The organism is Dyella sp. OK584 (genome assembly GCF_057787755.1).
In genome coordinates this window covers 1,659,911-1,775,253 of record NZ_CM173542.1, presented here as the reverse complement: position 1 = coordinate 1,775,253, position 115,343 = coordinate 1,659,911, and the positions used below count along the sequence as shown (strand labels likewise).

The following is a 115,343-nucleotide window of genomic DNA, read 5'->3' as shown; positions in this document are numbered from 1 at the left end:
TGGCCTCGGCGCTCTCGTCATCTTCCAGGTAGCGATAAGTCTTGACCGTGCCCTGCAGGACCAGCACGCCACCGCCGGCTGCACCCGTACCGCCGGCCGCCCCCGCCTTTGCATCCTTGTTCTTCGGAGTCAGCGAGACGTCGTGCAAGGTCAGGATCACCACGCGCGGCAACGAAGCCACGCCGCTGATAAAGGTACCGAACTGGTGATAGGTACCCACCATGCGCAGCTGGATCGGCTTCTCCGCGTAGAAGTCCTTCGGCGACTCCGGACCCGGCTGGAACAACTCGGTTTCCAGGCCCGCCGACAACGCCGTCTGGGAGATATCGACCAACAATTCGGGCATCTCGGTCTTGCTCGGCAGCTGGCGCAGCAGTTGACGCAACATGTCCTGCATCTCGTCGAGCTGCTGCTGAAGGGCTTCGAGATTGACCGACTTGGCCTGCTTCTCGGAGAACTCCTTCTTTAGCTGTGCTTCCTTGCTGGCAGCCTGTTCCAGCGCTGCCTGTTGATCGCTGACGTAGAGATACCAGCCCAGGAAGACAATCAGGCCAAACACCAGCACGGTAAAGAAGACCTTGATCGACTTGGGCCAACCACCGATGTTGTTGCGGTCAAGGCTCTGCAGGTCAGAGAGGAACTTCATGGCTTGCCCCCCTCGTTACCTGTTGGACTGGCTGGCTTGGCATCCGAAGCCGCCGCAGGCTTTGCCGGTTGAGTCGCCGGTGCCGGTGCCGGGCGTGAAGCCGTCGAGCTGGCCGGCGCAGGTGTCGCCGCCGGAAGAATTGGCGTGTGCTCGTCATCCGAGCTTTCGCTGTTTTCTTCGGACTTCGGACGGCTCAGCGCCACATCCAGGCCGAACGCATAAGGCATGCGCGTATCGCCGTGAGTGTTCTCGGTCTTGCGCAGGTCGGCATGCCCCATCCAGGGCGAGGCCTCGATATTGCGCATGTACTCCGCCACGCTGGCGTTGGATTGCGCCGAGCCTTCCAGCGTCATCGAGTCACCCGTCTGCTTGAGACCACCCAGGCGAGCGCTGGCCGGAATGGTTTTCACCAGCTCGTCGAACAGGTGCACCATCTGAGAACGGTTGGCCTGCAGCTGCTCGATGATCTGCTTACGTGCCAGCAGACGCTCACGCACTTTTTCCAGATCCTTGATCTTGGCAATGCGCTCGTCGAGTTGCTTGATTTCGCCTTGCAGATAGGTGTTGCGCTGGCTCTGGCTGTCGATGCGCTGATCCATCCAGAGCACCCACAGCAACAGCACCAGCACCGCCGCCACAAAGGCCGCGCCAAGTTGCATGAAGAACTCGCGCTCGCGCTGCTTGCGGCGCTCGACGCGCCACGGAAGTAGGTTGATGTGTGCCATCAGTCGAAGCTCCTCAGCGCGAGGCCGACCGCAATCATCAGTGCGGGCGCGTCCTGAGCCAGCGACTGCGCTTGCACGCGCGGCGACAGCGACATGCGCGCCAGCGGGTTGGCCACTACGCACGGCACGCCCAGCTGCCCCTCAAGCATCGGACCGATGCCTTCAATGGAGGCGCATCCGCCGGCCAGCACGACCTGGTCCACCTTGCTGTACTCGCTACCTGCGAAGAAGAATTGCAGCAGGCGACTGATCTGCTGGATCAGCGATTCCTTGAATGGCTCCAGCGCCTCGCTCTCGTAGGAGTCCGGCAGGCCGCCCTTGCGCTTGGCGCGACCGGCTTCCTCATAGGAAAGCCCGTAGCGGCGCATGATTTCGTCAGTGAGCTGCTTGCCACCGAACACCTGTTCGCGCGAGTAGATAGTGCGCTGGTTGCGCAGCACCGACAGCGTGGTCATGGTGGCGCCGATGTCGACCACGGCAACCAGCGCATCACGACCGACGTTCAACTGGTCGGCCACCATCGCGAAGGCGTTCTCCATCGCGAAGGCTTCGACGTCGACCACCTTGGCGCTGAGGCCACCGAGGTCAAGCGCCGCTACGCGCATGTCGACGTTCTCGGTACGAGACGCGGCGAGCAGCACATTGTTCATTTCCGGGTTGTCGCGTACCGGACCCAGCACCTCGTAGTCGAGACTCACTTCCTCGATTGGGTACGGGATGTATTGGTTGGCCTCGACCTGGATCTGGCCTTCCAGGTCGTCGTCGGACAACTCACTGGGCATCGGAATGATGCGCGTGATCACGGCCGATCCGGCCACCGCCGCTGACGCGTGCTTGAGCTTGGATCCGGATCGCGCCAGCGCGCGTCGGATGGCCTCGCCCACCGCCTCGACTTCGACGATGTTCTTTTCGACCACCGCATTAGGGGGCAGTGGCTCCACCGCGTAATGTTCCACGCGATAGCGGCCACCGGCCTGGCTGAGCTGCAGCAGCTTGACGGCAGTCGAACTGATATCGACGCCAACAAGCGGCGGCTTCTTGGGTGTAAAAAGCCCCACGATTTTCCCCCTTACCCCTGGGCGCCCGCGCCTGTATCGGCGGGATGCGCAGCAGCATTAAAACCAAAAATTAATGTATTGGCAACGGCCTACGAGCTTTTTCTCGACACATTCGCGTGACGGCATCCACAGTTGGGCCAACACGTCGGATGGCCTGCTTCTTGCTGTGACGCGTTCGGTTCATGCCGGAGATACTGCTACATCTATACTCTGACTTGTTTTGACTTACGTCTCGCAAACACCTAAATCATGCAAATTCTTAAGCGGTTGCTGCGCTGGATCCTGGTCCTGGCTTTTACGGGTTTGCTGCTGGGCGTCGCGGCGATTGGCGTGGCGTATTGGCTGATTTCCCCCCGTCTTCCGTCGGTGGCCGTCCTGAAGGACTACCACATGCAGGTGCCGCTACGCGTGCTCTCTGCGGACGGCAAACTGATCGCGAGCTTCGGTGAGACGCGGCGCATCCCAATCGCCATTGGTGCGGTGCCCGAGCGTCTCAAGCACGCCGTGCTGGCCGCCGAGGACGCGAGCTTCTACCAGCATCCCGGGGTGGACTGGCACGGCATCGCCCGCGCCGGCTGGCATGTGATCACCTCAGGCGGCGACAAGGGCCCGGGTGGCTCCACCATCACCCAGCAGGTGGCCCGCAACTTCTTCCTGAGCCCGGAAAAGCTCTATTCGCGCAAGCTGACCGAGATCTTCATTGCCCTGCGCATGGAGAGCCAGCTGACCAAGGACCAGATCCTGGAGCTCTACCTCAACAAGATGTTCCTGGGCCATCGCTCCTATGGTGTGGCCGCGGCAGCCTCCTATTACTACGGCAAGACCCTGGACCAGCTCAGCGTGGCCGAATGCGCCACGTTGGCCTCCACCTTCCAGCTTCCCTCGGTGGTGAATCCGCTCAACAACCCCAAGCGCATGATCGCCCGCCGCAACTGGGTGCTGGGCCAGATGCTGGAGAACCGCTACATCAGCAAGGCCGAGTATGAACAGGCGGTTGCCGACGCCAACAACGCCTCGCCGCATGAGCCGCCGATCGAGGTGGATGCGCCCTACCTGGCGGAAATGGTGCGCCTGCAGGTGCTCGACCGCCTGGGCAATGACGCCCTCACCGAGGGCTATGTGGTCAAGACGACCATCCAGAGCAGTCGCCAGCAGGCCGCCGTGGACTCGGTACGGGCCGGCTTGGTCGAGTATGACCACCGCCATGGCTGGCGCGGCCCCGAGGCCCATCAGGAGCTAGCCGCCGACGCCAGCAACGAGGACCTCGACCGCACACTGGCCGGCTACACGGACATCTCGGGGATGCAACCAGGCGTCGTTACGGGCACTACGCCCAGCGAGGCCAGCATCTACCTGGCCAGCCGGGAACAGGTGAAGCTGGGCATGGATGTCATGGCTTGGGCACGCCCCAAGAGCGTCGGCGCCCTGCTCAAGCGCGGCGACATCGTACGTTTGTCACGCGACGAGAAAGGTGACTGGCAGCTGACCCAGATCCCGGCGGCCCAGGCCGCGCTGACCTCGATCAACCCGGAGGATGGCTCACTGCAAGCCCTTGTCGGCGGTTTCAACTTCCTGCGCAGCAAGTTCAACCGCGCGGTCATGGCGGCGCGCCAGCCGGGTTCGAGCTTCAAGCCTTTCATCTACTCGGCGGCGTTCGAGCGTGGCTTCACGCCGGCATCCATCATCAATGACGCGCCGCTCGCCCTGCCCGATCCGTCGCGTCCGGGCGGCCTGTGGACGCCGTCCAATGATGACGACAAGTTCGACGGCCCGATCCGTCTGCGCGAGGCATTGGTACAGTCCAAGAACCTGGTCTCGGTGCGTCTGCTTGATGCCATTGGCGTGCGCTATGCGCGCGACTACGCCACCCGCTTCGGCTTCAGCCTCGATTCGTTGCCCAGCAACCTGTCGATGGCGCTGGGCACGGCCTCGGTCTCGCCGATGAGCATGGCTCGCGGCTTTGCGGTGTTCGCCAACGGCGGCTATCTGGTCACGCCCTACTTCATCAGCGAGATCAACGATCGCGACGGCAAGCCGGTCTATCAGGCGAACCCGGCCCGTGCCTGCCGGACCTGCGCCGAGCGCCTGCTCGATACACGTCCGCCCGGCCCACCGCCGGCGGGTACCACGGCAGCGCCCGCCAATGCAGTCGCTGCCGCCGGCTCGGCCGGCGGGGCGCCTGCCGTTTCGGGCAGCGTTACCGGTGTGGGCGACGCTGTCCTGCCGGCCGACGCACACGGTGACGGCACTCACCCACCGGTACTGGCGCCGCAGGTCATCGACGTGCGTAACGACTATCTCATCACGTCCCTGATGCAGGACGTGGTCAAGCGCGGCACGGGCGCGGCCGCCATGGCGCTGGGTCGTGACGACCTGGCCGGCAAGACCGGCTCCACCAACGACCATCGCGACGCCTGGTTCTCCGGCTTCAATGGCAGCCTGGTCACGACCGTGTGGGTGGGCTTCGACGACTTCAGCCCGCTGGGCAAGGGCGAGTTTGGCGCCAAGGCGGCGCTGCCGATCTGGATGTCCTACATGGGCTCGGTGCTGAAGGACCAGCCATCCACGGTCTTGCCGATGCCGCCCGGCATCAGTACGGTGCAGATAGACCGCGCGAGCGGTCTGCCCGCCGGCACGGGCGATCCGAACAGCATGCCCGAGATCTTCAAGGTCGAGGATGTGGATCGCCTGCGCAACCAGGCCAACCAGCAGCAGGAGGAACAGGACCAGCAACACGCCTACGACATCTTCTGACAGCCGGGGCCCTACGGTCCCGTCGCCCGCGTTCGCTACGGCGAGCGCCTGCTTTCCGGAGGCATGAGGCATGGCACGAGGTGAACACCATCGCATCCACGCGCAGGACCGTCTTCAGCGCAATCGTCTGCGTGTCGCCCAGGAGGCGGCGCGATTGATGAGTGAACACGGCATCCGCGACTTTCACCACGCCAAAATCAAGGCCGCCGAGCGGCTTGGCATCTTTGAAGCACAAGCTCTACCGCGCAACAACGAGATCGAAGAAGCATTGCGCGAGCACCAGCGCATCTTCCACGCCGATACTCAACCGCAACTGCTGCAGGTACGCCGCGAAGCAGCGGCCGAGGCCATGCGTTTCCTGGAGCATTTCGAACCTCGCCTGGTAGGCGCCGTGCTCGACGGCACGGCGGATACTCACTCGGCCGTATGTCTGCACGTGTTCAGTGATACGCCCGAGGCGGTCGTGCTGTTCCTGGAGGAACGGGGCGTACCACTCACGCAACAAACGCGGCGGCTGCGCACAACACGCGACGAGCAGGACGAATATCCGGTGCTGCTGTTCGCCGCGGACGGCTTACCTTTCGACATCACCGTGCTGCCACGCGATGCGCTAAGGCAACCGCCACTGGACCGTATCGATGAAAAGCCCATGCGACGTGCGTCACTGAGTGCAGTGGAGGAGTTGCTGTCGGAAGCTGACAACGATGACGAGTTCGAGCGGATGCTGTCGTCAGCGCTTCGCTAAAGGCTGCCGGCCCGTTCCATCGACGAACGCGAAGAAACAAAAACGCCCCGCATTTGCGGGGCGTTTTTTTGGGCCGTCTTTCCGGCAACGCTCAATCGCCGCCGGGACGACCATCTGGGAGTGCCGCGGTTAGCGCTTGTCCACCGGCATATAGTTGCGCACGTCGGCACCGGTGTAGATCTGACGCGGACGACCGATACGCGCGCCAGGGGTTTCGTGCTGCTCGATCCAGTGGGCGATCCAGCCGGCGGTACGGGCGATGGCGAACATCACGGTGAACATTTCGGTCGGGATGTTCAGCGCCTTGTAGATGATGCCCGAGTAGAAGTCGACGTTCGGGTAGAGCTTGCGCTCGACGAAGTAGTCGTCCTTCAGCGCGGCTTCTTCCAGCTTCATTGCCACGTCGAGCAGCGGGTCGTTGACGCCCAGCTCGTTGAGCACCTTGTGGGTCATCTCGCGGATGATCTTGGCGCGCGGGTCGAAGTTCTTGTACACGCGATGGCCGAAGCCCATCAGGCGGAAGTTGTCGTTCTTGTCCTTCGCGCGCTTGACGGCCGTTTCCACCTTGTCCGCCGAACCGATCTCTTCGAGCATCTTCAGCACAGCTTCGTTGGCGCCGCCATGGGCCGGGCCCCACAGCGCAGTGATACCCGCAGCGATGGAAGCGTACGGGTTGGCACCGGTCGAACCGACCAGGCGCACCGTCGAGGTGGAAGCGTTCTGCTCGTGGTCGGCGTGCAGGATGAACAGAAGGTCCAGCGCCTTGGCGGCAACCGGGCTGAGCTCCAGCGGCTCGCTCGGCACTTCGAACATCATGTGCAGGAAACGGTCGACGTACTCGAGATTGTTGCGCGGATAGCGGAACGGCCAGCCGACGGAATAGCGGAAGCAGGCGGCAGCGATGGTCGGCATCTTGGCGATCAGGCGAATCGCGGCGAGCTTGCGGTCGTCGGCATTATCGACGTCGATGTCATCGTGGTAGAAGGCCGACAGCGAAGCCACCGAGGCAGCCAGCATGGCCATTGGGTGCGCGTCGTGGTGGAAGCCCTTGAAGAAGTCCTTCAGGGACTCGTGCATCATCGTGTGATGCGTGATCTCGTGCTCGAAGGCGGTGAACTGATCCTTGGTTGGCAGCTCGCCATTCAGCAGCAGGTACGAGGTCTCAAGGAAGCTGGACCTCTCGGCCAGCTGTTCGATCGGGTAACCGCGGTACAGCAGCACGCCCTCGTCGCCGTCGATGTAGGTGATGGCGCTCTTGGTGCTGGCAGTGCTGCCGTAGCCCGGATCGTAGGTGAAATGGCCCGTGTCCTTGTAAAGCGTTCCGATGTCGATGCATGCGGGACCAAGGGTGCCGCTGAGCAGGGGCAGTTCACTGCTGCGGTTGGTCGACTCATCCACCAACTTCACGATCTTGGAATCGGACACGGAAAACCTCCTTCACAAATGTCATCGCCACGTGTCGCTTCGAACGCAACGGCGGGCGAGCTAAGGGTTGATGCCGCCTTGGGGGGATGACTGCGACACCTCAATGCGCATTATCGCATACCGATTCACCAACATGCCCTAGCGGATGGTCGGATGGCAGACGCAAAAAAACACGGGGCGAGCCTATGCTCGCCCCGTGTGATGTGCATGCCAACGCCGCGTGGCCGCGGTGTTACGGCAGGCTTGCCCGCGCGATTACTTCTGCGCGTAGCGACGACGGAACTTGTCGACGCGGCCGCCGGTGTCCAGCGTCTTCTGCTTGCCGGTGTAGAACGGATGGGAATGGCTGGAGATATCCACCTTGATCAGCGGGTACTCGTTGCCGTCTTCCCACTTGACGGTTTCCTTGGTGGAGATCGTCGAACGCGTAAGGAACGCGAAGTCGGACGACAGGTCCTGGAACACCACCTGGCGATAATTCGGATGGGTATCGGGCTTCATGACTGGCTCAAAGCGGTGGGTGAAAAGAGCGGCATTTTAACTAGAGGCCGGGCCCATTGGCAAGTCGGTCAGTGACTTGGGCCATCCGATCCCTGAGAAAAGCCATTTTAAGCCCCCAGCGCGCGTCGCACCATGGCCCCGAAACGTGACTGATCCACCTCCATCACGACGCGGGCATTCGCCGGCTTGCCGAGCCGGCCGGCCCAATCGACCACAGTGGCACCGCGCGTCAGACGTCCGTCCAGCTCGACGGCCACGTGACGCTCCTCGATGCGCGTAACGATGGCCGGATCGATCGCCACCGCCATCGCCAACGCGTCGGCCGCGATCACGCCACGTCGGCCACGCTTGAAGTTGAACGCACGCGCGGTGCGAAACACCTGCTCGAAGAAGGTCGCGCGCTGATCCCCCGCGGCCAGCCAGCCGTTGAACTCGGCATCGTCAAAAGCATGACGCAACACTACTTCCCAATCGACCAGATCAAACATCGGAAACGCTTCGAACACCACATGCGCCGCTTCCGGATCAAAGCCGATATTGAACTCCGCAGGAATCTTGCCGGTGTTGCCCAGGCCGGTGACGGCGCCACCCATGATCACCAGTCGCTTCACGCGCTGCGGCAGGCTCGGATCGAGTCGCACAGCCAGCGCCAGATTGGTCAATGGACCCAGCGCCACAAGGGTCAGACCAGGCTGCTCGCGGGTGAGGCGAAGGATCGCCTGTACGGCGTGCTCATTCGCCGTGACGGCCTTGGGTTCTGCAAAGCCGACATCGCCAAGGCCATCGGCACCATGCACGTGCACGGCGTCCTCCTCGGGCATGCGCACCAATGGCGTGGGGCAACCAGCAAAAACCGGCGTAGGCACGCCCACGAGATCCACCAGGGTGCGCGCATTGCGCACCGTGTGCTGCAGACCCACGTTGCCGGCAGCAATGGTCAGACCATGGACATCGGCGTGCGCGTGGGCCATCAGGATGGCGAGCGCATCGTCCACGCCAGGGTCGGTATCGATCAACAGTTGCGGCTTGCTCATGATGCGTCGTCGTTGGGCTCGAATGGGCTAGCTTAGGCGCTCACGACGCGGAGGCAAACCCTGTCGGCCTCAAGCGTGCACATAGCGCGCCGCGCCGCCGATCCAGCGCACGATCAGTTGCTCGGCTTGCTGCGGATGGTGGGCCAACAGGTCAGCACCGACTTCATGCACTGCGGGCAGCAGGTGCGCATCACGCGACAAATCGGCGATGCGGAAGCTGAGCTGACCCGTCTGACGAGTGCCCAGCACTTCGCCGGGACCACGCAGCTCCAGATCCTTCTCGGCGATACGGAATCCATCGTTGGTTTCGCGCATCACCTGCAGACGTTCGCGTGCAAGCTGGCCTAGCGGCGGCTGGTACAGCAGCACGCAGTTGGATGCCACCGACCCGCGCCCCACACGACCGCGCAGCTGATGCAGCTGAGCAAGACCCAGCCGCTCGCTGTTCTCGATCACCATCAAGCTGGCATTGGGCACATCCACGCCCACTTCGATCACGGTGGTGGCGACCAGCACCGACAATTGGCCTGCCTTGAAGGCATCCATCACGGCCTGCTTTTCCTTCGGCTTCATGCGCCCATGGATCAGACCGATCCGGCAATCGGACAGCGCAGCGGACAATTCGGCGTGAGCCACTTCGGCAGCCTGCGCGCGCAGTTGTTCTGACTCTTCGATCAGCGTGCATACCCAATAAACCTGCCGCCCTTCCAGGCAGGCCGCATGGATGCGCTCGATCACCTCCACGCGGCGCGCATTGGAAATGGCGATGGTCTGCACCGGTGTGCGGCCGGGCGGCAGTTCGTCGATAGCGGATACATCGAGATCTGCATACGCGCTCATGGCCAGCGTTCTTGGTATCGGCGTCGCCGTGAGCACCAGCTGATGCGGCACCAGACCTGTGTCCTGATCCGCACCCTTGTCACGCAGCGCCAAACGCTGCTGCACGCCGAAGCGGTGTTGCTCATCGACGATGACCAGGCCGAGCTGCGCGAAGGCCACGCCCTCCTGCATCAGCGCATGAGTACCGATGACCACTTGCGCACCCGCCGCGACACGCTGCAGTGCCTGCTGCCGCGCCTTGCCTGTGAGCTTCCCCGCCAGCCACGCCACCTCGATGCCCATCGGGGTCAGCCAGTGGCGGAAGTGATGCAGGTGCTGCTCGGCCAGCAGCTCGGTGGGCGCCATCAGCGCGACCTGCTGTCCGGACTCCACCGCCGCCAGTGCAGACAACGCAGCCACAATGGTCTTGCCGCTGCCGACGTCGCCCTGCACCAGTCGCAACATCGGCCGCGGCTGAGCGATGTCATCAGCGATTTCACCAGTGACTCGCCGCTGTGCGCCGGTAAGACCGAATGGCAAGCTCTCCAGCAGCCGCGATCGCAGTTGCCCGGTGCCACGCAGACCGGGTGCATGGCGACGACGCACCGCCGCCCGCATCCGTTTGAGGCTCAAATGCTGGGTCAGCAGTTCCTCGAAGGCCAGCCGCTGCTGGGCCGGATGACGCCCTGTCATCAGCTGACCCAGGTGCGCATCCGGTGGCGGCCGATGCACGTAGAGCAGAGCCGCACGCAGCGAGGTAAGACCATGCACCTCGCATAGCGCGGGGGGAATCAGTTCCAGCTGGGTATCCGGCGGCAACAGCGCCAACCCTTTGGCAATCACGCCTGCCAGTCGCTTCTGCCCCAAACCTTCGGTAGTTGGATAGACCGGTGTAAGCAGCTCATCGACCGCGACAAGTTCATCTTCGCTGAGTCTCTGGTACTGCGGATGCACCATTTCCAGCCCCAGTGGCCCCTGGCGCACTTCGCCATAGCAAAGCAAGCGCGTGCCTGGCTGCAACTGGTCAGACTGGCTGCGACGGAAATGGAAAAAGCGCAGCACCAGGGTCTGGTGTGAGTCGTCACTGATCGCCACTTTCAGTTGAGGGCGATAGCGAAAGCCTCGTTCGACAGCCTCGATGACGCCTTCCACCTGCGCACGCTCACCTGGGCGCAAATCGGCGATGGCGGTGACGCGAGTTTTGTCCTCGTAGCGCAGCGGCAGGTGGAACCAAAGGTCTTGCACGCGCTCGAGGCCCAAACGCGCCAGTGCCTCCGCAAGCGTCGGGCCGATACCCGGCAGCGAGGACACCGGCGTGGCGCCGGGATCGGAAGTAGGCATGACTTTGGCGCGTACGCTGCGGGGCGGCATCGGCGAAGCCTAACTGAGCATGGCTCCAGCGCGCAGCCGGCGGCTACCCACCGACTGTCGGCGCAAGGAAGGCCTATGGATCAGTCGAGCACCATGATCGCGTCGACTTCCACATCTGCCACCTTGGGCAAAGCAGACACTTCGATGGTGGAGCGCGCGGGGTACGGCGCCTGGAAATATTCGGCCATCACTTCGTTGACGGTCGCGAAGTGGCCCAGGTTCGTAACGTAGATACCCACGCGCACGATCTTGTCGAGCGAACCGCCCGCAGCCTCGGCCACGGCCTTGAGGTTGTCGAACACGCGGCGGGTCTGTGCAGCGATGCTGCCTTCGATCATGTTGCCGGTGGCCGGATCGAGCGGAATCTGTCCGGAGAAGTACACGGTGTTGCCGGCGCGCACGGCCTGCGAGTACGGGCCGATGGCGGCCGGGGCCTGGTCAGTGGCGATGATCTGGCGGGACATGGGGTGGCCTCGTGGTGACGTGGCCCATCAGTCTAGAACGAGAAGTGCGGGAAGAGGAGTGAGCGGCGAGAGAGTGCCGTGGCCCCCACTCTTGCTTCAAAGCGGATAACGATAGGCGCCGCTTACCACACCGGTGCGTCGCACGCGGCGGATCACCTCTGCCAGGTGTTTGCGATTCTTCACTTCCAGCGCGAACAGCAGCGTGGCCGCGGCTGAGTCGCGCTCGACGTATTCAACGTTCTCGATGTTCGAATTGGCGGCGGCGATCGCCGCTGCCACCGTGGCGAGCACGCCCGGACGGTTGATGACTTCGATGCGCAGTTCGGCGCGATAGTCGCCCTGTACGTCGCGATCCCATTCGATCGCCACGCAGCGCTCCGGCGACTTGCGCAGCTCCACTACGTTGGGGCATTCCACGCGATGCACCACGATGCCCTTGCCCGACGAGAGGTAACCGATGATCTCGTCACCCGGCAACGGATGGCAGCAGTTGCCGAAGCTGAGCACGCCACGCTCGGCACCCGTGATGCGGATCTTCTCCGACGCATGCGGCGACGCATGCACGCCCGCGGTCTTCTTGCCACGTGCCGCCACCAGCTGACTGGCGACGAGATGCGGCATGCGGTTGCCGAGCGCGATATCGGAAAGCAATTCTTCCAGGCGCTTGAACTTGGAGGTTTCGAGAAAGCGGTCCAGCACCGCCGGCGGAACCGCATCGAGGCTGGTACCCAGCGCGTCGAGTGCGCGATCGAGCATGCGATGACCGAAATCCACCGCATCCTCGTGCTGCAGATGCTTCAGATACTGGCGGATCGCGGTGCGCGCCTTGCCGGTGACAACGGATTCCAGCCACGCCGGGTTCGGCACGGCCGACGGCGCGGTGATGATTTCCACCAGCTGACCCGATTCCAGGCGAGTGCGCAGCGGCAGCAGCTTTTTATCCACCCGCGCGGCCACGGCGTGATCGCCCACATCTGTGTGCACGGCATAGGCGAAGTCGAGCGCTGTGGCATTGCGCGGCAGGGAAAGAATGTCCCCTCGCGGCGTGAACAGGTACACCTCATCCGGGAACAAGTCGATCTTGACGTTCTCGATGAACTCCGACGAGGAGGCCGTGTTCGCCTGGCTATCGGCCAGCGAAGACAGCCATTCGCGAGCGCGGGCCTGCGCGCTGTTGGCAGGACCGGAGTCGGTCTTGTATGCCCAGTGCGCAGCCACGCCGCGCTCGGCTACCGAATCCATTTCCGCAGTGCGGACCTGCACTTCGATCGGCGCACCGAACGGCCCCAGCAGCACGGTGTGCAGCGACTGGTAACCATTGCCCTTGGGAATGGCGATGAAATCCTTGAAGCGGCGATCCACTGGCTTGTACAAGCCATGCACGGCGCCCAGCGCCATGTAGCAGCTCATCGCCGATTCGACCACGACGCGGAAGCCATACACGTCCATCAGCTGCGCGAAGCTCTTGTGCTCGCTGCGCATCTTCGAATAGATGCTCCACGGCGACTTGATGCGCCCGACGACGCGCGCCGTGAGATGCTCTGCGGTCAGGCGCGTGGACAACGCAGCCTCGATCTTGCCCATCGCCTCGCGGCGATTGCCCAGCGCGGCGCGGATGCGCTCGCTGATGACGCGGTAGCGGTCGGGATGAAGCGCGCGGAAGCCGAGATCCTGCAGCTCCGCCTTGAACTTGTTCATGCCCAGGCGCTGCGCGATGGGAGCGTAAATCTCCAGCGTTTCGCGCGCGATGCGCCGACGTGACGGCGCATCTTTCGCACCCAGCGTGCGCATGTTGTGCAGGCGATCGGCCAACTTGATCAGGATGACGCGCAGATCACGCGCCATAGCCAGCAGCATCTTGCGGAAGCTTTCGGCATCCGCCTCCTGGCGACTGCTGAAGCGCATCTTGTCCAGCTTGGTGACACCGTCGACCAGCTCGGCCACCGTTTCGCCGAACTCGCCGGAGAGCTCAGTGCGGCTGAGCTCGGTGTCTTCCAGGGTGTCGTGCAGGATCGCCGCGATGATGGTTTCGGCGTCCAGGCCCAGCTCGGCCAGGATGCCGGCCACGGCCACAGGATGGGTGATGTAGGGCTCGCCGCTTTTGCGAGCCTGGCCCTCGTGGGCCTGTGCGCCCACCTGGAAGGCGCGGATCACGCGCTCCACCTGCGGTGCGGGCAGATAGGCCACGCGCTCCTTCAGGGCCAACACGTACGGGGGCAGCGTCGACGAATCCGGGGGAGAGGAGTCCGTGACGGCTGGCATGGATGTTCGGTCCCCGCTCAGGCGACCGCCTCGCTTCGTTTAAAGTAAGCGAGGGAGGCGGCGTAGAGGTCACAGCGCAAAGTGCCGGACAAACCGGCGCTCAAGGTGCGCTGTCTACAGCCGCCGTCGTCCATCAGTCATCTCCGGCCTTCGAGAGGTCGTCGTCCACATCGGCAGCGGCCCATTCCAGCGCCTCGCGCTCGGCGCGCTCGCGCTCGGACTTGTCGATCTCGTCGATGGTGGCCTGGTCGATACGGCGGTCCGCGATCTCGCGCAGGGCGAGCACGGTCGGCTTGTCGTGACCGGGATTGACTGCCGGCTCGGCACCCTTGGAGAGCTGGCGGGCGCGCTTGGTCGCCATCAGCACCAGTTCGAAGCGGTTGTCGACTACCTGCAGGCAGTCCTCGACGGTAATGCGGGCCATCTGAAATCCTTAAAGAATAAAGCGACTTATCGCGTATGAGTGTAGCCAGAGGCTGCTTTGCTGGCAATGCAGCAAGACGTATGATGCGCAGTTCAGCCCACCTGCAGTCCCCTACCCGGAGACTTGCAGGGTCTATACACAATAAAAAACCACACAGTACAATATTGTACTCTCTCCCTCCCAGGACTGTTGCCGCCGATGCCGTCCGCCCTCCTCCCACTTTTCAAGCGCAGTCTGCCCCTGATTGCGATGACCCTGCTGGCGGGCTGCACGATCGCCAAGCCACGTACTGACGATCCCTACGAGAAGTTCAACCGCGACGTCTATGCCTTCAACGACTCCCTGGATAAGGCAGTTATCCGCCCGGTAGCGGTTGGCTATCGCAAGGTGACCAATCCGCCAGTGCGTCGCGCCGTCAGCGACTTCTTCACCAATATCCGCCTGCCAATCACGGTGGCCAACGACTTGCTGCAGGTACGACCCAAGCAGGCGGCGCAGAGCACCGGACGCTTCCTGGTCAACCTGACCCTGGGTATCGGCGGCTTCTTCGACCCTGCCAGCCAGTTGGGCATCCCGCTGGAAAACAACGATTTCGGCATCACTCTGGCGCGCTGGGGCGTGCCGGAAGGCAACTACCTGATGCTGCCGTTCATTGGCCCGACCACGGTGCGCGATGTCTGGCGCCTGCCGGTGGACAGCTACTTCTTCGATCCGCTGAGCTACTACTCGCGCAACCACGACTTCGAATACGGCCAGGAATACCTGCCGGAACTGTTCTACCTGGTGACGCTGCGCTCGCGCGGCATCGATGCGGAGAGCTTCCTGGAATCCGCCTACGATCCGTATGTATTCCTGCGTGATGCCTACCGGCAGCAGCGCCTGTACCAGTTGTACGACGGCAATCCGCCGGCTGACGTCATCGAGCAGATGCAGGGCCTGAAGGATAAGAACTTCGATCCCGACGAACTGCTGGAAGAACAGCACAAATGGGAAAACAAGCAGCCCGGGCAACCGGCGCAGGAACCTCAGCCGAGCAAGAACTGAGTTTCGGCGAACAGGGAAACGAAAAAGGGGCCGCAAGGCCCCTTTTTCATGACTTCGATAGCGGCCTGCCGACACTCAGGCCATCAGGCCTTCCACTTCGCAGACACTGGCCAGCAGGTGCATGCCCTCAGGCAGGTTGCGCACGGTCAGCTTGTTGCCCTGCTCCGCCGCCTTGGCCAGCACGGCCAGCACGCAGGCCAGGCCGGCGCTGTCGCTGCGCGTGATGCCCGCCAGGTCAAGGGTGTGGCGGCCACCACGTGCCACGGCGGCATCAATGGCGTTCAGCGCCGCTGCGGCATTGGCGAACGTCAGCGCGCCGGACACGCGTACCGCGTCTGGTGCGCTTTCGTCGATCTGCGGGGGAGCGACGACCGAGGTCATGACTTGGCGGAGCCCTTGGCTTCCTTCTCCATCGTCTCCAGCGCCTTTTCACCCTGGGTTTCCAGGTTGGTGGTGAGCTGGTCGATGCCGACCTTGCGGATCTCCGCGTCCACCTGGTTGCGGTAGTTGGTGACGTAGGAAATGCCTTCGATGATCACGTCATAGGCTTTCCAGCTGCCATCGCGCGCCTTGCGGAAGGCGTAGTCGACAGACACGGTCTTGCCGTCGTCCAGCACGACTTGCGTGCGCACGACGGTGCGCTTTTCGTTGAGGTCACCGGCGAACGGCAGCACCTTGACGCGGCCGCGGGTGTAGTTGAGCAGGCCTTCGGCATAACGATGGGTAATGGAGTTGTAGAACGCCTTGGCGAAGCGCGCGCGCTGCTCCGGCGTCGCTTCGCGGGCATGCTGGCCAAGCACCAGGATCGAGGCGTAATCGATATCGAAGTGCGGCAGGAATACGTCATCGATCACCGTGATCAGCTTTTCCTGATCGTTCTTCAGCTGCTTCTGATGACCTTCGATGGCGTTGCTGAGCTGATCAGCGATGACCTGCACCACCTGCGCCGGCGACTGCTGGGCGTCGGCAGCCGGCGCCGGAGTGTTCTGGGCAAGGGCCGGGGCGGCAATCACGCCGCCGAATGCAATGGCGGTGGCAAGGGCCAGACTACGCAACATGGGGAAACTCCTGATGATGATCCGTGGGGAATATCGGGACTCGACGCGGCGACTCAATGCTTGTCGCCGCTCGCCTTGCCGCTGTCGGCGTCCTTTTTGTCACTGGGCGAACCATTGACCAGGAACTTGCCGATAAGATCCTCGATCTGCAGCGCCGACTGAGTCAGCACCATCTCATCGCCGTTCTTCAGCATGTCGGGCGAGCCGCCGGGCTGGATGGCAACGTACTGGGTACCGATCAAACCACTGGTGAACACCGCGGCGGCCGAGTCATCCGGAATCTGGCTGTACTTCTTGTCGATCGCCAGGGTGACTTCCGCGTCCAGCTTGACCGGGTCGGCCCGCACCGACTGCACGCTGCCGATGGCCACGCCAGCCATCTTCACAGGGGCACCTACCGAAAGTGCGCCGATATTGGTGAAGCGCGCCTTGACCTGGTAGCTGCCGGACAGGTTGTCCGCCACGCCGCCGGCACCGAAGAACTTGCCGAGCATCTCCTCCAGCTGCTGCGCCGGGCGGGTCAACGCCAGCGTGCCACCTTCGGCGAGTGTCTTCTTGGAGCTGCCGTACTGGAGACCCACGTACTGATCACCCAGCAGGCCGCTGGTGAAGATCGTGGCGACCGAGTCATCGGGAATCTGGCTGTACCGCTGGTCAATGGCCAGCTTCACGTCAGCCGTCTCCTTGCCCGGGTCGAGCACGATCGACTGCACCTGGCCGATGCGCACGCCCGCCACCTTCACCGGCGCACGCTCCTTGAGCTGGCCGATGTTGGCGAAATGGGCCTCGACGGTGTAGCTCGGGCCACGGCTGGTGTTTGCCACCGAGGTGGTCTGGGTGGCGAGATAACCGAGCGCGGCAAAGCCGAGCACGATGAACAGGCCGGTGCCGACGGCATAGGACGGTCTCTGGCTCACGGCACGATCCTCAATGAATGATTGGTAGTTACGGTCATGTCGGCGCTCACATCAGGAAGGCGGTGAGCACGAAGTCGAGCGCCAGGATGGCGATGGACGAGGCGACCACGGTACGGGTGGTGGCGTAGGCGACGCCTTCGCTGGTAGGCGGCGTGGTGTAGCCCTGAAACACGGCGATGAGTGACACCACAATGCCGAACACCAGGCTCTTCCACAGCACGCCGTTGATCACGTCCTTGCCCACCTCGACGGTGGCGGTCATGTTCGACCAGAACGTGCCGTTGTCGATGCCAAGCCAGCTCACGCCGACCAGATGGCCACCGAAGATGCCCAGTGCGCAGAACACGCAGCACAGCAACGGCATGGCGACCACACCGGCGAGGAAGCGGGGAGCGACCACATAAGCGATCGGGTCCACCGCCATCATCTCCATGGCAGCGATCTGGTCGGTGGCGCGCATCAGGCCAATTTCGGCAGTCACCGAGGTGCCCGCGCGACCAGCGAACAGCAGCGCTGTCACCACCGGGCCCAGCTCGCGATAGATGGCAATGGCCACCACGGTACCGGTGGCCGAAGTGCCACCGAAAATCGACAGCACGTCATACAGCTGCAGGCCCAGCACCATGCCCACGAACAGGCCGCAGACCATGATGATGATCAGGCTCATCGCGCCGACAAACCACAGCTGTCGCACCGTTTCGCGAATGTGGCGCATGCTGCGCGGCACGGCGGCAAGGATGCGCAGCAGGAACAGGCCGCACTCGCCAATTTGCGACAACGAACGCAGCACGATGTTGTCGCGATTCATCGACAGGCTCATGCGCCCCTCCGTGGAAAGCCGAGCGCTGTTGCGTAATCGCCCGCCGGGTACTGGAACGGCACCGGACCGTCTGCCTCACCACCGAAGAACTGTCGCGTCCACGGTGAGCCGTCGTCGGCGATCGTTTTTGGGTCGCCCTGCGCCACGACCTTGCCGTTGGCGATGAGATAAATGTGGTCGGCCACCTGCTTGATCGCCTCCAGCTCGTGCGCCACCAGTACGCTCGTGATGCCCAGTGTCTGGTTGAGCGTGCGGATCAGCTTGAGCACCTGGTTGAGCGCAATGGGGTCGAGGCCGACGAACGGTTCGTCATACAAGATCAGCATCGGATCGAAAATGATGGCGCGCGCCAGCGCCACGCGACGCGCCATGCCACCGGAAAGCTCCGACGGCATCAGGCCAGCTGCGCCGCGCAGGCCCACGGCCTGCAGCTTGGTCAGCACGATGTTGCGGATCAGCACTTCCGGCAGCCGCGTGTGCTGGCGCAGCGGAAACGCCACGTTCTCGAACACGTCGAAGTCGGTGAGCAGCGCGGAGTTCTGAAACAGGTAACCGATGCGTTCGCGCAGTTCGAACAACTTATCGCGCGACAGCGCGGAAACCTTCTCGCCGTCCACGCTCACCTCGCCCGCATCGCCCCGCATTTGGCCGGTGATGTGCTTGAGCAAGGTGGTTTTGCCGGTACCGCTGGGTCCCATGATCGCGGTGATCTTGCCGCGCGGGATATCCATGTCCAGCGCGTCGAACACCTTCTTGCCATTGAGCACCGTGGTCAGGCCACGGACACGCACCAGAGTGCTGTCGTCGGGCTTGGCGCTAACGGAGTCGGTCATGGGCGAGGCTGCGCTTGGGAAAGCGGCCACGTTAGCTGAATACCGGTTTGAAGGCCATGCACCGGTCGTCGGGGTGCCCAGGAATGGCTAATGAAACAGTATCTTGCGGCCAGTCTCAGGCCAGCAATTCGGCGATCAGAGCCTCATGCCGCTGCCACTGCAGCAGGCTGCGCTGGCGCACCGCGCGCACGATGGACTGCAAGTCGCCCAAGGCAACATCGAAGTTGTCGTTGATGATGATGTAGTCGAATTCGTGGGCGTGCGCGATTTCCTCGCGCGAGTTGTGCAGGCGCCGCGCGATGACTTCGGCACTGTCCGAACCACGACCACGCAGGCGGCGTTCCAGCTCGGCGCGCGATGGCGGCAGGATGAACACGCTGACGCACTCGGGCTTGGTTTTGCGGATTTGCCGCGCGCCCTGCCAGTCGATTTCCAGCAGCACGTCGCGGCCCTGCTCAAGCAGTGTGCTCACCGTGGTGCGTGAGGTGCCGTAAAGGTTGCCGTGCACTTCAGCGTGCTCAAGGAAGATGCCCTCGGCGACCTCGCACTCAAACTCCTCGCGCTCTACGAAGTAATAGTGCCGGCCGTATTCCTCGCCCGGACGCGGCGGGCGCGTGGTGTGCGAAATCGACAACGAGATGGCCGGTTCGCGCTCCAGCAGCGCATTGACCAGCGTGGACTTGCCCGCGCCCGAGGGCGCAGCCACCACGAACAGGGTGCCTTCGACGCTCGCGGGCTGGGATGTGGCGGTATTCATTCGATGTTCTGTACCTGTTCGCGCATCTGCTCGATGAGCACCTTCAACTCCACCGCCGCATTGGTGCTGCGCGTATCGACCGATTTGGAGCCGAGCGTGTTGGCTTCGCGGTTGAATTCCTGCATCAGGAAGTCCAGGCGGCGGCCGACCGGCTCCTTGGTGCCGAGCACACGACGCGTTTCGGCGATATGCGCGGTGAGGCGATCCAGCTCTTCGTCTACGTCGATGCGGGTGATCTGCAGCACCAGCTCCTGCTCCAGGCGTCCCGGATCGGCCGGCTGCTTGATGTCAGCCAGGCGGGATTCCAGGCGTGCACGCAGGCCTTCGCGGATCTGCGGCATGAAGGTGCGCACGTCGGCGACGATGCGCTCGATGGCGTCCAGGCGTTCCTTCAGCAGCTCGGCCAGCTTGGCGCCTTCGCGCTCGCGGGTAGCCGTGAGGGCATCAAGTGCGCGGTCGAGCACGTCCAGCAGGGACGCCTGCAGCACCTCCGGGTCCACTTCCGACTGCTGCAACACGCCAGGGAAGCGCAGCAGCTCGGTGAACTCGATATTCATGCGCGGGAAGCGCGCTTCCAGATCCAGCGCCAGCTCGGACAGGCGTGCCAGGGTGCCGGCATTGACCTGCAGCGACTCGCCGCGCGACTCACCGCGCAAGCGGACAGTGATGTCCACCTTGCCGCGCGAAAGCTTCGCCGCAATGCGCTCACGCAGAGCTGACTCGAATACGCGCAAATCGTCCGGAAGACGCGGGCTCAACTCCAGATAGCGGTGATTCACCGTGCGCAGCTCGCAGCTGAGCGTGCCGGCGGGACCGATCGCCTCGGCGGAGGCATAAGCCGTCATGCTACGGATCATCGGGAACCTGCGGTGTCTGTAAAGGCGGCAATGGTAAACTCTCCCGCCCTGCCTTGCCCAATTGAGGGATGCTCTGATCCATTCAATGAGGGTGGCATGATGTCCAGAAAGCTCGCAGGGTGTGCGGCGTGGCGCCGCGCAGGCTGGCTGCCTGTGTAAGCCGCGCACCGCGACCTGCGAGCTTTCTGGACATCACCCGAAGGGCCGGTTCTGTCTGCCCACAGCTGCGTGTTGCGCCGTCTCGACAGGCAGCCAGCCCGCCTTCGCCGACGCAACACGCAGCTGCGGGCAGACAGAACCGGTGACACCCTCGTTGAATAAATCAAAGCATCCCTAAGGCCACGCATTCCATGAGCTCCTTCAGCCGCCCCAGTGGCCGCGCCAGCGACCAGCTGCGCACCGTCACCATCGAACGCCACTACACCCGCCACGCCGAAGGCTCGGTGCTGATCAGCTTTGGCGACACCCGCGTGCTTTGCACCGCCAGCATCGAGGACCGCGTGCCACCGTGGCTGCGCGGCAAGGGCGAGGGCTGGATCACCGCCGAATACGGCATGCTGCCGCGTGCCACCAACACCCGCATGCAGCGCGAAGCCGCGCGCGGCGGCCAAGGCGGCCGCACCATGGAGATCCAGCGCCTGATCGGCCGCAGCCTGCGCGCCTGCGTGGATCGCCAGGCCTTGGGCGAACGCGTTATCACGCTCGACTGCGACGTGATCCAGGCCGACGGCGGCACCCGCACCGCGGCGATCACCGGCGCCTATGTGGCGCTGGTGGACGCGGTCAACCTGCTGATGAAGCGTGAGAACCTGCGCCGCAACCCGGTGGTGGGCGCGGTCGCCGCCATTTCGGTGGGCATCTATCAGGGCGTGCCGGTGCTGGATCTCGATTACGCCGAGGATTCCAACTGCGATACCGACATGAACGTCGTCATGAACGACGGCGGCGGTTTCATCGAAGTGCAAGGCACGGCCGAGGGCCACGCCTTCCGCCGCGACGAGATGGATGCCCTGCTTGGCCTGGCGGAAAAGGGCATCGGCGAACTGGTGGCCGCGCAGCGCGCTGCGCTGGAACTGCCCTGACCATGTCGCACATCGTGCTGGCCAGCGGCAACCCCGGTAAATTGGCCGAATTCAACGACCTGCTCGCCGATAGCCAGCGCAGCTTCGTGGCCCAGTCGGCGTACGATGTCAGTGACGTCGAAGAAACCGGTCTCAGCTTCGTGGAGAACGCGCTGCTCAAGGCACGCCACGCGTCGCGCATCAGCGGCTTGCCCGCGCTGGCCGACGACTCGGGCCTGTGCGTCGACCACCTGCACGGCGCACCTGGCCTGTATTCGGCTCGCTACAGCGGACGTCATGGTGACAACGCGGCGAACAACGCCAGGCTGCTGCGAGAACTGGACGGTGTACCGACTGAACAGCGCGGCGCGTTCTTCATCTGTGTGCTGGTGCTGCTGCAGCACGCCGACGATCCCGCGCCACTGATCGCCGAAGGCCGCTGGTACGGCCACGTGCTCACCGAGCAACGTGGCACGCATGGCTTCGGTTACGACCCGCTGTTCCTGCCGGACGGCGAAACCGTAAGTGCCGCCGAATTACCGCCAGGCCTGAAGAACCGCATCAGCCATCGCGGCCGGGCACTGGCGCAGCTGCGCGAGCGTCTGGGCGCCCCTCACATCTAAGCCATGTCTCTGATCGCGCCACCGCTGTCGCTGTACGTCCACATGCCGTGGTGCGTGAAGAAGTGTCCCTACTGCGATTTCAATTCGCATGGGTTGAAAGGCGCGCCGCCGCCTTATGCCGACTACGTCGACGCACTGCTGGCCGATCTCGACGCCGACCTGCGTGACTTTGGTGCTGCCGTCAGCGGTCGCCCGGTGCACAGCATCTTCTTCGGTGGCGGTACGCCCAGCCTGTTCGCGCCCGAACTGATCGACCGCTTTCTCGATGGTGTGCGTTCGCGCCTGCCACTGGTGGAAGGTGCCGAGATCACGCTGGAAACCAATCCCGGCACGGTCGAGCATGGACGTTTCGACGGCTATCTGGCCGCGGGCGTGAACCGTCTTTCGTTCGGCATCCAGAGCTTCAACGACGACAAGCTGCGTCGACTCGGCCGCATCCATTCGGCAAGTGAAGCCGAGGCTGCGGTGAAGTCGGCGCAGGACGCCGGCTACGCCAACATCAACCTCGACCTGATGTATGCATTGCCAGAGCAGACGCTGGAAGGTGCTTTGGCCGACGTGGAGCGTGCTGTCGCACTGCAACCCACGCATGTCTCGCACTATCAGCTCACGCTGGAGCCGAATACCGCCTTTGCCGCCAACCCGCCCCCGCTGCCCGACGACGACCATGCCTGGGCCATGCAGGAGGCCTGCGAACAACAGCTGGCGGCGGCTGGCTATAGGCAATACGAGGTATCCGCCTATGCGCAGGCGGACCGGCGCTGCGCGCACAACCTCAACTACTGGCGCTTCGGCGACTACCTGGGCATCGGCGCCGGCGCGCACGGCAAGCTCACCGACACGGACGCCGGTCTGGTTCGCCGGCGCTGGAAGACGCGTCACCCCAAGGCCTATCTCGCTGACCCGGATGGCGCCAGCCGCATCGGTGGCGATGGCTCGGTGAGTACCGACGAGCTGCCGTTCGAGTACATGCTCAACGCCCTGCGCCTGATCGACGGGGTGCCGCTGGCCGACTTCGCCGAACGCACCGGCCTCGCCAACGAACGCATCGGCCCGGCCCTGGCCACCGCCCGCGAGCGCGGCTGGCTGGCCCATGACCCCTCGCTGCTCCACACCACCCCCCTGGGTCAACGCTTCCTCAATGACGTGATTTCTGCCTTTCTTGACTGAGTCCACCGTTCGGTCGATGGCGTAGCCGGCTGAGCCGACATACACTGCGGTCATTCCGGGGGGAAATCACAAGGTCTGTCATGGATGTCGAACAGCAGGGTCGACGTCAGTCGTTTGCATCTGATCGGGACATCCGCCCGGACAATGCTGGCTGGCCGCCGCGTGCGCGGCGGCTGATCGAAGAAACCCACGCACTCTGCACCAGCTGGCTGGAAGCGCCCGTGCGAGCGTGCCTGCTCGACATCGAGCAACGGCTGTATACGCAAGCCGAACGGTCGCGCAATCACCTCGAACAGCAGCAATGCCTGTTCAGCCGCCAACTGGTGCAGCACCAGCACGCGGCACTTGAACGGCGTTTCCTGGAAGGCGTGCGCCAGCATTTCAGCCGGCTTGGCTCGCCTGTCGTGCAGGCGGAGGAACACGAGCCGCTGCACCGTCCGCTGGAACTGCTCGACCAGACCGAACACGAACAAACCGTCGCACTGGAAAAGCTGGTGGCGCGCGGCGAAGCCCGCCACGGCACACCGCTGTTCGAGCTGGGCTACCGCTTTGCGGCACTGGTGCGCAAGCCCCCGCTCGAAGGTGAAGACCTGCCGCTGGGCCCGCAGGCGCTGGCGGTAGCCTTCCGCGATGCCAGCAATGGCCTTGAGCTTCCGGTCGAACATCGACTGTTGATGCTGCAGAGCTTCGACACCACCGTCGTGCTCACGCTCTCCTCGCTGTACGACACGGTCAACGAGCACCTGCGCGCGGATGGCATCCTGCCCCAGCTGCGCGCGTTTCCCACGCCTCCGCGCACGCAAGTGGAGCGCCAGTCTCGCGGCCCTGGCGCCGACAACGCGCCAGCCAGTTTCGCGCGCCAGGCCCCCGCGCCGACGGCGGCCTCGCCCGAAGCAACGGCCGGCCGCAGCGACAACATCGCAGTGCTCGACAACTTGCGCTCCATGCTCGCCCAGCATCGTGCCGGCCAGGGCGCACTCGACTACCAGGCCGGCGGACGCCCGGCCTCGCCCGAGGAGCTGCAGCTCGCCCTCGATACGCTGCAGTTGCATGTCAGCGACGTGACCGATCAGGCCAGCCGCGAACTGCGCAGCGCCCACGCATTGCGCGACGAACTGCTTACCCAGCTCAACGCGGGCAAGCCGGCAGGCGCTGGCCACACCCACCTGACTGACGAACAGGGCGACACGGTCGAGCTCGTCGCCATGCTGTTTGAACAACTCGGCGGTCAATTGCAGCGCCACGGCAACGCACATTCGCTGCTGGGCGAACTGCAGTTGCCGCTGTTGCGCATGGCGGTGGCCGACAAGGGTTTCTTCAACCAGCGCGAGCATCCAGCGCGCAAACTGCTGGGCATGGTCACCGAGGCGGCCAACGACTGGCTGGACGGCCCCGACACCGATGCCGACCGCTCACTCGGTGCCAAGCTCACCCAATTGGTTGACCGCGCCCGGCGCGAACCGCCGAGCACCGGCCTCTACACCAGCCTGCTGGCGGATATCGAGCATCACCTCGGCCTGTTGAATCGCAAGGCGCAGATTGCCGAGCGTCGCCAGGTGGAGGCCATGCAGGGTCGCGAGCGCCTGGAGCAGGCGCGCCATCGTGCCGCCGAGCTGATGGCCGACCGCTTTGAGCGCTGCAATCCACGCGGTCTGTTGCGCACCTTGCTGGAGCGCGCCTGGTCCGACGTACTGGCGCTGACCCTGCTTCGCCATGGCGAGGACAGTGAAGCGTTTGCACTTCGGCTGCGCATCACCGATCAGCTGCTCGGCCAGCTGCCCGTGGCCGACCGAAACCTGCTGCAGGCCGAGGTGGAATCGGGGCTGCAGCAGATCGGGATGCATGCGGAGGAATCGGTGCAGGTGGCACAGCGTCTACTGGGCATTCCCGCCAACACGCCTACCACCAATGACAACGCCACGACGACTGAGCTTGCACTCAAGCTCAAACAACACCAGCGACTGGGCGAGCATGTCGCGCCAGAAACACCCGTACCTGCTCCCGCCCCGGCGGCACCTCCGCAGCCACCGGAATCGCCGGAACGCCGCATCAACCAGCGCCTGCGGCAATTGCCGTTCGGCACCTGGTTCGAATTCATCGACCCGGCCAATGGACGCGTTACCCAGCGCAAACTGGCGTGGTATTCACCTGTCACCGGCAATGGTTTGTTCGTGACACGTCGCGGCCTGCGTGACGAGGAGATGACCCTCGACCACCTCGCCCACGAAATGGCCTGCGGCCGCGTGCGCGAAATGGCCCAAGTGCGTGACAACCTGCTCGACCGCGCGTGGCAGGCACTGACCAGCCATTTGCGACAGGTAACCAAGCCGCTCACGGCTGCGCCACGGAACGGAGCATGAGCGACGTGAGCGAGAACGTCTCTTCCATCGACCAGCGCCGCGCCCTGCGCAAACGCGCCAACTTCACGGCCGTCGTCACCGATGTCATTAGCGGTGAGTCGATCGGCCACCTTGGCAACCTCTCGGCCAACGGCATGCTGCTGATCAGCGCGCACCCGCCGTGCAGCGAAGCCATCTATCAGGTCAGCCTGTCCCTGCCGGGCCTTGGCAGTGCACCGCAGAGCATCGAAGTGGGCATCCAGGAGCAGTGGCACGAAGCCGCGGCCAGCCCGGGCCAAATATGGGCGGGCTATCGCATCGTCGCCATCGACGAGGCAGACATGGCGCTGCTGGATGCGTGGCTGGAGCAGCCAGGGCACGGCTGAGTCACTCTGCTTTACTCCCTCTCCCCAGAGGGGAGAGGGTTGGGGTGAGGGGTCAATCTTGCGAAAACTCCTTTTGAGCGACGCTCTTTTGCTGTCACGCCGCGAGCACCCACCCCTCACCCTGCCCTCTCCCCACAAGGGAGAGGGATAAAAGCGTGCGACTGGCGGTGGTTGCACCGGCGCGCCATCATGTAACTCTTCCCCCTCGTCTGCTGGTCGCCTGCGCCGCAGGCACCGCCTGGAGCCGCCATGCACGATCGTCTCGCCCCGCTTTATCCCCAGCACCTGGCTACGCTGCGCGCGCGTGCGGACAAGGCGCTCGCCCTGGGCGGGTTTGACCACCTGGTAATCGCCGCGAGCACGCCGCTGCGCAAGTTCCTCGACGACCAGGACTATCCGTTCATCGCCAACCCCCATTTTCGCCACTGGCTGCCGCTGGCCCACACGCCAGGTAGCTGGATCGTGTACACGCCGGGCCACAAGCCCCGGCTGATCTTCCTGCAGCCCAAGGATTACTGGCACGTCGTGCCGGATGCGCCCAGCGGTTACTGGGTGGAGCACTTCGACATCGAGATCGTGCGCAACGCGACCGATGCAGTGGCCAAGTTGCCAGGGGCACATACGCGCCGCGCCATCATCGGACCCGGATGCCCCAATGTGCCGGGCGCCGAAGCAAACAATCCGCAGGCCGTGCTCGACTATCTGCACTGGCATCGTTCGTACAAGACACCGTATGAGCTGGAACTGATGCGTGAAGCAAGCCGCATTGGCACACGCGCGCACCACGCTGCCGAGCAGGCGTTCCGCGCCGGTGAAAGCGAGTTCGGTATCCACATGGCGTATCTCGCTGCTGCACGCCAGATCGACGCCGAGCTGCCTTATGCCAGCATCGTGGGGCTCAACGAACACGGTGCGGTGTTGCACTACACCCACTTCGACCGCGTGGCGCCAGCACAGAGCCGCTCGTTTCTGATCGATGCGGGCGGCAGCGCCGCCGGTTACGCCAGTGACATCACACGCACTTATGCAGCCCATGGCCACGACGAATTTCAGGCGCTGATCGACAGTGTCGACGCCGCGCAGCAGGGCTTCGTTGCCAAGGTTCGCGCCGGCCAGAGTTATCCCGAGCTGCACATCCACGCACACCAGGTGCTCGCCAATGTGCTGCGCGAGCACGGCATCATCCGCATGAGCGCCGAAAGCGCGGTGGCTTCGGGCGTCACCTCGACGTTCTTCCCGCACGGCCTGGGTCACCCAATCGGCCTGCAGGTGCACGATGTGGCGGGATTCCAGGCGAGCGAGCGCGGCGGAGCCCTCGCACGCCCGGAAGGCCATCCGTACCTGCGCATGACTCGCGTACTCGAACCGGGCATGGTGGTGACCATCGAACCGGGCTTGTACTTCATCGACATGCTGCTGGACGAGCTGCGCAACAAGCCGGTTGCCAGCGACATCGACTGGTCGAAGGTAGACAGCTTCCGCCCCTACGGCGGCATCCGCATCGAGGACGATGTGGTGTGCACCGATGGCGCACCGGAGAACCTCACCCGCGATGCCTTTGCGCTGATCTGACTCGAACGGGGGTCGTTCCGGCCGCCCGTCGCGCGATATACCGCCCGCTACTGCCGGGCGGGTTGCTCAGGCAACCCCTACACGAACGCACGGCGCCTTCGCTAGGCGTTTTCAGCGTCTGCGTCTATCCACCGCTGCGTCAACCCTCCGCACGACAACTTCACATCCACTGCGTATGCTCGCCCCAGGTACAGCAAGGGGCTTGTCGCATGTCCATGCAGACCATCGCACCGGTTCCAACGAAAGCGGCATCTACCGACCTGCCACGACCACCGCTACGTCGCCTGGGTCGTGAATTGATCTTGCTGGTCATCGCCAAGATCGTGCTGCTCGCGCTGATCTGGTGGGTGGCCATGGCGCTGTATGTGCGCCCCGATACCCGCCCTGCCGCGATCGAGCACTTGCTCGCGCCGGCGCCCTCTTCTTCTACTACGCAAGCAGACAGCCCATGATCATCGACGCCGATGTCGTCACGCTCTCACGCCTGCAGTTCGCGCTGACTGCGCTCTACCACTTCCTGTTCGTACCACTCACGCTGGGTCTGGTGTGGATGCTCGCCATCATGGAGAGCGTCTACGTCATGACCGGGCGCGAAGTCTGGAAGCGCATGACGCAGTTCTGGGGCGTGCTGTTTGGCATCAACTTCGCCATGGGTGTCGCCACCGGCGTCACCATGGAATTCCAGTTCGGGATGAACTGGGCCTACTACGCGCACTACGTAGGCGACGTGTTCGGCACGCCGCTGGCCATCGAGGGCCTGATGGCGTTCTTCCTCGAAGGCACGCTGGTGGGTCTGTTCTTCATGGGTTGGCACCGCGTCTCGCGCGTCACGCACCTGCTGGTGACCTGGTTTCTCGCGCTGGCCACAAGTCTCTCCGCGCTATGGATCCTGATCGCCAACGCCTGGATGCAAAACCCGGTGGGCTCGGCCTTCAACCCCGAGACGATGCGCATGGAAGTCACCTCCTTCGCCGAGGTGTTCTTCAACCCGGTGGCTCAGGCGAAGTTCGTGCATACGGTGAGCGCGGGTTATGTGCTCGGCTCGATGTTCGTACTGTCGATCAGCGCCTGGTACCTGCTGCGCGGACGCAACGTGGATTTCGCCAAGCGCTCGATGACGGTGGCCGCCAGCTTCGGCCTGGCCGCGGCACTTTCCGTCGTGGTGCTCGGCGACGAATCGGGTTACGCCGTCTCGGAAAACCAGAAGATGAAGATGGCCGCCATCGAGGCCATGTGGGAAACCGAGCCGGCTCCGGCGTCGTTCACCATTTTCGGCATCCCTGATGTGGAGAACAAGACCACGCACTATGCAGTGCGCGTTCCCTGGGTGATGGGTTTGATCGGCACACGCTCCATCGACAAGCCGATTCCGGGCATCGCCAACCTGGTGGAAGACACCAAGGTCAAAATCGATAACGGCATCCGCGCCTATGACGCCATGCTGGTGCTGCGCGAGGACAGGAACAACGCGCAAGCGAAGGCGATTCTCGCGGCGCATGACAAGGATCTTGGCTACGCGCTGCTGCTCAAGCGCTTCATCGACGATCCACGACAGGCCACGCCAGCGGACATCCAGAAGGCCGCGGACAGCACGATTCCCAATGTGCCGGTGCTGTTCTGGGCGTTCCGCCTGATGGTGGCCTGCGGCTTCTACTTCATCGCGCTGTTTGCCTTCTCGTTCTGGAAGGCGAGCAAGCGCCAGCTCGACAAGCACCGCTGGTATCTCAAGCTCGCACTGTGGAGCCTGCCACTGCCATGGCTCGCCGCTGAGCTGGGCTGGATCGTGGCCGAGCACGGACGCCAGCCGTGGGCTATCGAAGGAGTGCTGCCGACGGCGCTGGGCGTGTCCAGCGTGACGGCCGGTCAGGTGTGGACTTCTCTGGGCGGCTTCGTGCTGTTCTACAGCGTGCTTGCGGTCATCGATGCGGTGCTGATGGTGAAGTACGCACGCAAGGGTCCCGATGGACTCGGCCTATGGCCACCCGCCGAACCAGCAGCCATCGCCACCACTGCCCCCGCCCAGGCCTGAGGAGAACACCATGTTCGACTATGAAACGCTGCGGGTGATCTGGTGGGCCTTGCTCGGCATCCTGCTGATCGGTTTCGCCGTGATGGACGGCTTCGACTTCGGCATCGCTGCGCTGTTGCGCGTGCTGGGGCGCACCGATGACGAACGGCTGGTGCTGCTGGAAACCATCGAACCCACGTGGGAAGGCAACCAGGTGTGGTTCATCCTTGGCGGTGGCGCTGCCTTCGCGGCGTGGCCGATGCTCTACGCGGTGTCGTTCTCCGGCATGTACCTGGCCATTTTCATCGTGCTGGTGGCTTTCATCGTGCGGCCGGTGGGCTTCAACTTCCGAGGCAAGGTCCACGATGCGCGCTGGCGCAATTTGTGGGACTGGGTGCTGACCGCATCGGGCGTCATCGTGATGCTGATTTCCGGTGTCGCGTTCGGCAACCTGTTTCTTGGCGTGCCATTCCAGTTCGACGGCAACCTGCGCATGACATGGCACGGCAGCTTCTTCGAACTGCTGCACCCGTTCGCACTGGTGGCTGGCCTGGTATCACTGACCATGCTGCTGAGCCATGGCGCCTGCTGGGCTGCCTACAAGGCCGACCATGTCATCGCCGACCGCGCGGCACGCCTGGCGCGCTGGACCACACTGGCCTACGTGGTGTTCTACGTACTCGCCGGCATCTGGCTGGCCTATGGCGTCGCCGGCTATGCGATCGTCGGGCCGGTGGTGACCGGCGGCGTGTCCAACCCGCTGTACAAAGAAGTGGCGCACGGCAGCAGCTGGTTTGCGAGCTACATGCAGTATCCGTGGTTCTGGCTGGCACCTGTGCTTGGCGTGTTGGGCGCCATCGGCGTGCAACTGAGCGTGGGCAAGAAGGGCCTGGGCTGCTTCATCTGGAGCAGCCTGATGGTGGTGGGCACCATTCTTTCCGCAGGCTTCGCGCTGTTCCCGTTCCTGCTGCCCTCCAGCCTCGACCCGCGCTCCAGCCTCACCGTGTGGGATGCGTCGTCCAGCAAGGGCACACTGGCGGTGATGCTGGGCGCCACGGCGGTCTTCATGCCCATCATCATCATCTACACCAGCTGGGTGTTCCGCGTGCTTCGCGGTCGCGTGACGCTGGAACATGTGCGCCAGTCCGGCCACGGCTACTGAGAGAGGAACGACGCCATGTGGTATTTCTCCTGGATTCTCGGCCTCGGCCTCGCCGCCGCGTTCGGCATCCTCAACGCGATGTGGTACGAGATGGATGCCACGGACGAAGCGCACCGGCGGAAGGAGCCGCGGCCGCCGACGGGTCATTGAGTTTCCCGGCAACGCCCTGCGCAACCTCAAAGCCTTCGGCACCGGCGGGTGTCGAAGGCTTTTCATTGCCAAGGGGCAGCGCCTCTTCGCAGTGCCTGCATGACGCAGTCGCAGCATGCAAAACCAGGTCCCGCAAGACCTGCGGCATCTACGTTCTCCCAGGCTTTTACGCCGCGTCGCAGCACCACGCCTGTCATCAATCGATACAAAAACTATCGATTGAACATGCCGCGTTCGCTCGATTCGCGCACCACTCGTCACGCACACTCGCCCGCACCAAGAACGTGGCAGCCGACGGACGACCCAATGCGCAGCAAGCTCTTTGTTCCCGGGGTTCGGCCGGAATTGTTCGCCAAGGCACTGGCCAGTCAGGCTGACGCGCTCTCGCTGGACCTGGAGGATTCCGTGCTTCCCGCGTTGAAGCAGGAAGCACGTGAACATGTGGGTGAATTCGTGGCGTCCACCACGGTCCGCGACGCGACGAAGGTGATCATCGTGCGCGTGAATGCTCCGGACACGGCGCATTTCGAAGCGGATATCCGAGCCGTTGCGCGCCACGGCACCACCTTGATCAATCTACCCAAGATCGAATCAGTTGCCGCGCTGCTCGATGCCATCGCCGTGCTTGAGCGCGCCGAAGCTGCCAACGGCCTCAGCGAACCGATTCGCCTGCTGGTGAACATCGAGACGCCGCGCTCACTCGCTTTCGCCACGGCCATAGCCGCTGCGCATCCACGCGTAGCGGGCCTTCAGCTGGGCCTGGCCGACCTGTTCGAACCGTACGGCATGGCGCGCCAGGACGTGGCGAACGTGCATGCGGCGATGTTTGCAATGAAGATGGCTGCGGCGCAGGCCGGGGTCTTCGCCATCGACGGCGCTTTCGCCGACCTGGAGAATCCCGATGGTTTCACTGCCGAAGCCAGGATGGCGCGCCGACTCGGTTTCGTTGGCAAGAGCTGCATCCATCCGCGTCAGGTGGCGCTGGCCAACGCCGCATTCGCGCCAACGGAAGCGGAACTCGATGCTGCGCGACGCATCGTCGCGGCCGCACGCCTCGCGGAGAACGCCGGACGCGGCGCCTTCGTGGTCGATGGCAAGATGATCGACCTGCCGTTTATCAAGCGCGCGCAGGCGATGCTGGCAACTTTGGAGCGATGATGGGGATACAGCGGCAAGCAAGGCGGGCTTCGGATGTACGCCTCAACGCAAGATTGATTCACCTGCTCATTGCATGCCTGATGTCGCTGATCGCCTGGCCCACCGCAGCCGACACACTCACGCCCATGCGCGCCAGCACATTGCCTGCCATCGAGGCAGGCTCGGTAAAGGCTTTGGTGGCGGTCGATGGCCACCCCGTCGCGCTCACCGATGACGGCCCACTCGCGCTCGACAACAACCGGTGGCGCGCGCTGCACTGGCAACCGGCTGATGCCGGCCAGGCGGTCGTGGCCGTATTCGGCAACGGTACGCAGGCCTACGCCTTGACCGGCGCCGCGGGTGCGGTCACAGGCGTGGCGCGTCTGGCGCTTCAAGACGACACGCTCTCATTTCAGCCGCTGCCCGCCCTGCCTTCGGCGCTCACGCACGCACAGGCAGCAGCCACCGATACGGCCGTCTATGTGGCCGGCCGTGCCGCCCATGGACAACATCACCTATTGCAACTCACGCTTGCCGGCGAGCGTCCGCAGTGGATCGATCGCGAAGGCTGGCCGGAGAACGCCGAGGCCACATCGCTGGCGGTGCAGACCGCGGGTGTGTTCGTCACCACACCGCGGCTGGATGGTCACGAGCGCCTGTGGCGCTGGTCGGCCGATGGCGGGTGGAAAGAACGTTCCACTGTGCCAGGCGTTGTGGTTCCTGCCTCGGCACGTGCCATTGGCCAGGCGCACATCATGTATCTGGTGCGTAGCACGGAGCAGGCGGAAGCGCGCCCAGCCACCTTCCAGACCATCACCGGCTCCTGGACCACACTGCCGGGCGCTTCGACCAAGGATCCGGTTGCCGCTGCCGCGTGGAAGGATGGCCTGCTATGGGCCATGCCCACGGCCGGTGGAAAGGACGCCCAGGTTGTCTCGGCCCAGGTGCAATCGGGCAAGCTGTTGTTGCGCTGGCTGGACTGGATCGTCATCGTGGCCTACCTCGCCGCCATGATCGGCATCGGCCTGTACTTCTATTTGCGCGAGAAGCGCAACTCCACGTCGAACTTCTTCGTGGGCGGGCGCAGTATTCCGTTCTGGGCTGCAGGCGTGAGCCTGTATGCGGCCAATACCAGTTCGATCAGCTTTATCGCCATCCCGGCCAAGGCGTTCGAGAGCAACTGGCAGTACCTCACCAACAACCTCATCGCGGTGTTCGGCCTGATGTTCGTGGCGGTGTGGATCGTGCCGCTGCTGCGCCGGCTGGACCTGATGTCGGTGTTCTCATATCTGGAAACGCGCTTCCACCCGGCCATCCGCATGCTGGCCAGCGCGCTGTGCATCCTCACCCAGATCGGCAGCCGCATGAGTGTGATCCTGTTCCTGCCCGCGCTCGCCATTGCCACAATCACCGGCATCAGCGTGACGTGGAGCGTGATCCTGATGGGCGGCTTCACCATCATCTACACCGCCATGGGTGGCATGAAGGCGGTGATCTGGACCGACTTCGTACAGGTCATCGTAAAGATGGGTGGCGCCATCTTCGCCATTGGCTTCATCGTCTGGGGCCTGCATGGCGGCGTCAGCGAGTTCATGCACGTGGCCACGGCCGAGAACAAGATGAAGCTGTTCGATTTCAGCTTCGATCTCTCCAAGGCCACGGTGTGGGGCTTCGTCTTCCTGGTGCTGTTCGACGTGGTGCTGACCTTTCCCAAGGACCAGGTGCTGATGCAACGCACGCTGTCCACCAAGTCGGACAAGGACGCGGGCCGTTCCATCTGGGCGTTCGCCGCCATCATGATTCCCGGCGGCTTCGTGTTCTACCTGATCGGCACGGCGCTGTTCGTGTTCTACAAGGCGCACCCGGAGCGGATGAATCCGCTGCTTCCGATCGACGCCACCTTCCCGCTGTTCATCGCCGCCGAGCTGCCGATGGGCGTGACAGGCCTGATCGTCGCCGGCATCTTCGCGGCAGCCATGGCGACGCTCTCGGGCATCATGAACAGCGTAGCCACGCTGATCTCGGTCGATTTCTACGACCGGTTGGCCGGCGAAAATTCCCAGAAGAAGAGCGTGTTCTTCGCCGAGATCATGACCGTGGTCGTGGGCCTGATCGGCATCGCCTCCGCGCTGCTACTCTCGCGCTTTGACGTGCACTCGCTGTTCGACGTGTCGATCGAGCTTGCCGGGTTGCTTGGCGGCGGTTTCGCCGGCGCGTACACACTGGGCATGTTCACGAAACGCGCAAACGCACCCGGTGTGGCGATCGGCATCGGTGCCAGCATTTTGCTTACGCTGATCGCCTGGTCGTTCAAGCTGGTGCATCCGTACTTCTATCTGGCCATCTCGATCTTGCTATGCATCGTGATCGGCTATCTGGCGAGCCTGTGTTTTCCGGCGCCCACACGCTCGCTGAAGGGATTGACGATCTACCGCGACACGGAATGACGCACGCGCCATGGGCCGAAAGTCCATGGCGACACCAGCCGGATGTCAGGTAGCCTGCGGCAAAGGCGAGGTGGACGTTTCGTGGAAACCCAGTTTTTGCATACCTTCATCATCACCGTCGACCAGGGCTCGATGGCTGCGGCCGCGCGTGTGCTCAACATCACGCCGGCGGCCGTGGCACAGCAGATCCGCACGCTGGAGCGTGAGATCGGCGCCACCTTGATCGCCCGCGTCGGGCGCACGGTGAGCGTGACCGAGGAAGGTTCGCGCATCCTGAAAAATTCGCGTGACCTGCTGCGGCAGGTGGCCAATCTGCGCAGCATCGCCAACGAAAGCGACGTCTCCGGCGAACTGCGGCTCGGCGCCTGCCAGACGGCGCTGGCAGGCATGCTGCCGGACATCCTCGCACGCATGGTTGAGGCTTTCCCGCAGATCAACGTATTCATCAAGCCGGGCTTCTCGGTGGACCTCTACCGCGCCGTGGAAGATGGCGACCTCGATGCTGCCGTAGTGCTGCAGGCACCCTTCCCGCTGCCCAAGACCTGCGAATGGCAACTGCTGCGTGAAGAGCCGCTGATCGTGCTGGCGCCGCGCAGCATGGCCGGACGCGACGCGCACGAGCTGCTCGCCAGCGAGCCGCTGATCCGCTACGACCGCAACCAATGGGGCGGACGCCAGGCTGATGACTACCTGCGCGCCAATGGCATCGTGCCGCGCGAGCGTTTCGAGCTGAACGCGCTGAACGCGATCGCGGTGATGGTCGATCGCGGACTGGGCGTGTCGCTGGTGCCCGACTGGGCGCAACCGTGGCCCGAAGGCCTGCAACTGGTGCGCATTCCGTTGCCGAATGCTGCAGTACCGCGACGCATCGGCATCGTGTGGTCGCGCTCGAGCGTGCGCGTGCGATTGGTATCCGTTTTGTTGCAGGAAGCGCGAAAAGCCACGCAAATCGCAGCGCGCACGGCATCGTAAACACGCGGGGATGCACTCATCCAGCGCGCGCGAAAACCACTTTGTTTGCTGCGTCGCGACACATTTTTGCTTGGTTCGTAAGCAACAAAAACTAGTCTCTGAACATAGTCCGCGCCGGTTATATGCGGACTGCGTCGCGATATAGGCTCGCCTCCAGTAACAGAGCGGGGCCGTCGGGACGTTGGGGAGAGAGCACGTCGCCGGCGAATCACCACAGCAAACGTTCCTGGCCATCGGTTGCGATGAGCCGGGTGTGCTTCTGCACACCCACGGACGACTGCATAACAACGAGACCCATCGATGATCAAGCCACTCACCGTAGCGATCAGCAGCCTCCTGTTGTTCTCCGTCATGGGCGCGCACGCCTATGCGCAGGACGCGCAGGGCGCGACGCCGGCGAACGACACCAGCGCGGACAAGAACAAGAAAGACACCGACGCGAAGAAGAAAGAAAAGGTTACCAATCTCGAACAGGTCATCGTGACCGGCGTGCGCACACCCAAGGCGGTGGACGAGATCCCCGGTGCCATCACCGTGGTGGGCAAGGCCGAGATCCAGCACACCTTGCTGGTCACCGAAGACGCCACCGCCGTGCTCGCACGCGCCGTGCCGGGCTATGCCGAATCTTCACAGGCCATGAGCAACACCGGTGAAACGCTGCGCGGCCGCATTCCGCTGCGCCTGTTTGACGGCGTGCCCCAGGGTTCGCCGCTGCGCGAAGGCACGCGCAACGGCACGTTCACCGACATGGGCATCGTGGGCCGCGTGGAAGTGATCAACGGTCCGGCCGCCTCCGAAGGCATCGGCGCGGCGGGCGGCATCATCAACTACATCTCGAAGGTGCCGACCAAGGAAGGCAACGAGACGGCGGTGACCATGCGCTATCAGACGCAGGGACCGCGTGACAGCGGCGGCTGGAAGACAGGGGTAACGTTCGCGCGCAAGCAGGACTCCTACGACGTGCTGCTGTCCGGTTCGCACATCGACCGCGGCGTTACCTACGACGGCGACGGTCGTCGCATCGGCCTCAACACCAGCGGCTCGCTGGCCGACTCGCTCTCGAACAACATTTTCCTGAAGGCCGGCTACAACTTCGGTGAGGGCAACGATCAGCGGGTCCAGGCGTCCTATAGCCACTTCAAAGTTGACGGCAAGGGTGATTACTACCAGGTGCTCGGCTGCCGCGGCCCGACCGACAGTCCGCCTTGCGACGTGCCGCGCACCAACACCTCGGAGAAAGGCCATGTCTTCGGCTCGAAGGATGCCTTCAACGACTTTGAGCAGTACGCGGTGGAGTACACGCACAACAAGTTCCTTGGCGGCGCGCTGGACATCAACGTGTACAAGGCCGACCAGGCCATGCGTTACCTGCCGGAACTCACCGACGACAAGCAAGACCCGTTGATCGCGCCCCTCGGAACGCTGTGGGACCAGTCGGAGATCCGCGCCAACAAGAAGGGCATCCGCACGTCGTGGACACGCCCGGATCTTTTCGTCACCGGTCTGGAACTGCACGTCGGTGTGGACTACGTGAAGGACCAGGCTGACCAGCGCCTTGCCCTCACCGATCGCCTGTGGGTGCCGCCGATGAAGTACGACAGCACGGCGCCGTACCTGCAGCTGTCCTACGACATCGGTCCGGTCACGCTTAGCGGCGGCATACGCCACGAAGATGACACGCTCAAGGTCGACAGCTACACCACCACCTACTACCGCAAACGCGTGTTCGTCCAGGGTGGCAGGCTGAGCTACAAGGAGAACCTGAAGAACATCGGCGGCATCTGGCGCATTACCGACGAATGGTCGGCGTTTGCGTCCTACAGCGAAGGTTTCACGCTGCCTAACATCGGCATCCCGCTGCGCAACATCAACGTGCCGGGTCAGTCGGTGGATCGCATTCGTGACCTGCAGCCGATCATCTTCAAGAACGACGAATTCGGCTTCAACTGGCGCGGCGATTTCGCCTCGTTTGGTGCCACGCACTACATCTCCAAGTCGCCGTTCGGCGCGTCGCTGGCGATCGATCCGCACACCAACGACTTCATCGTGTCACGTGCCCCCGTGCGTATCGAAGGTACGGAACTGACCGGCGACTGGCAGATCAGTCCGACCTGGAAAGTCACCGGCATTTACTCGCACATCAAGGGCGACACGTCGTTCTGGGCGGCCGATCCGGCCGGCCGCTACCAGGCGGGCGACCTGAAGAAGCCGATGGGCGTGCTGGACATCAACCCGGACAAATTGGCCGGTTCGGTCATTTGGAACTTCCTGGCCAACGCCGATGCCACGCTGGGCTTCACCTCGCTGTTCGGTCGCCATATCTCGGGCTCGGCTACCCGTCCGTACGACGGCGCCACCTTCAGCTACGAGGAGCAGACCCATGGCTACACCCTGTGGGACCTGGGCGTGAACTACGACATGGGCCGCAGCGGCAGGCTCTCGCTGGGCGTGGAGAACCTGTTCGACAGGCAGTACATCCTCACCTGGTCACAGCTGGCCGGTTACCAGAACTACTGGGCGGGCCGCGGCCGCGTCACGTCGGTCACCTATTCGATCACGTTCTGACGGCGGCGTGACGGACAAGGTTGGCACGGCGCCTGGCAAAACGCGGGGTGCCGTTGCCAGGGTAGGAGTGTCGATGAGCGAGTTTCGCAAGCATGCATGCCGATGGCTGGCCACGGCCACCATCGCGCTGTGCGCCACGGCGGCGGCGACGTTGCAGGCGCAGGAAGCATCGGCACCCGCCCATGATGAGCCCGCCGCACGCCTTGAACGCCTGCATGACTATCTTCGCCAGGCCACCGATGCACAGGGCTATCTGGGTGCTGTGTCGCTGGTGATGCGCGACGGCCGCATCGTCGATTGGCAGGCTTACGGCCATCGCGACCTCGCGCGCCGCCAGCCGATGCGCAAGGACGATATCTTCCGTATCTACTCCATGACCAAGACGGTGACGTCGGTCGCAGTGATGATGCTGGTGGAAGAAGGGCGCCTCTCGCTGGACGATCCGCTGTCGCGCTACCTGCCCGGTTTCGATGCGCCACAGGTGATGATCGGTGGCACTGCTGACGCACCCGCACTACGCCCCGCCAGCAGGCCCATTACCCTGCATGCCTTGCTCACCCATACGGCCGGATTCCCTGCAGGCCTCAAGAGCGATGGGGAAGCGACCAAACGCATGGAGCGTATCGATCCACACGGCAGCCGCGACCTTCGCGAGTTCGCCGAGCGCATGAGCCACGTATCGTTGGCGGCCGATCCGGACATCCGCTTTGGCTACGACGGCGCATCCATCGAACTGATGGCCCGCGTGGTCGAAGTCGTGTCGAATCAGCCGTTCGACCGATTCCTGCAGCAGCGAATCTTCGCGCCGCTGAAGATGCAAGACACGGGTTTTAGCGTGCCGCCTGCACAGCGTTCGCGCGTCGTCGACCTGACCACCATGGACGCGCACGGCACGCTGGTTGTGGCCGAAACGAACAGCGCGCGCCATCCCGGTGAAGCGCTCAATGCGTACGCCAGTGGTGCAGGCGGCCTGTATTCCACCGCGGGCGACTATGCGCGCTTCGCCCAGATGCTACTCAATGGCGGTGCGCTGGGTGGCGCCCGCCTGCTCAACCGCAAGTCGGTTGAGCTGATGATGCGCAACCATCTCACCATGCTCGATCCGCCCGTCACGCAGTTCAGCGACGCGGAGGGTTTCGGCATCGGTGGCTACGTGGTGATCGACGCGGCACGACGCGGGCAGCTCGGTTCGAACGGCCAGTTTGGCTGGTCCGGCGCCGCATCGACGTATTACACGATCGATCCGCAGGAGCGGCTCGTCGCCATCCTGCTGCTGCAGCACCTGCCACGCGATGGCGTGAAAGACCTGCCGCACATCAGCCGCCCGTTCTACAACCTCGTCTATCAGTCGCTGCCATGACCGCCATCTACCCGAGCACCGTGCTCGTCGCCGGTTCTGCCAATCTCGATTTCGTGGTGCGCGCCACGCATGTGCCGGCACCGGGCGAAACCGTACTGGGCCGCGAGTTCACCAGCTTCCCCGGTGGCAAGGGCGCCAACCAGGCCGTCGCCTGCGCGCGAGCCGGCGGTGCGCCCACGCGCATGCTGGTGGCGCTGGGCGACGATCCACACGCCGTTCCACTGGAAGCCTCGCTGTGCAACGCCGGCGTGGAACTGGTGGTGATGCGTGCGAAAGAGCCCACCGGCGTCGCCTTCGTCTGTCTCGCCGATACCGCCGAGAACGCCATCACGGTGGCGCCGGGCGCAAACCTTGCGCTGCAGCCCCATCACCTGCCTTCGTTGTCGGGCGTGAGTCATCTGCTGATGCAGCTTGAATCGCCGCTCGCGAGCGTGATCGCCTGGGCACGCGTGGCACGCGAAGCCGGCGTGGTCACCGTGCTCAATGCCGCGCCCGCGCAAGCGCTTCCGGCGGAACTCTTGAGCCTGGTGGATATCCTCATCGTCAACGAAACCGAACTGACACAGCTCACCGGCATGCACGACATGGATGCCGCTATCACCGCGCTGGACAACCCTTGCGTAGTGGTCACGCTGGGCGGGCGCGGCTGTGTGGCCCGCGTCAACCAAGAACGCATCGAGCAACCGGCCTTCACCATCGAGCCCGTCGACACCACCGGGGCGGGCGATACGTTCTGCGGCAGCCTGGTGGCCGCGCTCAATATCGGCCAACCCTTTGCCTGCGCACTGCAACGCGCTACCGCCGCTTCCGCACTGGCATGCACCCGTCTTGGCGCGCAAGCTGGCATACCGACCCGCGATGAGGTCGATGCGCTCCTCGCTTGCGCCGCCACCACGCCACTGCACGCTCACGACACCTCCCCACCTTCCCTCGCCTGATTCCGCATCCATGACGACTTCACCCGATCTCTCCACCGACGACGACGGCGACACCCTCCGTCCCCACGTGCGCACCGAGTACAAGTTTTCCCACGTCACTACCGGCCGTTACCTGCCCACGCCGGGCAAGGCACCCGGCTGGCCGTTCGCGGAGATCGGGCACTGGAAGATGGATGTCGACGGCACCGCCGACGACTGGATCGCGGAACTGATCGACTGGCGACGCGAACACCTCACGCGCATCGGTTTCGACGACGCCAACTATCGCCGTGCCGAGCTACAGTGGGCGCAGCGCAATTTCGTCCATGCGCAGATGATGGTCGAGGATCGTTACTTCTATGATCCGGTGGCGGGCTGCTACACGGTCGATCGCTACCTGGACGACCTGGAAGCGCGTTTCGGCGGCATCGACAGCGTGCTGATCTGGTTCGTCTATCCCAACATCGGCATCGATGATCGCAACAAGACCGATCTCGCCTTCGACCTGCCCGGCGGCATCGAAGGACTGCGTGGTGCCGTCGCAGACTTCCATCGCCGCGGCGTACGTGTCTTTTTGCCGACCATGCCCTGGGACAACGGCACGCGACCGGCCCGGGACAACGACTGGCAGGGCATGGCGAAGCTCGTCGCCGCGGTCAACGCCGATGGCGTGAACGGCGACACCTACAACGGCGTGCCGCGCACATTCTTCACCGCGTGCGATGAAGCCGGTCGGCCCGTGGTGCTGCAACCGGAGTCCACCATCAGCGCCGAAGAGCAGCTCAACTGGAACGTGCAGAGTTGGGGCAAGAAGGCACCGAACGACGTCATTCCGCCCGTGGCCAAGTTCAAGTGGCTCGAACCGCGCCACATGATCAACTATGAAAACCGCTGGGGCCGCGACCGCAATCACGACTTGCAGTACATCTTTTTCAACGGCATCGGCTACAACGCGTGGGAAAACGTCTGGGGTATCTGGAACCAGCTCACGCCACGCGATGCCGAATCGCTGCGGCGCATTGCCGCCATCGAGCGCCAGTTCGCGCCGGCCATGGTGAGCATGGACTGGCGACCCTACGAGCGCACGCTGCAGGCAGGCGTCTTCGCCAGTCGCTTTCCGCTTGCCGACTACGCGCTGTGGACGATGGTGAACCGCAACGAGTACGACGTCGATGGCGAGCAGCTCGGCATTCCGCACGTGGATGGCACACGCTACTTCGATATCTGGCACGGCACCGCGCTCGAGCCTCGGATCGCGGAAGAACAGGCAATTTTCTCATTCCCGATGGAAGGTCGCGGCTTCGGCGGCGTGCTTGCGCTGCGCAATGGCGCGCGCATCGATGGCCTCAATGAATTCCTTCAGCGCGCACGCCAGTGGTCGGCCACGCCACTGCGCTCACTGTCGAAGGAGTGGCAGTCGCTTCCACAGCACATCGTGCCCGTCGAGGCCACCGCGCGGGCCGCGAAGGCACCGGAAGGCATGATCGCCATTCCTGGCGGCGACTTCGATTTTGTCGTGGGTGGCGTGGAGATCGAGGGCCAGACGTGGGATGGCAACGACGTGCAGTATCCGTGGGAGAACAGCGCGCGGCGTCACCATCGCCATCGCATGCAACTACATGCGTTCCATATCGACCGCACGCCCGTCACCAACGCGCAGTTCCTCCGTTTCCTCAAGGACAGTGGTTGGCGCCCCGAAGACGATCATCACTTCCTCAGCCACTGGCGCGATGGCGCGCCGCTGCCGGGTTGGGAGAGCAAGCCGGTGACCTGGGTGTCGATCGAGGATGCACGCGCCTATGCAGCCTGGGCGGGCAAGCGCCTGCCGCGTGAATGGGAATGGCAGTACGCGGCACAAGGCACCGATGGACGCCTGTATCCGTGGGGCAACGAGTGGGATGAATCGCGCGTGCCGGCCGTTCACCGTGGCCGCATTCTCACGCCACCTGCTGACGTCGATGCCCATCCGCAGGGCGCCAGCCCCTTCGGCGTGCTGGACCTGGTCGGCAACGTGTGGCAGTGGACCGACGAATTCCACGACGAGCATACGCGCGCCGCGGTGCTGCGTGGTGGCAGCCATTACCAGCCGCAGACCTCGCACTGGTACTTTCCGCAAGCCTACCGTCTCGACCAGCACGGCAAGTACCTTCTGATGGCACCGTGCAAGGACCGCTCTGCCTGCGTGGGCTTCCGTTGCGTGGTGGATGCCGCCTGATGCCCGCACCGGTCACACGCCTCGACGGGCTGCTGGGCGACGCCCTGCGCACCAATCTTCAGGGCCGCCTCTCGCACTTCATCGTCGACGAACACAGCCCTGCCATCGCACTGTTTGCACCTGATAAGCGACAGGACAATCGCGCCGGCGACTGGTACGGCGAACACGCCGGCAAGTGGCTGTACGCCGCGGCCAAGGCTGCCGCGCGCAGCGGCGATGCCACGCTGCGCGCGCACGTGCATCGCGTGGCCGACTATCTCGTCTCCGTGCAGGACGCCGACGGTTATCTCGGCACCTACGCGATCGACCATCGCTTCATGGTGCAGCAGGCGCCCAAACCGGTGAGCTGGGATGGCGCACCCAGCGTGCGCACATGGGATATCTGGACACACGCCTACCTGGTGCTCGGCCTGCTTGAGGTACACAAGCACTTCCCGACTGCACGCTACCTTGACGCCGCCAGCCGCATCGGCGACCTGTGCCTGCACGCGCTGACTGACGGCGGCATCGACATCACCGAACTGGGCAATCACTTCGGACTGTCTGCCACCGTGCTGATGGACCCGGCAGTGGAGCTTTATCTGGTTACCGGCGAGACGCGCTATCTCGAGCTCTCCCGGCGCATCCTTGCGCAAGCGAACGGCCAGCGCGATCTCGCCCTGCTGACGCGCGCCCTGGCCGATACCGATGCCGCCTTCATCGCCACCGGCAAGGCCTATCAGCTGGCGTGGAACCTGGTGGGTCTCGCCAAGTTGCACCGCGCCACCGGCGACCACGACTACCGCGTGGCGGTGGACAACCTCTGGCGCAGCATCCGCGAGCGGCATCTCACGCTCGGCGGCGGCCCTTGGGGCGGCGTGGCGCATCGGTCGCGCGAGGTGTTCAACGCGCCGGGCGTGTTCAGTCCCTATGCGTACGTGGAAACGTGCTCCACGCTCGCGTGGATTCAGCTCAACCGCGAGCTGCTCATCATCACCGGCGAAGCCCGTTACGCCGAGGAGATTGAGCGCTCAGCCTATAACGACTTGCTCGCCGCACAGGCACCCAACGGTGAGGACTGGTGCTACTACGTCTTCCCCAATGGCAAGCGCGTACACACGACCTACTGGCGTTGTTGCAAGTCGAGTGGCGCGATGGCGCTGGAAGAATTGCCGGCGATTGCTTATGTGCGCGGTGATGACGGTTCGCTCAATGTGAACCTGTATGGCGCAAGCGAAACACGCTTCGATGTGAATGGTCAGATCGTTGTCGTCCAGCAAGAGACGCGCTATCCGTTCGACGGCAACATTGACCTGCGCGTGGGCACCGATCGACCGGCGCGATTCGCCCTTCGGCTACGCATTCCTTCGTGGGCCACCGAGGCACGAGTGCGCATCAACGGCGAGTCGCTCACCGTGGCGATGACACCGGGCGACTATGCAACGATCGAACGCGAATGGCGCGACGGCGATACGGTGACGCTGCAGCTTCCTATGCAACCAACGCTTCATCGCGCCATCAACCGCAACGTGCAGGAATCGAAAGCGCCCGATGGCAGCGACGTCAGGCAGGAAGTGCTGCATTTCGAGTATGTCGCCATCACCTGCGGTCCGTTGGTCTACGCCACCGGGCTCATCGACGGCTTCAAGGCCGAGGAAACCGTGCGCTTGCCGGAAGGTGACATCAGCGAGTGGCTGAACTTTCGCGCAACCTCGCCGAATGAGCCGCCGACTGTACGCCTTGAACTTGGCTATCGGCCGCCGCTGGAATTTGCGCCGTACTTCTGCGCCGGTGGACGCGTGGATGGCGCGTGGCGACTGACATGGTTACCACTGGCACCCAGTCGCCGTGATGCGATCACACAAGGATTTGTGCAGCGAGAAACTAGCTAACGCAGCTTCTTCTTTCACACCCTCTGTTGCAGAGTGAATCTCCGCACGGGGCACCTGAAAACGAGTGAACACGCAACGCATGGAAACCCTTTCGCCTGAGTCGAACGCAGCACCCCACGGGCAGGCCGGACCCCTCGCCGGTATCCGCGTGCTGGACCTGAGCGCATACATCGCCGGACCTTACGGATGCACGCTGCTGGCCGACCAGGGCGCGGACGTCATCAAGATCGAACCGCCCGGCGGCGACAACCTGCGCCAGTATCCTTCCACACTGGCGAGCGAGAGTCGCGCGTTCCTCGGAGTCAACCGCAGCAAACGCGGCATCGTGCTCGACCTCAAGCGCGCGGAAGATCACGCCGCGCTGCTCAAGCTGGTGCGTGACGCCGACGTTCTCGTGCACAACTTCCGTCCCGGTGTGGCGGAGCGTCTGGGCATCGACCACGATCGCCTCAATCTCATCAATCCGCGCCTGGTTTATTGCGCCATCACCGGCTACGGCGAAACCGGCCCCATGAAGGACAAGGCCGGCTACGACCAGGTGCTGCAGACCATGACCGGCATGTGCGCGCTGCAGGGCAAGCGCGGTGGGCCACCAGAGGTGATCTATGGCTCGGTGGTGGACTACTACGCCGCCGCCCTGCTTGCCGCTGGCGTGTCGTCGGCATTGTTCGAGCGCGAACGCAGCGGGCTAGGCCAGTTCGTGGGCGTATCGCTGTTGCGCAGTGCGTTGACCATGCAATCAGCACGCATGATCTGGGCCGAAGGCGAATCGCTCGACATCGGCCGCGATATGCGCTCGGGAGGCGTCACCGGCATCCATCCCACACGCGATGGCTACATCTACATCTCGGCCAACACGCCTCACTTCTGGCGCGCGCTGTGCGAGAAGACCGGACTGGAACGCCTGCGCGACGACCCGCGCTATGACACCGTGCGCAAGCGTGCCGAACACTACGCCGACATCGTGCCGCAATTGCACGAAGCACTGGCCACTCGCAGCGCACTGGAATGGGAAGCGCTGTTTGGCGACGAAGTGCCGAGCGCCGCCGCGCGCCGCATCGAGGACATGTTCGAGCACCCGCAGGTGCTGGCCGAGGGCATGATCGATACGTTCCGGCACCCCGCCGTGGGTCGCTACCGCGGCGTTGCGCATCCCATCAAGTTTGGCCGTACGCCGGGGCCTGCGGCATTCGCCGCGCCGGCACTGAACCAGGACGGCGCCGAGGTCCTCACGTCCATCGGTGCGTTCCTGCCCAGAAGTGATGACTGACGCGGCTCTCCCTTGGCCGCACCGCCTTCAGCGCGCGGCCAGCAGTGCCTCGATCTCGACCGCGTCCTTGGGCACGCCCGACGTCAGCACCTCGTTGCCATCTCGCGTGATGGCGACATCATCTTCGATGCGGATACCAATGCCGCGCCACCGCTCGGCGACACTGAGATCGCCCGGCGGCACGTAGATGCCCGGCTCCACCGTCACCACCATGCCGGGCTCAAGCAGCCGTGGCTCGCCGTCCACGCGGTAGTCCCCCACGTCATGCACGTCCAGGCCCAGCCAGTGGCCGGTCTTGGCGGGAAAGAAGCGTTTGTAGCTGCCTTCGGCGATTGCGTCGTCGGCGCTGCCCTTGAGCAAACCCAACGCGCACAGGCCTTCGGCAATCACACGCACGGCCACCTCATGCGCAGCGCTGAAGGCGCGCCCAGGCAACACTTCATCGATGGCCGCCAACTGCGCGGCATGCACCACTTCATACAGTGCGCGCTGCTCTTTGCTATACCGACCATTGATGGGGAACGTGCGAGTGATATCGGACGCATAGCAGTCCACTTCCGCGCCCGCGTCGACCAGCAGCAAATCGCCATCGCGCAGCAATGCGCGGTTGGCGGTGTAGTGCATCACGCAGGCATTGACGCCACTGGCGACGATTGGCGGGAACGCCGGAACGGCGCCGCGGCTGCGCAACACGCGAAGGATTTCCGCTTCCGCTTCGTACTCGTGGCGACCGGACACGGCCGCACCCATGGCTGCCACGTGTGCTTCGGCGGCAATCGCGGCGGAAGTGCGCATCAGCTTCAGTTCGCCCCGCGACTTGTACAGCCGCAGGTCGTGCAGCAGATGACCCAACGCCACAAACTCCTTGGGCACCACGCCGCCGCCGCGCAACTGGCGCAGACGACGCATCCAGCCGAGCAATCGCGCGTCGAACTCCGGCTCACGACCAAAGTGGCAATAGACGCGCGCACGACCCTCGATCATGCCAGGCAGGATGTCGTCGATGTCGTCGATGGGAAACGCATCGTCCATGGCGTGCTCGCTGACGGCGCGATCGGTGCCGATGGATTCGCCGTGCCAGCGCTCGTGTTCCTCATCGCGCTCACGGCAGAACAGCACGGCCTCGCCGTGCTTGCGTCCCGGCAACAACGCCAGCACGGCGTCGGGCTCGGGAAAGCCCGAGAGATAGTGCAGATCCGAATCCTGCCGATACGGCCAGTTGGCGTCGGCATTGCGCACACGTTCGGGCGCAGCGGCCACGAGCAGCACCGCTTCCTCGCCCGCCATACGCATCAGTTGGCGACGGCGGCGGGCGTATTCCTCAGCCGAGATATTCAATGCACGGTGTCATTACTGGACTGTGGCCGGCGGGCACATTCGGCGAACAGCAGCATGGCGCCCATGCGCACGAATTCGTGCACTTCGATAAGCGCGTCCTCATCCTCGCCTTCGTCGCCGAAATCGAACGAAGACGCCGCGACGGTGCCCAGGTCCCGCAATATCTCCTGCGCTTCGTCGGACAACTTGCCATGCGCCTCAGCGCCAGCCAGGCCGAAGCCGCCCAGGAAGCCACGGCACCAGTCGACCAGCGATTCGGCGCGCTCGGGCAGTGGCCGGTCATCGGCCGGCAGCAGCGGCTCGAAGCCCAGTTCAGGATCGGCCAGCTCGGCCTGGGTCTGTTTCACCAGGTTGTCGAACATGGACTGGTCGGCTGCGGATGGCGTAGCCACCTCGGCGTCCAGGTGCAGCGTCTCGATCAGCGATTGCTTGCCGACCTGGCCGCCACCGGCCAGGAAACCGCATAGCGAACCATGCAGGTCGCTGGGCTGGACGCCCAGCCGCAGACGGGCGACGGTATCGTCCAGTTCGTCGTAGCCGATCAGCTCGTTGGCGGCCATGGCGGTACTCCTTCTTAGGCAAGCTGGAAGTTTAATGCAGGGCTTCACGGAACGCCGCCCAGCCTGCTGTTTTCGGCAGGCCTCCTGTTATAGTTTCCGCCCATGAGCGCGCCTGAAACCGTCAAGCCAGACCCCGTCAAGCAAGAGCTTGCTGCCTTGGGCGAGCAGCTCGATCGGCTGCTGGACACCGTGCGCCGGCTGACCGAAGAGAACCGTAGCCTGCGGCATAGCCAGGAACAGTTGGCAAACGATCGCGCAGGTCTGATGGCGCGCAACGAGCAGGCGCGCAGCCGCGTCGAAGCAATGATCCAGCGACTAAAGGCGCTCGAGAACAATGGCTGAGAGCAGCGTGAGCACCCCCGCCAACGAACCGGTCGCACTGCGACTCGTCGACCGCGAGTTCTTGATTGCCTGCGCGCCGGAAGAGCGCGAAGGTCTACTGGAATCCGCAGCCTACCTCGACCGCAAGATGCGCGAGTTGCGTGCCAACGCCAAGGCGCCGGGCTTCGATCGCCTGGCGGTGTTGGCTGCCATCAGCGTCACGCACGAGTTCCTTGCCCTGCGCAAGACGCACACTGGCAGTGACCAGGGCGTGACCGAGGGAATCGCCGCATTGCGACGCAAGCTTGAAGCCGCACTCGACGCCCACATAAAATAGCCACGGCGTTATCTGCGGTGTGCGCCAGCACACTCTTACATTTGCCTTGTTCCTAAATACGGCCCCGGGTCGGCTTTTCATCGGTTGTTGTGCATGTCCGCCGCGTGCGGAAAGCCTCGAGACCATGTCGCCCTCCCACCTGATCCATCGTGGATCAAGGTCGTTCGGTGGGCAGCGGCATCGCGGTTAACGCCACCTCTTACCCTAACCGTACGGCGCCATCCGGCGCCGTACGGCTCAGGACCGCTCGCAGCACGTCCGCGGGCCCGCCTTGCAGGAGACGCGAACGTGGACGCCACCGCCCAGCGACGCGAACTACGCCGGCAATTGGCCGACCAGCGCCGCGCACTGACGCCCCCGCAGCGCATCGCGGGCGCCCAGGGTCTGCGACGCAGCCTTGAGCAACTGCCCGAATACCTCACCGACGCTCGTGTGGCCGGCTACTGGGCCTGCGGCGGCGAGCTGCCGCTGAACCTCGTCATCCCGCCATTGGCCACCCGCGGCCAGCAGTTCCTGCTCCCGGTGATAGGGCCCAACCATCGTCTGCGCTTCGCGCCATGGCAGGCTGGCGACGACGTTCAGCCCAACCGCCACGGCATTCCCGAGCCTGTGTCACCACATGAGCTGCTGGAACCGTTCCAGCTCGACCTTGTACTGGTGCCGCTGCTGGCCTTCGATCGCCAGGGCAACCGGCTGGGCACGGGTGGCGGCTATTACGATCGCGGTTTCGCCTTCCTGAAAGAACAGGTGCGTCCTACCGAGCCATTACTGGTGGGTATAGCCTATGCGTTCCAGGAGTTGCCGCAGATCGATGCCGAGGCCTGGGATGTGCCCCTGGACTACATCGCCACCGATCGTGAACTGATCGATTGTCACGCCACCGGCGAGGATGGAGAGGCCCGCGCATGACCAAGCAAGCTCAGTACTGGCTGATGAAATCCGAGCCGGATGCGTTCTCCATTGACGACTTGAAGCGCAAGGGCCAGGAAGCCTGGGACGGCGTACGTAACTACCAGGCGCGCAACTTCATGCGTGACGGCATGCGCGTGGGCGACAAGGTCTTTTTCTACCACTCCAATTGTGCAGAACCCGGCATCGTCGGTGTCGCCGAAGTGGCCACCGACGCCTATCCCGATCCCAGCCAGTTCGATCCCAAGAGCAAGTACTTCGACGCCGCCAGCTCGCGCGACAAGCCGCGCTGGGTGCTGGTGGACGTGAAGTTCGTGAAGAAGCTCAAGCGCACGCTTGCGCTCAAGGAACTGCAGGCCGATCCGGCGCTGGCCGAGATGGCGCTGGTACGCAAGGGCAACCGTCTCTCAGTGATGCCAGTGGGTGCCGCCGAATGGCGCCACATCCTGGCTATGGATTAACTCTTACTCCTTATCGGAACCATCCCATGAGCGCCAACGAAAAACGCCAGGCCGGCGAAGCCGCCATCCGTTACGTCGAGGACGGCGCGATCGTCGGTGTCGGTACTGGCTCCACCGTCGCCTATTTCATCGACGCACTGGCCGACCTGAAGGACCGCATCCAGGGTGCGGTGTCCAGCTCGGAGCAATCCACCGAGCATCTTAAGCGTCTGGGCATTCCGGTACTCGATCTCAACAGCACTGGTCCGCTCACGCTCTACGTGGACGGCGCCGACGAATGCGACACGCACAAGCGCCTGATCAAGGGTGGCGGTGCTGCGCTCACGCGCGAGAAGATCGTGGCCGAGGCCAGCGAAAAGTTCATCTGCATCATCGATTCGAGCAAGCTGGTGAACGTGCTGGGCAAGTTCCCGCTGCCGATCGAGGTGATTCCCATGGCGCGCAGCCTCATCGGCCGCGAGATCGCCAAGCGTGGCGGCAATCCGGTGTGGCGTGATGGCGTGGTGACCGACAACGGCAATTGGATCATCGACGTGCACGGCTGGCAGATCGTCGACCCCGTGGCGCTGGAGAACGATCTCAACCAGATTCCGGGCATCGTGAGCGTGGGGCTGTTCGCCCGCCGCGCGGCCAATGTAGTGCTGGTGGGTGACAAAGTGCTCTGATGCCGTAACTCCCTCTCCCCTCCGGGCGACCCAAAGGTAGTCTCCGTGGGAGAGAGGACTGGAGTGAGGATTCGATCTTGCCACGGCACTGGCTCGAAGCATGCTTCATCGAATGCTTCGGCCAGACCTTTGTTCGCGTTTAGCCGTCTTTACGGCGAACCACTTGTTTCGCCGCCGTAAATAGTGGATTGGTACGTCACACCCAGCGAGATCCGTGGCGGCTCGTCGCCCTCGTGCAACGCCCTCACCCGGTCGATCAACACGTCTTGTCGGCCAGCGTCATGCGATCGAGCATGCGCAGGTGCTGCAACCAGCTCTCGACCAGCAGCACCTCCCGCCAGATATCTTCGTTGCGGACTTCGCGGAACAACCCCCAATACCGACCGCCCTTGCGCAGCGGCAGATGACTCATTGAGTTGGCCATTTCCAGGAACCCGCTCGCTCGGTGGGAATGGCGTACTCGATAGACATCTCCGCATCGCCCTGCTCGCGATTGGGCTCCTTTTGCGGCGGAAAACGCGCCGTCTTTCCGCTCGTTGCCAGTCGCTTGCTGCCAGCATCCACCTGCGGAAACTGCGAGTGATAAAGCAGGAGGGTGATACGGCTATCACGCTCGACCGGCTTCCAGCCGGGCACGGGACATCCCCGCAGGCCTCTCCAAATCCTGGCACAGGCCAAAAACAAAAAGGCCCCGCTTTCGCGGAGCCTTGATGTGGCTGGGAGACTAGGATTCGAACCTAGATAAACGGAGTCAGAGTCCGTTGTCCTACCGTTAGACGATCTCCCAAAACCCTGCAGAGCGGTGCGCTCTGACTTGATGCACCGTACCGTCGAAGCAACTCTCCGAAGAGAATTAGCGCTTCGAGAACTGGGTTGCGCGGCGAGCCTTGTGCAGACCGACCTTCTTGCGCTCGACCTCGCGGGCGTCGCGGGTCACGAAGCCAGCCTTGCGGAGCTGGGACTTCAGGGTTTCGTCGTATTCGATCAGCGCACGAGCGATACCGAGACGGATAGCACCGGCCTGGCCAGTGATGCCGCCGCCGGCAACGGTGACGTTGACGTCGAACTTGTCGGTAGCCTGGATCAACTCAAGCGGCTGGCGCACGATCATGCGCGAGGTCTCACGACCGAAGAACTGGTCGAGAGTCTTGCCGTTGACAGTGATCTCGCCCTTGCCCTTACGCAGGAACACGCGAGCGGCGGAGGTCTTGCGGCGGCCGGTGCCGTAATTCTGCTGGATAGCCATGATGGTTCCTTAGATTTCCAGCGCCTGCGGCTGCTGTGCGGTATGCGGATGCTCGGCACCGCCGTACACCTTGAGCTTGCGATACATCGCGCGGCCGAGCGGATTCTTCGGCAGCATGCCCTTGACGGCGATTTCGATGACGCGCTCCGGATGAGAAGCCAGCAGATCCTTCAGACTCATGGTCTTCAGGTTGCCGACGTAGCCGGTGAAGCGGTGATACTTCTTGTCGTCCAGCTTGGCACCCGTGACGGCCACCTTCTCAGCGTTGACCACGACGATGTAATCGCCGGTGTCGACGTGCGGGGTGAATTCCGGCTTGTGCTTGCCACGCAGACGGTGGGCGATCTCGGTCGACAGACGACCGAGCGTCTTGTCCGTTGCATCAATCACGAACCAATCGCGCTTGACGCTTTCCGGCTTGGCGCTGAACGTTTTCATTTCAGAATACCTAGTCTGCCGCCTCAAGGGCGGTACACATAATCGGTGGAACAAAGGCGCGAGATGATAACGGAGTTTTCATCAATCGCGCAAGCCCACCGACCGGCGGGCTGCGAGCTGGCGATGATAGCATGATCGGCATGGCGCTTGAAAAGCCCCCCTACACTCGCGAACAGAAGATAGCCGCCCTCGCCGACCAGTGCGTGCAATGCGGACTGTGCCTGCCGACCTGCCCCACGTATGGCCTCGACGGCAACGAGGCGGAGTCTCCGCGTGGGCGTATCGCCATTGCGACCGCACTGGCGCGGGGCGATGCCGAGCCCACCGCCGCGCTGCGCATCCATCTCGATCACTGCCTGGGCTGTCTCAACTGCGAGCGCGTCTGCCCGGCCAACGTGAAATATGGCGAATTGTTGGTGGAAACGCGCGGCCTGATCGGCCCCATGCCGGCGCGACCACGCCAGTTGTTGGCAATGCTCAAGCAGCCAACCCTGCTTCGTCTGGCCGCTCGCGTGGCGGGCGCCACCGGCCTGGCGCGCTGGAAAACACGTCTTGCCCATCGCCTGCCCGCCGGCTCAGCCTGGCGCGCTGCGCTGGAAACATGGCCAAAGCTCGCCGATGGCCGCTTGCCGGCCGTACCTGACAACGCGCCATCGGCCCAGACCACGGTCGCACTGTTCCCCGGATGCGTGGCGAGCGTGGAAGACGCCGAGGCCGAAGACGCCGCCACCGCCCTGCTGCGCGCGGTTGGCTATCGCGTGATTCGCCTCCCCGCGTTCTGTTGCGGCGCCATTGATCTGCATGGCGGCGAGATGCATGCCGCGGAACAGCTCGCTCAGCGCGTACGCGAGGCATGGCAGGCGTCAGGCGCGGAACAGTTGCTAACGGTGACGCCGGGATGCCTCGGCACACTGCGACGCGCCTTACCGACAGTGACGGTAGTCGATCCATTCACCCTACTGGCCGCGCGATCGGATCAGCTGCAATTTCGCCCACTCACACGTCGCGTGGCGCTTCATCTGCCCTGTACGCAGGTCAACGTCGCACGTAACGAATCGGCGCTGCAGGCGCTGTTGCGCAAAGTACCCGAGCTGGATGTACAGACCGTGCCACGCGCGCCCTACTGCTGCGGTGCGGCGGGCTCGCATATGCTGGAATTTCCGGAGCGCGCCGCGCGTCTGCGCGAAAGCACGCTGGGGCAGATCGCCACGCTGGCACCGCAGCAACTGTTGTCGTCCAATATCGGCTGTCGCCTGCACCTGGCTGCGGGCATGGACGCCGACGGCCAACGCTGGCCGCACATGCACCCGCTGACGCTGTTGGCGCAGCAACTGGAGATATCGCCATGAACGCACGCACGCTTTCCCCGCTTGACCGCCTGCTGGCCGGCGTTGAGCGCGCACTGGAAACTGTGGCCGGCGCGCCCGAAGCGGCACGCTCGTCTCCCTCGGAGGCTTTCGACGAAGCGGATATGGATGATGCCGAGCGTCGTCATGCCGCGGGCCTGATGCGCATCAACCACACCGGCGAGGTTTGCGCGCAAGCGCTTTATGACGGCCAGGCCGCATTGGCCCGTAACGAAGCCAACCGCGAGCACCTGCTGCACGCTGCCGCCGAGGAAACCGATCACCTCGCCTGGTGCGCCGATCGCCTGAAAGAGTTGGACAGCCGGCCCAGCCTACTCAATCCGCTTTGGTACGCCGGCAGTTATGCCATCGGCGCCATCGCGGCCTTGGCAGGCGACCCGGTGAGCCTGGGTTTCGTGGTGGAGACGGAACGTCAGGTGGAGGCGCATCTTGAGGAACACCTGGACAAGCTGCCGCCGCAGGACGAACGTTCGCGCGCCGTGCTGGCGCAGATGCAGGCCGATGAGATTCGCCATGCGCATGATGCCCGTGAGCGCGGCGGCATAGACCTACCGTTTCCCATTCCTGGGCTGATGCATCTGAGTTCAATGGTGATGAAGGCGGTGGCATACCGGATATAAGGTGTCGCATCAGCGCGGCGTCTTCAGTAGTACCTCCGGTTTGTGAAAGATCTGCGGAACGGAGATGCCAAAGCTCGCTTTGCATCATCGCCTCCGCGAGCACCCGCCCCTCACCCCAACCCTCTCCCCGAAGGGGAGAGGGTGCAGAAGGCGGGCTTCGCTTTAAGTCCTCAATACATTGACGCGTTGCGGTGTAGCCGCTGTCCGTGAGGTAGCACGCACCTCATCAAACTGGCACCAGCCGTCAGACTTGTGTCCAACACATCGCTACCAGCCCTTCAGGCCGTTTTCTTTGGGTTACTTTTCTTTGACTCCGGGCATCCTGCCCTGCGCCCTTCGGGCCGGCTTCGCCGTTCGCACGCGCTCCTGCGCGTGCGAGGGCCAGCAAAAGAAAGGTGACTCGAGCGTCCCACGGGGACTGGCTCCGCGTCGCCGGCAGGCGATCGAAACGCCCGCCGCGTCCCACGGGGACTTCCTTCGGTCGTAGGCGGCACGCTGGCGAGAACGCCCCCGGCCAGCCCGCAACGCTCCAGTCGCGCGCAGGGTGCACGCCTATAGAAAAAAACAGACCACGAGATGCGCCGCGAACACTTTGGCGAACCTTGCCCTTCAGCCGAGCACCTCCCCGGCGAAGAGAGGGCCCAAAAGAAAAAACCCGCCTTTCGGCGGGTTTCTCTTGAATCACATCAGGTTGCGCCCATGGAACAGTTCTTCGATCTCGCGGCGCAGCAGCGACTCGATGCGCTGGCGCTCCTTGAACGAGAGATCATCGGCATGTGCCTCGAAGAGGTACGTATCAAGGTCGAAGTCCTTGATGTGCATCTTCGTGTGGAACATGTTCTCCTGATAGACGTTCACATCGAACATCTCGTACTTCTGGCGAATGTGCTTGGCCAGGTAGTCCTGCACGGAGTTGATCTTGTGGTCGATGAAGTGCTTCTTGCCCTTCACGTCGCGGGTGAAGCCGCGCACGCGGTAGTCGGCGATGACGATGTCCGACTCAAAGCTGTCGATCAGGTAATTCAGGGCCTTCAGCGGGGAGATCACGCCGCAGGTGGCCACGTCGATATCCGCGCGGAAAGTCGCAATGCCGTTGTGCGGATGCGTTTCCGGGTAGGTATGGACGGTGATGTGGCTCTTGTCCATGTGCGCCACCACGGCACCGGAGATGGTGTCGCGGCCCAGTTTCTCCACCACCGGCTCCTCGGAAATGAGGATGGTGACCGAGGCACCTTGCGGATCGTAATCCTGGCGTGCGATGTTGAGGATGTTGGCGCCGATGATTTCGGCGACATCCGTCAGTATCTGGGTGAGACGATCGGCGTCATACTGCTCATCGATGTACTCGATGTAGCGCTGGCGCTGTTCTTCGGACACTGCATAGCAGATGTCATAAATGTTGAAGCTCAGCGCCTTGGTCAGGTTGTTGAAGCCCTGCAGGCGCAGGCGGGGAAGCGGTTTTACCACAGCGACTCTCCATGGCCGGATGCACGGCCAGCAGTAGAGGCGGGTTAGCTACAAGGGTCCCCGCTGGATAATTCGACGCGAAAGCATGAAGCTTCCGCGACCCTTGTGACCGGAGCGCGACAAAGAGATCGCGTCGGAAAGACCGTGAAGTATGCGGCAAAAAAAGGGAAAACTGAACCTTCGGCAGGTGATGTTAGTTTGCCATAATGCCCGGAGGGGGGAAGGATTGGACCTGCGGGGGCCTTTTCGGGGACCCCCGGACTGAATCTACGGGACACATCGTGGCGCAACTCAAATATCAGCTACAGCAAGCTTTTGAACGTTCCCAGGCGCCGGCGAGCTTTGCTCCGGATCCGGCATCGATGGAGCGCTTTCTGGCGCTTTGCCACCGGCGCCGCTACCCGGGCAAGACGGCCATCATCCGGCCAGGCGACCCGGCCAACACGCTCTATTACATCGTGGACGGCTCGCTGGCCGTCTGCACGGAGGACGAGCAAGGTCGCGAACTGATCCTGGCCTACCTGAGCCGTGGCCAGTTCATCGGCGAGATGGGCCTGTTCGTGGAGCAGGCGCAGCGCGAGTCGATGGTGCGCACCCGTACCGCTTGCGAGATGGCCGAGATCAGCTACGAGCGCCTGTTCCAGCTGATGGAAGGCCCGTTGCGCGAGGAGTGTCCGAAGATCCTGTTCGCGATCGGCTCGCAGCTCACGCACCGCCTGCTGCGCACCTCGCGCCAGGTCAGCCGCATGGCGTTCATGGACGTGACCAACCGCATCTCCAAGACCCTGTTGGACCTGTGCCAGGAGCCGGATGCGATGACCCATCCGGACGGCACGCAGATCCGCATCTCGCGCCAGGAAGTGAGCCGCATCGTGGGTTGCTCGCGTGAGATGGTCGGCCGCGTGCTCAAGCAGTTGGAAGAGCAGCGGATGATCGACGTGGCCGGCAAGACCATCGTGGTGCGCGGCACTCGCTGATCGCAGGCGCCACTACGGCTGTCGCCCCCCGCAAGCAGGGACGACAGCCTTCAGCCTCGGTTTCCGGCAAGGCCGCCTTTGGCGGCCTTGCCTGTTTTGGGCGCGTAGATCATGTACACGTCGGCCCGCTCGTAATGCGAACCGGGCCGTATCGCAGGCTGCATCACGAAGCCCGCCTGCTCGTACATGCGCAATGCCGTCTTCAGGCGGCTGTTGGACTCAAGGAACAACTGCCTGCCCTCCCGCCGGTGGAATTCGTCGATGGCCGCAGTCAGCAGGCGACGACCCGCGCCCATGCCACGGAAGGTTTCGTCGACGCCCATCTTGGACAGTTCGTAGACGCCGGGTGATTCCTGCAGCAGCGCACAGGTGCCGATGACCTCGCCTGCCAGCCGCGCGAAAAGGATCGCGCCGCCTGGCGACAGCACGTAGCGCTCCGGGTCGCCCAGCATTTCGCGGTCGATGTCTTCCAGCCGGAAGTGACGTTCCAGCCATTGCGCATTGAGACGGAAGAAGTGCTCTTTCAGGGCCGGCTCGTACGGCACGATCTCCAGCTCGGCGGAGGTGAGCGCGGCGTGCTCGGCCAGCATCGCTTCGACCACCGGGCGTTTCTCCAGGGCCTTTTCGGTAGCCATGAGGGCCGTCAGCAGGTTGGCCAGGCCTTCCTCGCCCAGCGACGCCATGATGCCGCGCCGAATGGCGACCCAGATCGGCCCCAGTGCCGACAAGGCGGTATGCCCTTTTGCGGTCAGCACCAGCAGGCTGCGTCGGCCGTCCTGCGCATCCTTCTTGCGCCGTACCAAACCCGCGTCGACCAGCTTGTCGGCCAACTGGCTGACCGCCGAATGGGTCTGGCCAATGGCTTGGGCTACGTCGCTGACCGTGGTTTCCCCGTGCTCCCACAGGAAGCGCAGTACTGGAAACCAGCGCGATTCGACGCCAGCGCCGCACGAACGATAGACCTCGTCGACCGCCGCATAAAAATGATCGCTGAGCGACTTGAGGCGGCTACCGAGCGCCAATTGGGCGAGCGAAGGAAGGTACATGGATTGCCCCAGGACAATTATGTAAGTACTAACGTAATACCGCCAACGCCCCGAAAACAAGACCCTCTACCCGGATGCAGGAGCGCAGCCAACAGGCGACCTCGCAGGCGTTGCGTTACCGCCCTGCTGGGCTCCTTTGAAGAGTCAGCTTGTCCCGTAGTGGGCATGCCCCACCACGGGAAGGTCCCACTAGAACCAGTCGACGCGGGTAATCGTGCGACCCAGCGCCCTTTCCAGCTTCTTGCATAGCTTGGGCGTACCGTTGACCAGCACGACTTCAGCGGCTGGCTTGAGCATGGGGGCATCGATCAAGGAATCACTATAGGCCACATGCCACTCGCTAACACCGAGCGCGGCCAGTTGGGCGGGCTTGCGACGACCGATGTTATGCAGCTTCACGCGCATGCCCAGCAGGCCCGGACGCAGCTTCGAGGCCAGTACCTCGACATCGCCCAATCCAAGCTGATCAAGGATGCGGCTGACCAGTACGTGCTCACAACCGGTGACCACGATCACGCGATCGCCAACCGCCTGGTGACGGCGCAACGCATTGAGTCCATCTCGGCAGAACTGGCCCGGCCGACGCACCAAGCTAGCTGCGAACGCCTCGGCCGCCGCCTGATAACGGCGCTCGTTCAAGCCCAACAACCCTACATGCACCAATGAGCGCACCGCGAGATGGCGCGAGAACGGCACTACCAGCGCCATCCACGGCAAGGCCAGCACCGCTGCAAACTGGCGAAGCAGCGAGCGTTGGTAGCGCTCGCGCATGAACATGTCGAACGCGTCGCCGTGAATCAATACGCCGTCGAAATCGAACAGCACTGTGCGCGTGACGGGCACGATAACTTCCACCGTCTCCGGCATCGAACTGGTTTCCCCTGTAGACATAGGCTTACCTGGTCGCAAACAGACGCTGGAGTTCCGCACCTGGATCGTCGGCGCGCATGAACGCCTCACCGACCAGGAAGGCGTTGATGCCGGCGTCGCGCAGCATGGCCACGTCATCGACCGTGTGGATGCCCGACTCGCTGACCAGGATGCGGTCGTACTCCATCAACTGCTGCAATTCCAGCGAGGTTTCCAGCGAGGTGTGGAAAGTACGCAGGTTGCGGTTGTTCACGCCGATCAGCGGCACCGGCAACGCCAACGCGCGTTCCAGCTCCTCGGCATCGTGCACTTCGCACAACACGTCAAGGTCCAGGTCGGCGGCCAGCAGCGACAGTTCCAGCAGCGCCGCATCGCCCAGCGCGGCAACAATCAGCAGAATGCAGTCGGCGCCGATCACACGCGCCTCGTACACCTGATAAGGGTCGATCACGAAATCCTTGCGCAGCACCGGCAGCGAACACGCGGCACGCGCCTGCTTCAGGAAGTCTTCGCTGCCCTGGAAGAAGTCGCGATCGGTCAATACCGACAGGCAGGCGGCGCCGCCCTTCGCGTAACTGCAGGCGATGGCAGCCGGATCGAAATCGGGACGGATCAGACCCTTGCTCGGGCTTGCACGCTTCACTTCGGCGATCACCGCAGGCAGGCCGTCGTCGATCTTGGCCTCGATGGCCGCGGCGAAACCCCGGGTTTCCGGGAGATCCGCGACACGCGCGGACAATTCCACCAGCGGCAGCTTGGCGCTGCGCTCGGCGACTTCTTCGGTCTTGCGGGTGAGGATGCGTTGGAGAATATCGGTCATGACGAAAGCTTGCTGGTTCGGGCCATGAAGATGGCGTGAGCGTCAGGCCTTGGCTGCCAGACGCTGTGTTGTCGCCACGAAGGCGTCTATTTTCGCACGAGCGGCGCCGCTGGCGATGGTCGTGCGGGCCAATTCGATGCCGGCCGCAATGGAGTCCACCACATTGGCCGCATACAGCGCGGCTCCCGCGTTGAGACAAACGATATCGTGCGGCACGCCGCGGTGCCCCTCCAGCGCCTCCAGCAGCATGGTGCGCGATTCCTCGGCATTTTCCACGCGCAGGTTGCGGCTGGACGCCATGGCCAGGCCAAAATCCTCGGGCTCCACCTCGTACTCGCGCACCTCGCCGTCGCGCAATTCGCCCACCAGCGTCGCTGCGCCCAGCGAGATTTCGTCCATGCCGTCGCGACCCCACACCACCAGCGCATGCTTCGCACCGAGCGCCTGCAGCACGCGCACCTGGATGCCCACCAGATCCGGATGGAACACACCCATCAGTATGTTCGGCGCGCCGGCCGGATTGGTCAGCGGCCCGAGGATGTTGAACAGCGTGCGCACGCCCATTTCCTTGCGCACCGGCGCCACAACCTTCATCGCCGGATGATGGTTGGGCGCGAACATGAAACCGATGCCGCACTCCTGCATGCATTGCGCGACCTGCGCGGGCGGCAGGTCGATCACCGCACCCAGCGCCTCGAGCACATCTGCACTACCTGACTTGGACGACACGCTGCGTCCGCCATGCTTGGCGATGCGCGCGCCCGCCGCCGCCGCAACGAACATCGATGCGGTGGAAATATTGAAGCTCGACGCGCCATCGCCGCCGGTGCCCACGATGTCCACAAAATGCTCGTGTGGCGGCAGCTCCACCTTGGAGGACAGCTCGCGCATCACGCGGGCCGCGCCGGTGATCTCGCCCACGGTTTCCTTCTTTACGCGCAGGCCGGTGATGATGGCCGCCGTCATCAGCGGGCTCACCTCGCCGCGCATGATCTGCCGCATCAGCTCAATCATTTCGTCGTGAAAGATCTCGCGATGCTCGATCGTGCGCTGCAGTGCTTCTTGCGGCGTAATGGTGACGCGACGGCCCACCGGCTGGCTGGTCGACGCAGCGTTCATGCGGCGAGCTTCAGCGGCAAGCCGAGGAAGTTGCGCAGCAGGTCATGCCCATACTGGGTAAGGATCGATTCCGGATGGAACTGCACGCCTTCGACGTTCAGCGTCTTGTGGCGCAGGCCCATGATTTCGTCGATGGAGCCATCAGCGTTCTCCGTCCAGGCCGTCACTTCGAGGCAATCGGGCAACGACTCCTGCTCCACCACCAGCGAGTGATAGCGCGTGGCTTCGAAGGGATCGGGCAATCCCGCGAACACACCCTGGCCGCGATGCCGCACCGGCGACGTCTTGCCGTGCATGATCCGCTTGGCTCGAATCACCTTGCCGCCAAACACCTGACCGATGGCCTGATGGCCAAGACACACACCGAACACAGGGATCTCGCCCGCCAGCTCGCGCAGCACGTTCAGCGATATGCCTGAATCGTCTGGCGTGCCGGGGCCTGGCGAAATCATGATGTGCGTGGGCTTGAGCGCGCGGATAGCGGCCACGTCCAAGGCGTCGTTGCGCACCACCTTCACCGCCTGCCCCAACTCGCCCAGGTACTGCACGAGGTTGAAGGTGAAGCTGTCGTAGTTGTCGATCATCAGGAGCATGGGAATGCCAACTTGTTGATTGCAGGGCAAAAGGGTGACATCAGCGGCGCGCATCATCAACCACACCCGCGACCCTGACGGTCCGCGAAAAGCGATGCCAAGAGGTGCATTGTGCTGAAAGCCGCGCGGCGCTGCAGCAACCGATTTGCTTTCCTTGCCCCCATAGACCGCTGGCAACGTCGGCGCGTGCTATATCGGAACCGGCTTTTACCCGGGCCATGTTGCGGACGAGGTGCGTCGCATGAAGGTCGCCATTGGGTTCAAAGCGCATTCGGGCTGGGCTGCGATGGTCGCGCTCGGGCTACAAGACGAGCATCCACAATTAGTGGACCGACGCCGCCTGTCATTGGTGGATGCGCGCAGTGCGGCGTGGGCGAGGCAGCCTTATCACGCGGCCGAAGGCATGGTCCCCGAGCGGGCCAATGCCGTGGTCAGGCAAGGCATCGACGCCGCGCGCCAGGTGGCGGCGGAACGAGTCGCCGAGTTGCTGCATGAGTTGCAGGAGGCCGGACATGACATTGCCGGCGCCGCCGTGCTCACCGGCTCTCCCATGCCGGCCTGGACCACGGAGCAGATACTTGCGGTCCACATTCGCATGCATCAGGCCGAGGGGCTGCTGTTTCCTGATGCGCTGGCGGCGGCGATCTCAGGGTCAGGCCTGCCGCTGGGCCTGATCCCGGAGCGGGACCTGGATCAGCTTGCGCCATCGGCGTGCCCGTGGGCCTCGGAGATCGCGGCGCTCGGCAAGTGGGCCGGCCCGCCCTGGGGTGTCGATCAGAAGCATGCCGCAATGGCGGCGCTGGTGGTGTTTGGCTCGCGACTGCACTGAAATGGCGGGGCGCCCGGCGAGTTCACATACTGGCAATCCAGTGCAGGCAAAATGATTCGCCCGGACAGGGAGGACGCACCATGCACGTCATCGCCGAGCTGGAAAAGCGCTTGCGTGATTCGCGCAAGTTGCTGGCACTGGAAACGGAGCACCTGCGCCGCGTGCGCGAGGCCGGCCTGGACAGCGCCGATGCCGAATGGCTGCTGGAACTGCGCAAGCGCTACATCGAGCGGCTGGAAGCGCGTCACGACCACATGGTGGCCCGACGCTTAGCGGTGCACACGAATGCCAACGTCCCGATGTCGGCAATAGCTGCCGAAGAAGCGCCATCGCAGCAGGCTGCGCCCATGCTCCCTACCTGGTAGTCAATGGCGCCGGTTGCTCCGGCAACCGCTATTGCCACTGCCACCGCGGATCGAGCATGTCGGCGGTGATGCCGGCATCGTGCAGATGCGACGGCAACGAACGACTCAGTGAGAGCGGATCGACAAGGTTGTGACCTCTTCGATGCGATGAATGCACATCGCGATGCCGAGCACTTCCAGCTGCACCTGATTTCCCGCTCACTCCGTCAGCACGCCCGCATCGCGCAGGCGCTGACGCAGACGGTCGAGCTTGTCGCCATAACGTTCGCTGCGCGCGGTGTCGCGGCGCAAGGGTTGCCGCACTTGTGCGGCGCTGGGCGCACTCAACACGGCGCGCGAGGTTTTGTGGAATTCGAGGCATGCGGGATCGAACGGCAGGTCGCAGAAATCCAGCAGGCGGCGGATGACGGGCTCTGGCTCGGCGACCAATGATTCGTAAGGAAGATCGAGTACGCGATCGGGGTATCTGTCCAGCCAGAAGCGCGTCAGGCGCGAGAAGTCGATGCAGTAATCGGCCATCTCGTCGAGGTCGCAGGTGAAGCCGGTCTGCTCGGTGAAGCACTGGCGATAGCACGCCAGGCAGGTTTCCACCGGATCGCGGCGAACGATGACGACGCGCGCCGCGGGCAGCATCGCCAACGCGGCGCCCACGAGATACCAGGTCACCAGGCTCTTGTCAGTGAAGCGCGGTTTGGTCTTGCGCCAGTGAGCGGTGTGCGCGAGATATTCGTTGCCGAGACGCTGCCAGTCCTCGGCGGTGGCGTCCGACGCCCACAACGGAAAGGCCGAATGGCGGCGACGCGTTTCGGCGTCGATAACCTGCGACATGTCCTTGATCTCGTTGGCGCCCTCGACGTCCGGATGCGAAGCGAGGATCTGTTCGACCAGCGTTGAACCGGAGCGCGGGATGCTGACGATCAGGATGACTTCGCGGCCCAGTTCGGGATCCAGCGGCGGCGGCATCTCGTTCGCGAAGATGCGCAGGATCGCATCCACGCGTCGGCGCTCTCCCGCGGCGTCCCACTTCACCCGTTTGCGACGCGAGGCATTGGCCCAACCGAACGTGTCGAAGGCCTTGCCATAGTCGCCTTGATCCTCCTGCGCCTTGGCCAGGGTGAAGCCGAGCAGCTCCCGATGACGGGCCGGCAAACCCTCGCGCGCCAAGACACGCTGGAGGCATGCCGCATCCGCAGCGTCGAAACGGACGGTGTTGAGATTCGACAGGCCGAACCATCCTTCGGCATTGCCCGGATCGACGCGAACCACCTCCCTGAATCCCGCGACCGCGGCATCGATCTCTCCCAGGCTCGCTTGCGCCTTGGACAACGACAACCGAGCCGACATGTGTGCGGGATCGAGCTCGAGCGCCCGCTGCAGAGCGGCGACAGCCTCCCCGGTGTGCACTGCCCTCGCCAAAGCCTCACCGAGATTGAACCAGGCCGGGGCAGATCGCGGTTGCAGTTCGCACGCATGTCGCATATGCACCAGGGCCTGATCCACGTTGCCGCGTTCAAACAGCGCGATGCCGAGGCAGACATGCAGGTCGGAGTCGTCGGGCCATACCAAAAGCACGCGCTGGAAGCAGTCGATGGCCTGCCCGTGATTGCCGCGGCGCTGCGCCACCATACCCAGCATCCGGAGGGCGGTGGGCTCGTTGGGCGCCAGGGCTAGCACGCTGATCAAGGATCGTTCCGCAGCCTCGAAGGCATGGTGCGCGCATTCCTCGCGCGCTCTTGCCAGCATGCGTTCGGCCGTGTCTGAAAGCGGTTGCCGAGGCGTGCCCTGCGCTGGCCGAGGTTCTGTCATGTCGTCACCGGCGATGGTCGAGTCAGCAGACTATACAAGGCGTGCATGGGCTGCAAAAAAACGCCGGGCGAAGCCCGGCGTAAGGGAGGAATGTCTGCAAGCGATCAGAAATCGTAGGCCACGGAGAATCTGACGTAGCGCGGCGAGATCGTGTCCTGCACCCGACCAAAGTCGGGATTGGGACTGGAGGTGGTTCCGTAGAAGTCGTTGTAGAACACGGGCGTCTGCTGGTCGAGCAGATTGAAGACGGCCAGATTGAAGTCGAGCTTGTGGTCGGCCCAGCCCGGCTTGTAATCCACATTGAGGCCGATCTGGTGAGTCCACGGCAGGCGACCCAGCGAGCCCGGCGGAACGGGCTCGCCGCCGCACCAGTAGTAGGTGTGGGAGCCATGCAGCGCCAGCTGATCCGGTCCGTAGCCACCACGGCAGAGAACCGGCGTGCCGGATGCGATGTAAAGGTTGGCGCCCACCGTCCAGTCCGGAGCGACCTGATAGGCGCCGAAAAGCTTGATCTGGTGCCTGCGATCATTGGGCAGGACGCCGGAGGAATACTGCATGCGTTCCGGGAAGTCCCAGCCGGTGGTAAGTGATTCGTAGGAACCGCCCTGCTGGGAGTAAGTGCTTACCGGGCCTTCGTCATTGCCCCAGGTGCGGGAGAACACGTAATCGAGCTTGGCGAACCACTTGCCGTCCCATGCGTGCTCCAGCGACAGGTCCAGCGAGTAGTAGCGGCGCGTCGGTCCCTTCGGGAAACCCTGGTCCTTGGCCGACAGCGTCACGGGCACGAGGGCGCCACTGGGCGACTGCATCCACAGGTTGCTGGTTTCGCCCGGATTGATCAGCACCAGGCTCTGAGCCCACTGGCTGCAGGTGTCGGGCGTCATATAGGCATAGCCTTGCGCGCGCCCGGCCTGGCATTCGATCTGGATATCGTCGAAGTCGTCGATGATGCGATTCATGCGCTGATAGGTGCCGGTCGCGCCGAACACCCACTGCGTTCCCAGCATCTGGAACTGTTGCTGCATGCCCAGGACGTAGTTGTCCGAATACTCGGCCTTGATGTTCCGCGATGCAGAGACGCGCGGATCCTTCGCCTGGCCATACTCGCTGTCGATCGACACGCCCGTCGATGGATTCTGTGGCAGAGGCGTGAACCCGATCGGCGCGCCGGTGGTCGGATCGATGCCGGTGTAGGTGCCGTATATGCCGGCATTCGTCACCGGCGCGGCGATGGACAGCGCCACCTGTTCCGGCAGCGCCAGGTAGTAGCGGCCAGCATTGCCGAACACCTTCAGCGAGGAGTCGCCATGCACGTCCCAGCTGAAGCCCAGGCGCGGCGCCCATTGCGGCGTGGTCAGCCGGATATACGGCACGCCCGAGGCGTCGTAGTTCGTGAACTGGTCATTGCGCAAGCCCATGTTCAACAGCAGGTTCGGTGTCACCTGCCAGTTGTCCATGATGTATTGGGCGCGTTGCGCGACGCGCACGGAAGCCACGCTGATGTCGGTGTGCTGTTGCACGTAATAGCAGCGGGTAGTCCCCGACGAGTCGGGATGGCACTGGGTCGATGGCGCGACATAGGGCGGGACGTTGGGGTCCACCCCGAACACCGGCGAGCCGGGATCGCTCTGCCCATAAATCCACTGATATCCCGGACCCGGATTCACCGCGCCATCGTTCAAGTCCGTGGAGTTGATGTTGTCGATACCGACCTGGAAGTCGTGATCACCCAACTTGTAGTCCAGATTCAGGCGGTAGTTCGTCACCGATTCCTTGTGATTGGGGTCGGTGATCGACGAGTTGATCTGCGAGTTGGAAATGCCGCCGGGCGGCACGAACGCCGGATCCTGCACGGAGCTGCTGGCGATATGCGGCAGCAGGGGATCAAAGCCCTCGTATCCCGGCTGGGCTGTGTAGTACGAGCCATGCATCTTGCCGACCGTCGCATTCAGGGTCAGGCTGTCGGTGATGTAGGAGGTGTAATTGGCCACCCACACCTTGAAGGTGGTCCGGTTGATCTGGTCGAGACCGTTGAAGTCACCCGTCTTGAGGGTGTCGTAGTCAAAGTCGTAGATGGTGCCAGCTGTCTTGTGCGAGTTCTGCACGTAGCTCGCGCTCAGCACGTTGCTGTCGTTTATGTTCCAGTTGAACTTGGTATAGAACTTCGGATCGTGCACCTTGAATGTTTCGGTCGTGGCCGTGCTGCTGAACTCCGAAGTGCTTCTGTAATGGGAGTCGTCCTGCTCGAGGCCGATGTAGAAGAACAGCTTGTCCTTGATGAGCGGGCCGCTGATGTAGGCGTCGTAGATCGTTTCGCTGCTGCTGTTGTTCTTGCGATAGACGGCAAGGTCGCCCGGCCGGTTGCCTTGGCTGGTTACCAGTGGATTGGCGTAGTAGTAGTTGTCGGGATCGTTGCGCATGCTGCCCGGTTGCCACAGGGCGCGCGCGCCGAAGTGCCAGTCGTTGTCGCCACTCTTGCCGATCTGGTTGATCACGCCGCCGATGGAGCGGCCATACCGGGCGTCATAACCGCTGGTGAAGGTCTGCTGCTGTTCGATGGCGCCATAAGGCAGTGAGATGCCACCCTGGTTGTTGAGCAGCTCGGTGGTGTTCATGCCGTCGAGGTAGTACGCGTTCTCCGCCGTCGATGCGCCACCGAACACGAGGTTCGGCGTGCCCAGCGGACCGGTGCCTATCTCGGGGGAACCCAGGTTGACGCCTGGCGCCAGCAAGGCAATGTCCTCGGCGGTGCGCTGCAAGGGCAGTTGCTGCAATTGCTTGGCGGTGATCGTCGTCACCTGGTTGGTGGTGCTCACGTCGATGGGTGGCAATGAGTTGCCGGTGACATTGATCGTGCCAAGGGTCCTGGCTCCCGTGGCCCCCGCCGGAGCGGCGAAATCCACGGCCACGGCGCCTGCCGCCGCCGGACTCACCCCGCTGCGCGAATCGACGACCTCGCCATTCTGCAGCAGCGACACGGTGTAGGTACCCACCGGCAACGTCACCGAGTACTTGCCGGACGCCCCCACATCAATGGTGCGATTGAAGCCCGAGCCACCGGTGATCTGGACGGCTTCGCCTGGGGCCACGGGGGCGGTGCCATAGATGGTGCCGCTGGTCGCCTGAGACCACGCGGCGCCCGCAAAACCCATCGTGATGGAGCTGATAGCGACCGCCAGCGCTTTTCGCCGGAAGACATCGTTACGACGCAACGTGCGAGGAACCTTGCCCTTCATCGTCATGCACTCCCCATGGCCAATGGCCTTGTCAGTTGTTAGCGAACGAACTCCGTATCCGGTGATGAAGTCCGTTTCGGTTTTGAACGCTCAGACCGGCAGCCGACGTGGCTGCCTTGGACGACTGAAAAAAACACCCCAGTGCGATACCGGCATCAAGACGCAAGCGACATGGCCGACCGCACAGGTTCCGCGTGATCCTCCCCTTCACCGAAATGCCCGGACACGCGGAGCAAGCATTTCGGCAGATACACCAGCGTCGACCAGCGTCGCCGGCAACGTTCGTCCCAGCGCCAGGTGGGCGCACGCCTCGCCCATCGCAGCGCTGGTCTGGATGCCATAGCCGCCCTGCGCGGCGACCCAGAAAAAACCTTCCGCATCGGGCGCAAATCCGCCCACCAGATCGCCATCGGCCACGAACGAGCGCAGACCAGCCCACATGCGCGTGGGACGACGGATGGTCATGGTGGTCGCCTCCTCGATGCGGTGGATGCCTATGGCGATGTCGAGCTCTTCCGGCTGCACATCATGCGGAGAAACCGGGTCGGCATTTGCGGGGCAACCGAGCAACAGGCCGGCGTCAGGCTTGAAGTAGAAACTTTCCTCAATGTCGGTGACGAAGGGCCAATGCGTGGTATCGAATTGCGGCGGCGCTTCGAACAGGAACGCCGAGCGGCGCTTCGGCTGGATGCCGATGGGCGCCACGCCGGCGAGCGCAGCCACCTCGTCCACCCAGGCACCTGCAGCGTTGACCAACAGCGGCGCGCGAAACGATTCGCTCCCGGCATCGATGAACCAATGGCCCGGGCCGCGTTCGATCGAACGGATATCCACGTTCACGCGCAGCTTGCCGCCCTGCGCTCGCAATCCGCGCAGAAATCCCTGGTGCAATTCGTTGACGTCGATGTCCGACGAGCCCGGCTCATACAGCCCGATATGCGCGGCCTCGGGCTTCAGCACAGGAACGGTGTCGCGCAGCCACACGCCATCCACCACGCGCAGACCATGCGTGAGCGACGCCATGTTCTCGTACATCGCCTGCACGGCATCGACCTGCTCCTCGTTGCCGATGATGACGGTGCCGCGCCGCGCGAGAATGGGCTGCGTGGCAAACCCTGCGGGCGGCCGCTCGAAAAAAGGACGCGCCGCGCGCGTCAGCGTACGCACCTGCGCCGAACCGTAGGTTTCGGAAAACAATGCGGCGGAACGACCGGTGGAATGCATGCCGGCATGCTGCTCGCGTTCGATCACCACGACGCGCGCGTGCGGCGCCATGAAATAGGCGACCGAGGCACCGGCCATGCCAGCGCCAATGACAATGACATCGGCTTCCGTGATCGTGCTCATGCAGTATCCGCGGCGGATTGGCGAGCCACCACGCTGGTGGCGGTGAGGTCGGCGGTAACGTTGCCCAACGTGGCGAGCGCATCCGGCAAGGCATCAACGGCCAGCATCAGGCCCAGCGGCCCCACGGGCACGCCCATCGCCTGCGCAACCGGCAGGTTGGTCGCCATGAAGCTGACCGCACCCGGCAGGCCCACCGAGCCCAGGCTGATCACAACAGCGAGCAGCGCAGCGGCCCCCAACTGCGCGGCACCAACATCGATGCCGTAGGCCCACGCGATAAAGCACGCCGAGGTCACGTACTGCACCGGGCTCGTCAGCCGGAACAGGCTCACCGCCATCGGCAGCACCAGCGCGTTGACCTGGGATGGATAGCCGAGCCGACGTCCCGCGCTTTCCAGCATCGCGGGCAGTGACGCCAATGACGACTGGGTACTGGCCGCCACGATCTGCGCAGGCAACAGTGCCAGCACGAAACGACGCAATTTCTCCCCTCCCCACACCACGGCTATCGGCAGCATCAGCACTGTGACCGCCACGTACAGCAGGCACTCCACCAGCACATAGATGCCCAAGGCGCTCAACATGTGCAGGCCGGCGCGGGCGCATACGGCGAGAATCAGCGCGAACACGCCCAGTGGCGCCACCCACAGCACCCAACGCACGATCACGATCATGGTGTCGGCGATAGCCTGGAAGAAGGTGATGATCAGGCTGCGTCGTTCCACATCGATGCGCGTCAACGCAAAACCGAAGAACAGCGCGAACACCACCAGCGGCAACATCGCGCTCTGCGCTGCGGCCATGATCGCGTTGGACGGCACGATGCCGTTGAACCACTCAGCCCAACCGACGGCGGCAACCACGGGCGGCGCATGCGTCGCAACTGCACTCTCCAGCGCCGTGGTAAGCGCAGGGTCGGGGGTGAACAAGGCGAACAGGCGCGGCGCCACCGCCGCGGCAAACAGCGCACCACCAATCAGGATCACGATGAACGCCACGATGGCGCGACGCGCGATGCGCCCGGATGCTGCCGCATCGCTGGCGGTGTTCACGCCGACCACCACGAGCGCGAACACCAGTGGCACTACGGTCATCTGCAAGGCATTGAGCCACAGACGTCCAAACGGCTGCACCGCGTCGGCCACCTGCACCGCTGAACTCGGCGCCCAGGCCGCCAGCGAAAGGCCGCCAAGGGCACCCAGCGCAAGGCCTATCAATACCCGCGTCGTGGCGCTCAAGGCTGCTTGTCCAGCGCGGGCAGATACCACGACGACTGCAGGCGCACGTACTCGTCGCGCGGCAACAGCACGAATACGGGCAGGTCTTCCGGTTTCAGCCAGGCCAGAAGGTGGCGCATCGCTGGCTCGGGCATCGCCGTGCAACCGGCGGTGGCGTCGGTCGGCGACTTCCACAGGTGCGCGAAGATGCAACTGCCACTGCCCGCTTTGCCCTGTGCGTTTTGCTCGATCACGAATCCCACCTTGTAACGCTGGTCGCCGTCGAGGTGCAGATCGCGCCGCATCGGCTCGCTGGAGCCAGCCACCGCCTTCTCGCCCACCTTGTTCGCGTCGACGATGCGGTTGTAGTAAGGCGAGCCGTCCACGTCCACGCACCAGTCGCTCATTTGCAGGGCCTGGTATGGCATGCGCGTATCCGCCTTGGCCGCATAACCGAATACCTCGCCGATACGGAACACGCCTGCCGTCGCGCGGCCATCGCCTTCGCGCTTCTGCGGGCCGCCCGATTGCGCATCGTTGAGTCCCAGCCCCCAGGCGGAACCCGAGCGACCCACAGTGACATCTTGCGATTCACCCTCGGCCTTCCATGCGCCGTTGACACGTTCGTAGGCGCGCAATACGCCATGGTCGGCGTTCCAGTCGGGGGTCACGACCAGCACCATCTGTTTCGACTGATGCCAATGCGCATCGGCCTGCGCCGCAGTCGCCTGGCCCGCGATATACGCCGCGCAAGCGATGCCCATGACGAACAGGCCGTGAAGAAGGGAATGGCGATGCGCGGGTTTCATGCGGCTCCGTTTCGACTCATGGGAACTACGGCTCCAGCATTTGCTGGACGCGTTCGAGATTGGCAAGCAGTTGCAGGTGACGCTGCTCGTCGCCTTCGCACAGCTGCACGAACACGCGGTCGAGCAGGTGCTGCAGCGCCGATTGATACAGCACCGGCTGGATGTAAGGACGATCGTCGTGCGCCGATACCAGCAGCGCCATGTCGGCCAGCGCGCGCAACGGATTGGACGTATGGCGTGTCACGGTGATCAGCAGGCCGCGCCGCTCGCGGAAGAAGCGACCGATCTTGCACAGCGCCGGATGGTTGCCGTGCTCGGAGAACACCAACAACACGTCGCCCGCGCCCACGGCTGACACGCTCGCCGCCATGCGTGGCGCGTCGAAGTTGTGCACGCTGGGCACGCCAAGCAGCGACAGCCGCAGCGCAAAGCTGCGTGCATAGATGTCGTCGTCGCCCAGGCCGATCATGAAGACCTTGCCTTTCCGTCCCGCCACGGCGATGGCATCGGCCACCGCCTGCAGCGTCTCCGGCGAATTGATCAGGCGCGTTTCTTCCTCCGCGGCGGATTTGCACCGCCACAGCCCGGCGGCCCAGGCTTCGCTCTCGCCGCCATGCGCCTGTGTCGCCACCTCGGCGGTGTCGCCGCTGTCGGCGCGGGCGATCGCTTCGCCCACCGAGTACTTGAGGTCGGGATAACCCTTGAAACCCAGCTTCTGGGTGAACTTGACCACGCTGGACTGGCTGATGCCCAGTGCGTTCGCGAGCTGCTGCGAGGAGTAGTCGCGCAGCAGCTGTGCGTTCTCCAAAATGAAATCGGCGACGCGCCGCTCGACCGCCGACATCTGGTCGCGCTGGGAGCGAATTTTCACCAAAGGCGACATATTCGGGCGTCCCTAATAAATGCTTTCATCCCAGCGAAAGCTGGGATCCAGTGACTTCAGCGCCGACCACAACAAAAGCGCTGGATTCCTGCTTGCGCAGGAATGACGAGCTTGGGGATACGCTGCGGTGAACATCAGTCGGTCAACCTTTCCAGGCCACGGATTTCCCGGATTCCCAATCCGGGCGCATCGGTGACCGAGATCTCCGACTCGTTGAAGATCACGCCCCCGTCGGTTGGGTTGTACTGGCATAGCGAGGGGCCATCCAGATCCACCTTGGTGATCACTGCCGACTTGGCTACCGCCACATGTACGGCGGCCGCCACGCTGATGCTGGTTTCCAGCATGCAGCCGATCATGCACTCCACCCCATACATGCCGGCGATGTCGGCAATGCGGATGGCGTTGGAGATGCCGCCGGTCTTCATCAGCTTGATGTTGATGATGTCGGCCGCGCGCATCTGGATCAGGTCGATCACCTCCAGCGGACCAAACACGCTTTCATCGGCCATGATGGGCGTGTGCACGCGCTCGGTGACATAGCGCATGCCCTCAAGGTCGCGCGCTTTCACTGGCTGCTCGACCAGTTCCAGTCGCACGCCGGCGTCTTCCAGCGTTTGCAGCGCGTACACCGCTTGCTTGGCCGTCCAGCCCTGGTTGGCGTCCAGGCGCAGCAGCGCACGGTTTTCCACCGCCGCGTAGATCGCCTTGACGCGCTCGATGTCGACGCCGATGTCCTTGCCGACCTTGATCTTGAGCGATTCAAAGCCGCGTTCGACCGCGCTGATGGAATCGGCCACCATCTTGTCGATGTAGTCCACGCTGATGGTGATGTCGGTGGTGATCACCGGGTCGCCACCACCCAGCAGCTTGTACAGCGGCGCGTTGTAGAGCTGGCCCCACAGGTCGTAGATGGCAATCTCCACTGCCGCCTTGGCACTGGTGTTCTTCTCCATCGCACTCTGGATCAACTGGGTAACCCGGTTGAGGTCCGCGATGTCCTCGCCGACCAGCCGTGGCGCGATGTAGTGCCGGATCGCATCGACGATCGAACCGTGCGTGTCGCCGGTAATGACCGCAGTGGCCGGCGCTTCACCGTAACCAACGTGACCGGTATCGGTGTGCACCATCACCACGATGTCTTCGACCTGGTTGACGGTGCGCAATGCCGTCTTGAACGGCGTTTTCAGCGGCACCCGCAGCTTGCCGAACTTGATATCGGTGATCTTCATGAGGCTCGGAGGCTTCCTGTCTTCGAAAGGGAAACGATGACGTGGGCGACGGTCACGGGTGGGCGTGCACGATGCTGGTCATGCGGTCGACGTAGGTATGCTTGCTGTCCCACATCAACGGCATCAGCGGCGTTACCGACACCTCGTTGAGCTTGACGCGGCGCATCGCGCCCTGGCCGTCGAGATAGCTGGCGCCAGCGGTGTCATGGATGACGTACGGCTGGCCGTTGAGCTTGCCGATCACCATCATCACGTGACCTGGGATATAGACCAGGTCACCCACCTGCAGCGCCAGCGCAGCCTTCACGCGAGCATCGTGGTTGTCCTTTTCGGTGAACGCCTGATGCGTCAGTGCCGGACTGATCGCCTGCTTGCTGGTGTTGCGCGGCATCTGCACGCCCATGCTGCGATAGACGTCCGAGACGAAGCCGCTGCAGTCGCGGCCGTCATACGCGTGGCCCCATCCATAGCGTTCGCCGAGGAACTTGAAGCCTTGCCGAATGATGTTGGTTTCGGTCAGCGGCAGGTAGCTGTCGCTGGTGTCGGCAATGCGTTGCACCAATGCAGGTGAGAAAGCGAGCTTGCCATCCGCGCTCTGCATCGGCAATTGGATCACGTGCGAGGCATAGGGCGACTGGCCGTTCACCGGCTGGTCGGGCGGAAGATCAGTCAGCACGGGTACGGCCACGCCCATATCCAATTGCAACTGCGACACCGCAGGCTGCTCGGGCGTGAATACGGTGGTCACGCTGGCGTCCAGCACCACGCGCTGTGGCTGCTTGCCGGCGTAGCCGAACACCTCTGTCGACGAACCCTCCGCGACGTTTTCGCGACGCGTCCACGCGGCGTAGCGCGGGCTCACCACGAATAGCCACCGGCCATCGCGGCTTTCATGCGCGATCACGACGGGCGTACCAGGGAACTCCGCCGTCTCCTGGAAACGGTCGATGTCGTGGTCGTCCGTCGCGGTAAACACGCGCGTATCGGTCGGGAAGCTGCGCAATGCCGCACGCTGCACCACCAACCCATAGCGCGTGGCCTGCTGGGCGGGCACGCGGTCCAGCGCAAGCTGCTCGGCGAGGTCTTGCTTCAGGGTGGCGGCCACTGGCTTGCCGCCCACGTCGTACAGCGGCTTGGACGGGTACTGCGAGATGTCCTTGATCCATGCGTCCACCTGCTCGCGGGTGAGCGAAGCGGGCAACGACTTCAGGTCATGCATGGACGGGTCAGTGCGCAACAGCCGGGCGTTTTGCTCCGCAATCGTCGCCGGATCGAGCAGCACTCGATCGGGCTGCGCAAGCTGCTTGATCCAGAAATCGGGCGTGAGCATCGCGTTGTTGCTGATGCCGATGATGCCCGAGGGCGGCACCGGCACGGCATCCTGCCCCTTGTCGGCCAGCACGGGCGCCGCGGCGAGAGCGGTGGCTAGACAGAACGCAAGTCGCGATATGAGTTGCATAGTCAATTCCTACGCGATGGCCAGCGACGACATGATCGACGCCACCAGCAGACCGAAAGCGGTACCGAGGATGTAGCCCAGCAACGCCAGCAGGATGCCCACCGGCACCAGCGAACGCGAGTAGCTCGCAGCAAGTAGCGGCGTGGCGGCAACGCCGCCGATGCATGCCAGTGAGGAGATACCGCACAGATAAAGGTCGAAGTGGAACATGCGCGCCGCCAGCGCCAACAGCCCGGCATGAATGGCGATGATGCAGACACCGCACATGAGATACAGCGGCGCCGCGCCGATGCCGTCGAAATTGCTTTGCGAGGCGAGCACTGCCACCACGCTGATCAGCATGGCACTGGAAATGGTGTTGGCGCCGGCGAAACGCGCCAGTGGCGTATGCGCCGCCAGCAAGCCGAAGCCAGTGGCGAGCATGATGGTCCAGGTCGTGGGTGAGACCATGTCCGTCGTTGGCAGCCGTTGCGCAAGCCACGCCGAGCCGGCCCCGACCAGCAGCGCGATGCCCAGCCACAGCAGCACGTTCTCGGGCGTCGTCGGGCCATGGCTGCGGGTTTCCTCCACCACCATGTCGGCGCTCGATTGCGCACGCGCCCATCGATTGAAGGCCGGCGCCAACCGGCCCAGGCCGAACAGCACCACCACCCACATGGAATAGCACAGCGCGTCGGTGAGCAGCGACATGGCCAGCAATCGATCCGGCATGCCGATGGCCTGCTTCACAGCCACCATGTTGGCCGTTCCGCCGACCCAACTACCGGAGAGCGCCGCGAGCGGTTGCCAGGCATTGCCCGACAGCCAATAACGGAACATCAGGAAGGTCACCAGGAACGCGATGAACAGGCACACCATGGTGGAGAAAAACACGGCAAGGACACGCGGCCCCAACCGGAAGATCGCGCGAAGGTCGCAATTGATCATCAGCAGGAACAGCAGCGCCGGCACCATGTGCGCGATCAGCATGCCCTGAGTGGCCCGGATTTCTTCGTTGACCTGCCACAACCCCGTGACCGCCAGCGCAGTGACCAGCAAGTAGGTGAGCACGATCGGCGGCAGCACTTCGAAAAAACGCCATTTAAAGCGCCTTTCCAATGCGGGAAACAGGCCCGCTGCCAGCAACATGACAGCGAGATATGGCCAGGCCGTGTGGATCATGCGTCCCCTCAGGTTCCCCGGATCGCTCGGTCTTGGAATATCTAATTCAGACAGAGTTTGGCCGAAGCATAAATTATTGACCGCTGATTGCAAGCATGCTACACAGCCGTGTCGCCATTTCTTGCAAGGGGACGTGCAGGTGCAGATGGCCAGGCTTCCCAAGTCCTTGCGGGCACGTCGGGTTACGCCCCTTGTGCTGGCCCTCGCCTGCCTGTTCTGTGCCGGCAGCGCAGCCGCTGATTCCGCCCACTTCTCTACACCCGCCCCATCCGTGCAACAGGCCATCGCACTGATCGATGCGGGCCAATTCCAGTCGGCCGAAACTGATATCGCGAAGGCCTTGGCCCAGCCCGAAATGTCCGAGGACACGCGTAACGCGCTGCTGTTTCAGCGCGAGCGCATGCGCCGCATCCTGATTGATTTCACGTTGGATGCTGACGCGGCCAAGGCCCGCATCCGCAAGCAGGTGCCCGACCTCACCGATGCCGAGTTCGCCCGCTGGGACCAGCAAGGCCTGCTTGAGCACATGGTGATCGACGGGCACACGCTTTATTTCAAGCGTGCTCCCGGCAACCTCTTCCTGCTGAGCAAGGAAGCCGCGGCGCGACGCAGCAAGCCGTCGCCCTCCAGCGATGATCCGATGGAAACGCTCAACGAGCACCATCGTGCCGCACGCATAGAGGCACTTGCCACGCACCGCAGCAGCGTCACGCCCAACCACGTTCGCGTGACCGAGAAAGTCACCGTCGATGCGGACGCGGTCCCGGCCGGCGTGACGGTCCGCGCCTGGTTGCCGTTTCCGCGCGAACTGCCAGGTCAACAGGAACACGTGCAACTGGTGGACAGCCAGCCGTCCGGCGCGAAAGTCGCGCCAGCGGCCACACTGCAGCGCACGGCCTATCTGGAGAAGAAGGCCGAAGGCGGCAAGCCCACCACGTTCACAGTCACCTACGAGCTCACCATCTACGCGCAATACCACGACATCGACGCCAACAAGGTGGTGGCACCCAAGCTCACGCCCGAACTGAAGCCGTTCGTGGAGGAGCGCGCGCCGCACATCGTGTTCACCGACGACCTGCGCGCGTTTTCACACAAAGTGGTCGGCGAAGAGAAGAATCTTTATCGCATCGCGCAGAAGCTGTTTGCCGCGGTTGACCAGATTCCATGGGCCGGCGCACGCGAATATTCCACCATCAGCAATCTCAGCGACTACACGCTCCACGCCGGCCATGGCGATTGCGGCCAACAGACCATGTTGCTGATTACCCTGCTGCGCCTCAACGGCATTCCCGCGCGCTGGCAGTCGGGCTGGATTTTTTCGGACGGCAAATACAACAACATTCATGACTGGGGCCAGCTTTACCTCGCGCCCTATGGCTGGGTTCCGATGGACGTGACATTCGGCCAGTTGCATCCGGACAAGGGCGACGACCCGGCGCTGCAGTGGTTCTACCTGGGCGGGCTCGATGCGTATCGCATCGCCTTCAACAGCGACTTCAGCCAGCCCTTCACTCCACCCAAGCAGCACTTCCGCTCAGAGACCGTGGACTCGCAACGCGGCGAGATCGAATGGCGTGGCGGCAACGTGTACTTCAATCAGTGGGACTACGACTTCACTTGGCAGATTCTGCAGGCGCCTGAGCGCACCGGCGGATAAGCGACTCGCATCAACGACGGCGGAACCAGGAGAGACGGGGAAATGGTCAGTCGTAATTTTTTCAGGACCGTGCTGTGCATGACGCCTGGCCTGGGCATCGCTTCGATGGCCGTGCCTTCCACGCATGCGGGCAACAATGACAACACGGTGGTTGGCCATACCGATGCGGGCGCCGTCGTCACGATCAACCATGGACAGACGGGTTTCTCGCGCACCGTCACGCAGCAAACCATTGCGGTGAACCAGGATCTGCGGACCACCATTTCCGACAGCACGAGCACAACGTTCCAGCAGCCGCGCCTTGCACAGCTCACGGTGTCCATGGATTTCTAAGATGGCCTCCCCATCGGCAGCCCGCCTCGTGCGGGCTGCCGTCTTTTTTCCGCCGACCGGTACCATCACACCGTCATGAACGATCCCTCTCCCTCACCACACAAGGTTCACGCAACATCGCTGGACGGCGTCGACCTTGCGTCGCTCGCCATGCGCATCGCCACACCGTTCCATGCCTATTCCGCCAGCGCCATCCGTGAGCGAATTGCCTCGCTGCAGCGCGCACTGCATGGCCTGGATGCGCTGGTCTGCTTTGCGGTCAAGGCCAACTCCAGTCTCGCCATTCTCAGCCTGATGCACGAGCAGGGCGTGGGCGCCGACATCGTTTCTTCGGGCGAATTGTGGCGCGCACTGCGCGCCGGCATACCGCCTGAGCGCATCGTCTTCTCTGGTGTGGGCAAGACCGAACAGGAAATGGCCGAAGCGTTGGCCGCCGGCATCCTGCGCTTCAACGTGGAATCCCACGACGAGCTGCTGACATTGCAACGCGTTGCTGCCGCGATGGGCGTGACCGCCCGCGCCGCGGTGCGCATCAACCCCGACGTGGATGCGCAGACCCACGCCAAGATCTCCACCGGCAAGGCCGAAAACAAGTTCGGCGTCAGCATTGACGAGGCCCGTCGCTGGTTCGCGGAGAAGGCAACGCTGAGCCATGTGCAGCTGGATGGCCTGCATGTGCATATCGGTTCGCAGATCCTCAGCCTCGATCCGTTTCGCGAAGCGCTCAGGCGCGTGGCCGTGTTCTGGCGCGAGCTGGAAGCGGACGGCCATGCCATCGCCAGCATCGACGTCGGCGGCGGGCTGGGCGTGTGCTATCGCGAAGGCCACGACCATCCCGTGGACGCAGCGGCCTACATAGCCGTGGTTCGCACCGCGCTGGAAGGCTTCAAGGGCCGCCTGTTATTGGAGCCGGGCCGCTATCTGGTGGCCGAGGCCGGCGTACTGCTCACACGCGTCATTCGCGTCAAGCACGGTGAGCAGCGCAAGTTCCTTGTGCTCGATGCAGCGATGAACGACTTGCAGCGGCCGAGTCTGTACGATGCCTGGCATGACATCGTGCCCGTGCATGGGGAGACACGAGCGATGACCGAGTACGACATCGTAGGCCCCGTCTGCGAGACCGGCGATACCTTCGCCCGTTCGCGTGCGCTGCCCGAATGCGCGGCCGGCGATTTGCTGATGATTCGCACCACGGGCGCGTATGGCGCCTCCATGTCGTCCACCTATAACTCGCGACCGCTCGCCGCTGAAGTGCTGCTGGATCGCGGTCGCTACGCCGTGGTGCGGCAACGGCAGAGCTTCGAAGACATGATCGCCGGCGAACAGCCGGCCCGACACTGGGAGACAGCATGAAGGGCTTGAACATCCTCGGCAGCGCGATCGCTTTGACACTCGCACTGGGCGGTAACGCGACGGCGGCGCAGCAAGATCCGCCGATCACACTCGACACGCACGTGGATATTCCTCTCGCCTATATGCGTGAACCACGCTTCGACGTGGGCAAGCCAACGCAGCTGAAGGTGGATCTGGACAAGATGAAGCGCGGCGGTCTGGACTCCGCATTCTTCATTGTCTATGTGGAGCAGGGCCCGCTGACGCCCGAAGGCTATGCGCACGCGATGGCACAGGCCAAACAGAAGTACGACGACATCGACCTGATGGTGCACACCTACCCCGACCGCATCCGCCTTGCCACCTCGCCGGCGCAGGTGCGCGCCAACAAGGCGGCGGGCAGGTTGTCGGCAATGATCGGTGTCGAGAACGGCTACTCGCTGGGTCACGACATCAAGAACCTCGATGTCGCCTACCAGCGCGGCGCGCGCTACGTGGGCCTCGCGCACATGGGCAACAACGACCTTTGCACCAGTTCGACGCCGGAAGCGAGCCTCGGCGATACGCCGCTGCCCGAGTACAGCATCACCGATTTCGGGCGCAGCGTCGTCAAGCGCGCCAACCAGCTGGGCATCATGGTCGACGTCTCGCATTCATCCGACGCCTGCGTGCGCGAGGTGCTGGCCCTGTCCACCTCTCCCGTCATCGCTTCGCACTCTTCGGCGCGCGCGCTCGACAATCATCCGCGCAATCTTTCCGATGATCTGCTGCGCGCCATCGCCGCCAAGGGTGGCGTGATCCAGGTGGTCGCGGTGCAGGACTTCATCCGGCTCGATCCGGCCCGCGAGCTTGCGCAAAAGGCGCTGCAGGCCCAGGTAGCCAAGCAGGCTGGTGACAAGGAATTCGACAGCGAGAAGCACGAATACCTGCCTGCCTACATCGAGGGCATGAAGCGCATCGATGCGGCCTTGCCGCCGCCGACCGTGGATGACTACGTCGCGCACATCAAGCACATCGTCGAAGTCGCCGGCATCGATCACGTGGGCGTCGCCTCCGATTTCGACGGTGGTGGCGGTGTCGCTGGCTGGAACGACGCCACGCAGACACCCAATCTTACCGCTGCATTGCAGCGCGCCGGCTTCAGCGACCAGGATATCGCCAAGATCTGGGGCGGCAATCTGTTGCGCGTGTGGGGCGAGGTGGAACAGCGCGCCACGGCTGGCCATGCGAAGCATTGAGCCGACCGGCGCGCGGCGTCGATCTGCGTCAAGGATCGCCGCTGCGCTGCTGAGTCTCGCCATGGCCTCGTCCGCCATGGCGGCGACGCAGGACGCGAGCCTCGACGCCATCGTCGATGCGACGATGGCGCGCTATCACCCGGCCGGCCTCGCCGTGGGCGTGATCGATCACGGCAGGATCGTCTACACGCGGACGGTGGGCGAGCGCGTGGCCGGCTCGGGCGAGAAGGTCGACACCGACACGCTGTTCAAGATCGCCTCCAACAGCAAGGCGATGACCAGCGCCCTGCTCGCCCGTCTCGTGCAGGAGGGCAAACTGCACTGGGACGATCCGGTACGAAAGTACCTGCCCACGTTCCGCATGAGCGATCCCTGGGTCACCGAACACATGCAGGTGGGCGATCTGCTCACCCATCGCAGTGGCCTGCGCGAAGGCGCCGGCGACCTGATGCTGTGGCCGGAACCGAATGCGTTCACGCGCAAGGACATTCTCAACGGGTTGGCTTACCTCAAGCCCGCTTACAGCTTCCGCGCCGGTTACGCCTACGACAACCTGCTCTATGTAATAGCCGGCGAAGTCGCCGCTGCAGCGGGACACGACAGCTACGGCGCACTGCTGCGACGCGAAGTGTTCGAACCGCTCGGCCTCGCTCGCTGCCAGATCGGTCGCTGGAATCGCGACACCGTGGGCAACGTCGCGCAACCGCATGGGCGCGAAGGCGAGCACAACGTGGTCGTCAACGCCGACGATGCGATCGTGCCGGACATCACCTCCGCCGCCGCAGGTGGTGTGCGCTGCAGCCTCGATGACATGCTCACCTGGGCACGCAACTGGCTGGCACCCACACCTGCGCAGCTCGCCTGGCTAACCCCTGCGCAACGGCAGATCCTGTGGACGCCCTACACGCCCATGCCGATCTCTCCGCGTCGTCTCAGCTGGGACGGCACGCGCTTTTACGCGTATGGCTACGGCTGGCGCCTCGCCGATGCTGATGGCCAGTTCACCGTGTCGCACACGGGTACGTTGTCGGGCATGTACTCGGCAATGGTCTTGTTGCCGAACCGACAGTCCGGCTTCGTGGTGCTGATCAACAGCGAGGCCGAGGATGCGCGCACGGTGCTCATCGAAACGCTGACCAAGCATTTCACGGCACCCAACGATACGCACGACGTGAACTGGTATGCCGACCAGCTTGCCGCCTCGGCATCGGCACCCGAACACAAGGCACCCCAACCTGTGTCAGAGCCGGCCACGGCCAAGGACTTGGCCGCCCAACTGGGCCGGTGGCGCGACCCATGGTTCGGCGCCATCACGGTGTGCCCTCGCGATGGCGCGGTCCGTTTCACCGCCACCAAGTCTCCGCGCCTTGTGGGTACGGTGATGCGCGCAGGCGATCGCTACCTGGTGCACTGGGACAAGGGCGAGGTTGATGCATGGATGGACTTTCCCGCGCACCCCGGCGAGTCGATGCACATGAGCAAAGTCGATCCGGCCGCTGACTTCAGTAACGACTTCGAAGATCTCGCTTTCCGTCGGGAGCACGGCTGTGACTAGCGTCCTTCGTCCCGCATGTTTCCTTATCGTCCTTTTGTTGGGCACAAACGCCACGGCGGATAGCACGCCGACGCTGTCGCCCGCCAGGACCGCCGAACAAGCAGGGCTGGTGGATATCCGCCAGCTGGTGCCCGACATCACCGAAGACATCAAGTACGCCGGCAGCGACAACTTCGTCGGTACACCTGTGGATGGTTATCTCGCGCCGAAATGTTTCCTGCTCAGGCCGGCTGCCGAAGCTTTGGCACGTGTCGAACGCGATCTGCGCAAGCAGCATCGTCGACTGCAGCTGTTCGACTGCTATCGCCCTGCCCGTGCGGTGGCGCATTTCGTGCGCTGGGCTGGCGACCTGTCCGACCAGCGCACCAAGGCCGCGCACTATCCCGATCTGGACAAGCGTGCCCTGCTCGGCGACTACATCGCGCCGGTATCGGGCCATAGCCGCGGCGCCACGACAGACCTGACGCTGCTGCAATGCGATGCCCGCGATGCGCACTGCGCGCCGCTGGACATGGGCACCGATTTCGATGTCTTCAGCACGCGGGCCAACACCGAATCGCCACAAGCCACAGCTGCGCAGCATGCCAATCGCGCGCTGCTAAGTGCGGCCATGGAGCATGAGGGCTTTCGCAACTATCCGATGGAGTGGTGGCACTACACGCTGTCGCCCGAACCCACGCCCGGCACTATCTATGACGTACCGGTGCAGTGATCGCCCTTCACTTCTGACAAGGTCTGTCCCGATGCGCGTGCTTGCCTTGCTGCTCATCCTGCTTTGCACAGTCGACGTCCACGCCGCCGCACCCGCTGCCGCTGATATCGACGAGATGATGAAGCCTTACCAGGGCGATGCCCCTGGTGCATCGCTGCTGGTGATCAAGGACGGCAAGGCCGTGATGCGTCGCGGCTACGGCATGGCCAACCTGGAAACCCGCGAGAAGGCCACGCCGGCCACCAACTACCGCCTCGCCTCAATGAGCAAGCAATTCACCGCCGCGGCCATCCTGCTGCTGGCCGAACGCGGCAAGCTTGGCCTCGACGACCATGTCCGCCATTGGTTGCCGGAACTTCCCGCGGCGCATGAGCAGATCACCATTCGCCAACTTCTCAGCCACGGCGGCGGCCTGATCGACTACGAAGACCTCATGCCAGCGGACGCGACCGAACAGATCAGCGATGCGGACGTGCTGCACATGCTGGCCACCGAACCGCGCAGCTATTTCGCGCCGGGCACGTCGTATCGCTACAGCAACGGCGGGTATGTGCTGCTTGGCTTGATCGTGGAGCGTGCATCGGGCCAGACGCTACCTGACTTCCTCTCGAAGAACATCTTCCAGCCGCTGGGCATGGCCCACACCCTGCTGTATCAACGTGGCGGCCCTGAGGTATCGAATCGCGCCTACGGCTACAGCGAAGAGAACAGTCACTGGATTCGCACCGACCAGAGCCCCACCAGCGCCACGCGCGGCGACGGCGGCATCTATTCGTCCATCGACGATCTGGCGAAATGGGACGCGGCGCTGTACGACCGTCGCCTACTTTCCGATGCCTCGCGCAAACTCGCCTTCAGCCCACAGAACAAGGTGAGCGACGAAGCGGACGTGGACAGCTACGGCTCCGGCTGGCGTGTCCACGGCGATGTGCTGTGGCATTCGGGCGAAAGCATGGGCTTTCGCAACGTCATCATCCGCTGGCCGAAACAGCGCCTCACGGTGGTATTGCTCAGCAATCGCAACGACCCGGAGCCCTATCGCACGGCGCTGGCGATCGGGCAGAAGTATCTGGGGAATGGAACGTGAGTCTGTCGCGCACAGGGTGCGCTCCTACAGGAGTGCGCCAACGAAGTTTCTGCAGGAGCACACCCTGTGTGCGACCCGGTGTACCTCAACGCCCACCCAATGCAGGCTGGGGAAACGCCAATACATCTGCCGTGTAGCTCTCTACGACGAGGCTAAAGGGGCGGTTGTCCTGATCGAACAACACCGCGCGATGCTGCAGCACGTGGTGCGGAATCGCCAGCTTGCCGGTGGCGACGGGCAACGGCGCACCGTTCTCCCAACCTTGCGGCAACGGCGACCACAACAGTTCGGCCGAGAGCGTCTGGCGTCGGAAATGCAGCGGCTGCACGACCTTGCCGAACGGCATGTCGGTGCTGTCGAGCTCATGGTTCATCGCAGCAGTAAGCCGCGAAGGCACGTACCAGTTGTCCGCTTCGGACAGCACATGCCCACCGCAAGCCAGTTGCACGCGCCGATAGCGCACGGGTTCGTCCGCACCGATGCCGAGTTGTGCACGCGCGCCCTCGGGCAGCGGTTTGTCCTCGCCCTGCACGCGTTCGGCGATAACCTTCGCTTCCGGAGCCAGATGGTGCGCGCCGCACCAGCGCTCCAGCGTCAACGTGGCGCTGGGGTGACTAAGCAGGTCGGCGTTGAGCGATTGCAGCAGCGCCAGCACTTCTACCCGCGAGGCAGCATCGTCGCGCCACACGGGCGCCGTGTCCGGCGAGCGTGCGGATACGGGCGACAGCAGCAGTCCACCACTCAGGCCAAGTGCACACGACAACACCGCACCGCCACGCACCTTTCTCATGCTCAAAGCCCCTTGGCCGCTTGCGCCACAGCGCGAAACAGCGCGCGGCCCTTGCTCATGGTCTCTTCCCACTCGGACGCGGGATCGGAGTCGTAGACGATGCCGGCGCCAGCCTGGACGTGTAGACGTCCATCCTGAATCACCGCGGTGCGGATGGCGATGGCAGTATCCGCATCGCCCCACCAGCCAATCCAGCCGATGGCGCCGGCGTAGATGTTGCGCTTGTACGGTTCCAGCTCCTGGATGATTTCCAGTGCACGGATCTTCGGCGCACCGCTGAGCGTGCCGGCGGGAAACGTTGCCTTGAGCACGTCCATGTAACCCACATCAGGGCGCACCCTGCCCTGCACCTGCGACACGATGTGCATCACGTGCGAATAGCGCTCGACCGCGAAGGACTCGCTCACTTCCACGCTGCCCGTCTCGCTGATACGGCCAATGTCGTTGCGGCCGAGGTCGATCAGCATCACGTGCTCGGCGCGTTCTTTCGGATCGGCCAGCAGCTCGGCTTCCAGTGCCTGGTCTTCTTCCTCGGTGGCGCCGCGCTTGCGCGTGCCGGCCAGCGGGCGTACGACCACCTTGCCGTCCTTCAGGCGTGCGAGGATCTCCGGCGAAGAGCCGACGATCTGCGTATTGCCGAGATCGACGAAGTACATGTATGGCGAAGGATTGAGCGCGCGCAAGGCGCGATACACATCGACCGGTCGTGCGTTGAAACCCACGCTGAGGCGCTGCGATGGCACCACCTGGAAGATGTCGCCGGCGCGAATGTATTCCTTGGCGCGCTCCACCATCGCCTCGAACTCCTCCTTGGTGAAGGAGGACTTGAAGTCACTTTCGTCCAGCGCGGTGGACTGGTTGAGTTGCGGATACGACACGCCGCTCTGGCGCAGTCGATAGACCAGCGCATCAAGGCGACGCTGCGCCTCGGCATAGGCGTGCGGTTTCGACGGATCGGCATGGACGATCAGGTACAGGCGACCCTTGAGGTTATCGAATACGGCCACTTCCTCGGCGAGCATCAGCAGCACGTCGGGCGTGCCCAGCTCGTCGGGGCGATCCCACTGCGCCAGGCGCGGCTCGATGTAGCCGATGGTCTCGAAGCCGAAGTAACCGACCAGGCCGCCGCTGAAGGCAGGCAACTGCGGCAGGCGCGGTACGTCGTACTGCTGGCGTAGGGTTTCGATCTCGCCAAGCGGATCTTCCACGTGGCGACGCTCGGTCACCTCACCGGCGTCCTCCACTTCCAGCTCGTGACCGCGCAGCCGGTACACGCGCTTCGCCGGCAGGCCGATGATCGAATAGCGTCCCCAGGTGGCGCCGCCCTCGACCGATTCGAACAGGAAGGTGTACGGGCCGTCGGCCAGCTTCAGGTACACCGACAGCGGCGTGTCGAGGTCGGAAAACACCTCGCGCACCAACGGGATGCGGGTATGGCCCTGCGCAGCCAGTGCGTCGAATTCGTCTCGGGAGATCACGTGGGGAAAGTCCGGATGGCCAAACGTCGATAGCGGAAAGCGCTGCCCGGGCCGTCATTCCGGCGATGGCCCGACAAGGGCACAGCCGCAGAACGACCCGTGGTGCGAGCCCGTAGGGCCAGCGTAGCGAGCCATCCAGTGTCCGCGCCTTCGTTCAAGTCGCTGGTTCCCGGTGTGGGCCGGGAAAACGGCTCATGCCGAGCCTTCCTGGGGCGGGCATTGTAGGCATAGTCGGCCGACGAACCGAAATCCACGTACGGCTTGTCCACCCGGCGCTGCACGCCTACCCTTGCCCTGTAGCCGCCGACGCGGCATCCGCAGGGGATTCGAAGGGTATGGACCACCGTTGCCTGGTACTTTCCGGCCGCCTGCTTGACGGGCAGGACCCTTCCACCGTCCACGCGCGCCTGGCTGCCGCGTTCGGCATGGAGATGGGGGGCTTCCGCGAGCGCGTGTTCGAGCGTGCGCCCCTGATCATCCGTCGCGGTCTGGATGCCGCCACCGCCGAGGCCCAGATGGCGCAGCTGCGAGGCATGGGAGTGGAAGCCGACGTTCTGCCCGATAGCGACCGCCTGATATGGCTACGTCGCCAGGACCAGGTTCGCGGACCGATTCCCGAGGACACCCTGGCCCGCTACGCACAGCCGGGCGACCAGTGGTGTCACGACGGCGGCCAGACGTGGTTCGCCTGGCAGCCTGTGCCGGACACCATCGTTCCCGCGTCGCTGCCCGAAACCGACGAGGCGCCCGAGGACATCGAGTCAGCCATTTCGACCGGGCCGCATGAGACGCCGCCGCCCTTTGATGTCCATGATCTTGGACACGGCGAACCGCCGCCGCTTCCCCCGATGTCGCCTGTCGGGGCAACCCCTTCGAAGCCACCGATATCCACGCTGGCCATCGCGGCGGCGCTACTTGGCGTCCTGTGTTTGTTGTGGCGCCCGCTTTCACCCATCGCCGTGCTGCTCGCCCTGGGCTCGCTGCTTTATCTGTATCGCCGCCCGCTTCTGCGTGGACGCGCGTATGCGGTGGTCGCGCTGTTGTTGAGCGCCACTGCGTTTTTCCTGTGGATGCAGCGCCCCGCGCCAACGCCGGTAGCGCAGCCCTACGTGCCGCGCCCGCTGCAGCCCATGTCTCCGGGCACGCAGGCAGCGCCCACGGCGTCGTCGCCCACGCAATGCACAGTCCAGTCGCCCGTGCCGAAGAATGACGAGGACCGTTTCCTGCTCACCGGCCAGCGCATCCTCACCGGTCGCGCGCAGCGCAAGGGGGACACGTATGTCGCGGAAGCCGCCGTGTCGGTGGATGACAGGTGCCAGCCCAGCGCATTGCAGCTCTACGTATTCCACCACGGCGTGTTCATCGGCACGGCGCTGGAAACCGCTGCCCTTCTCGCCAACACACGACTGACCGACTTCGACCTCACTGACGACCAGCACCTGCGCGTCACGCTCGCGCAGTGCACGGACAAGCCGGGTGACTGCGCGGCCACTACCGTGCGGCAAATCGCGGTGTTGCCGGGCGGCGGCGGCTGGACGTTGGGCGAGGTGAAGTAGCGTTATTGCCGTTGCAGCAGCGGCAGCTACAGCCGCTGTCGCGGCATGCCGTGCAATTGCAGCGTGAACGCCACACCGCTGCCGTCCTCGAGATTGCGGGCCATGGCTACGCCACCGTGGCGCTCGGCCACCAGTCGCACCACATAGAGCCCCAGACCCAGATGTGGTGCATCGCCGGGCGTCGCCTTGTCGCGCAGGCTCACCAGTGAATCGAACAAGCGGCCCTGCATGGCCGCCGGTAGTAGCTGGCCCTGGTTGGCAAGTTCGATCTCGGCACCATCATTTACCAGACGCAAGCTCAGGCGCATCCAACCGCCATCGGGCGTGAACGACAACGCGTTGTCGAACAGCTTGTCCAGCGCCTGCGCAATCAGCTCCGGTGCGCAGTGCAGGTGCAGCGGCTCAGCGGGCAGCACGGTCTGGAATTGGCGCGTGCCCGCAAGCGGACGATAGGCATCGCTACAACCACGCACGACTTCCACAAGATCGACGTCTTCGGGCTCGGCTGCGGCGATGGCGCGTTCCATGCGACTCGCTTCGCTCATGGCACGCACCAGCGCACCCAGTCGTGCCACACCATCACGTGCACGCGACAGGTAGGGCTGTGCTTCGGGCGGCATGGCTTGCTGCGCCTGCAGCGTGTGCTCGAGGTTGTCGAGCGAAGACTTCACGATGGCCAGCGGCGTATTCAACTCGTGCGAAAGCTTGGACGCCAGCGTGCGCAGGTAATCGGTGTAACCACCCACGACGTCGAACAGCCGCTCAAAGCTGCGGGCGAGATCGCCGATCTCATCCTCGGAACCGGTCATGGGGAAAGGGCCGTCCAGACGTCCATCGTTCAGCTGCGCGCGCTCGGCCGCATCGCGCAACCGCCCCAGACGCAAGCTCAAGCGTGTGGCAAACACCAGAAGGATCGCACCGGCCACCAGCAGTACGCCGAAGCTGGTAAGCAGCAGGCCAAGCAGCGCGCGGTTGGCCAGCAGCGGTACGGCACGACTGGCCTGCTCCAGCAACAGCACGCCACGTACCTGTCCGTCGCGTTCGATCGGCACGGCCGCCGCCAGCACCACGCTGCCGCGCGCCTCGCCCTGGCGCCACAGCGTGGTCGGTTTGCCTTCACTCGCCGTGCGCACCTCGGCCACATCCAGACGTGGAGCGTCTTCCATCCACGGCTCGGCATCTCCCACCTGATCGGCCAGCAGAGAGCGATAGACCAGCGCAGCGAACCAGCCGGGCTGGTCGCCTGGCGCGGTAGTCGGCGTCGCGAGATGCCCTGTCTGCGCCAACAACCAACCCTGCGGCGCCAGTACGCGGGCCTGCACACCGTCAAGCGCGAGCTGTCCCAGCTCCTGGGAGAGCGCCGGCGAATAGGTCTCCAGCGGGCGTCCCTGCACCGCCTGCGGATCACCGCCAGCGCTCGCGTCATAGATCGACAGCCCCAGCGAATCCAGCCCCAGGCTGCGCGGCAAGCGCAGCTCCACGCGATAGCCGCTGCCGTCCTCCTGCCATTGCGCATTGATCAACGCGGGCAAGCCGTCAGCCGGCGGATCGAGCGCCCGTGCCGCCGCTGGCCCGGGAGCGGCACTGGCCAGCAGGTAGCGGCGCGTCAGATCGCCCTTGCCTAGGCTAAGCACCAGATGATCAGCCATGAGCGCATTGGGATCCCCCGCATCGGCGCGCGTGCGCTGCGTACTGCGCACGTCGGCATAGAGGTAGAGCCAGTCGGCGTCCTCGGCCAACAGCAGCTTGCCGCGCTTGTTCAGCGGCTGGCTCCACGGCGTGAGCGGCGCCCAATCGTCAGCGTAACCATCGATGGTGATGGGGTTGGCGGCCTGCTGCACGTACCAGGCCGGACCGCTCGGCGGCAGCGGCGCATCAGTGACCACCAGGCTGCGCGCCATTGCACGCGCCGAGGCGGTGAGTGCCTGCGCCTGACCTTCGCGCAGCAGGGTTTCCATCTGGCGCACGTACAACCAGCCGGCCACCGGCAGGGCCAGTGTGCACAGGGCGACGAGCAGCAGTTTGCGGCGCAGGGTCATGCCAGGACGATACCGAAAACGCAGCTCAATGCTGCGTTTTCGCGGCAGCCGGTGGCACGGAGTGATTCACCATGTAACGCGACTGCTCCACCACCTGCCGGAACAGCGCCAGCAGTTCATCCTTCTGCTTGTCGTCATGCGCGAGCGCCATCGACCAGCTGAAGCGGATACCGGCAGCCAGGCCCGGATCGCAGAACACGACCACGTCATCCTTGTGGTCGGAGCCTTCGTACAACACGCCACGACAAGCCAAAACCTTGTTGGCGAGCGCGAAGACGCCTGCTTTGCCGCTCGGATCGCGATCCAGGTAGTGGTGGCGATCGTCCTGCACCTCGGCTTCCAGCGAGGACAGCTTGGACGGCCATACGTTGAGCACCATCACGCGATCCGGCTCACCGGTCCACTCGCCCTTGTACAACACCTCGTTGACGCCTATGGCTTGTGCATAGACGCAGCAATCCTGCGTCCAGCCATCGGGCAATTCGGTATGAATGACCCAACCCGGTATGTCGCGATCGGTCTTGCCGTAGACCAGCACCTCCTTGTCATTGGCCGCACCGGCGGCCTGTACCGCGAAGGAAAACAGCAACAACACAAACATCCAACACGAACGCTTCATCACGGCTTCCATCGATAGCCCACGCCGTGCACCGTTTCGATGGCGTCGAACTCCGGCGCCACGGCAATGAACTTCTTGCGGATGCGCTTGATGTGCGAAGTGATGGTGGCGTCATCCACCACCAGTTCGGCTTCGCGCATCAGCTGGTCGCGGTTCTTCACGTGACCGGGGAAGCGCACCAGCGTGTGCACCATCCAAAACTCGGTGACGGTGAGCGGAATCTCCTCGCCCTTCCAGGTGATGCGCATGCGTTCGGATTCGAGCTTGAGCGGGCCGTGCTCGATCACCGTTTCGCTGCTGGCGGGCACCTTCAACGATTCGATACGGCGGAACAGTGCCGCGATGCGCGCAGCCAGCTGATGCAGGCTGGTGTCCTTGCTGAGGTAATCGTCAGCGCCCAGGCGCAGGCCGGAGATCACGTCGAAGTCCGAATCACGCGCCGTGAGGAAGATGATCGGCAGCGTGGCCGACTTGGCGCGCAACTCACGGCACAGGTCAAAGCCACCCTCCGGATCGTCACCCAGGCCGATGTCGATGATGACCAGCTCGGGCAAGCGCATCGCGAATGCACCCGAGGCCTCCTGTCGCGAGCCGTAGCCGCGCGTCTCGTAGCCAAAGCGGGTCAGCGCCTCGACATAGTTGGCGCGAATCAGCGGTTCGTCCTCGACGATGGCGATACTGCGGCCCATGGTTTACTCCGGCGTGGCAATGGCGCGCAGCGTGAGGCGTGCGACCCCGGCGCGCAAGCCAGCTGAGAGCGATGCCCGCGTTTCGCCATTTACCGTCGGCAAGCCGCCATAGGGCGTGTGCGACGACGCGACAGGCTCTGCCGATCGTCCATGCCGAGGTGGACGACTTTCTGGGGCGCTTCAGGCGAAACGCAAAATCTCGCACAACGCTGAGACCAATGCTGCCCGCGCGATGGCCGATCTTGCCCGCGTCCTGCCATTTTCGGGTCCCCGTGCATGCCCCAGCGGGTGGCCGAATGGAACCGTCTTCGCAGGAGCTTGAACCATGCGTCCCACCGGCCAGCCGCCCGTCGATCCCAATGCCGAATTGCGCGACTTCGAACCGCTGCGCGTGGTGCTGGCAGTGGGCGCGCTCCTGCTCGGTCTGGTCATGAGCCTGCATTGAGGAGGCCAATCATGAACGGCGATATCGAACTGAACGATCCTTTCCTGTCACCTGCCGTGGAAGGCATGGAGGCGGCTGGTGCGCACGGATGCGCACCGGTCGCCGGGGCCGATGAACCGGACCCGGACTGGCAACCGCTTTAAAGCAACTCGTCCAACCCCCTGGCACGTTCCTTCCCCGCCTCTGGCGGGGATTTTTTGCAAGGCTGAACAAATTTGCGCTTTGGGGAACCAAATGGAATGCGCCCGGTCAGACCTTACGGTGATCGCGGATTCTTGCCGTGGATCCGCGGCTCACTGTGTGGTCTCCTCACACGTCGTTCCGACGAAACTTGTCCCGGCGCTCGCTGCGCCGGGATTTCTTTATGGGCCTCAGGCGCCAGCCGACGCCAGGTTCTGGCGCATCGCTTCGATCACAGCCTTGTAGTCCGGCGCGTTGAAGATGGCCGAACCAGCCACGAAGGTATCCGCGCCCGCCGCTGCGATCTCGCCGATATTGGCCGCCGTGACCCCGCCATCGATCTCCAGCCGAATGGCCCGGCCGCTCTCGTCGATGCGACGGCGCACCTCGCGCAGCTTGTCCAGCGCGGACGGGATGAATTTCTGCCCGCCAAAGCCCGGGTTGACCGACATCAGCAGGATCAGGTCGAGCTTGTCCATCACGTAATCCAGCCAGCTCAGCGGCGTGGCCGGATTGAACACCAGGCCAGCCTGGCAGCCCGAATCCTTGATCAGGCCGATGGTGCGGTCGACGTGTTCGCTTGCCTCCGGGTGAAAGCTGATCAGGCTGGCGCCGGCCTTGGCGAAGTCCGGCACGATACGATCCACGGGCTTGACCATCAGATGCACGTCGATTGGCGCGGTGATGCCGTAGTCGCGCAGCGCCTTGAGCACCATCGGTCCCATGGTCAGGTTGGGCACGTAGTGGTTGTCCATCACGTCGTAATGCACCCAGTCCGCGCCGGCGGCCATCGCCTTGGCGGTGTCCTCGCCCAGCCGGGCGAAATCGGCGGAGAGGATGGAGGGAGCGATGACGTTGGCTTGCTTGCTCATTTCGGTCATTCCTGTAGGAGCGCACCCTGTGCGCGACCTGAGGTTAGGTGCCGGCTGCGGTCGCGCACAGGGTGCGCTCCTACAGGTCGACGCTGAGTTTATTTGAAGCCGCGTTCGGCCTTGACTCGCTCGTACGCAGCGTTGATTTCGCTGGCGCGGGACTCGGCCTGCTTGCGCATCGCCTCGGGCAGGTCGCCCAGGCGATCGGGATGATGTTCGGAAATCAGCTTGCGATAGGCGCGTTTCACCGCCCGGTCGTCCGCGCTGCGCGAGATGCCGAGCACGGTGTATGGGTCAGGCCCTTGCGTACTGCGCTGCGGCGGCACGTATCCGCCGTTGCCGTTGCCATACGAACCGTAGCCGCGCGAGCTGCCCGTGGCATTCCAGGCATAGCCCTTCATCGCCATCAGTGCCATCAGCTCCATGTCGCTCACGCGCAGCGCGAACGCGAGCTGGCGCAGGATGGCCATCTTCTCCGGCGGTGGATTGCCTTCGGCCAGTACGGTCTCGATCACCACGTCCAGCACGGGGAACGCATGATCGCGACGCAGGCCCACCCAGCGACGCAGTTCTTCGATGGCCGGCGTGACGTTGAATTCCGGTTGCTTGCCCGCGTTGAACGCGGTGATGGCCTGTTTGCGCTGCTCGTGCTCCAGGCCCATCCGCTGCATCACACGTTCGGCCACGGCGATCTCGGCTTCCGACACGCGGCCGTCCGACTTGGCCACCGCACCGAGCAACTCAAACAGCGGGCTGATATAGCCACCGGCCTGGGGCGTGGCGCGCCGCCGCTGGCCCTGGCGCAGGCTGTCGATGATGAAACCGGTGATGCCGCCAACCACGGCGCCAGGCAAGCCGTGACCGAAGATCAGTCCGAACAGGGCGAGCCAGAGGGTCCAGGTAAAAGTCATGGGGTGCCTTGGGGTTGCGGCGTTTGCGCGCTGTACCAGCGTGCCAGTTCGTCGAGGTCGGCGTCGCTGACCGGGCCGATGGCGGCGCGCATCAGCGGTGCGTTGCGGCGGCCATCGCGGTATTGCTTCAACGCTTCGCGCAGGTAATCGAGCTTCTGTCCGGCCAGGTTGGGCGCGCCGGGAATCTGCGCCATGCCGGTTTCGCCGTGGCAGGCCGCACACAGTCCGAGGCGGGCCGGCTTGGGCGGCGTGGCAGCGAAGGCGGGCACGCCAGCGATCAACAGCGCCATGACGAGGCCACACGCCCCCACCGTATTGCGCGGGCGAGGCGCGACATCCATGAGGGGCGGTTGGACCATGTCGAAAGACCCGGGCTCAAAAAGCGCCGATTCTAGCAGCCACCGATGCGCTGGCCGAATGCGGGCGAGGCAGCGCGACACGTCCCGCACAGGCGCCACCCGTTACAATCACTGGCTTGATCGCCGGCCCCGGTACGGGCCGCCTCACCGTTTTCCCGTCCTGGCCAGCCAGGCGGCCAGCCAGGAGCGTACGAACGTGCCAACCACCCTGCTGCAATCGAACCTGCCCGGACTGGAGCTGATCCATCGCGGCAAGGTGCGCGACGTTTACGCGCTGCCGGGGAATCGCCTGCTGATCGTGGCCAGCGATCGCCTCTCCGCGTTCGATGTGGTGCTGCCCGATCCGATCCCGGGCAAGGGTGAGATGCTCACGCAGATCTCCAACTTCTGGTTTGGCAAGACCGAGCACCTGGTGCCTAACCACTTGCTGCAAACGCCGCTGAGCGATGCGCTGCCTGCCGGCACCGACCTCAAGCTCTACGAGAAGCGCGCCGTGGTCACTCGCCGCCTGAAACCGGTGCCGGTGGAGGCGATTGCGCGCGGCTACATCATTGGCTCCGGCTGGAAGGACTACCAGGCCACCGGCTCGCTGTGCGACATCAAGCTGCCCGCCGGCCTGCAGCAGGCGCAGCAGCTGCCCGAACCGATCTTCACCCCATCGACCAAGGCCGCCGTGGGCGACCACGACGAGAACGTGAGCTTCGACGCCGTAGTGGCTGCCGTGGGCGCCGACCTCGCCGAGCAGGTGCGCGAGGCCACGCTGTCCATCTACAAGTGGGCAGCCGCGTATGCGGCCGAACGCGGCATCATCATCGCTGACACCAAGTTTGAATTCGGCACCGACGAGGACGGCAAGCTCTACGTGATGGACGAGATGCTCACGCCCGACTCCTCGCGCTTCTGGCCGGCCGATTCGTACCAGGTCGGCATCAGCCCGCCGAGCTACGACAAGCAGTTCGTGCGCGATTACCTGGAAACGCAGGACTGGAACAAGAAGGCGCCGGGTCCGCACGTGCCTGCCAACGTCATCGCTGGTACGTCGGCCAAGTACGCCGAGGCGCTGCAGCGTCTTGCCGGCATTGCGCTCGACTGATGCGCGCTATCGAAGACTGGCTGGAGAGCTACAGCGCCGATCACCAGCATCCGACCAATCGCGCGCTGCACTGGATTTGCGTGCCATTGATCCTGTGGTGCGCAATCGCGCTGATGTGGACCATTCCGGTGCCGCCGATGATTGGCCGACCCGGCTTCTGGTCCGTGGCTGCGCTGGTACTGGTGTTCGCGTGGTACTGGAAGCACTCGCGTCGGCTCGGCGCCGCACTTTTTGTGGCACTGGCGCTGCTGTGCGTGCTGACCGAGTTCGCGTATCGCCAGCTCGGGCCGTCCACACTGCGGCTGACGGCGCTTGGCGTGTTCGTGGTGGCCTGGATCGGGCAATTCATCGGCCATGCCATCGAAGGGCGACGCCCCAGCTTCCTCACCGACCTTGCCTACCTGCTGGTCGGGCCGGCGTGGCTGATGGACAAGTTGCTGCGCCGCGTTGGCGTTTAAGTCCCCTTACTTCCATCCGTCATGTCAGCGCAAGCTGGCATCCAGCGCCTGCGCAACGGTCCAAACAAGGCACTGGATTCCGGCTTTCGCCGGAATGACAGTCATGATGCAGCCACTCTCGGAATTCGCATGACCATCCTGCTTACCTTGATCAGCACCCTGCTTTGGTGGGTGCTTTACAGCAGTATCGGCGCGCTGTTCTTCGCCATCATCGCGTGGACGGTGCTGCGCTGGATCGAGCGTTGCCCGGTGGTGTTCAACCGCACCTATCTCGCCTGCCTGGTGTGGAACCTGATCGGCATGCTGATCGTCGTCGGCGTAGCCATGCACGAAGGTCATACCAAGCCGCCCTACGCACCGTTGCTCGGTTCGATGCTGTTTCGCGGCGCACTGGTGGTCGACATGGTGGTTGGCGTTTTCGTGTTGTGGCGGCTTATTCCGCGCATCGATGCGCGTCGCATCCGTCCTACCAGCGCATGCATGGCAGTGGCTGCGGTCATGGCGGTGGGCTTTGGCGTGGCGACCAATCTGGCGAGTTGAGCCGGCGCTAGTGGAAATCGCGTGAGCGGCTGTCGAGCGATCCAAGCAAATCGCTCATGTCCATCAGCCGATGCGCGATCAAATGGCTGACGCCATCGACCTGTTCCCACTGCCCATCGACGCCAAGCAGGCGCGCTTCCAGAAATATCCGCCGCTGGCGTTCGGCAACCTGGCTCCAGACGACCACATTGATGGGGCCGTACTCGTCTTCCAATGTAATGAAGGTGACGCCGCTCGCGGTCTGCGGGCGCTGGCGCTGCGTCACCAGGCCGGCGGCACGCACGCGCGTGGCATTGGGCTGATGGCGCAGTGCGCGCGAATCCGTGCAGCGCGCCGCGCGCAAACGCGCACGAATCTGTTGCACCGGATGCGGCCCGAGACTCAAGCCAACGCGCGCGTAATCGGCCAGCGTGTTTTCGGCTTGCGATGGCGGTGGCAACACGATCTCCGGTTCTTCCGGGCTGGCATGGCCGAACAACGGCAGCTGCGGCTCGATGCCAGCCATGGCCCAGCGTGCGCGATGCCGATGGCCGGCCAGCCCGCGTAGCGCATCCGCTTCGGCCAAGGCTTCCTGATGGTGCTTGTCGAGGCCGGCGCGCGCGCACAGATCGGCCATGTCCTCGAAAGCGTGTCGCGCACGCGCAGCGGACAACCGGTGTGCCACGTCCTGGCGAAAACCGCGCACCTGGCGCAACCCCAGCCGAATCGCCGGCGAATGAATCGATGATGCCGGGTCAGCTTCCAGCGTGTTGTCCCACTCGCTGTAGCGCACATCCACCGGCCGCACCTTGACGCCATGGCGTTGCACGTCCTGCACGATCTGGCTGGGCTCGTAGAAACCCATCGGCTGCGCGTTGAGCAACGCGCAGGTGAATGCGGCCGGCTCATGGCATTTCAACCAGCAGCTGGCATAGACGATGCCGGCAAAACTCGCGGCGTGGCTTTCCGGAAAGCCGTACGAACCGAAGCCCTTGATCTGCTCGAACAGGCGCGCGGCGAACTCGGCGGTGTAGCCACGCGCCAGCATGCCTTCGGTGATTCGTTCGCGGTGTTTCTCCATGCCGCCATGCCGCTTCCACGCGGCCATCGAGCGACGCAACTGGTCGGCTTCGCCCGGTGAGTAGCCCGCCGCCACGATGGCCAGCTTCATCACCTGTTCCTGGAACAATGGCACACCGAGCGTGCGCTCGAAGACTTCCTTCAGCTCGTCCGACGGATAGTCGACAGGCTCCTCACCGCGCCGACGTCGCAGGTACGGATGCACCATGTCGCCCTGGATCGGGCCGGGTCGCACAATCGCCACCTCGATCACCAGGTCGTAGAAATTCGCCGGCTTCAGCCGCGGCAGCATCGCCATCTGCGCGCGGCTTTCGATCTGAAACACGCCGATGGTATCGGCACGCTGGATCATGGCGTAGGTCTCGGCATCTTCGGGTGGAATCGTCGCCATCGTGAAATCCCTTCCGCGATGCGCGCGCAGCAGATCGAGGCATTTGCGCACGCAGGTGAGCATGCCAAGCGCAAGGCAGTCCACCTTGAGCAGGCCAAGCGCATCCAGATCGTCCTTGTCCCACTGGATGATGGTGCGATCGGGCATCGCGGCATTCTCCACCGGCACCAGTTGCGACAGCGGCTGGTCGGAGATGACGAAGCCGCCCACGTGTTGCGACAAGTGACGAGGAAAATCCAGCAACTCTGCGGTGAGTCTCAGCACGCGCTGCAGGACGGCGCTTTGCGGATCGAAACCGCGTTCACGCAGCCGTTCGAACAACGCGTCCTCGCCATCCCACCAGGCAAAGATCTTGGCCAGCTGATCGATCTGGTCCGTCGGCAAGCCCAGGGAACGTGCAACATCACGTACCGCGCTCTTGCCGCGATAACTGATCACCGTGGCCGCCAGCGCGGCACGATCGCGGCCATACTTGCGGTAGATGTACTGGATGACTTCTTCGCGCCGCTCGTGCTCGAAGTCGATATCGATGTCCGGCGGCTCCTTGCGCTCGCGTGAGATGAAGCGCTCGGTCACCAGGTTGAAGTGCGCCGGATCTACCTCGGTGACGCCGAGCACAAAGCACACGACAGAGTTGGCCGCCGAACCGCGCCCTTGGCAAAGAATGTGCTGGCCACGTGCGTAACGCACGATGTCCCACACCGTGAGGAAATAGAATTCATATTCGAGCTCGGCGATCAATGCCAGCTCGTTCTCGATCTGCTCGCGTACTTTGGGGAGCGGCCCTTCGGGCCAACGCCAGCGGACGCCCTCTTCCGTGAGCTGGCGCAGCCAGCTGGCGGGCGTATGCCCTTCCGGCACCAATTCGGCCGGATAGCGATAGCGCAGTTCCGTGAGGCGAAATTGACAGCGCTCGGCGATGCGCGCGCTTTCTTCCATCAGGTGCGATGGATAGATTGCCGCGAGCGCATCGCGTGTGCGGAGATGCCGCTCACCGTTGCGGAAAAGCACGGCACCGGCCTCTTCCACCGTCTGCCGGTGGCGAATCGCCGTGAGCACATCCTGCAAGGCGCGCCGGCGACGCACATGCATGTGCACGTCGCCCGTGGCCACGACACGGATATCCAGCGAGGCCGCCATCGTTTCGAGTGTCTGCAGGCGCCGCGCATCGTCCGGGCCACAATGCAGCTCGACGGCCAGCCAGAGGCGATCGCCGAACAGGGAACGCAACCATTCGCCATGCTCGCGATCCGGCTGCGCGCCCGGCAGCCATAAGGCGAGCGTGCCAGCCAGGCCGCCAGCGAGATCCCCGCGCACGAGACGGTAATCACCCTTCTCCGCCGCGCGGCGGCCGCGAGTAATCAACGCGCACAATGCCGTATAGCCGTCCAACGTCTCGCACAACAGGACGAACTTGGGTCCATCCAGCAACTGGAACTCGGCGCCGACGATCAGCTTGAGTTCCGTATCGCGCGCAGCCTCGTGGGCGCGCACGATGCCCGCCAGCGAACACTCGTCGGTAATGGCCAGCGCGCCGTAGCCACAAGCCTTGGCACGATCGAACAGTTCGCGCGCGCTCGATGCGCCACGCTGGAACGAGAAGTTCGACAGGCAATGCAGTTCGGCATAGGCAAGGCAACGCTGATCAAGCATCGCCATCGTCATGATGCCTGGAAGGCCCGCAGGCTGCGCCGCACGGCGCAGGGAAGACCGGCCGTCTTGGCAAGCCGCGCGACGCAGCCTGCGGGCCTTCCAGGCATCACCCCGTCATTTGAAATTTCATACGTTGGGGCCAGCCCTGTCTGTCCGCATCCCTTCGGCCCGCCGTCTCGACAGACAGCCAGTCTGCCGTCGCCGACGGCCCTGCGGCATGCGAACAGACAGGGCTGGTGACGATGGCGATACTTGATCAGCGTTGCCTTCATGCGAACCACCCATGCAACATCCAGTTTCCCTGTTCGCCCGGTGCGCAGAACACCCACGCGCATTGTCCTTGCGACGTGCGAACCACGTAGTAATCGCGGCGCATGTCGCCACCATCCCACCAACCGGTTTCCATACGCTCGGGGCCGGCCAGAACGGTAGGTGCCGGGCCACGCAGCGGTATCGGCGCATCGAGTAGCCAGGTGGGACGCAGCAAGGTCTCCGGCTCGTGCGCGTACTTCACGGCATCGGCGGTGGTCTGTGCATGCTCGGGACGCGGGTCGATGGTGCGGCGAAGGCGCCGTATGGCGCGCTCGCCCAGGCGTGCACGCAAACGCTCGCGCAATTGCTCCAGCGGCATGGCGTTTGCCGGCCGCGTGTCGAACAGGTCGCGGCCGGCCGGCACGAAGGGCGGCAACTCGCGGGCGATCAAACGCATGGCCACGACCGCCTCCGGCAGTTGCTGCCGTTCCAGCCGGCCGCGTGCGCACTCGAACAGCAACGCGGCATCGCGTTCAGCCGCAAGCATGCCCACCGGCACGCGCGTGGGTGGCGCGCCGCGATGTTCCAGTTCCACGACAAAGCGTTGCACGCCACCATCGCGCCCGGCCAGATAGGCGGCCAGATCGCCGGTCAGTCGACGCAGTGGAAAGACCAGTGCCTCGACGTGTTCGATCTCGTGCGTCCACTCCATGCGCAGGTCCAGCGAATCGGGCGGCCGATAGCCGTCCATCAACTCGGGACCGGCACCGGTGAGTCGATCCAGGTGATCAAGCAGGTCAGCGCCAAAGCGGCGCTGCAGCCCCGCGCGCGGCAGGTGCAGCAGCTGCCCCAGCGTGCGGATGCCCATGGATGGCAAGGCCGCGCCCGCGTTATCCGGCAAACGCGCATGGCGTATCGCGATGGGCACCAATGCACGATGCAAGGTATCGGGCGTCATCACCGCGAGGCCATCGTGCACACCCGCCAGCACATGGGCGGCATGCGCGCTTGGCGCCAGCGCGATGCGATGGCGAAAACCCAGTGCATTCAGGTCGTCGCGCAGCTGCGCCTCGAAACGCGGCCATGGCCCGAACAGGCCCAGGCTCTTGCTGACTTCCAGCACGATGGCATGCGGAAAAAGCGCGACGTCGGAGCTATAGCGATAAGCCCATGCGGCAAGAAAACGATGCCAGCGCGCAGCGGCTTCCGGATCGTAATCGACCATCTCGAACTGGCTCAGCAATGCCTGGGCGGCCGACAACTTCTGGCCGGGTCGCAAACCCGCTGTGCGCGCCGGCATGTTGGCGGCGAACACCATCCGCGCCTGCGCCGGCCCACTCACCAACACCAGCGGCGCATCCGACGGCGGACGTCGACGGAGGACACCATCCAGCGCCAGATGCGGCAGCAATACGCAGGCCCACAGCATGATGCGCCCTCCTCACGACCAGCCGACGGACAACGGCACGGGCTGGCTGGGCGCATTGCCACCACGGCATTTGCGCACGCGCACCTGCGGTGATGGTTCCGTTTCCAGTTCCAGGCGCAAGGCGGCCGGCGAAGCCTGTGCGAGATGGCGCCGGTCGCGAAACGCAAACGCGAGCGCCTTGCCGGTATCGGCTGCCACCTGCAGGCGCCGCAACGCGCGATCGTCCGCATGCGTCGGCCACGCCAGCACGGCGGCGCAGCTACCCGAACGCAGGCACTGCTCGGTGGTCCACAACGCATCGCGACCATCGGCTGTGATGATGTCCACGCACGACATCACCACGCCGCGCGCTTCCCAGCCCGGCACATACGGCACATAGGGCGGCGCGATCACCATCACGGTGCGGCCGGCCTGCGTGTATCGCGCCAGCGTGGGCAACACCAGTTGCAACTCACCGACGCCATCGGCAGGCAGCAGGATTTCCGTCAGGGCCGCACTGGGCCAACCGCCGGTGGGCAGCGCGGCATCAAGCGTCGCCCAACCGGTCGGCTGATCGCTGCTCGGGATCGGCGCAGCCCTTCCCTGCCAGACCTGGCGGCCTTCGATCAGCGAACGGAGTGCGACGACGTTGCTCATGACGACTCAGCGCAAACTGCGCAGGCACTTGGTCACGACGCCCCAGATCTCCAGGGTTTCGCCTTCCTTGAATACGATGGGCTTGAAGTGCGCGTTTTCCGGCAACAGCGCGATGTGGCCATCCACCTTACCCAAGCGCTTGATCGACAATTCGCCGTTGACGATCGCCACCACGATGTCGCCCTGTCGCGCATTGAGCGCGCGATCCACGATCACTTCGTCGCCATCGAAGATGCCTGCGCCGATCATCGACCAGCCAGACACCCGGATGATGAACGTGCTCGGCTCGTGTCCGGGCAGCACCAGATGCTCGTTGAGATCGACGACCTCATCGACGTGGTCGTCGGCGACGCTCGGTACGCCGGCCGGCACGCGACTGGTGAAGGCGGTCAGCGCCACTGTCGACGGCATCAGCGAGACCGGGCGCGGTTCTTCCAGCGACGTCGATTTGCGATAGGCCTCCAGATAGGCCAACACCGTTGGCACCTGGCTTTCCGGCACGCGAAGACGCTGGCTGGGCTCGCCGGCTGGGCGACCCGCGCCGGGACGCGATCCACCGTGATCGGAAGGAGACATGAAGTGACCTTGATTGCCGGGACAACAATCAAGATACCACCAGAACTATCTCAGCGAGTGAGATACGAAGGCTCTGTTACCGCATCTCCGCACGAGGAAGCCCGATGCGGATGGAACCCGGGTATTGGCCCGGGATAAGCCAACAAAACTCGCCTGGAATGACGCTACCGCGAGATTGGCCCCTCACCCTGCCCTCTCCCCAAAAGGGAGAGGGAATTACGTAACGACTCTACCCTCTCCCCGGAGGGGAGAGGGAAAGGCTATGAGCATTACACCGTCTGCGGGTTCGGCTTGTCCGGATCGAGCTTGTAGGTCTTGATGGCGCGGGCGACGTCCTTGGCGTTGACCTTGCCTTCCTTCGCCAGCGCGGCGAGAGCGGCCTGGGCGATCCAGTAACGGTCGACCTCGAAGAACCCGCGCAGGTGGGCGCGAGTGTCGGAACGGCCGAAACCATCCGTGCCCAGCACCGTGTAGTGCGTGCCATCGGGCATGAACGCGCGGATCTGGTCGGCGTACTCGCGCACGTAGTCGGTGGCCGCGACGGCCGGACCCTGGCGGCCCTGCAGCAGGCCGGTCACGTACGGCACGCGCTGCTCGGCTTCCGGATGCAGGCGGTTCCAGCGCTCGGCGTCGAAACCGTCACGACGCAGCTCGCTGAAGCTGGGGCAGGACCAGATGTCGGCGGTGACGCCGAAGTCCTTTTCCAGCAGCTCGGCGGCAGCGATCACTTCACGCAGGATGGTGCCCGAACCCAGCAACTGCACGCGCGGCTCGCCCTTCTTCGGCTTGCCGGCATCCTTGAACAGGTACATGCCCTTGATGATGCCTTCCTCGGCGCCCCTGGGCAGGTCCGGGTGGCTGTAGTTCTCGTTCATCACGGTCAGGTAGTAGTACACATCCTCCTGCTCCTGCAGCATGCGGCGGACGCCGTCCTGCATGATCACGGCGATCTCGTAGGAGAAGGTCGGGTCATAGGACACGCAGTTGGGGATGGCACCGGCAAGCAGGTGCGAATGGCCGTCTTCGTGCTGCAGGCCTTCACCGTTGATGGTGGTGCGACCGGCGGTACCGCCGATCAGGAAGCCACGCGCGCGCATGTCGCCAGCGGCCCAGGCCAGGTCGCCGATGCGCTGGAAGCCGAACATCGAGTAGTACACGAAGAACGGCAGCATCGGCTGGTTGCTGATGCTGTAGCTGGTGGCCGCAGCCATCCACGCGGCCATGCCGCCGGCCTCGGAGATGCCTTCCTGCAGCACCTGACCCTGCTGATCTTCGCGGTAGTACAGCAGCTGGTCGGCGTCCTGCGGACGGTACTTCTGGCCGAACGGCGCGTAGATGCCGATCTGGCGGAACATGCCTTCCATGCCGAAGGTACGCGCCTCATCGGCCACGATCGGCACGATGCGCTCACCAATCTGTTTGTCGCGCAGCATCAGGTTCATGCCGCGCACCAGCGCCATGGTGGTGCTGATCTCGCGATCGCCGGTGCCCTTGGTGATCTGCTCGAACGCCGACAGTTCCGGCGCCTTGAGCTTCACGTCGGTCTTGCGGCGACGCTGCGGCAGCGCGCCGCCCAGCGCGCGGCGACGCTCCATCATGTACTGCACTTCCGGAGAATCCTTGCCCGGATGGAAGTACGGCACGTCGGCCAGCTGGTCATCCGGCACCGGGATATTGAAGCGGTCGCGGAAGTGGCGCACGGCCTCGGCATCGAGCTTCTTCTGCTGATGCGTCGGGTTCTGCGACTCACCGGCGGCGCCCATGCCATAACCCTTCACCGTCTTGGCGAGGATCACGGTCGGCATGCCCTTGGTCTTCACGGCCTGGTCGTAGGCCGCATAGACCTTGTGCGGATCATGACCACCGCGGTTGAGGCGCCAGATGTCGTCGTCCGACAGGTTGGCCACCATCTCGCGCGTTTCGGGGTACTTGTTGAAGAAATGCTCGCGTGTGTACGCGCCACCGAAGGCCTTGCAGGCCTGGTACTCGCCGTCCACGGTTTCCATCATCAGCTTGCGCAGTACGCCCTTGGTATCGCGCGCGAGGAGCGGATCCCAGTAGCTGCCCCAGATGACCTTGATGGCGTTCCAGCCTGCGCCGCGGAACACGCCTTCCAGTTCCTGGATGATCTTGCCGTTGCCGCGCACCGGACCGTCCAGGCGCTGCAGGTTGCAGTTGATCACGAACACCAGGTTGTCCAGGCCTTCGCGGCCGGCCAACGAGATGGCGCCGAGCGACTCGGGCTCGTCGGTTTCGCCGTCGCCCATGAAGCACCAGATCTTGCGATCGGTCTTGGGCATCAGTCCGCGGTGTTCCAGGTACTTCCAGAACTGCGCCTGATAGATCGCCTGGATGGGACCAAGGCCCATCGACACCGTCGGCACCTGCCAGTAGTCCGGCATCAGCCAGGGATGCGGGTACGAGGACAAACCACGACCGTGGCCGGCCACTTCCATGCGAAACAGATCGAGCTGTTCTTCGCTGATGCGGCCTTCGAGGAACGAGCGGGCGTAGATGCCCGGGCTGGAATGGCCCTGATGGAACACCAGGTCGCCCGGATGATCGGCGCTCGGCGCACGCCAGAAATGGTTGAAGCCCACGTCGTACAGCGTGGCCGACGAGGCGAAACTGGCGATATGGCCACCCAGCTCACCCGGCTTGCGGTTGGCGCGCACGACCATGGCCATGGCGTTCCAGCGAACCAGCGTGCGGATGCGCCACTCCATTGCCGCGTCGCCATCCATCTTCGCCTCGTGACCCGGCGAAATGGTGTTGACGTATTCGGTGGTCGGATTGAACGGCAGATAGCCACCCGCGCGACGCGTCGAATCGACCATCTTCTCCAGCAGGTAGTGCGCGCGCTCGGTGCCGTCGTGATTGATCACCGCATTGAGCGATTCGACCCATTCCTGGGTTTCGGTGGGGTCGAGGTCCTGGTGGAGGATGTCGTCGAGCTGATCCATGGGGAGCTTCTCTCCGCGGCGCCGGGGGGTTGGCGCGGCTGTAGGTGGGCGCCTCCGGCATGGGAGGCGGGGAACCCTTCGAGTTTAGCTCCGGCGTGGTTTTTCGCCAATTGGATCGAGACAATACGGGGGCGAATGGCTGGAAGCGTCGATTGGGTGATAGGAGGCAACGGCCAACGGGCAATCAGGCGCACCTGTGCATCATCCCGACGAAAGTCGGTATCCGGCGCCTTCGATGGGTGGCTGGACTGTCCCGGGTACATGGCGGGCGCTTCTTGCTCGGCTTCTTCTCTCCTCGATGGAGGGAGTCGGAATGCGAGACACTCTTGCCTCAAAAAAAACGAGGCCACACGGGCCTCGTTTCGAACACACACAGGTACAACCGGCCGCTCAGCCGCGCCCCGCTTCCCGCGGTCGGCAGATCGGCGCATGCGCCGCCGCGAGGTGCGCCATGGCTGTTCCACGGCGCACCCGCAGCCTTTCCTTACGGATCGAACTTCTTCTCCACACCCAGCTGTATCGACTGGTTGTCCTGCGTACTGTTGTCGAGGAGATTCTGGTACTCCATGCGCAGGGACCATCCGCTCAACGTCTGCAGCATCACGCCCGCACCGACCAGCGTGTGGTTGCGCGATTGGTTGCCCAGCGAGGCCGAGTACAAGGGGCCGCCCAGCAGATCGGCGTAGCGCATCGCGGCCACACTGGAACCCTGGAAGTCGTGCCTGAACTCCGCACGCAGCTGCGGCATCCATACACCATAGTCGCGCTTGGCTACCCAAGAGGCACGCAGGCCCAGCACACCCGTGCTGGTCTTCACCGTCTGGCTCGCATAAGTCAACGCATAGGTGTCATCGCCGTGCTCGGTGTAGCTGTCGAGGCTGGCGCGGGCGAAGTCGAAACGACCGTAGGGCGACACCAGCGTGCCGTCCTGTGCGTGGTGCTCATAGCCCACCGACAGTGAGGCGAACAGCTGCTCGCCGTCCCGGTTGCCATGCACGGTGTTGCCGTTGTCCGTGACATAGCGGCGCGCATCGAACGACATCCACTGATAACCCGCCATCGCGTCGACATACACCTTCGGCAATGGCCTGTAGCTGCCATAAATGGCGGCACTGTAGCCATCCACTGCACTGCGGCTGCCATGGTGACCAATGTCCGAGGCGTCATGGCCATAACCCATGCCGGCACCCACCGCGAACGTGTCACCGAAGGCGCGATCCGCACCCATGCTGATGCCTGAGGTGGTGAAGTCGATACCGTTGTCGCTCGTGCCCGGCTGCGTCTTGCCGAAGTTCACCGCACCGCCGGTCCACACCGACCACTCGCCCACCTTTCCGGTGCCGCGCGAAGCATCGACGGACGGAGGTTCATCAGGCTGCATCCAGTAGCGGCGGCTCCACTCATCACCGCTGCCGCGCAGGCCCAGCATCGGGTCGCGGTTCTGGCGCGCACTGGCGGAGCTCAGGCTGATGCCGTTGGTGAACCCGCCAGTGGTCGCACCGCTGTGCAGTGTTTCCAGGCGGCGCTGGAAGTTGTCGATCTGGCCCAACGCCAGACGACGAGCCGAATCCGCTTGCGCCGCGAGCACGCCGAGCACTTCGGCGTCCTTCGACGGATCACTGCGCCCCGTCACGCTGATGGTGACATTGGCCGCTGCCGAGGTGGCGTACGCATTGCTGAGCGTATAGCTCACCTGTGCCTGGCCACTGAAGGCACTGTTCGCGGTGAAGTCGAGCGCATAACCCGACGCCGTGCCGTGGATGCTGGCACTACCGGCGTTGGAGGGCGAAACAGCAACGAGCGTCGCAGCGGTGAACGGGCCGCCGTGCGCGGTGGCGGTCAGGTCGACCTGCACCGTGCGTCCGGCCACCACACTGGCGCTGAGCGCCGCAGGCAGCGGCACCGGGTTCACCGTGATGGTGACGTGCGCCGGCTGCGACGAACCGAACGGGTTGGACAGCGTGTAGTCCAGACCCACCGTGCCAGAAGCGTTGAGCGGCGCGGTATAGACAATGTCCGTACCGCTCACGGTGGCCGTACCCGCGGTCGGTGCGGTAACGATCGCCACCGTCGTGAACGGTGCGCCCGTAGCGCCCTGCGTTGCGTGAATGGTCACCGATTTGCCGCCCAGCACGGTGGCAACCTGCGCCGCAGCCACCGGCAACGCCAGCGGCGTCACCGTCACGCTGACCGTGGCTGGCGCGGACGTACCGCCGGGGCCGGTCGCCGTGTAGGTGAAGCTGTCGCTGCCGAAGAAGTTGGTCGTCGGCGTATAGATCACGTTGAGGCCGCTGACCGTGGTGCTGCCATGGGTCGATGCCTGCGCCACCGCAATGCTGGTGATCGGACCGGTGTCGTTGGCGGTCACCGGGATGGTTGCTGGCGCATTGGCCACAGTCGCAGCGGTGTCGTTCACGACGGTCGGCACGGGCTGGTTGATTCCCAGCGAGTACGCCTGAGTGCCGCTGAAGCCGAGGCCGTCCGTCACCTTGATCGTGAAGTTGTAGCTGCCCGGCGTGGTCGGCGTACCCGACAGGCTACCCGCGCTGCTGAAAACGGCCCCTGGCGGCAACGCGCCCGACGTGAGGCTGTAGGTGTAGCCACCGCTGCCTCCGCTCGCACTCAGCGTCTGGCTGTAGGTGACGTTGGCCTGGCCGCCCGGCAACGTGGCCGGCGTCATGACGATGGTCGGCGCCTGCACGGTGAACGTGTAGGCCCGGCTACCGCTGAAGCCCAAGCCATCTGTCGCTTTGACAGTAAAGCTGAAGGTGCCCGCCGCGGTCGGTGTGCCGGACAGGTTACCGGCGCTGCTGAACACCACACCTGGCGGCAGTGCGCCTGCCGTCAGGCTGTAGGTGTAGGTGCCATTGCCACCACTCGCATTGAGCGTCTGGCTATAGGTGCTGCCGCCGCTACCCGCGGGCAGCGTGGCTGGCGCGATGGCGATCGTCGGCGCCTGCACGGTAAACGTGTAGACCTGGCTGCCGCTGAAGCCCAAGCCATCTGTCGCCTGGACGGTGAAGTTGAAGGTACCCGCCGCGGTCGGCGTACCGGACAGGTTACCGGCGCTGCTCAATGACACGCCTGGCGGCAGCGCGCCCGCCGTGAGGCTGTAGGAGTAGCCGCCAGTGCCACCGCTCGCACTCAGTACCTGGCTGTAAGCGACACTACCAGTGCCTGCGGGTAACGCGGTCGGTGCGATGACGACGACAGGTGCTTGCACAGTCAGTGTGTAAGCCTGGCTGGCCGAGAACGGCGCGCCGACACCCGTACTGCTATCGGTGACCCTGAGTGTGAAGTTGAACGTGCCCGCCGCCGTCGGCGTGCCGGAAAGCACGCCATTGGACGACAGCACCACACCCGGCGGCAGCGTGCCCGACACGAGCGAATAGGTGTAGGGCGCCGTGCTGCCGCTCGCGGTGAAGGTATGGGTATAGGCCGCCTCTGCCGTGGCGTTGGTCAGTGCGCCTGGCGTGAGCACCACCGTGCCGGCACCCACCGTGACGCTGTAGGCCCGGCTGCCGCTGAAGCCGCCGCTGTCAGTGGCACTGATGGTGAAATTGAAGGTTCCCGCTGCCGTAGGCGTACCGCTGAGCACGCCCGAGGATCCGCTCAACGACAGCCCCGTCGGCAATGCCCCCGCACTCACCGCATAGGTGAAGGTGGTCGGCAAGCTTTCGGACGCACTGATGGCCTGGCTGTAGGCGACGCCGATGGCGGGTGCGGGCAACGTGACCGGCGACACCGTGATCGTGGGCGCGCTCACGGTGAGCGTGTACGTGCCCGCGACGGAGAACGGTGCGCCGGTGCCGGTCGAGCTGTCCGTCGCCGTCACGCTGAAGTTGACCGAACCGGCCGTAGTCGGCGTGCCGGCAAGCGTGCCGTTGCTGTTGAAGCTCACACCCGAGGGCATCGTGCCGGCGTTGATCACCAGCGAATAAGTGTATGGCGCCGTGCCATTGGCGCCCGCGAACGTGAAGTTCAACGCGCTACCCACAACCCCGTTGAGGGCCGTGCCTGATGTGGGCGTGATGGTCATCGTCGGTGCGCCCACGGTGATGCTGTAGGCACGGCTGCCCGTATAGGGGCCGGTGCCGACGCTGCTGTCGGTCGCGGTGACGGTGAAGTTGTAGGTGCCAGCGCTGATGGGTGTGCCGGAGAACACACCGCCGCTGCTCATGCTCAAGCCGGCCGGCAGCGCGCCGGCAGTGACGGCGTAGGTGTAGGAGGCGGTGCCGCCGGATGCGGTCACGCTCTGCGAGTACGTCGAACCCACACGCGGGTTGGCCAGCAAGTTTGGAGCCAGCGTGATGGTCGGCGCATTGACCGTCAGCGTCAGCGTGCCGCTGGTGGCGCTGAACGGCCCGGTACCGGTGCTGCTGTCGGTGGCGTTCACCGTGAAGCTGTAGGCGCCGCCCGAAGTGGGCGTGCCTGACAGCGTGCCGTTGGTGGCCAATGTGATGCCCGACGGCAAGCTGCCTGATGCGAGAACGTAGGTATAGGGCGGCGTGCCGCCGCTGGCGCTGGCGACGGATTGGCTGTAGGCCGCACCCACAGTGGCCGCGGACGGATTAGCCGGGGTGTATGCGACGGTCGCTGGCGACACCGTGATGGTCACTGTCGCCGGCGCGGACGTGCCACCGGTGTTGGTGGCGGTATAGGTGAACGAGTCCGGTCCGGAATAGCTGAAGGTCGGCGTGTAGGTCACGCTGGTGCCGCTGACCGAGGTGGTGCCATGCGCTGGCGCCGTCGCGACGGCCACCGAAGTCGGCACACCGCCGGTAATGTTCAACGTGATCGGGTTACTGGCGCTTCCGTGCGCCACCGTGGCCGAGACCGCGCCGGCGACCGGCGGCGGGTTGGTCACGGCAAGTGAATAGTTCACCTGTTGCGTATGGCCATTGCCGGTATCGGTGACCTTGATGACGAAGTTGTAGTTGCCTGTGAGCGTCGGCGTGCCCGATAGCACGCCTCCGCCACCGAGGCTGAGGCCACTGGGCAGCGGACCGTAGGTCAGGTCCACTGCATAGCTATAGCTGCCCGTGCCGCCGCTGGCGGTGATGGTCTGGCTATAGGCAACGTTGAGGCGCGCACCGGGCAAGCTGGCGGGAGTGACAGTCAATCCGCCATTGATCACCAACGTGTAGCTCTGCGTGCCGACGTTGGTGCCGTCGCTGGCGGCGATGGTCAATGGGAAGGCGCCACCCTCGGTGGGTACGCCCGATATCACGCCGGTGGTCTGGTTGAGGCTCAGTCCCGTCGGAAGCGAGCCGGACTGCCCGGTATACGTATAAGGCCCACCATTGCCACCGCTGGCGGTGATCTGCTGCGAATAGCTCGCACCTATCGTGCCCGAGGGCAACGACGCCGGCGAAATGGCGATCGGGCTGGAGGAGCCTAGGCCAATGGTTATATTGACCAGAACGGTCGCGCCCGAGTCGTCCAGGAAACTGAAGGAGTCGCTGGTCGCGCTGCCGTCTGTGTTCGTATAGGTCACGAGGGTCGATGCACTACCCGGCGCCTGCGGCCCGGCCGTGCCGTGCGAAGGCTGCTGCACGATGCCGCTGGTACCGAACGGCGAGCAGAGGGAGACATCGATGCTGACCGTCCCCAGCGCTGCCACCGTGGCGCTCTGGGTGGGGCAGTTGGCATGTGCCAGACCGGTCCAGAAACACGATGCCAGCAACAGACCAAACCAAGCGAAAAAGCGTTTTTTAGACGCAAACGCCATCCACGGCGAAGACACCTTCGCGAAACGAAGCATGCTTGTACTCCCTCGAGCCCCTGTCGCGCGTGCCATTGGCTAGCGCACGCGCCCCGAAATCCCTGGCTGGCCTAAGTCTCCCTGAAGACCCTCAAGCCAGTCCCCCATCTCCTACTGGCCGGCACGCAGCCGACCGCATCGAGCATTCTGAGGGCGGCGGAGGCCTATTGACGATAAGCCATTCGCCACATTGCAGTCGCAGAGGCGTTGATACACATTACCCGCGCTTCACCATCCACAGGGGAACAAGATGGCGGACTATTTCCTCGGGCAGATCATGCTCGCGGGCTTCAATTTCGCGCCCAGAGGTTTCGCGCAGTGCAACGGCCAGTTGATGCCAATCAACCAGAACCAGGCACTGTTCTCACTATTGGGCACTTTCTACGGCGGCGACGGCGTCAACACCTTCCAACTACCCAACCTGATGGGCCGCACGCCGCTCGGCGCACTGGCCTCGCGGGACCCCAGCTGGTCACCGCCGACCCTGCCCATCGGCACCATGGCCGGCACGGAAACGGTCACCGTGACCACCGGTCAGCTGCCGATGCACAACCACCTGGCCACGGCCACCACCACGCAGACCGGCGGCGTCAAGAACCCGACCAATACCATCTACGGGGCAGCGAGTGAGGCGCTTTACGCGCAGGACTCGGGCAATACGGTGCCGCTCTATGCATCGCAGCTTGGTACGGCCGGCGGCAATCAGCCGCACGAAAACATGCAGCCATTCAACGTGCTCAATTTCTGCATCGCGATGACGGGCGTGTACCCGTCGCGCAGCTGAAGTCCCCGAGGGCCTAACTATGACGACACCTTTTTTGGGCGAAATTCGCCTGTTTGCGTTTCCGCGCGTGCCGACGGGATGGTTCGCGTGCGATGGCAGCCTCCAGCCGATATCCCAGTACGAGGCTCTCTACACTTTGCTGGGCACCACCTACGGCGGCGACGGCGTCAACACTTTTGCGGTACCCGACATGCGCGGTCGCGTTCCCCTGCACCAGGGCAACGGCCAGGGTCTCACGCCGCGCGTGATGGGCCAACTCGGCGGCACCGAAAACGTCACGCTGCTGTCCGGCCAGATTCCCACGCACACGCACACGCTGGGCGCCACCACAGCCACCGCAGCAGCCACGGTACCTGGCCCCACGCAACTGCCGGGCACACTCACCGGCGACACCATGTACGCCACCAGCCTCACGGGCGCCGCCAGTGTCGCCATGGCGGCGAACGAGGTAAGCCCGCAGGGCGGGAACCTGCCCCACGACAATCTCATGCCTACGTTGACCGTGTCCTATTGCATCGCATGGGCAGGCGTCTTTCCCTCGCAGTCCTGAGCGCGACCAAGGCAAGGTCCAGGAGATATCCATGACGACACCCTTTATCGGCGAGATCCAGTTGTTCGGGTTCAATTACGCGCCCGTAGGCTGGAGCCAGTGCAACGGCGCACTGCTGCCCATCTCGCAAAACACCACGCTGTTCGCGCTGATCGGCACGAACTACGGCGGCAACGGCACCAATACGTTTCAGCTGCCCAACCTGGCATCGCGTGCCGCCTGTAGCCAAGGCCAGGGGCCAGGGCTGACCCCACGCGATCTCGGCGAACCCTTCGGTGAATCGAGCGTTTCGCTAACCGGCTCGCAGATGCCCATCCATGCGCATGTCTTCAACATGTATGCGCAATCAGACTCCACCAAGCGCAGCAATACACCAGCGACTGGAAGTGCATTGGTGGTACCCGGCCTTGCCGCGCCGTTCCAGCCGTCGGCCACGCCAACCACCAACTTTGCTGGCGACATGATCGCGCCGACGGGCGGCAATCAACCACATGACAATCAGCAGCCCTACCTCGGCGTGAACTACTGCATTGCCATGACCGGCGTGTTTCCCTCGTTCGATTGATCGGCGCACAGTCCACATTGCCTGCTTTCCCGAGCGAGCGGGAAAGCAGTGCAACGCCCTTCGCCGCGCCGTCCGGCTTTGTCCTCCGCCGCGCGAACCTTGCCGATCTGCCTTTCCTGCGCGCCCTCTACGGCCTGCTGCGCGCCGACGAATTGCATCAGGCACCGTGGCCTCAGAGCATGAAGGACGCCTTCATCGACAGCCAATTCGCCCTGCAGCACCATCACTTCGTTACGCAGTTCCCCCGCGCGCATTTCCTGTTGCTGGAACGCAACGGCGAGCCTTGCGGGCGTTTTTATCTTGACGATGACGAAGCCGGTGACGCACACATCATCGATATAGCCCTGCTTCCCTTGGCCCGCGGACAGGGCGCCGGTAGCGCCCTCATCCGTACCACCCAGGCACTCGCCGCCGCAACGGGACGCGGCGTGCTGCTCTATGTGGAAAAAAACAACGCGGCGGCGCAGCGGCTTTATCAGCGCCTCGGCTTCCGTCAGGAAGGCGAGGAGGGCTTCCACTATCGCCTGCGGTGGTCGGTCAGTTGAATACGGCCTGGTAGAGAAAGCCGTTGCGGTCACGTGCGACCGGCACAAGAAAAATCCCGAACGTTCCCAGCTCCGCATGCATCATCTGATACGTCTTCTGCGGGAACAGGACGGCCGCTTCGTGGCGAAAGATCAGCGAGAACGGTGCGCGCACCATGCCCTGGATGGGCTTTATCGGTAACGGCGTCGCCTCCACCAGTGCGAACGTTGCGTTCCCCATCTGATCCAAGGTCACGGTGAACGTGTCGCCCACATGTCTCGCGAAATGATCCAAACCCAGGATTTGCATCGCGCCGCCCCTACGCCGTCGATGAGTGAACACGAAGTGTCGCACAGATGAGGAGCGACATCGCCTGCCAGCCGACGTCGCGGAGCATGCATCGTCGCACGTCAGCAAGAGCGCGCCTCATGGATGTCGGGGGACGAATATGCCGTCCGCGCACTGCTTACATCTCACGCACAACCGTAGAAAAGGAAACGGGGCCGACGCGGCCCCGTTTCATCGTGGCAACGAATACCGCCGATCAGATCCGCCGTTCGCCCTGGTGGGCCGCGCGAATCTGCGCATCCACCGCCGCAATCGCCGTCATGTTCACCACACGACGTGGCGTCGCCGCCGGCGTGAGGATATGCGCCGACTTGTCGATGCCCATCAGGATCGGTCCAATCGCCACGCCATCCGTCATCACCCGCACCATGTTGTAGGTGATGTTGGCGGCGTCGATATTGGGCATCACGAACAGATTGGCGCGGCCGCTCAGCGTGGTGTTGGGGAAAATGCGGTGGCGCAGTGTCTCGTCCCAGGCGGTATCGGCCTGCATTTCGCCGTCCATGTCGAGCTTGGGTACGCGTGCCTGAAGGATCTCGCGCACCTTGCGCATCTTCAGCGCGCTCGGGTTGTCGTGGCTGCCGAAGTTGGAGTGCGACAGCAATGCCACCTTCGGCTCGATGCCGAACAGCTTCAGGCGATAAGTTGCCTGCATGGTCGCATCGGCGATCTGTTCGGCAGTCGGGTCGCACTGCACGTGGGTGTCGAGGAAGAACCACGCACCCTGGTCGTTGATCACGCCGGTCATGGCCGAGGTGCACTGCACGCCCGGGTCCAGGCCGAACACGCTGCGCATGTAGCCGAGCTTCTTGTGGAAGCGGCCAACCAGGCCGCAGATCATCGCGTCCGCTTCGCCGCGCTCAACCATCAGCGAGGCAATCAGCGTGGGGCGCGAGCGCAGCAGGTTCTTGGCGGCGGCCGGCGTAACCCCGCGACGCTCGGTCAACGCGTGGTACTGCTGCCAGTAATCGTTGAAGCGCGGATCGTCATTGATGTTGGTGAGTTCGAAATCGACGCCTTCGCGCATGCGCAGGCCCAGGCGCTCGATGCGCGTATCGATCACATCCGGGCGGCCAATCAGGATCGGAAATGCCAGGCGCTCGTCGATCACCGTTTGCACGGCACGCAGTACGGTCTCTTCCTCGCCTTCGGCGTAGACCACACGCTTGAGATCGGCACGCGCGCGTTCGTACACCGGCTTCATCAACAGGCCGGTGCGATAGATGAACTGGCCCAGCTTCTCGATGTACACCTCCATGTCCACGATCGGACGCGCGGCGACGCCCGAGTCCATCGCCGCCTGGGCGACGGCCGGCGCCAGCATCACCAGCAGGCGCGGATCGAACGGACGTGGAATGAGGTAGTCGGGGCCGAAGGTCGGTACATCGCCGCCGTACGCGCTCGCCAGATCACCGGCTTCCATGCGCGCCAGCGCGGCGATCGCGCGCACGCAAGCGAGCTTCATCGCCTCGTTGATGCCGGTGGCGCCGACATCGAGTGCGCCGCGGAAAATGTACGGGAAGCACAGCGCGTTGTTGACCTGGTTCGGGTAATCCGATCGGCCGGTGGCGATGATGCAGTCCGGGCGCACTTTCTTGGCGTCTTCCGGCGAAATTTCCGGATTCGGATTGGCCAATGCCAGGATGATCGGTCGCTCTGCCATGGTGGCGACCATCTCCGGCTTGAGGATGCCGCCGGCGGAAAGACCAAGGAACACATCCGCGCCAGCCACGATTTCGGCGAGCGTGCGCTTGTCGGTGTCGCGCGCATACCGCCGCTTGTCCGGGTCCATGTGGTCGCGGCCGGTGTACAGCACGCCCTCGCGGTCGTAGGCGAGGATGTGCTCGGGCTTCACGCCCAGCGCCACCAGCATGTCCAGGCAGGCGATGCCCGCCGCGCCGGCGCCGGTGGTGGCCAGCTTCACGTCCTCGAGCTTCTTGCCCACCACTTCCAGCGCGTTGAGTACGGCCGCGCCCACGATGATGGCGGTGCCGTGCTGGTCGTCGTGGAATACGGGGATCTTCATGCGCTCGCGCAGCTTGCGCTCGACGATGAAGCACTCCGGTGCCTTGATGTCTTCCAGGTTGATGCCGCCGAAAGTCGGTTCCAGCGAGGCGATGATGTCGACCAGCTTGTCGGGGTCGCGCTCGTTGATCTCGATGTCGAACACATCGATGCCGGCAAATTTCTGGAACAGCACGCCCTTGCCTTCCATGACCGGCTTGCCAGCCAGCGGGCCGATGTCACCCAGGCCGAGCACCGCCGTGCCATTGGTGATGACCGCCACCAGATTGCCGCGCGCAGTCATTTCGCTGGCGGCGTTGGGGTCCTCAACGATCGCCTCGCAGGCATAGGCCACGCCGGGCGAATAAGCCAGTGCAAGATCGCGCTGGGTCACCATGGGCTTGGTGGCAGCAACCTTGATCTTGCCGGGGCGCGGAAGGCGGTGGTACTCCAGAGCAGCTAGACGCAGTTCTTCGGGAAGGGCCATGGGATGCGTTGATCGAATGTGATGGGGAGTCGGAGCCGTGGAAAACGGCAAGCGCTGATGGTATCACCCGGCTGGCGATACCCCATGGAGCAATGCAGCGATCCGGTCACGTATGGCGCTTGTCATCCGGCCGAAAAACGGGGCGCACATGCATGGCGGAACGGTTTCTAAAGGCTC

Annotated in this window: 103 protein-coding genes, 1 tRNA gene and 1 other RNA gene (2 of these 105 running past the window's edge); 49 read left to right on the top strand and 56 right to left on the bottom strand. The window is 64.0% G+C overall.

What is annotated here, in order from left to right; translation table 11 throughout:
- The 3 genes in view from AC3CBN_RS07905 to AC3CBN_RS07895 are tightly spaced (each overlapping or abutting the next) and all read right to left on the bottom strand, a layout consistent with a single transcriptional unit that may run on beyond the window.
- Positions 1-646, bottom strand: partial view of a type IV pilus inner membrane component PilO gene (locus AC3CBN_RS07905; protein ID WP_488636259.1) — the 5' portion only. Its footprint begins 62 nt before the window's first position; the window shows 646 of its 708 coding nt (coding positions 1-646); its start codon is at positions 644-646; the stop codon falls past the left edge of the window.
- The gene (locus AC3CBN_RS07900; protein WP_488636258.1) at positions 643-1,371 is read right to left on the bottom strand and encodes a PilN domain-containing protein; all 729 of its coding nucleotides are present in this window, start codon (positions 1,369-1,371) and stop codon (positions 643-645) included. The genes AC3CBN_RS07905 and AC3CBN_RS07900 overlap by 4 nt, the downstream gene beginning before the upstream one ends.
- Positions 1,371-2,429, bottom strand: a complete 1,059-nt coding sequence (locus AC3CBN_RS07895; protein WP_488636257.1) for a pilus assembly protein PilM — start codon at positions 2,427-2,429, stop codon at positions 1,371-1,373. Before AC3CBN_RS07895 ends, AC3CBN_RS07900 begins: the two co-directional genes overlap by 1 nt.
- A 249-nt stretch (positions 2,430-2,678) precedes the next feature.
- On the opposite strand from AC3CBN_RS07895, the gene AC3CBN_RS07890 reads away from it, so the two are divergent.
- Positions 2,679-5,183, top strand: a complete 2,505-nt coding sequence (locus AC3CBN_RS07890) for a penicillin-binding protein 1A (protein ID WP_488636256.1) — start codon at positions 2,679-2,681, stop codon at positions 5,181-5,183.
- A 70-nt stretch (positions 5,184-5,253) separates the two neighbouring features.
- Positions 5,254-5,928: a hypothetical protein gene (locus AC3CBN_RS07885; protein ID WP_488636255.1), complete on the top strand. Its 675-nt coding sequence runs from the start codon at positions 5,254-5,256 to the stop codon at positions 5,926-5,928.
- Between the two features lie 129 nt (positions 5,929-6,057).
- Here the strand turns inward: AC3CBN_RS07885 and AC3CBN_RS07880 are convergent, their stop codons facing one another.
- The 7 genes from AC3CBN_RS07880 to rpoZ all read right to left on the bottom strand — a co-directional run bounded on the left by AC3CBN_RS07880 (position 6,058) and on the right by rpoZ (position 14,228).
- A complete protein-coding gene (locus AC3CBN_RS07880; RefSeq protein WP_488636254.1) occupies positions 6,058-7,353 on the bottom strand; it encodes a citrate synthase in 1,296 nt (431 codons plus the stop codon).
- Positions 7,354-7,608: 255 nt separating this feature from the next.
- Complete coding sequence (locus AC3CBN_RS07875; protein WP_488636253.1) at positions 7,609-7,854, bottom strand: type B 50S ribosomal protein L31; 246 nt, start codon at positions 7,852-7,854, stop codon at positions 7,609-7,611.
- 107 nt (positions 7,855-7,961) lie between these two features.
- Entirely contained in the window at positions 7,962-8,888 is a 927-nt protein-coding gene (locus AC3CBN_RS07870) for a nucleoside hydrolase (RefSeq protein ID WP_488636252.1), read from the bottom strand.
- Positions 8,889-8,957: 69 nt separating this feature from the next.
- Positions 8,958-11,078: an ATP-dependent DNA helicase RecG gene (gene recG, locus AC3CBN_RS07865; RefSeq protein WP_488636251.1), complete on the bottom strand. Its 2,121-nt coding sequence runs from the start codon at positions 11,076-11,078 to the stop codon at positions 8,958-8,960.
- Between the two features lie 80 nt (positions 11,079-11,158).
- A complete protein-coding gene (locus AC3CBN_RS07860; RefSeq protein ID WP_488636250.1) occupies positions 11,159-11,542 on the bottom strand; it encodes a RidA family protein in 384 nt (127 codons plus the stop codon).
- A 96-nt stretch (positions 11,543-11,638) separates the two neighbouring features.
- A complete protein-coding gene (locus AC3CBN_RS07855) occupies positions 11,639-13,804 on the bottom strand; it encodes a RelA/SpoT family protein (RefSeq protein ID WP_488636249.1) in 2,166 nt (721 codons plus the stop codon).
- Between the two features lie 133 nt (positions 13,805-13,937).
- Positions 13,938-14,228 (bottom strand): DNA-directed RNA polymerase subunit omega, encoded by a 291-nt coding sequence (gene rpoZ, locus AC3CBN_RS07850; protein WP_488636248.1) that lies wholly within the window; start codon positions 14,226-14,228, stop codon positions 13,938-13,940.
- A gap of 198 nt (positions 14,229-14,426) precedes the next feature.
- Here rpoZ and AC3CBN_RS07845 point away from each other — a divergent pair, with 198 nt between their 5' ends.
- Positions 14,427-15,272: an MlaA family lipoprotein gene (locus AC3CBN_RS07845; RefSeq protein ID WP_488636247.1), complete on the top strand. Its 846-nt coding sequence runs from the start codon at positions 14,427-14,429 to the stop codon at positions 15,270-15,272.
- A gap of 75 nt (positions 15,273-15,347) precedes the next feature.
- Here the strand turns inward: AC3CBN_RS07845 and AC3CBN_RS07840 are convergent, their stop codons facing one another.
- From AC3CBN_RS07840 to AC3CBN_RS07810, 7 genes are all read right to left on the bottom strand, one after another.
- Positions 15,348-15,653 carry an STAS domain-containing protein gene (locus tag AC3CBN_RS07840; RefSeq protein ID WP_488636246.1) on the bottom strand — a complete coding sequence of 102 codons (306 nt, stop codon included), beginning with the start codon at positions 15,651-15,653 and terminating at the stop codon, positions 15,348-15,350.
- Entirely contained in the window at positions 15,650-16,330 is a 681-nt protein-coding gene (locus AC3CBN_RS07835; protein WP_488636245.1) for an MlaC/ttg2D family ABC transporter substrate-binding protein, read from the bottom strand. The genes AC3CBN_RS07840 and AC3CBN_RS07835 overlap by 4 nt, the downstream gene beginning before the upstream one ends.
- A gap of 53 nt (positions 16,331-16,383) precedes the next feature.
- The gene (gene mlaD / locus AC3CBN_RS07830; protein WP_488636244.1) at positions 16,384-17,247 is read right to left on the bottom strand and encodes an outer membrane lipid asymmetry maintenance protein MlaD; all 864 of its coding nucleotides are present in this window, start codon (positions 17,245-17,247) and stop codon (positions 16,384-16,386) included.
- A 46-nt stretch (positions 17,248-17,293) separates the two neighbouring features.
- Entirely contained in the window at positions 17,294-18,067 is a 774-nt protein-coding gene (mlaE, locus tag AC3CBN_RS07825; RefSeq protein ID WP_488636243.1) for a lipid asymmetry maintenance ABC transporter permease subunit MlaE, read from the bottom strand.
- Positions 18,064-18,900 (bottom strand): ABC transporter ATP-binding protein, encoded by an 837-nt coding sequence (locus AC3CBN_RS07820; protein WP_488636242.1) that lies wholly within the window; start codon positions 18,898-18,900, stop codon positions 18,064-18,066. Before AC3CBN_RS07820 ends, mlaE begins: the two co-directional genes overlap by 4 nt.
- A 115-nt stretch (positions 18,901-19,015) precedes the next feature.
- Positions 19,016-19,657, bottom strand: coding sequence for a guanylate kinase (gene gmk / locus AC3CBN_RS07815; protein WP_488636241.1), 642 nt, complete (start codon positions 19,655-19,657; stop codon positions 19,016-19,018).
- Complete coding sequence (locus AC3CBN_RS07810; protein ID WP_488636240.1) at positions 19,654-20,514, bottom strand: YicC/YloC family endoribonuclease; 861 nt, start codon at positions 20,512-20,514, stop codon at positions 19,654-19,656. Before AC3CBN_RS07810 ends, gmk begins: the two co-directional genes overlap by 4 nt.
- Positions 20,515-20,864: 350 nt before the next feature.
- Between AC3CBN_RS07810 and rph the strand changes: the two genes are divergently transcribed.
- The 19 genes from rph to AC3CBN_RS07715 all read left to right on the top strand — a co-directional run bounded on the left by rph (position 20,865) and on the right by AC3CBN_RS07715 (position 45,739).
- The gene (rph, locus tag AC3CBN_RS07805; protein WP_488636239.1) at positions 20,865-21,596 is read left to right on the top strand and encodes a ribonuclease PH; all 732 of its coding nucleotides are present in this window, start codon (positions 20,865-20,867) and stop codon (positions 21,594-21,596) included.
- A 2-nt stretch (positions 21,597-21,598) separates the two neighbouring features.
- Complete coding sequence (rdgB, locus tag AC3CBN_RS07800) at positions 21,599-22,198, top strand: RdgB/HAM1 family non-canonical purine NTP pyrophosphatase (RefSeq protein WP_488636238.1); 600 nt, start codon at positions 21,599-21,601, stop codon at positions 22,196-22,198.
- Positions 22,199-22,201: 3 nt separating this feature from the next.
- On the top strand, positions 22,202-23,368 hold the full coding sequence (hemW, locus tag AC3CBN_RS07795; RefSeq protein WP_488636237.1) for a radical SAM family heme chaperone HemW: 1,167 nt from the start codon (positions 22,202-22,204) through the stop codon (positions 23,366-23,368).
- Positions 23,369-23,448: 80 nt separating this feature from the next.
- Complete coding sequence (locus tag AC3CBN_RS07790) at positions 23,449-25,728, top strand: DUF1631 family protein (protein ID WP_488636236.1); 2,280 nt, start codon at positions 23,449-23,451, stop codon at positions 25,726-25,728.
- Positions 25,725-26,093: a PilZ domain-containing protein gene (locus AC3CBN_RS07785; RefSeq protein WP_488636235.1), complete on the top strand. Its 369-nt coding sequence runs from the start codon at positions 25,725-25,727 to the stop codon at positions 26,091-26,093. Before AC3CBN_RS07790 ends, AC3CBN_RS07785 begins: the two co-directional genes overlap by 4 nt.
- 249 nt (positions 26,094-26,342) lie before the next feature.
- Positions 26,343-27,665, top strand: coding sequence for a Xaa-Pro dipeptidase (pepQ, locus tag AC3CBN_RS07780; protein WP_488636234.1), 1,323 nt, complete (start codon positions 26,343-26,345; stop codon positions 27,663-27,665).
- Between the two features lie 209 nt (positions 27,666-27,874).
- Positions 27,875-28,117 carry a cytochrome oxidase putative small subunit CydP gene (locus AC3CBN_RS07775; protein ID WP_488636233.1) on the top strand — a complete coding sequence of 81 codons (243 nt, stop codon included), beginning with the start codon at positions 27,875-27,877 and terminating at the stop codon, positions 28,115-28,117.
- A complete protein-coding gene (locus AC3CBN_RS07770) occupies positions 28,117-29,694 on the top strand; it encodes a cytochrome ubiquinol oxidase subunit I (protein WP_488636684.1) in 1,578 nt (525 codons plus the stop codon). Before AC3CBN_RS07775 ends, AC3CBN_RS07770 begins: the two co-directional genes overlap by 1 nt.
- Before the next feature lie 10 nt (positions 29,695-29,704).
- Positions 29,705-30,835, top strand: coding sequence for a cytochrome d ubiquinol oxidase subunit II (cydB, locus tag AC3CBN_RS07765; RefSeq protein ID WP_488636232.1), 1,131 nt, complete (start codon positions 29,705-29,707; stop codon positions 30,833-30,835).
- Between the two features lie 15 nt (positions 30,836-30,850).
- Positions 30,851-30,985, top strand: a complete 135-nt coding sequence (cydX, locus tag AC3CBN_RS07760; RefSeq protein ID WP_488636231.1) for a cytochrome bd-I oxidase subunit CydX — start codon at positions 30,851-30,853, stop codon at positions 30,983-30,985.
- Positions 30,986-31,291: 306 nt separating this feature from the next.
- Entirely contained in the window at positions 31,292-32,143 is an 852-nt protein-coding gene (locus AC3CBN_RS07755) for an HpcH/HpaI aldolase/citrate lyase family protein (RefSeq protein WP_488636230.1), read from the top strand.
- Positions 32,144-32,223: 80 nt separating this feature from the next.
- Entirely contained in the window at positions 32,224-34,569 is a 2,346-nt protein-coding gene (locus AC3CBN_RS07750) for a sodium:solute symporter family transporter (RefSeq protein ID WP_488636229.1), read from the top strand.
- A gap of 81 nt (positions 34,570-34,650) precedes the next feature.
- Complete coding sequence (locus tag AC3CBN_RS07745; RefSeq protein WP_488636228.1) at positions 34,651-35,541, top strand: LysR family transcriptional regulator; 891 nt, start codon at positions 34,651-34,653, stop codon at positions 35,539-35,541.
- Positions 35,542-35,841: 300 nt separating this feature from the next.
- Positions 35,842-38,106 carry a TonB-dependent receptor gene (locus AC3CBN_RS07740; protein WP_488636227.1) on the top strand — a complete coding sequence of 755 codons (2,265 nt, stop codon included), beginning with the start codon at positions 35,842-35,844 and terminating at the stop codon, positions 38,104-38,106.
- Positions 38,107-38,179: 73 nt separating this feature from the next.
- The gene (locus AC3CBN_RS07735; RefSeq protein ID WP_488636226.1) at positions 38,180-39,466 is read left to right on the top strand and encodes a serine hydrolase domain-containing protein; all 1,287 of its coding nucleotides are present in this window, start codon (positions 38,180-38,182) and stop codon (positions 39,464-39,466) included.
- Positions 39,463-40,404, top strand: coding sequence for a ribokinase (locus AC3CBN_RS07730; RefSeq protein ID WP_488636225.1), 942 nt, complete (start codon positions 39,463-39,465; stop codon positions 40,402-40,404). The genes AC3CBN_RS07735 and AC3CBN_RS07730 overlap by 4 nt, the downstream gene beginning before the upstream one ends.
- 10 nt (positions 40,405-40,414) lie before the next feature.
- Positions 40,415-42,598 (top strand): formylglycine-generating enzyme family protein, encoded by a 2,184-nt coding sequence (locus AC3CBN_RS07725; RefSeq protein ID WP_488636224.1) that lies wholly within the window; start codon positions 40,415-40,417, stop codon positions 42,596-42,598.
- Positions 42,598-44,469 (top strand): glycoside hydrolase family 127 protein, encoded by a 1,872-nt coding sequence (locus tag AC3CBN_RS07720; protein WP_488636223.1) that lies wholly within the window; start codon positions 42,598-42,600, stop codon positions 44,467-44,469. The genes AC3CBN_RS07725 and AC3CBN_RS07720 overlap by 1 nt, the downstream gene beginning before the upstream one ends.
- 64 nt (positions 44,470-44,533) lie before the next feature.
- Positions 44,534-45,739, top strand: coding sequence for a CaiB/BaiF CoA transferase family protein (locus AC3CBN_RS07715; protein WP_488636222.1), 1,206 nt, complete (start codon positions 44,534-44,536; stop codon positions 45,737-45,739).
- Positions 45,740-45,766: 27 nt separating this feature from the next.
- Here the strand turns inward: AC3CBN_RS07715 and AC3CBN_RS07710 are convergent, their stop codons facing one another.
- A complete protein-coding gene (locus tag AC3CBN_RS07710; protein ID WP_488636683.1) occupies positions 45,767-47,032 on the bottom strand; it encodes an aminopeptidase P N-terminal domain-containing protein in 1,266 nt (421 codons plus the stop codon).
- Positions 47,033-47,073: 41 nt separating this feature from the next.
- Complete coding sequence (locus AC3CBN_RS07705) at positions 47,074-47,637, bottom strand: UPF0149 family protein (RefSeq protein WP_488636221.1); 564 nt, start codon at positions 47,635-47,637, stop codon at positions 47,074-47,076.
- Between the two features lie 102 nt (positions 47,638-47,739).
- Between AC3CBN_RS07705 and AC3CBN_RS07700 the strand changes: the two genes are divergently transcribed.
- The 6 genes from AC3CBN_RS07700 to rpiA all read left to right on the top strand — a co-directional run bounded on the left by AC3CBN_RS07700 (position 47,740) and on the right by rpiA (position 50,330).
- A complete protein-coding gene (locus tag AC3CBN_RS07700) occupies positions 47,740-47,979 on the top strand; it encodes a TIGR02449 family protein (RefSeq protein ID WP_488636220.1) in 240 nt (79 codons plus the stop codon).
- A 7-nt stretch (positions 47,980-47,986) separates the two neighbouring features.
- Entirely contained in the window at positions 47,987-48,295 is a 309-nt protein-coding gene (locus AC3CBN_RS07695; RefSeq protein WP_488636219.1) for a cell division protein ZapA, read from the top strand.
- Positions 48,296-48,301: 6 nt separating this feature from the next.
- Positions 48,302-48,488: non-coding RNA, 6S RNA (gene ssrS / locus AC3CBN_RS07690), on the top strand.
- Positions 48,489-48,583: 95 nt separating this feature from the next.
- A complete protein-coding gene (locus tag AC3CBN_RS07685) occupies positions 48,584-49,204 on the top strand; it encodes a 5-formyltetrahydrofolate cyclo-ligase (RefSeq protein ID WP_488636218.1) in 621 nt (206 codons plus the stop codon).
- Entirely contained in the window at positions 49,201-49,665 is a 465-nt protein-coding gene (locus tag AC3CBN_RS07680; RefSeq protein ID WP_488636217.1) for an EVE domain-containing protein, read from the top strand. The genes AC3CBN_RS07685 and AC3CBN_RS07680 overlap by 4 nt, the downstream gene beginning before the upstream one ends.
- Positions 49,666-49,691: 26 nt before the next feature.
- Positions 49,692-50,330 carry a ribose-5-phosphate isomerase RpiA gene (gene rpiA, locus AC3CBN_RS07675; RefSeq protein ID WP_488636216.1) on the top strand — a complete coding sequence of 213 codons (639 nt, stop codon included), beginning with the start codon at positions 49,692-49,694 and terminating at the stop codon, positions 50,328-50,330.
- A gap of 256 nt (positions 50,331-50,586) precedes the next feature.
- On the opposite strand, the gene AC3CBN_RS07670 is transcribed toward rpiA, so the two are convergent.
- From AC3CBN_RS07670 to rplM, 5 genes are all read right to left on the bottom strand, one after another.
- Positions 50,587-50,742, bottom strand: coding sequence for an MFS transporter (locus tag AC3CBN_RS07670; protein WP_488636215.1), 156 nt, complete (start codon positions 50,740-50,742; stop codon positions 50,587-50,589).
- A complete protein-coding gene (locus AC3CBN_RS07665) occupies positions 50,739-50,966 on the bottom strand; it encodes a hypothetical protein (RefSeq protein WP_488636214.1) in 228 nt (75 codons plus the stop codon). Before AC3CBN_RS07665 ends, AC3CBN_RS07670 begins: the two co-directional genes overlap by 4 nt.
- A gap of 77 nt (positions 50,967-51,043) precedes the next feature.
- Positions 51,044-51,117: transfer RNA gene (locus AC3CBN_RS07660), tRNA-Gln, on the bottom strand.
- Positions 51,118-51,183: 66 nt separating this feature from the next.
- Positions 51,184-51,576, bottom strand: coding sequence for a 30S ribosomal protein S9 (gene rpsI / locus AC3CBN_RS07655; RefSeq protein ID WP_488636213.1), 393 nt, complete (start codon positions 51,574-51,576; stop codon positions 51,184-51,186).
- Positions 51,577-51,585: 9 nt separating this feature from the next.
- Positions 51,586-52,014, bottom strand: a complete 429-nt coding sequence (gene rplM, locus AC3CBN_RS07650; RefSeq protein ID WP_488636212.1) for a 50S ribosomal protein L13 — start codon at positions 52,012-52,014, stop codon at positions 51,586-51,588.
- Between the two features lie 140 nt (positions 52,015-52,154).
- Between rplM and AC3CBN_RS07645 the strand changes: the two genes are divergently transcribed.
- Together AC3CBN_RS07645 and coq7 are read left to right on the top strand one after the other, a co-directional pair.
- Positions 52,155-53,363 carry a (Fe-S)-binding protein gene (locus tag AC3CBN_RS07645; protein WP_488636211.1) on the top strand — a complete coding sequence of 403 codons (1,209 nt, stop codon included), beginning with the start codon at positions 52,155-52,157 and terminating at the stop codon, positions 53,361-53,363.
- Positions 53,360-54,001 (top strand): 2-polyprenyl-3-methyl-6-methoxy-1,4-benzoquinone monooxygenase, encoded by a 642-nt coding sequence (gene coq7 / locus AC3CBN_RS07640; protein WP_488636210.1) that lies wholly within the window; start codon positions 53,360-53,362, stop codon positions 53,999-54,001. Before AC3CBN_RS07645 ends, coq7 begins: the two co-directional genes overlap by 4 nt.
- 681 nt (positions 54,002-54,682) lie before the next feature.
- Here coq7 and speD read toward each other — a convergent pair.
- Positions 54,683-55,468 carry an adenosylmethionine decarboxylase gene (speD, locus tag AC3CBN_RS07635; protein ID WP_026633844.1) on the bottom strand — a complete coding sequence of 262 codons (786 nt, stop codon included), beginning with the start codon at positions 55,466-55,468 and terminating at the stop codon, positions 54,683-54,685.
- A gap of 281 nt (positions 55,469-55,749) precedes the next feature.
- Here speD and crp point away from each other — a divergent pair, with 281 nt between their 5' ends.
- Positions 55,750-56,445 (top strand): cAMP-activated global transcriptional regulator CRP, encoded by a 696-nt coding sequence (crp, locus tag AC3CBN_RS07630; RefSeq protein ID WP_111980880.1) that lies wholly within the window; start codon positions 55,750-55,752, stop codon positions 56,443-56,445.
- 50 nt (positions 56,446-56,495) lie between these two features.
- Here crp and AC3CBN_RS07625 read toward each other — a convergent pair whose 3' ends face one another.
- The 5 genes from AC3CBN_RS07625 to AC3CBN_RS07605 all read right to left on the bottom strand — a co-directional run bounded on the left by AC3CBN_RS07625 (position 56,496) and on the right by AC3CBN_RS07605 (position 60,893).
- A complete protein-coding gene (locus tag AC3CBN_RS07625) occupies positions 56,496-57,491 on the bottom strand; it encodes a bifunctional helix-turn-helix transcriptional regulator/GNAT family N-acetyltransferase (protein WP_488636209.1) in 996 nt (331 codons plus the stop codon).
- Between the two features lie 189 nt (positions 57,492-57,680).
- Positions 57,681-58,382, bottom strand: coding sequence for an HAD family hydrolase (locus AC3CBN_RS07620; protein ID WP_488636208.1), 702 nt, complete (start codon positions 58,380-58,382; stop codon positions 57,681-57,683).
- A gap of 4 nt (positions 58,383-58,386) precedes the next feature.
- Entirely contained in the window at positions 58,387-59,181 is a 795-nt protein-coding gene (trpC, locus tag AC3CBN_RS07615) for an indole-3-glycerol phosphate synthase TrpC (RefSeq protein ID WP_488636207.1), read from the bottom strand.
- 42 nt (positions 59,182-59,223) lie between these two features.
- Positions 59,224-60,300 (bottom strand): anthranilate phosphoribosyltransferase, encoded by a 1,077-nt coding sequence (gene trpD / locus AC3CBN_RS07610; RefSeq protein ID WP_488636206.1) that lies wholly within the window; start codon positions 60,298-60,300, stop codon positions 59,224-59,226.
- On the bottom strand, positions 60,297-60,893 hold the full coding sequence (locus AC3CBN_RS07605) for an anthranilate synthase component II (protein ID WP_488636205.1): 597 nt from the start codon (positions 60,891-60,893) through the stop codon (positions 60,297-60,299). Before AC3CBN_RS07605 ends, trpD begins: the two co-directional genes overlap by 4 nt.
- Positions 60,894-61,134: 241 nt before the next feature.
- On the opposite strand from AC3CBN_RS07605, the gene AC3CBN_RS07600 reads away from it, so the two are divergent.
- Complete coding sequence (locus AC3CBN_RS07600) at positions 61,135-61,722, top strand: hypothetical protein (protein WP_488636204.1); 588 nt, start codon at positions 61,135-61,137, stop codon at positions 61,720-61,722.
- Between the two features lie 80 nt (positions 61,723-61,802).
- Positions 61,803-62,087 carry a hypothetical protein gene (locus tag AC3CBN_RS07595; RefSeq protein WP_488636203.1) on the top strand — a complete coding sequence of 95 codons (285 nt, stop codon included), beginning with the start codon at positions 61,803-61,805 and terminating at the stop codon, positions 62,085-62,087.
- A 198-nt stretch (positions 62,088-62,285) separates the two neighbouring features.
- Here AC3CBN_RS07595 and AC3CBN_RS07590 read toward each other — a convergent pair whose 3' ends face one another.
- The 9 genes from AC3CBN_RS07590 to AC3CBN_RS07550 all read right to left on the bottom strand — a co-directional run bounded on the left by AC3CBN_RS07590 (position 62,286) and on the right by AC3CBN_RS07550 (position 75,237).
- Complete coding sequence (locus AC3CBN_RS07590; protein WP_488636202.1) at positions 62,286-63,893, bottom strand: tetratricopeptide repeat-containing sulfotransferase family protein; 1,608 nt, start codon at positions 63,891-63,893, stop codon at positions 62,286-62,288.
- A 104-nt stretch (positions 63,894-63,997) separates the two neighbouring features.
- Positions 63,998-67,129 carry a TonB-dependent receptor gene (locus AC3CBN_RS07585; protein WP_488636201.1) on the bottom strand — a complete coding sequence of 1,044 codons (3,132 nt, stop codon included), beginning with the start codon at positions 67,127-67,129 and terminating at the stop codon, positions 63,998-64,000.
- A gap of 207 nt (positions 67,130-67,336) precedes the next feature.
- Complete coding sequence (locus AC3CBN_RS07580; protein ID WP_488636200.1) at positions 67,337-68,476, bottom strand: NAD(P)/FAD-dependent oxidoreductase; 1,140 nt, start codon at positions 68,474-68,476, stop codon at positions 67,337-67,339.
- The gene (locus AC3CBN_RS07575) at positions 68,473-69,714 is read right to left on the bottom strand and encodes a dicarboxylate/amino acid:cation symporter (RefSeq protein WP_488636199.1); all 1,242 of its coding nucleotides are present in this window, start codon (positions 69,712-69,714) and stop codon (positions 68,473-68,475) included. The genes AC3CBN_RS07580 and AC3CBN_RS07575 overlap by 4 nt, the downstream gene beginning before the upstream one ends.
- Positions 69,711-70,502 carry a L,D-transpeptidase family protein gene (locus tag AC3CBN_RS07570; RefSeq protein WP_488636198.1) on the bottom strand — a complete coding sequence of 264 codons (792 nt, stop codon included), beginning with the start codon at positions 70,500-70,502 and terminating at the stop codon, positions 69,711-69,713. Before AC3CBN_RS07570 ends, AC3CBN_RS07575 begins: the two co-directional genes overlap by 4 nt.
- 25 nt (positions 70,503-70,527) lie before the next feature.
- On the bottom strand, positions 70,528-71,385 hold the full coding sequence (locus AC3CBN_RS07565) for a MurR/RpiR family transcriptional regulator (RefSeq protein WP_488636197.1): 858 nt from the start codon (positions 71,383-71,385) through the stop codon (positions 70,528-70,530).
- A 134-nt stretch (positions 71,386-71,519) separates the two neighbouring features.
- Positions 71,520-72,617, bottom strand: a complete 1,098-nt coding sequence (locus tag AC3CBN_RS07560; RefSeq protein ID WP_488636196.1) for a dipeptide epimerase — start codon at positions 72,615-72,617, stop codon at positions 71,520-71,522.
- A 52-nt stretch (positions 72,618-72,669) separates the two neighbouring features.
- Complete coding sequence (locus tag AC3CBN_RS07555) at positions 72,670-74,076, bottom strand: C40 family peptidase (RefSeq protein WP_488636195.1); 1,407 nt, start codon at positions 74,074-74,076, stop codon at positions 72,670-72,672.
- A gap of 9 nt (positions 74,077-74,085) precedes the next feature.
- Positions 74,086-75,237 carry a DUF819 family protein gene (locus tag AC3CBN_RS07550; protein WP_488636194.1) on the bottom strand — a complete coding sequence of 384 codons (1,152 nt, stop codon included), beginning with the start codon at positions 75,235-75,237 and terminating at the stop codon, positions 74,086-74,088.
- Positions 75,238-75,382: 145 nt separating this feature from the next.
- Here AC3CBN_RS07550 and AC3CBN_RS07545 point away from each other — a divergent pair, with 145 nt between their 5' ends.
- From AC3CBN_RS07545 to AC3CBN_RS07515, 7 genes are all read left to right on the top strand, one after another.
- Complete coding sequence (locus AC3CBN_RS07545) at positions 75,383-76,894, top strand: transglutaminase-like domain-containing protein (RefSeq protein ID WP_488636193.1); 1,512 nt, start codon at positions 75,383-75,385, stop codon at positions 76,892-76,894.
- Between the two features lie 42 nt (positions 76,895-76,936).
- A complete protein-coding gene (locus tag AC3CBN_RS07540; protein WP_488636192.1) occupies positions 76,937-77,227 on the top strand; it encodes a hypothetical protein in 291 nt (96 codons plus the stop codon).
- 75 nt (positions 77,228-77,302) lie between these two features.
- Complete coding sequence (gene lysA / locus AC3CBN_RS07535) at positions 77,303-78,580, top strand: diaminopimelate decarboxylase (RefSeq protein WP_488636191.1); 1,278 nt, start codon at positions 77,303-77,305, stop codon at positions 78,578-78,580.
- A complete protein-coding gene (locus AC3CBN_RS07530) occupies positions 78,577-79,797 on the top strand; it encodes a dipeptidase (RefSeq protein WP_488636190.1) in 1,221 nt (406 codons plus the stop codon). Before lysA ends, AC3CBN_RS07530 begins: the two co-directional genes overlap by 4 nt.
- Positions 79,798-79,858: 61 nt before the next feature.
- The gene (locus tag AC3CBN_RS07525) at positions 79,859-81,352 is read left to right on the top strand and encodes a serine hydrolase (protein ID WP_488636189.1); all 1,494 of its coding nucleotides are present in this window, start codon (positions 79,859-79,861) and stop codon (positions 81,350-81,352) included.
- Positions 81,353-81,377: 25 nt separating this feature from the next.
- A complete protein-coding gene (locus tag AC3CBN_RS07520) occupies positions 81,378-82,064 on the top strand; it encodes a M15 family metallopeptidase (protein ID WP_488636682.1) in 687 nt (228 codons plus the stop codon).
- Between the two features lie 13 nt (positions 82,065-82,077).
- Positions 82,078-83,151 (top strand): serine hydrolase domain-containing protein, encoded by a 1,074-nt coding sequence (locus AC3CBN_RS07515; RefSeq protein WP_488636681.1) that lies wholly within the window; start codon positions 82,078-82,080, stop codon positions 83,149-83,151.
- An 85-nt stretch (positions 83,152-83,236) separates the two neighbouring features.
- Here AC3CBN_RS07515 and AC3CBN_RS07510 read toward each other — a convergent pair whose 3' ends face one another.
- Both AC3CBN_RS07510 and trpE read right to left on the bottom strand, forming a co-directional pair.
- A complete protein-coding gene (locus AC3CBN_RS07510) occupies positions 83,237-83,941 on the bottom strand; it encodes a hypothetical protein (protein WP_488636188.1) in 705 nt (234 codons plus the stop codon).
- A 2-nt stretch (positions 83,942-83,943) separates the two neighbouring features.
- Positions 83,944-85,419 carry an anthranilate synthase component I gene (trpE, locus tag AC3CBN_RS07505; protein WP_488636187.1) on the bottom strand — a complete coding sequence of 492 codons (1,476 nt, stop codon included), beginning with the start codon at positions 85,417-85,419 and terminating at the stop codon, positions 83,944-83,946.
- Between the two features lie 335 nt (positions 85,420-85,754).
- On the opposite strand from trpE, the gene AC3CBN_RS07500 reads away from it, so the two are divergent.
- A complete protein-coding gene (locus AC3CBN_RS07500) occupies positions 85,755-86,975 on the top strand; it encodes a hypothetical protein (protein WP_488636186.1) in 1,221 nt (406 codons plus the stop codon).
- 26 nt (positions 86,976-87,001) lie between these two features.
- Here AC3CBN_RS07500 and AC3CBN_RS07495 read toward each other — a convergent pair whose 3' ends face one another.
- The 3 genes from AC3CBN_RS07495 to pdsR are packed head-to-tail and all read right to left on the bottom strand — an operon-like array spanning position 87,002 to position 90,322.
- Positions 87,002-89,014, bottom strand: coding sequence for an ATP-binding protein (locus AC3CBN_RS07495; RefSeq protein WP_488636185.1), 2,013 nt, complete (start codon positions 89,012-89,014; stop codon positions 87,002-87,004).
- A gap of 25 nt (positions 89,015-89,039) precedes the next feature.
- A complete protein-coding gene (locus tag AC3CBN_RS07490) occupies positions 89,040-89,633 on the bottom strand; it encodes a hypothetical protein (RefSeq protein ID WP_488636184.1) in 594 nt (197 codons plus the stop codon).
- Positions 89,633-90,322, bottom strand: coding sequence for a proteobacterial dedicated sortase system response regulator (gene pdsR, locus AC3CBN_RS07485; protein WP_488636183.1), 690 nt, complete (start codon positions 90,320-90,322; stop codon positions 89,633-89,635). The genes AC3CBN_RS07490 and pdsR overlap by 1 nt, the downstream gene beginning before the upstream one ends.
- A 456-nt stretch (positions 90,323-90,778) precedes the next feature.
- Here pdsR and AC3CBN_RS07480 point away from each other — a divergent pair, with 456 nt between their 5' ends.
- Positions 90,779-90,910 carry a hypothetical protein gene (locus AC3CBN_RS07480; protein ID WP_488636182.1) on the top strand — a complete coding sequence of 44 codons (132 nt, stop codon included), beginning with the start codon at positions 90,779-90,781 and terminating at the stop codon, positions 90,908-90,910.
- Positions 90,911-91,138: 228 nt separating this feature from the next.
- Here AC3CBN_RS07480 and rpe read toward each other — a convergent pair whose 3' ends face one another.
- The 3 genes from rpe to AC3CBN_RS07465 form a co-directional block, all read right to left on the bottom strand.
- A complete protein-coding gene (rpe, locus tag AC3CBN_RS07475) occupies positions 91,139-91,819 on the bottom strand; it encodes a ribulose-phosphate 3-epimerase (RefSeq protein ID WP_488636181.1) in 681 nt (226 codons plus the stop codon).
- 98 nt (positions 91,820-91,917) lie between these two features.
- Positions 91,918-92,730 carry a co-chaperone DjlA gene (gene djlA, locus AC3CBN_RS07470; protein ID WP_488636180.1) on the bottom strand — a complete coding sequence of 271 codons (813 nt, stop codon included), beginning with the start codon at positions 92,728-92,730 and terminating at the stop codon, positions 91,918-91,920.
- Positions 92,727-93,020: a c-type cytochrome gene (locus AC3CBN_RS07465; protein WP_488636680.1), complete on the bottom strand. Its 294-nt coding sequence runs from the start codon at positions 93,018-93,020 to the stop codon at positions 92,727-92,729. Before AC3CBN_RS07465 ends, djlA begins: the two co-directional genes overlap by 4 nt.
- Positions 93,021-93,285: 265 nt before the next feature.
- Here AC3CBN_RS07465 and AC3CBN_RS07460 point away from each other — a divergent pair, with 265 nt between their 5' ends.
- The 3 genes from AC3CBN_RS07460 to AC3CBN_RS07450 all read left to right on the top strand — a co-directional run bounded on the left by AC3CBN_RS07460 (position 93,286) and on the right by AC3CBN_RS07450 (position 95,180).
- Positions 93,286-94,182, top strand: a complete 897-nt coding sequence (locus AC3CBN_RS07460) for a phosphoribosylaminoimidazolesuccinocarboxamide synthase (RefSeq protein WP_488636179.1) — start codon at positions 93,286-93,288, stop codon at positions 94,180-94,182.
- Positions 94,182-94,640 (top strand): Mpo1 family 2-hydroxy fatty acid dioxygenase, encoded by a 459-nt coding sequence (locus tag AC3CBN_RS07455; protein ID WP_488636178.1) that lies wholly within the window; start codon positions 94,182-94,184, stop codon positions 94,638-94,640. The genes AC3CBN_RS07460 and AC3CBN_RS07455 overlap by 1 nt, the downstream gene beginning before the upstream one ends.
- A 129-nt stretch (positions 94,641-94,769) precedes the next feature.
- Positions 94,770-95,180, top strand: a complete 411-nt coding sequence (locus tag AC3CBN_RS07450; RefSeq protein ID WP_488636177.1) for a hypothetical protein — start codon at positions 94,770-94,772, stop codon at positions 95,178-95,180.
- Positions 95,181-95,187: 7 nt separating this feature from the next.
- Here the strand turns inward: AC3CBN_RS07450 and AC3CBN_RS07445 are convergent, their stop codons facing one another.
- The 6 genes from AC3CBN_RS07445 to AC3CBN_RS07420 form a co-directional block, all read right to left on the bottom strand.
- Entirely contained in the window at positions 95,188-98,289 is a 3,102-nt protein-coding gene (locus tag AC3CBN_RS07445) for an error-prone DNA polymerase (RefSeq protein ID WP_488636176.1), read from the bottom strand.
- Positions 98,290-98,551: 262 nt separating this feature from the next.
- A complete protein-coding gene (locus tag AC3CBN_RS07440) occupies positions 98,552-99,964 on the bottom strand; it encodes a Y-family DNA polymerase (RefSeq protein ID WP_488636175.1) in 1,413 nt (470 codons plus the stop codon).
- A 12-nt stretch (positions 99,965-99,976) separates the two neighbouring features.
- Positions 99,977-100,600, bottom strand: a complete 624-nt coding sequence (gene imuA / locus AC3CBN_RS07435; RefSeq protein WP_488636174.1) for a translesion DNA synthesis-associated protein ImuA — start codon at positions 100,598-100,600, stop codon at positions 99,977-99,979.
- 6 nt (positions 100,601-100,606) lie between these two features.
- The gene (locus AC3CBN_RS07430; RefSeq protein WP_488636173.1) at positions 100,607-101,176 is read right to left on the bottom strand and encodes a LexA family protein; all 570 of its coding nucleotides are present in this window, start codon (positions 101,174-101,176) and stop codon (positions 100,607-100,609) included.
- Positions 101,177-101,445: 269 nt separating this feature from the next.
- A complete protein-coding gene (aceE, locus tag AC3CBN_RS07425) occupies positions 101,446-104,139 on the bottom strand; it encodes a pyruvate dehydrogenase (acetyl-transferring), homodimeric type (RefSeq protein ID WP_488636172.1) in 2,694 nt (897 codons plus the stop codon).
- Positions 104,140-104,623: 484 nt separating this feature from the next.
- Complete coding sequence (locus AC3CBN_RS07420; protein ID WP_488636171.1) at positions 104,624-109,903, bottom strand: putative Ig domain-containing protein; 5,280 nt, start codon at positions 109,901-109,903, stop codon at positions 104,624-104,626.
- Between the two features lie 250 nt (positions 109,904-110,153).
- Here AC3CBN_RS07420 and AC3CBN_RS07415 point away from each other — a divergent pair, with 250 nt between their 5' ends.
- The 4 genes from AC3CBN_RS07415 to AC3CBN_RS07400 are packed head-to-tail and all read left to right on the top strand — an operon-like array spanning position 110,154 to position 112,347.
- Positions 110,154-110,687, top strand: coding sequence for a phage tail protein (locus AC3CBN_RS07415; RefSeq protein ID WP_488636170.1), 534 nt, complete (start codon positions 110,154-110,156; stop codon positions 110,685-110,687).
- 19 nt (positions 110,688-110,706) lie between these two features.
- On the top strand, positions 110,707-111,237 hold the full coding sequence (locus AC3CBN_RS07410) for a phage tail protein (protein ID WP_488636169.1): 531 nt from the start codon (positions 110,707-110,709) through the stop codon (positions 111,235-111,237).
- Between the two features lie 31 nt (positions 111,238-111,268).
- Positions 111,269-111,802 (top strand): phage tail protein, encoded by a 534-nt coding sequence (locus AC3CBN_RS07405; protein ID WP_488636168.1) that lies wholly within the window; start codon positions 111,269-111,271, stop codon positions 111,800-111,802.
- Between the two features lie 17 nt (positions 111,803-111,819).
- Positions 111,820-112,347 (top strand): GNAT family N-acetyltransferase, encoded by a 528-nt coding sequence (locus AC3CBN_RS07400; protein WP_488636167.1) that lies wholly within the window; start codon positions 111,820-111,822, stop codon positions 112,345-112,347.
- On the opposite strand, the gene AC3CBN_RS07395 is transcribed toward AC3CBN_RS07400, so the two are convergent.
- From AC3CBN_RS07395 to AC3CBN_RS07385, 3 genes are all read right to left on the bottom strand, one after another.
- The gene (locus AC3CBN_RS07395) at positions 112,340-112,636 is read right to left on the bottom strand and encodes a DUF6916 family protein (RefSeq protein ID WP_488636166.1); all 297 of its coding nucleotides are present in this window, start codon (positions 112,634-112,636) and stop codon (positions 112,340-112,342) included. The genes AC3CBN_RS07400 and AC3CBN_RS07395 overlap by 8 nt on opposite strands.
- 235 nt (positions 112,637-112,871) lie before the next feature.
- Positions 112,872-115,166: an NADP-dependent malic enzyme gene (locus tag AC3CBN_RS07390; RefSeq protein WP_488636165.1), complete on the bottom strand. Its 2,295-nt coding sequence runs from the start codon at positions 115,164-115,166 to the stop codon at positions 112,872-112,874.
- Positions 115,167-115,333: 167 nt separating this feature from the next.
- Positions 115,334-115,343: the 3' portion of a peptidase MATCAP family protein gene (locus AC3CBN_RS07385; protein WP_488636164.1), read on the bottom strand. Its footprint extends 1,265 nt past the window's final position; only the last 10 of its 1,275 coding nucleotides appear in the window; the start codon falls outside the window, past its right edge; it ends in the stop codon at positions 115,334-115,336.

Coding starts and splice junctions, on each gene's coding strand:
- AC3CBN_RS07900 (WP_488636258.1), bottom strand. CDS start 1,371: ATGGCACACATCAACCTACTTCCGTGGCGCGTCGAGCGCCGCAAGCAG.
- AC3CBN_RS07890 (WP_488636256.1), top strand. CDS start 2,679: ATGCAAATTCTTAAGCGGTTGCTGCGCTGGATCCTGGTCCTGGCTTTT.
- AC3CBN_RS07885 (WP_488636255.1), top strand. CDS start 5,254: ATGGCACGAGGTGAACACCATCGCATCCACGCGCAGGACCGTCTTCAG.
- AC3CBN_RS07875 (WP_488636253.1), bottom strand. CDS start 7,854: ATGAAGCCCGATACCCATCCGAATTATCGCCAGGTGGTGTTCCAGGAC.
- AC3CBN_RS07870 (WP_488636252.1), bottom strand. CDS start 8,888: ATGAGCAAGCCGCAACTGTTGATCGATACCGACCCTGGCGTGGACGAT.
- recG (WP_488636251.1), bottom strand. CDS start 11,078: ATGCCGCCCCGCAGCGTACGCGCCAAAGTCATGCCTACTTCCGATCCC.
- AC3CBN_RS07860 (WP_488636250.1), bottom strand. CDS start 11,542: ATGTCCCGCCAGATCATCGCCACTGACCAGGCCCCGGCCGCCATCGGC.
- AC3CBN_RS07855 (WP_488636249.1), bottom strand. CDS start 13,804: ATGCCAGCCGTCACGGACTCCTCTCCCCCGGATTCGTCGACGCTGCCC.
- rpoZ (WP_488636248.1), bottom strand. CDS start 14,228: ATGGCCCGCATTACCGTCGAGGACTGCCTGCAGGTAGTCGACAACCGC.
- AC3CBN_RS07845 (WP_488636247.1), top strand. CDS start 14,427: ATGCCGTCCGCCCTCCTCCCACTTTTCAAGCGCAGTCTGCCCCTGATT.
- AC3CBN_RS07840 (WP_488636246.1), bottom strand. CDS start 15,653: ATGACCTCGGTCGTCGCTCCCCCGCAGATCGACGAAAGCGCACCAGAC.
- AC3CBN_RS07835 (WP_488636245.1), bottom strand. CDS start 16,330: ATGTTGCGTAGTCTGGCCCTTGCCACCGCCATTGCATTCGGCGGCGTG.
- mlaE (WP_488636243.1), bottom strand. CDS start 18,067: ATGAGCCTGTCGATGAATCGCGACAACATCGTGCTGCGTTCGTTGTCG.
- AC3CBN_RS07820 (WP_488636242.1), bottom strand. CDS start 18,900: ATGACCGACTCCGTTAGCGCCAAGCCCGACGACAGCACTCTGGTGCGT.
- gmk (WP_488636241.1), bottom strand. CDS start 19,657: ATGAATACCGCCACATCCCAGCCCGCGAGCGTCGAAGGCACCCTGTTC.
- AC3CBN_RS07810 (WP_488636240.1), bottom strand. CDS start 20,514: ATGATCCGTAGCATGACGGCTTATGCCTCCGCCGAGGCGATCGGTCCC.
- rph (WP_488636239.1), top strand. CDS start 20,865: ATGAGCTCCTTCAGCCGCCCCAGTGGCCGCGCCAGCGACCAGCTGCGC.
- rdgB (WP_488636238.1), top strand. CDS start 21,599: ATGTCGCACATCGTGCTGGCCAGCGGCAACCCCGGTAAATTGGCCGAA.
- hemW (WP_488636237.1), top strand. CDS start 22,202: ATGTCTCTGATCGCGCCACCGCTGTCGCTGTACGTCCACATGCCGTGG.
- AC3CBN_RS07790 (WP_488636236.1), top strand. CDS start 23,449: ATGGATGTCGAACAGCAGGGTCGACGTCAGTCGTTTGCATCTGATCGG.
- AC3CBN_RS07785 (WP_488636235.1), top strand. CDS start 25,725: ATGAGCGACGTGAGCGAGAACGTCTCTTCCATCGACCAGCGCCGCGCC.
- pepQ (WP_488636234.1), top strand. CDS start 26,343: ATGCACGATCGTCTCGCCCCGCTTTATCCCCAGCACCTGGCTACGCTG.
- AC3CBN_RS07775 (WP_488636233.1), top strand. CDS start 27,875: ATGTCCATGCAGACCATCGCACCGGTTCCAACGAAAGCGGCATCTACC.
- cydB (WP_488636232.1), top strand. CDS start 29,705: ATGTTCGACTATGAAACGCTGCGGGTGATCTGGTGGGCCTTGCTCGGC.
- cydX (WP_488636231.1), top strand. CDS start 30,851: ATGTGGTATTTCTCCTGGATTCTCGGCCTCGGCCTCGCCGCCGCGTTC.
- AC3CBN_RS07755 (WP_488636230.1), top strand. CDS start 31,292: ATGCGCAGCAAGCTCTTTGTTCCCGGGGTTCGGCCGGAATTGTTCGCC.
- AC3CBN_RS07750 (WP_488636229.1), top strand. CDS start 32,224: ATGTCGCTGATCGCCTGGCCCACCGCAGCCGACACACTCACGCCCATG.
- AC3CBN_RS07740 (WP_488636227.1), top strand. CDS start 35,842: ATGATCAAGCCACTCACCGTAGCGATCAGCAGCCTCCTGTTGTTCTCC.
- AC3CBN_RS07735 (WP_488636226.1), top strand. CDS start 38,180: ATGAGCGAGTTTCGCAAGCATGCATGCCGATGGCTGGCCACGGCCACC.
- AC3CBN_RS07730 (WP_488636225.1), top strand. CDS start 39,463: ATGACCGCCATCTACCCGAGCACCGTGCTCGTCGCCGGTTCTGCCAAT.
- AC3CBN_RS07725 (WP_488636224.1), top strand. CDS start 40,415: ATGACGACTTCACCCGATCTCTCCACCGACGACGACGGCGACACCCTC.
- AC3CBN_RS07720 (WP_488636223.1), top strand. CDS start 42,598: ATGCCCGCACCGGTCACACGCCTCGACGGGCTGCTGGGCGACGCCCTG.
- AC3CBN_RS07710 (WP_488636683.1), bottom strand. CDS start 47,032: ATGCGTATGGCGGGCGAGGAAGCGGTGCTGCTCGTGGCCGCTGCGCCC.
- AC3CBN_RS07705 (WP_488636221.1), bottom strand. CDS start 47,637: ATGGCCGCCAACGAGCTGATCGGCTACGACGAACTGGACGATACCGTC.
- AC3CBN_RS07700 (WP_488636220.1), top strand. CDS start 47,740: ATGAGCGCGCCTGAAACCGTCAAGCCAGACCCCGTCAAGCAAGAGCTT.
- AC3CBN_RS07680 (WP_488636217.1), top strand. CDS start 49,201: ATGACCAAGCAAGCTCAGTACTGGCTGATGAAATCCGAGCCGGATGCG.
- rpiA (WP_488636216.1), top strand. CDS start 49,692: ATGAGCGCCAACGAAAAACGCCAGGCCGGCGAAGCCGCCATCCGTTAC.
- AC3CBN_RS07670 (WP_488636215.1), bottom strand. CDS start 50,742: ATGAGTCATCTGCCGCTGCGCAAGGGCGGTCGGTATTGGGGGTTGTTC.
- rpsI (WP_488636213.1), bottom strand. CDS start 51,576: ATGGCTATCCAGCAGAATTACGGCACCGGCCGCCGCAAGACCTCCGCC.
- rplM (WP_488636212.1), bottom strand. CDS start 52,014: ATGAAAACGTTCAGCGCCAAGCCGGAAAGCGTCAAGCGCGATTGGTTC.
- AC3CBN_RS07645 (WP_488636211.1), top strand. CDS start 52,155: ATGGCGCTTGAAAAGCCCCCCTACACTCGCGAACAGAAGATAGCCGCC.
- coq7 (WP_488636210.1), top strand. CDS start 53,360: ATGAACGCACGCACGCTTTCCCCGCTTGACCGCCTGCTGGCCGGCGTT.
- AC3CBN_RS07625 (WP_488636209.1), bottom strand. CDS start 57,491: ATGTACCTTCCTTCGCTCGCCCAATTGGCGCTCGGTAGCCGCCTCAAG.
- AC3CBN_RS07620 (WP_488636208.1), bottom strand. CDS start 58,382: ATGTCTACAGGGGAAACCAGTTCGATGCCGGAGACGGTGGAAGTTATC.
- trpC (WP_488636207.1), bottom strand. CDS start 59,181: ATGACCGATATTCTCCAACGCATCCTCACCCGCAAGACCGAAGAAGTC.
- trpD (WP_488636206.1), bottom strand. CDS start 60,300: ATGAACGCTGCGTCGACCAGCCAGCCGGTGGGCCGTCGCGTCACCATT.
- AC3CBN_RS07605 (WP_488636205.1), bottom strand. CDS start 60,893: ATGCTCCTGATGATCGACAACTACGACAGCTTCACCTTCAACCTCGTG.
- AC3CBN_RS07600 (WP_488636204.1), top strand. CDS start 61,135: ATGAAGGTCGCCATTGGGTTCAAAGCGCATTCGGGCTGGGCTGCGATG.
- AC3CBN_RS07595 (WP_488636203.1), top strand. CDS start 61,803: ATGCACGTCATCGCCGAGCTGGAAAAGCGCTTGCGTGATTCGCGCAAG.
- AC3CBN_RS07590 (WP_488636202.1), bottom strand. CDS start 63,893: ATGACAGAACCTCGGCCAGCGCAGGGCACGCCTCGGCAACCGCTTTCA.
- AC3CBN_RS07585 (WP_488636201.1), bottom strand. CDS start 67,129: ATGAAGGGCAAGGTTCCTCGCACGTTGCGTCGTAACGATGTCTTCCGG.
- AC3CBN_RS07580 (WP_488636200.1), bottom strand. CDS start 68,476: ATGAGCACGATCACGGAAGCCGATGTCATTGTCATTGGCGCTGGCATG.
- AC3CBN_RS07570 (WP_488636198.1), bottom strand. CDS start 70,502: ATGAAACCCGCGCATCGCCATTCCCTTCTTCACGGCCTGTTCGTCATG.
- AC3CBN_RS07565 (WP_488636197.1), bottom strand. CDS start 71,385: ATGTCGCCTTTGGTGAAAATTCGCTCCCAGCGCGACCAGATGTCGGCG.
- AC3CBN_RS07560 (WP_488636196.1), bottom strand. CDS start 72,617: ATGAAGATCACCGATATCAAGTTCGGCAAGCTGCGGGTGCCGCTGAAA.
- AC3CBN_RS07555 (WP_488636195.1), bottom strand. CDS start 74,076: ATGCAACTCATATCGCGACTTGCGTTCTGTCTAGCCACCGCTCTCGCC.
- AC3CBN_RS07550 (WP_488636194.1), bottom strand. CDS start 75,237: ATGATCCACACGGCCTGGCCATATCTCGCTGTCATGTTGCTGGCAGCG.
- AC3CBN_RS07545 (WP_488636193.1), top strand. CDS start 75,383: ATGGCCAGGCTTCCCAAGTCCTTGCGGGCACGTCGGGTTACGCCCCTT.
- AC3CBN_RS07540 (WP_488636192.1), top strand. CDS start 76,937: ATGGTCAGTCGTAATTTTTTCAGGACCGTGCTGTGCATGACGCCTGGC.
- lysA (WP_488636191.1), top strand. CDS start 77,303: ATGAACGATCCCTCTCCCTCACCACACAAGGTTCACGCAACATCGCTG.
- AC3CBN_RS07530 (WP_488636190.1), top strand. CDS start 78,577: ATGAAGGGCTTGAACATCCTCGGCAGCGCGATCGCTTTGACACTCGCA.
- AC3CBN_RS07525 (WP_488636189.1), top strand. CDS start 79,859: ATGGCCTCGTCCGCCATGGCGGCGACGCAGGACGCGAGCCTCGACGCC.
- AC3CBN_RS07510 (WP_488636188.1), bottom strand. CDS start 83,941: ATGAGAAAGGTGCGTGGCGGTGCGGTGTTGTCGTGTGCACTTGGCCTG.
- AC3CBN_RS07500 (WP_488636186.1), top strand. CDS start 85,755: ATGGACCACCGTTGCCTGGTACTTTCCGGCCGCCTGCTTGACGGGCAG.
- AC3CBN_RS07495 (WP_488636185.1), bottom strand. CDS start 89,014: ATGACCCTGCGCCGCAAACTGCTGCTCGTCGCCCTGTGCACACTGGCC.
- AC3CBN_RS07490 (WP_488636184.1), bottom strand. CDS start 89,633: ATGAAGCGTTCGTGTTGGATGTTTGTGTTGTTGCTGTTTTCCTTCGCG.
- pdsR (WP_488636183.1), bottom strand. CDS start 90,322: ATGGGCCGCAGTATCGCCATCGTCGAGGACGAACCGCTGATTCGCGCC.
- AC3CBN_RS07480 (WP_488636182.1), top strand. CDS start 90,779: ATGAACGGCGATATCGAACTGAACGATCCTTTCCTGTCACCTGCCGTG.
- rpe (WP_488636181.1), bottom strand. CDS start 91,819: ATGAGCAAGCAAGCCAACGTCATCGCTCCCTCCATCCTCTCCGCCGAT.
- djlA (WP_488636180.1), bottom strand. CDS start 92,730: ATGACTTTTACCTGGACCCTCTGGCTCGCCCTGTTCGGACTGATCTTC.
- AC3CBN_RS07465 (WP_488636680.1), bottom strand. CDS start 93,020: ATGGCGCTGTTGATCGCTGGCGTGCCCGCCTTCGCTGCCACGCCGCCC.
- AC3CBN_RS07455 (WP_488636178.1), top strand. CDS start 94,182: ATGCGCGCTATCGAAGACTGGCTGGAGAGCTACAGCGCCGATCACCAG.
- AC3CBN_RS07450 (WP_488636177.1), top strand. CDS start 94,770: ATGACCATCCTGCTTACCTTGATCAGCACCCTGCTTTGGTGGGTGCTT.
- AC3CBN_RS07445 (WP_488636176.1), bottom strand. CDS start 98,289: ATGGCGATGCTTGATCAGCGTTGCCTTGCCTATGCCGAACTGCATTGC.
- AC3CBN_RS07440 (WP_488636175.1), bottom strand. CDS start 99,964: ATGCTGTGGGCCTGCGTATTGCTGCCGCATCTGGCGCTGGATGGTGTC.
- imuA (WP_488636174.1), bottom strand. CDS start 100,600: ATGAGCAACGTCGTCGCACTCCGTTCGCTGATCGAAGGCCGCCAGGTC.
- AC3CBN_RS07430 (WP_488636173.1), bottom strand. CDS start 101,176: ATGTCTCCTTCCGATCACGGTGGATCGCGTCCCGGCGCGGGTCGCCCA.
- aceE (WP_488636172.1), bottom strand. CDS start 104,139: ATGGATCAGCTCGACGACATCCTCCACCAGGACCTCGACCCCACCGAA.
- AC3CBN_RS07420 (WP_488636171.1), bottom strand. CDS start 109,903: ATGCTTCGTTTCGCGAAGGTGTCTTCGCCGTGGATGGCGTTTGCGTCT.
- AC3CBN_RS07415 (WP_488636170.1), top strand. CDS start 110,154: ATGGCGGACTATTTCCTCGGGCAGATCATGCTCGCGGGCTTCAATTTC.
- AC3CBN_RS07410 (WP_488636169.1), top strand. CDS start 110,707: ATGACGACACCTTTTTTGGGCGAAATTCGCCTGTTTGCGTTTCCGCGC.
- AC3CBN_RS07405 (WP_488636168.1), top strand. CDS start 111,269: ATGACGACACCCTTTATCGGCGAGATCCAGTTGTTCGGGTTCAATTAC.
- AC3CBN_RS07395 (WP_488636166.1), bottom strand. CDS start 112,636: ATGCAAATCCTGGGTTTGGATCATTTCGCGAGACATGTGGGCGACACG.
- AC3CBN_RS07390 (WP_488636165.1), bottom strand. CDS start 115,166: ATGGCCCTTCCCGAAGAACTGCGTCTAGCTGCTCTGGAGTACCACCGC.